At 60.3% G+C, this 115,343-nt stretch carries 87 protein-coding genes (2 of these 87 only partly in view); 47 read left to right on the plus strand and 40 right to left on the minus strand.

What is annotated here, in order from left to right:
* Positions 1 to 104: the 5' portion of an exo-alpha-sialidase gene (locus tag ACYQ2I_RS05790; RefSeq protein ID WP_460166054.1), read on the minus strand. 2,518 nt of this gene lie to the left of the window's left edge; only the first 104 of its 2,622 coding nucleotides appear in the window; its start codon is at positions 102 to 104; its stop codon lies beyond the left edge, outside the window.
* Positions 105 to 276: 172 nt separating this feature from the next.
* On the opposite strand from ACYQ2I_RS05790, the gene ACYQ2I_RS05795 reads away from it, so the two are divergent.
* Positions 277 to 1,566, plus strand: a complete 1,290-nt coding sequence (locus ACYQ2I_RS05795) for a molybdopterin molybdotransferase MoeA (RefSeq protein ID WP_460166055.1) — start codon at positions 277 to 279, stop codon at positions 1,564 to 1,566.
* A 34-nt stretch (positions 1,567 to 1,600) separates the two neighbouring features.
* On the opposite strand, the gene ACYQ2I_RS05800 is transcribed toward ACYQ2I_RS05795, so the two are convergent.
* From ACYQ2I_RS05800 to ACYQ2I_RS05830, 7 genes are all read right to left on the minus strand, one after another.
* Positions 1,601 to 2,584 carry a sugar phosphate isomerase/epimerase family protein gene (locus ACYQ2I_RS05800; protein WP_460166056.1) on the minus strand — a complete coding sequence of 328 codons (984 nt, stop codon included), beginning with the start codon at positions 2,582 to 2,584 and terminating at the stop codon, positions 1,601 to 1,603.
* A gap of 133 nt (positions 2,585 to 2,717) precedes the next feature.
* On the minus strand, positions 2,718 to 4,655 hold the full coding sequence (locus ACYQ2I_RS05805) for a molybdopterin biosynthesis protein (RefSeq protein WP_460166057.1): 1,938 nt from the start codon (positions 4,653 to 4,655) through the stop codon (positions 2,718 to 2,720).
* A gap of 70 nt (positions 4,656 to 4,725) precedes the next feature.
* Positions 4,726 to 5,889 carry a DUF4350 domain-containing protein gene (locus ACYQ2I_RS05810; protein ID WP_460166058.1) on the minus strand — a complete coding sequence of 388 codons (1,164 nt, stop codon included), beginning with the start codon at positions 5,887 to 5,889 and terminating at the stop codon, positions 4,726 to 4,728.
* Positions 5,890 to 6,000: 111 nt separating this feature from the next.
* Positions 6,001 to 6,840 carry a DUF4129 domain-containing protein gene (locus ACYQ2I_RS05815; protein WP_460166059.1) on the minus strand — a complete coding sequence of 280 codons (840 nt, stop codon included), beginning with the start codon at positions 6,838 to 6,840 and terminating at the stop codon, positions 6,001 to 6,003.
* Positions 6,837 to 7,661 carry a hypothetical protein gene (locus tag ACYQ2I_RS05820; protein ID WP_460168426.1) on the minus strand — a complete coding sequence of 275 codons (825 nt, stop codon included), beginning with the start codon at positions 7,659 to 7,661 and terminating at the stop codon, positions 6,837 to 6,839. Before ACYQ2I_RS05820 ends, ACYQ2I_RS05815 begins: the two co-directional genes overlap by 4 nt.
* Positions 7,645 to 8,610, minus strand: a complete 966-nt coding sequence (locus ACYQ2I_RS05825) for a stage II sporulation protein M (protein ID WP_460166060.1) — start codon at positions 8,608 to 8,610, stop codon at positions 7,645 to 7,647. Before ACYQ2I_RS05825 ends, ACYQ2I_RS05820 begins: the two co-directional genes overlap by 17 nt.
* A 21-nt stretch (positions 8,611 to 8,631) precedes the next feature.
* Positions 8,632 to 9,489 carry an RDD family protein gene (locus ACYQ2I_RS05830; RefSeq protein ID WP_460166061.1) on the minus strand — a complete coding sequence of 286 codons (858 nt, stop codon included), beginning with the start codon at positions 9,487 to 9,489 and terminating at the stop codon, positions 8,632 to 8,634.
* A 271-nt stretch (positions 9,490 to 9,760) separates the two neighbouring features.
* Between ACYQ2I_RS05830 and ACYQ2I_RS05835 the strand changes: the two genes are divergently transcribed.
* The 4 genes from ACYQ2I_RS05835 (at position 9,761) to ACYQ2I_RS05850 (ending at position 14,100) form a co-directional block, all read left to right on the plus strand.
* Entirely contained in the window at positions 9,761 to 10,486 is a 726-nt protein-coding gene (locus ACYQ2I_RS05835) for an SDR family oxidoreductase (protein ID WP_460166062.1), read from the plus strand.
* 208 nt (positions 10,487 to 10,694) lie between these two features.
* Positions 10,695 to 11,969: an aminotransferase class I/II-fold pyridoxal phosphate-dependent enzyme gene (locus ACYQ2I_RS05840; protein ID WP_460166063.1), complete on the plus strand. Its 1,275-nt coding sequence runs from the start codon at positions 10,695 to 10,697 to the stop codon at positions 11,967 to 11,969.
* A 502-nt stretch (positions 11,970 to 12,471) separates the two neighbouring features.
* A complete protein-coding gene (gene carA, locus ACYQ2I_RS05845; protein ID WP_460166064.1) occupies positions 12,472 to 13,620 on the plus strand; it encodes a glutamine-hydrolyzing carbamoyl-phosphate synthase small subunit in 1,149 nt (382 codons plus the stop codon).
* A 63-nt stretch (positions 13,621 to 13,683) separates the two neighbouring features.
* On the plus strand, positions 13,684 to 14,100 hold the full coding sequence (locus ACYQ2I_RS05850; protein WP_460166065.1) for a hypothetical protein: 417 nt from the start codon (positions 13,684 to 13,686) through the stop codon (positions 14,098 to 14,100).
* Positions 14,101 to 14,130: 30 nt separating this feature from the next.
* Here ACYQ2I_RS05850 and ACYQ2I_RS05855 read toward each other — a convergent pair whose 3' ends face one another.
* Positions 14,131 to 14,847 (minus strand): Crp/Fnr family transcriptional regulator, encoded by a 717-nt coding sequence (locus ACYQ2I_RS05855; RefSeq protein ID WP_460166066.1) that lies wholly within the window; start codon positions 14,845 to 14,847, stop codon positions 14,131 to 14,133.
* Positions 14,848 to 15,175: 328 nt separating this feature from the next.
* Here ACYQ2I_RS05855 and hcp point away from each other — a divergent pair, with 328 nt between their 5' ends.
* The 5 genes from hcp to ACYQ2I_RS05880 all read left to right on the plus strand — a co-directional run bounded on the left by hcp (position 15,176) and on the right by ACYQ2I_RS05880 (position 21,378).
* Entirely contained in the window at positions 15,176 to 16,471 is a 1,296-nt protein-coding gene (hcp, locus tag ACYQ2I_RS05860) for a hydroxylamine reductase (protein ID WP_460166067.1), read from the plus strand.
* A gap of 192 nt (positions 16,472 to 16,663) precedes the next feature.
* Positions 16,664 to 17,314: a cytochrome c nitrite reductase small subunit gene (gene nrfH / locus ACYQ2I_RS05865; protein ID WP_460166068.1), complete on the plus strand. Its 651-nt coding sequence runs from the start codon at positions 16,664 to 16,666 to the stop codon at positions 17,312 to 17,314.
* A gap of 98 nt (positions 17,315 to 17,412) precedes the next feature.
* Positions 17,413 to 18,831, plus strand: coding sequence for an ammonia-forming cytochrome c nitrite reductase subunit c552 (locus ACYQ2I_RS05870; RefSeq protein WP_460166069.1), 1,419 nt, complete (start codon positions 17,413 to 17,415; stop codon positions 18,829 to 18,831).
* Positions 18,832 to 19,014: 183 nt separating this feature from the next.
* Positions 19,015 to 20,337: a nucleotide sugar dehydrogenase gene (locus ACYQ2I_RS05875; protein WP_460166070.1), complete on the plus strand. Its 1,323-nt coding sequence runs from the start codon at positions 19,015 to 19,017 to the stop codon at positions 20,335 to 20,337.
* A 42-nt stretch (positions 20,338 to 20,379) separates the two neighbouring features.
* Positions 20,380 to 21,378: an NAD-dependent epimerase/dehydratase family protein gene (locus ACYQ2I_RS05880; protein WP_460166071.1), complete on the plus strand. Its 999-nt coding sequence runs from the start codon at positions 20,380 to 20,382 to the stop codon at positions 21,376 to 21,378.
* 106 nt (positions 21,379 to 21,484) lie between these two features.
* Here ACYQ2I_RS05880 and leuS read toward each other — a convergent pair whose 3' ends face one another.
* The gene (gene leuS, locus ACYQ2I_RS05885; protein ID WP_460166072.1) at positions 21,485 to 24,355 is read right to left on the minus strand and encodes a leucine--tRNA ligase; all 2,871 of its coding nucleotides are present in this window, start codon (positions 24,353 to 24,355) and stop codon (positions 21,485 to 21,487) included.
* 378 nt (positions 24,356 to 24,733) lie between these two features.
* Here leuS and ACYQ2I_RS05890 point away from each other — a divergent pair, with 378 nt between their 5' ends.
* From ACYQ2I_RS05890 to ACYQ2I_RS05905, 4 genes are all read left to right on the plus strand, one after another.
* On the plus strand, positions 24,734 to 26,311 hold the full coding sequence (locus tag ACYQ2I_RS05890; protein WP_460166073.1) for an SH3 domain-containing protein: 1,578 nt from the start codon (positions 24,734 to 24,736) through the stop codon (positions 26,309 to 26,311).
* A gap of 359 nt (positions 26,312 to 26,670) precedes the next feature.
* Positions 26,671 to 28,026 carry a citrate synthase gene (locus tag ACYQ2I_RS05895; RefSeq protein ID WP_460166074.1) on the plus strand — a complete coding sequence of 452 codons (1,356 nt, stop codon included), beginning with the start codon at positions 26,671 to 26,673 and terminating at the stop codon, positions 28,024 to 28,026.
* Positions 28,027 to 28,329: 303 nt separating this feature from the next.
* Entirely contained in the window at positions 28,330 to 29,403 is a 1,074-nt protein-coding gene (locus tag ACYQ2I_RS05900; RefSeq protein WP_460166075.1) for a WD40 repeat domain-containing protein, read from the plus strand.
* Between the two features lie 103 nt (positions 29,404 to 29,506).
* Positions 29,507 to 33,658, plus strand: coding sequence for an SdrD B-like domain-containing protein (locus tag ACYQ2I_RS05905; RefSeq protein ID WP_460166076.1), 4,152 nt, complete (start codon positions 29,507 to 29,509; stop codon positions 33,656 to 33,658).
* Positions 33,659 to 33,728: 70 nt separating this feature from the next.
* Here the strand turns inward: ACYQ2I_RS05905 and ACYQ2I_RS05910 are convergent, their stop codons facing one another.
* The 11 genes from ACYQ2I_RS05910 to ACYQ2I_RS05960 form a co-directional block, all read right to left on the minus strand.
* Positions 33,729 to 35,165 carry a sulfatase gene (locus ACYQ2I_RS05910; RefSeq protein ID WP_460166077.1) on the minus strand — a complete coding sequence of 479 codons (1,437 nt, stop codon included), beginning with the start codon at positions 35,163 to 35,165 and terminating at the stop codon, positions 33,729 to 33,731.
* Positions 35,166 to 35,309: 144 nt separating this feature from the next.
* On the minus strand, positions 35,310 to 35,966 hold the full coding sequence (gene hypB / locus ACYQ2I_RS05915; protein WP_460166078.1) for a hydrogenase nickel incorporation protein HypB: 657 nt from the start codon (positions 35,964 to 35,966) through the stop codon (positions 35,310 to 35,312).
* A gap of 28 nt (positions 35,967 to 35,994) precedes the next feature.
* The gene (locus ACYQ2I_RS05920) at positions 35,995 to 36,480 is read right to left on the minus strand and encodes a hydrogenase maturation nickel metallochaperone HypA/HybF (protein WP_460166079.1); all 486 of its coding nucleotides are present in this window, start codon (positions 36,478 to 36,480) and stop codon (positions 35,995 to 35,997) included.
* Entirely contained in the window at positions 36,477 to 36,920 is a 444-nt protein-coding gene (locus tag ACYQ2I_RS05925) for a Crp/Fnr family transcriptional regulator (RefSeq protein ID WP_460166080.1), read from the minus strand. Before ACYQ2I_RS05925 ends, ACYQ2I_RS05920 begins: the two co-directional genes overlap by 4 nt.
* Positions 36,921 to 37,013: 93 nt before the next feature.
* Positions 37,014 to 37,565 (minus strand): hydrogenase maturation protease, encoded by a 552-nt coding sequence (locus tag ACYQ2I_RS05930; RefSeq protein WP_460166081.1) that lies wholly within the window; start codon positions 37,563 to 37,565, stop codon positions 37,014 to 37,016.
* Between the two features lie 205 nt (positions 37,566 to 37,770).
* Positions 37,771 to 39,237, minus strand: coding sequence for a Ni/Fe hydrogenase subunit alpha (locus ACYQ2I_RS05935; RefSeq protein ID WP_460166082.1), 1,467 nt, complete (start codon positions 39,235 to 39,237; stop codon positions 37,771 to 37,773).
* 178 nt (positions 39,238 to 39,415) lie between these two features.
* A complete protein-coding gene (locus ACYQ2I_RS05940) occupies positions 39,416 to 40,399 on the minus strand; it encodes an NADH-quinone oxidoreductase subunit B family protein (protein ID WP_460166083.1) in 984 nt (327 codons plus the stop codon).
* Positions 40,396 to 40,893: a hydrogenase iron-sulfur subunit gene (locus tag ACYQ2I_RS05945; RefSeq protein ID WP_460166084.1), complete on the minus strand. Its 498-nt coding sequence runs from the start codon at positions 40,891 to 40,893 to the stop codon at positions 40,396 to 40,398. Before ACYQ2I_RS05945 ends, ACYQ2I_RS05940 begins: the two co-directional genes overlap by 4 nt.
* A 237-nt stretch (positions 40,894 to 41,130) precedes the next feature.
* Entirely contained in the window at positions 41,131 to 43,152 is a 2,022-nt protein-coding gene (locus ACYQ2I_RS05950) for a 4Fe-4S binding protein (RefSeq protein WP_460166085.1), read from the minus strand.
* 124 nt (positions 43,153 to 43,276) lie between these two features.
* A complete protein-coding gene (locus ACYQ2I_RS05955) occupies positions 43,277 to 44,161 on the minus strand; it encodes a CoB--CoM heterodisulfide reductase iron-sulfur subunit B family protein (RefSeq protein WP_460166086.1) in 885 nt (294 codons plus the stop codon).
* Positions 44,158 to 44,733 (minus strand): 4Fe-4S dicluster domain-containing protein, encoded by a 576-nt coding sequence (locus tag ACYQ2I_RS05960; RefSeq protein WP_460166087.1) that lies wholly within the window; start codon positions 44,731 to 44,733, stop codon positions 44,158 to 44,160. The genes ACYQ2I_RS05955 and ACYQ2I_RS05960 overlap by 4 nt, the downstream gene beginning before the upstream one ends.
* A gap of 345 nt (positions 44,734 to 45,078) precedes the next feature.
* Between ACYQ2I_RS05960 and ACYQ2I_RS05965 the strand changes: the two genes are divergently transcribed.
* The gene (locus ACYQ2I_RS05965; RefSeq protein ID WP_460166088.1) at positions 45,079 to 46,308 is read left to right on the plus strand and encodes a right-handed parallel beta-helix repeat-containing protein; all 1,230 of its coding nucleotides are present in this window, start codon (positions 45,079 to 45,081) and stop codon (positions 46,306 to 46,308) included.
* 18 nt (positions 46,309 to 46,326) lie between these two features.
* Here ACYQ2I_RS05965 and ACYQ2I_RS05970 read toward each other — a convergent pair whose 3' ends face one another.
* The 6 genes from ACYQ2I_RS05970 to ACYQ2I_RS05995 all read right to left on the minus strand — a co-directional run bounded on the left by ACYQ2I_RS05970 (position 46,327) and on the right by ACYQ2I_RS05995 (position 55,960).
* Positions 46,327 to 47,964: a trypsin-like peptidase domain-containing protein gene (locus ACYQ2I_RS05970; protein WP_460166089.1), complete on the minus strand. Its 1,638-nt coding sequence runs from the start codon at positions 47,962 to 47,964 to the stop codon at positions 46,327 to 46,329.
* A 132-nt stretch (positions 47,965 to 48,096) separates the two neighbouring features.
* Entirely contained in the window at positions 48,097 to 50,136 is a 2,040-nt protein-coding gene (locus ACYQ2I_RS05975; RefSeq protein WP_460166090.1) for a multiheme c-type cytochrome, read from the minus strand.
* 125 nt (positions 50,137 to 50,261) lie between these two features.
* Positions 50,262 to 51,482: a DUF1573 domain-containing protein gene (locus ACYQ2I_RS05980; RefSeq protein WP_460166091.1), complete on the minus strand. Its 1,221-nt coding sequence runs from the start codon at positions 51,480 to 51,482 to the stop codon at positions 50,262 to 50,264.
* Positions 51,483 to 51,683: 201 nt separating this feature from the next.
* The gene (locus ACYQ2I_RS05985) at positions 51,684 to 54,020 is read right to left on the minus strand and encodes an O-antigen ligase family protein (protein WP_460166092.1); all 2,337 of its coding nucleotides are present in this window, start codon (positions 54,018 to 54,020) and stop codon (positions 51,684 to 51,686) included.
* A 174-nt stretch (positions 54,021 to 54,194) separates the two neighbouring features.
* Positions 54,195 to 55,361, minus strand: a complete 1,167-nt coding sequence (locus tag ACYQ2I_RS05990; RefSeq protein ID WP_460166093.1) for an MraY family glycosyltransferase — start codon at positions 55,359 to 55,361, stop codon at positions 54,195 to 54,197.
* Positions 55,358 to 55,960, minus strand: a complete 603-nt coding sequence (locus ACYQ2I_RS05995) for a DUF4416 family protein (protein ID WP_460166094.1) — start codon at positions 55,958 to 55,960, stop codon at positions 55,358 to 55,360. Before ACYQ2I_RS05995 ends, ACYQ2I_RS05990 begins: the two co-directional genes overlap by 4 nt.
* A gap of 132 nt (positions 55,961 to 56,092) precedes the next feature.
* Here ACYQ2I_RS05995 and ACYQ2I_RS06000 point away from each other — a divergent pair, with 132 nt between their 5' ends.
* From ACYQ2I_RS06000 to ACYQ2I_RS06010, 3 genes are all read left to right on the plus strand, one after another.
* The gene (locus tag ACYQ2I_RS06000; protein WP_460166095.1) at positions 56,093 to 57,526 is read left to right on the plus strand and encodes a sulfatase-like hydrolase/transferase; all 1,434 of its coding nucleotides are present in this window, start codon (positions 56,093 to 56,095) and stop codon (positions 57,524 to 57,526) included.
* A 187-nt stretch (positions 57,527 to 57,713) separates the two neighbouring features.
* Entirely contained in the window at positions 57,714 to 59,303 is a 1,590-nt protein-coding gene (locus tag ACYQ2I_RS06005) for a HEAT repeat domain-containing protein (protein ID WP_460166096.1), read from the plus strand.
* A 60-nt stretch (positions 59,304 to 59,363) separates the two neighbouring features.
* On the plus strand, positions 59,364 to 60,029 hold the full coding sequence (locus tag ACYQ2I_RS06010) for a hypothetical protein (RefSeq protein ID WP_460166097.1): 666 nt from the start codon (positions 59,364 to 59,366) through the stop codon (positions 60,027 to 60,029).
* A gap of 224 nt (positions 60,030 to 60,253) precedes the next feature.
* Here ACYQ2I_RS06010 and ACYQ2I_RS06015 read toward each other — a convergent pair whose 3' ends face one another.
* A complete protein-coding gene (locus ACYQ2I_RS06015; protein ID WP_460166098.1) occupies positions 60,254 to 61,672 on the minus strand; it encodes a hypothetical protein in 1,419 nt (472 codons plus the stop codon).
* Between the two features lie 547 nt (positions 61,673 to 62,219).
* Here ACYQ2I_RS06015 and ACYQ2I_RS06020 point away from each other — a divergent pair.
* The gene (locus ACYQ2I_RS06020; RefSeq protein WP_460166099.1) at positions 62,220 to 63,407 is read left to right on the plus strand and encodes an alpha/beta hydrolase fold domain-containing protein; all 1,188 of its coding nucleotides are present in this window, start codon (positions 62,220 to 62,222) and stop codon (positions 63,405 to 63,407) included.
* A gap of 14 nt (positions 63,408 to 63,421) precedes the next feature.
* Here the strand turns inward: ACYQ2I_RS06020 and ACYQ2I_RS06025 are convergent, their stop codons facing one another.
* Both ACYQ2I_RS06025 and ACYQ2I_RS06030 read right to left on the minus strand, forming a co-directional pair.
* Positions 63,422 to 64,282, minus strand: a complete 861-nt coding sequence (locus tag ACYQ2I_RS06025) for a TatD family hydrolase (RefSeq protein ID WP_460166100.1) — start codon at positions 64,280 to 64,282, stop codon at positions 63,422 to 63,424.
* A 64-nt stretch (positions 64,283 to 64,346) separates the two neighbouring features.
* Positions 64,347 to 64,589 carry a hypothetical protein gene (locus tag ACYQ2I_RS06030; protein WP_460166101.1) on the minus strand — a complete coding sequence of 81 codons (243 nt, stop codon included), beginning with the start codon at positions 64,587 to 64,589 and terminating at the stop codon, positions 64,347 to 64,349.
* Positions 64,590 to 64,936: 347 nt separating this feature from the next.
* Between ACYQ2I_RS06030 and ACYQ2I_RS06035 the strand changes: the two genes are divergently transcribed.
* Positions 64,937 to 65,203: a BON domain-containing protein gene (locus ACYQ2I_RS06035; protein ID WP_460166102.1), complete on the plus strand. Its 267-nt coding sequence runs from the start codon at positions 64,937 to 64,939 to the stop codon at positions 65,201 to 65,203.
* A 135-nt stretch (positions 65,204 to 65,338) separates the two neighbouring features.
* Here ACYQ2I_RS06035 and ACYQ2I_RS06040 read toward each other — a convergent pair whose 3' ends face one another.
* From ACYQ2I_RS06040 to ACYQ2I_RS06050, 3 genes are all read right to left on the minus strand, one after another.
* Positions 65,339 to 65,716, minus strand: a complete 378-nt coding sequence (locus ACYQ2I_RS06040) for an STAS domain-containing protein (protein WP_460166103.1) — start codon at positions 65,714 to 65,716, stop codon at positions 65,339 to 65,341.
* 254 nt (positions 65,717 to 65,970) lie between these two features.
* Positions 65,971 to 66,999 carry a Holliday junction branch migration DNA helicase RuvB gene (ruvB, locus tag ACYQ2I_RS06045; RefSeq protein ID WP_460166104.1) on the minus strand — a complete coding sequence of 343 codons (1,029 nt, stop codon included), beginning with the start codon at positions 66,997 to 66,999 and terminating at the stop codon, positions 65,971 to 65,973.
* Between the two features lie 174 nt (positions 67,000 to 67,173).
* Positions 67,174 to 68,163, minus strand: a complete 990-nt coding sequence (locus ACYQ2I_RS06050) for a TFIIB-type zinc ribbon-containing protein (protein WP_460166105.1) — start codon at positions 68,161 to 68,163, stop codon at positions 67,174 to 67,176.
* Positions 68,164 to 68,427: 264 nt separating this feature from the next.
* Between ACYQ2I_RS06050 and ACYQ2I_RS06055 the strand changes: the two genes are divergently transcribed.
* The 7 genes from ACYQ2I_RS06055 (at position 68,428) to ACYQ2I_RS06085 (ending at position 79,412) form a co-directional block, all read left to right on the plus strand.
* Positions 68,428 to 68,979 (plus strand): carboxypeptidase-like regulatory domain-containing protein, encoded by a 552-nt coding sequence (locus tag ACYQ2I_RS06055; RefSeq protein WP_460166106.1) that lies wholly within the window; start codon positions 68,428 to 68,430, stop codon positions 68,977 to 68,979.
* A gap of 68 nt (positions 68,980 to 69,047) precedes the next feature.
* Entirely contained in the window at positions 69,048 to 69,635 is a 588-nt protein-coding gene (locus tag ACYQ2I_RS06060) for a hypothetical protein (RefSeq protein WP_460166107.1), read from the plus strand.
* Positions 69,636 to 69,689: 54 nt separating this feature from the next.
* Entirely contained in the window at positions 69,690 to 70,550 is an 861-nt protein-coding gene (locus ACYQ2I_RS06065) for a hypothetical protein (protein ID WP_460166108.1), read from the plus strand.
* Positions 70,551 to 70,804: 254 nt separating this feature from the next.
* Positions 70,805 to 71,932 (plus strand): polysaccharide biosynthesis/export family protein, encoded by a 1,128-nt coding sequence (locus ACYQ2I_RS06070; RefSeq protein WP_460166109.1) that lies wholly within the window; start codon positions 70,805 to 70,807, stop codon positions 71,930 to 71,932.
* Positions 71,933 to 71,986: 54 nt separating this feature from the next.
* Positions 71,987 to 74,269 (plus strand): GumC family protein, encoded by a 2,283-nt coding sequence (locus ACYQ2I_RS06075; RefSeq protein ID WP_460166110.1) that lies wholly within the window; start codon positions 71,987 to 71,989, stop codon positions 74,267 to 74,269.
* A 115-nt stretch (positions 74,270 to 74,384) separates the two neighbouring features.
* The gene (locus ACYQ2I_RS06080) at positions 74,385 to 77,231 is read left to right on the plus strand and encodes an O-antigen ligase family protein (RefSeq protein WP_460166111.1); all 2,847 of its coding nucleotides are present in this window, start codon (positions 74,385 to 74,387) and stop codon (positions 77,229 to 77,231) included.
* Between the two features lie 141 nt (positions 77,232 to 77,372).
* On the plus strand, positions 77,373 to 79,412 hold the full coding sequence (locus ACYQ2I_RS06085) for a polysaccharide biosynthesis protein (protein WP_460166112.1): 2,040 nt from the start codon (positions 77,373 to 77,375) through the stop codon (positions 79,410 to 79,412).
* Positions 79,413 to 79,451: 39 nt separating this feature from the next.
* Here the strand turns inward: ACYQ2I_RS06085 and ACYQ2I_RS06090 are convergent, their stop codons facing one another.
* Positions 79,452 to 81,944 carry a S8 family peptidase gene (locus ACYQ2I_RS06090; RefSeq protein WP_460166113.1) on the minus strand — a complete coding sequence of 831 codons (2,493 nt, stop codon included), beginning with the start codon at positions 81,942 to 81,944 and terminating at the stop codon, positions 79,452 to 79,454.
* Positions 81,945 to 82,280: 336 nt separating this feature from the next.
* Between ACYQ2I_RS06090 and ACYQ2I_RS06095 the strand changes: the two genes are divergently transcribed.
* From ACYQ2I_RS06095 to ACYQ2I_RS06150, 12 genes are all read left to right on the plus strand, one after another.
* A complete protein-coding gene (locus ACYQ2I_RS06095) occupies positions 82,281 to 83,786 on the plus strand; it encodes a lipopolysaccharide biosynthesis protein (protein WP_460166114.1) in 1,506 nt (501 codons plus the stop codon).
* A gap of 167 nt (positions 83,787 to 83,953) precedes the next feature.
* Positions 83,954 to 85,102, plus strand: a complete 1,149-nt coding sequence (locus ACYQ2I_RS06100; RefSeq protein ID WP_460166115.1) for a glycosyltransferase — start codon at positions 83,954 to 83,956, stop codon at positions 85,100 to 85,102.
* A complete protein-coding gene (locus ACYQ2I_RS06105) occupies positions 85,099 to 86,601 on the plus strand; it encodes an O-antigen ligase family protein (RefSeq protein ID WP_460166116.1) in 1,503 nt (500 codons plus the stop codon). The genes ACYQ2I_RS06100 and ACYQ2I_RS06105 overlap by 4 nt, the downstream gene beginning before the upstream one ends.
* Positions 86,598 to 87,803, plus strand: a complete 1,206-nt coding sequence (locus ACYQ2I_RS06110; protein ID WP_460166117.1) for a glycosyltransferase — start codon at positions 86,598 to 86,600, stop codon at positions 87,801 to 87,803. The genes ACYQ2I_RS06105 and ACYQ2I_RS06110 overlap by 4 nt, the downstream gene beginning before the upstream one ends.
* 133 nt (positions 87,804 to 87,936) lie before the next feature.
* Entirely contained in the window at positions 87,937 to 89,175 is a 1,239-nt protein-coding gene (locus ACYQ2I_RS06115; protein ID WP_460166118.1) for a glycosyltransferase family 4 protein, read from the plus strand.
* Positions 89,176 to 89,273: 98 nt separating this feature from the next.
* Positions 89,274 to 90,353 (plus strand): lipid II:glycine glycyltransferase FemX, encoded by a 1,080-nt coding sequence (locus tag ACYQ2I_RS06120; protein WP_460166119.1) that lies wholly within the window; start codon positions 89,274 to 89,276, stop codon positions 90,351 to 90,353.
* Between the two features lie 104 nt (positions 90,354 to 90,457).
* Positions 90,458 to 91,786: a DegT/DnrJ/EryC1/StrS family aminotransferase gene (locus ACYQ2I_RS06125; RefSeq protein WP_460166120.1), complete on the plus strand. Its 1,329-nt coding sequence runs from the start codon at positions 90,458 to 90,460 to the stop codon at positions 91,784 to 91,786.
* A 133-nt stretch (positions 91,787 to 91,919) separates the two neighbouring features.
* Positions 91,920 to 92,627 (plus strand): acyltransferase, encoded by a 708-nt coding sequence (locus ACYQ2I_RS06130; protein ID WP_460166121.1) that lies wholly within the window; start codon positions 91,920 to 91,922, stop codon positions 92,625 to 92,627.
* An 88-nt stretch (positions 92,628 to 92,715) separates the two neighbouring features.
* On the plus strand, positions 92,716 to 93,507 hold the full coding sequence (locus ACYQ2I_RS06135) for a sugar transferase (protein WP_460166122.1): 792 nt from the start codon (positions 92,716 to 92,718) through the stop codon (positions 93,505 to 93,507).
* Positions 93,504 to 94,571, plus strand: coding sequence for an ATP-grasp domain-containing protein (locus ACYQ2I_RS06140; RefSeq protein WP_460166123.1), 1,068 nt, complete (start codon positions 93,504 to 93,506; stop codon positions 94,569 to 94,571). The genes ACYQ2I_RS06135 and ACYQ2I_RS06140 overlap by 4 nt, the downstream gene beginning before the upstream one ends.
* A 235-nt stretch (positions 94,572 to 94,806) precedes the next feature.
* Positions 94,807 to 95,544, plus strand: coding sequence for an HAD family hydrolase (locus ACYQ2I_RS06145; RefSeq protein ID WP_460166124.1), 738 nt, complete (start codon positions 94,807 to 94,809; stop codon positions 95,542 to 95,544).
* The gene (locus ACYQ2I_RS06150; protein ID WP_460166125.1) at positions 95,510 to 96,247 is read left to right on the plus strand and encodes a class I SAM-dependent methyltransferase; all 738 of its coding nucleotides are present in this window, start codon (positions 95,510 to 95,512) and stop codon (positions 96,245 to 96,247) included. The genes ACYQ2I_RS06145 and ACYQ2I_RS06150 overlap by 35 nt, the downstream gene beginning before the upstream one ends.
* Before the next feature lie 55 nt (positions 96,248 to 96,302).
* Here the strand turns inward: ACYQ2I_RS06150 and ACYQ2I_RS06155 are convergent, their stop codons facing one another.
* Positions 96,303 to 96,842: a hypothetical protein gene (locus ACYQ2I_RS06155; protein ID WP_460166126.1), complete on the minus strand. Its 540-nt coding sequence runs from the start codon at positions 96,840 to 96,842 to the stop codon at positions 96,303 to 96,305.
* A 445-nt stretch (positions 96,843 to 97,287) separates the two neighbouring features.
* Between ACYQ2I_RS06155 and ACYQ2I_RS06160 the strand changes: the two genes are divergently transcribed.
* The 5 genes from ACYQ2I_RS06160 (at position 97,288) to ACYQ2I_RS06180 (ending at position 102,656) form a co-directional block, all read left to right on the plus strand.
* The gene (locus ACYQ2I_RS06160; protein ID WP_460166127.1) at positions 97,288 to 99,006 is read left to right on the plus strand and encodes a serine/threonine protein kinase; all 1,719 of its coding nucleotides are present in this window, start codon (positions 97,288 to 97,290) and stop codon (positions 99,004 to 99,006) included.
* Between the two features lie 234 nt (positions 99,007 to 99,240).
* Entirely contained in the window at positions 99,241 to 100,662 is a 1,422-nt protein-coding gene (gene leuC / locus ACYQ2I_RS06165; RefSeq protein ID WP_460166128.1) for a 3-isopropylmalate dehydratase large subunit, read from the plus strand.
* Between the two features lie 35 nt (positions 100,663 to 100,697).
* Entirely contained in the window at positions 100,698 to 101,291 is a 594-nt protein-coding gene (gene leuD, locus ACYQ2I_RS06170; protein WP_460166129.1) for a 3-isopropylmalate dehydratase small subunit, read from the plus strand.
* A gap of 236 nt (positions 101,292 to 101,527) precedes the next feature.
* The gene (locus tag ACYQ2I_RS06175; RefSeq protein WP_460166130.1) at positions 101,528 to 102,268 is read left to right on the plus strand and encodes a 3-keto-disaccharide hydrolase; all 741 of its coding nucleotides are present in this window, start codon (positions 101,528 to 101,530) and stop codon (positions 102,266 to 102,268) included.
* Positions 102,269 to 102,326: 58 nt separating this feature from the next.
* Complete coding sequence (locus ACYQ2I_RS06180; RefSeq protein ID WP_460166131.1) at positions 102,327 to 102,656, plus strand: hypothetical protein; 330 nt, start codon at positions 102,327 to 102,329, stop codon at positions 102,654 to 102,656.
* 108 nt (positions 102,657 to 102,764) lie between these two features.
* On the opposite strand, the gene ACYQ2I_RS06185 is transcribed toward ACYQ2I_RS06180, so the two are convergent.
* Together ACYQ2I_RS06185 and bioB are read right to left on the minus strand one after the other, a co-directional pair.
* Positions 102,765 to 104,393 carry a CARDB domain-containing protein gene (locus ACYQ2I_RS06185; RefSeq protein WP_460166132.1) on the minus strand — a complete coding sequence of 543 codons (1,629 nt, stop codon included), beginning with the start codon at positions 104,391 to 104,393 and terminating at the stop codon, positions 102,765 to 102,767.
* 1,096 nt (positions 104,394 to 105,489) lie between these two features.
* Positions 105,490 to 106,650 (minus strand): biotin synthase BioB, encoded by a 1,161-nt coding sequence (gene bioB, locus ACYQ2I_RS06190; RefSeq protein WP_460166133.1) that lies wholly within the window; start codon positions 106,648 to 106,650, stop codon positions 105,490 to 105,492.
* Between the two features lie 149 nt (positions 106,651 to 106,799).
* On the opposite strand from bioB, the gene ACYQ2I_RS06195 reads away from it, so the two are divergent.
* The 3 genes from ACYQ2I_RS06195 (at position 106,800) to epsC (ending at position 110,797) form a co-directional block, all read left to right on the plus strand.
* Positions 106,800 to 108,158, plus strand: coding sequence for an amidase (locus ACYQ2I_RS06195; RefSeq protein ID WP_460166134.1), 1,359 nt, complete (start codon positions 106,800 to 106,802; stop codon positions 108,156 to 108,158).
* 189 nt (positions 108,159 to 108,347) lie between these two features.
* The gene (locus ACYQ2I_RS06200; RefSeq protein WP_460166135.1) at positions 108,348 to 109,382 is read left to right on the plus strand and encodes a DUF6655 family protein; all 1,035 of its coding nucleotides are present in this window, start codon (positions 108,348 to 108,350) and stop codon (positions 109,380 to 109,382) included.
* A 425-nt stretch (positions 109,383 to 109,807) separates the two neighbouring features.
* A complete protein-coding gene (gene epsC, locus ACYQ2I_RS06205; protein ID WP_460166136.1) occupies positions 109,808 to 110,797 on the plus strand; it encodes a serine O-acetyltransferase EpsC in 990 nt (329 codons plus the stop codon).
* On the opposite strand, the gene ACYQ2I_RS06210 is transcribed toward epsC, so the two are convergent.
* The 3 genes in view from ACYQ2I_RS06210 to atpD are tightly spaced (at most 58 nt apart) and all read right to left on the minus strand, a layout consistent with a single transcriptional unit that may run on beyond the window.
* On the minus strand, positions 110,798 to 113,593 hold the full coding sequence (locus ACYQ2I_RS06210) for a hypothetical protein (RefSeq protein ID WP_460166137.1): 2,796 nt from the start codon (positions 113,591 to 113,593) through the stop codon (positions 110,798 to 110,800).
* A gap of 52 nt (positions 113,594 to 113,645) precedes the next feature.
* Entirely contained in the window at positions 113,646 to 114,047 is a 402-nt protein-coding gene (gene atpC / locus ACYQ2I_RS06215) for an ATP synthase F1 subunit epsilon (protein WP_460166138.1), read from the minus strand.
* A 58-nt stretch (positions 114,048 to 114,105) separates the two neighbouring features.
* Positions 114,106 to 115,343 carry the 3' portion of a F0F1 ATP synthase subunit beta gene (atpD, locus tag ACYQ2I_RS06220; RefSeq protein WP_460166139.1) on the minus strand. It continues 259 nt past the right edge of the window, so only the last 1,238 of its 1,497 coding nucleotides appear in the window; the start codon falls outside the window, past its right edge — the gene reads right to left on this strand; its stop codon occupies positions 114,106 to 114,108.

The following is a 115,343-nucleotide window of genomic DNA, read 5'->3' on the forward strand; positions in this document are numbered from 1 at the left end:
AAAGTTGCGACGGTCGTCCATATCAAGGCGAGACAAACGACGCCGACGCGCATGCAAGACTGTCGAATAGTCGTGCGCAAACCGAGGCGGTGAATCTGCCGCATGAGGATCGCTCCTGTACTGCATTGGATCGGGGGTAATGTCACGGCGGGAAAGGCATTGGGGCTTTTGCGATTTGGTGGTTGAACGTACGATAACACCGGTACTTACCGTGTGCAAGAAATCGCAGTCGAGGGCGTTTGGGCAATGTCGAAACCACCCGAAAGCGACGTTCGAATGCGAGGATTCGCACGTCGAACACCGGTGGCCGAGGTCTTGAGTTGGATCGATCGGCACGTGGCGCCGCTGCCGTCGGAACGCGTGCCGCTTCTGGATGCCGCCGGGCGCGTGGTTGCCGGAGCGGTCACCGCAAGGCTCGACGTGCCAAGTTTTCCGCGTGCGATGATGGACGGTTACGCCGTGCGCGCTGCCGATACGGCCGGAGCCGGCACGTACAACCGATTGGCGCTGCGCGTGGTCGGTCGATCGATGCCGGGGGCGCCCTTCGACGGCACGATCGGCCCGGGGGAAGCGGTTCAGATCATGACCGGTGCCGCGTTGCCGAAGGGGGCCGACGCTGTACTACCGGCCGAGGCGACGGACGGCGCCCCGAACCCCGACGAATGCCTTTCCCGCTTGGGACGCGGGGAAACGTGGACGGTTTACGCGATCGCCGAGGTGGCTCCGCAGAAACACGTCGGTCCCGTGGGGGAAGACATCCGGCGAGGCTCGACCGTGATCGAGCCGGGCCGCCGCTTGCGTCCTCAGGATTTGGGGGTTGCGGCCTCCGCGGGCATCCGCCGGCTCGACGTCGTGCGACGGCCGCGTGTGCGGCTTGTGCTCACCGGCAACGAGCTGGCGGCCGTCGGCGAAGAGCCGGATCTCTCACGGTGTCAAATCATCGATGCCAACGGACCGATGCTCACCGCCTTGGTCGCGCGCGACGGTGGGAAGACCGCCTACCCCGGCATCCTTCCCGACGAAGAAACCGTCATCCGCGAGGCGCTCACCGCCGATGCCGACGTCGTGTTGGTGTCGGGAGGATCGAGTGTCGGTGTCGAGGATTTCGCCCCGCGTTTGACCGCAGAACTCGGCGAACTCGTCTTCCATGGAATCGCCATGCGGCCGAGCAGCCCGACGGGGATCGGGCGGATCGGAGATCGCTACGTCGTCCTGTTGCCGGGGAATCCGGTGTCGTGTCTATGTGCGTACGATTTCTTCGGGGGAAGAATCATTCGAAAACTGGCGGGGCTTCCGGCCGAATGGCCCTACCGCCGTGTCCGAAAGCCGCTGCGGCGCAAGGCCGTTTCGGTCGTCGGACGTACCGATTATCTTCGCGTGCGCTTGGTGGACGGCGGCATTGAACCCTTGGCCGTTTCAGGGGCGTCCGTGTTGTCTTCGACAACGCGAGCGGATGGGTTTGTCGTCATTCCACCGGACTGTGAGGGCTATCCGCCCGAAACAGAGGTCGACGTTTACTTGTACGACGATCTGCCCGATGGCGATCCGGCCGCGGCCGTACGCTGAATGCGGACCTCGGCGAAGCGAAAAGTCGGTCCACTCATTGGGAGGGGCTTTCGATCAGAGCGAACGCGCGATGCATCGCCTCGGCTACCGTTTCGACCGCTTTTTCCGGCGGGAGCGTGCGAAGTTCTTTCTTGAACGGTTCGCAATATACGGGTCCGTCGTAACCGATTTCGACCAGCCCCGATAGGAACGTCTTGAGGTCGATGACGCCGGTGGCACACGGCAATTCGCGCGAGGTGTCGAGTTGTTCGTCAACGGCCAAGCCGGCCGGGGCGTCGTTCAGGTGCACGCTGATGATTCGGTCCCCGGGGAGCGATCGAAGGTCGTCGATCGTTTCTTGAGCGGTGTACCAGTGCCAACTGTCGAGTGTGATCCCGACGTTCGGCAGGTCGATGCAGGCGATCAATTCCTTCATCTCGTCCATCGTGTGGATGAAGGGGTAACGATAGCGAGTCCAACTCGTTTTCGGGCCGACGTATTCGAGCCCCAGACGCAGGTCGTAATCGTCGAGAATACGGGCGACCGCCGCGAGACGCTTCGCATGACGGGAGAAGTTGCGGCGGAAGGTGAGTTCGTTCGAGCCGGGGACGATCCACGTACCCAGCCGGTCGGCCCCCGCTTTGTTCAAGACCTTTGCGAATTGCGGCAAACGTTTCAGGTCGGCGACGAAATCGGCCTCATCGCCGCGAAATTGGACCGGCAAGCCCGTTACCGACCAGGTCAGATTCTTGGCCTTCAGCCCGTCCAATAACGACGCAAGTTCGGCATCGTCGAGTTTCGACAGGGCATCGGCACGCGGTTCGACTGCCTCGAAGCCGTATTTCACCGCCCATTCGATCGATTGCCGCAGGTCGGCGCTTACGCCGATCGCCCCGCAGTGCAATGCCATTCGAAAACGACGCGAGTCCCTGGTTTGTGGCGTGTCTTGGGAGCCTTCAGCAAGTTGAGAGGCAGCGGTAAAGCCGGCAGCCAGCAACGCACTTCCGGTGGCCAAGAACGTGCGACGATCATGTTGCATCGGTGGGACTCCTGTATCGGAAACGAGTTTTCACGGGGAATGCGACCGGCGCCCATGCTAGTCGGACCGATTTTCGCTCGCAAGGTTGGACGGCGGGCATCGGACAGTCGGTCAGCGGCGGCTGCACCGTCACTCAGTCGACGAGCAAGTGCATGGCGGCCAGATCGCGTCGCACATCGGAACGTCGCAATAGTTCTTCGAGAAGACGCACGGCCGGTAAGTCTCGCCGGTCTTTGCGGACGGCCAAGTCGTAGTGTTCTTCCGTGATCGGCACGAAGCCCAGACCACGCAACCTTGCAACCGGTTCGATGGCGACGCCCCAGTCGGCGCGGCCTTGGGCCACCGCGGCCGCGACGGCGTGATGGCTCTTCGGTTGATAGTGATAACCCGGCGGCTGGGTTCCTGCGAGCAGCCGATCGATCAAGATGCGGGTGCCGCTGCCTTGGTTCCGATTGACCATCAAGCAGTCGGGCAGCGAAGCCAATCGGCGAACGAGTTCCTCCGGAGGGGTGGTCGTCGCATCGGCAAAGCGAGGATCGTCGACGCGAAAGACGATTCCTTGCATCCGGCGGTAACCGGGAATCAGCTCCAATTGGTCGTCGAGGAACGGCCGATTGTATTGTCCGGTCGACGGATCGAACAGGTGGATCCCTGCCACGTCGCATTCGCCGCGGCGTAACGCGTCCAGTCCGCCGGTCGAGCCGACGGCCAGGAATCGCACGCGCAACCGCTCTTGAACCAGGCGGCCGAGCAGGTAATCGAGCCCCGGACAATGGCTGCCGATAACGACCAGATCGGCCGGCTCGATATCTTTGGCCAGCAGTTGAACGGGAACCTGGCTTCCGGCCTCGAGCAGCTCGGTATGTCGATCGATCGTGATGAAGCCGTCGGCCTGACTGAAGGTCGTCACCGAGCCGGAGCCCTTGCCCATCGGATAGGCGGCCGGCAATTCTTCGTCTGCACCGTGAGAAGCGATCAGACCGACGAGGAGGTATTCCGTTCGTCCGATCTCTGAGCGAATACGGACCGGGACGCGAGCCTGAATCGTGCCGGGGCGACGTTCCGGCATGCCGGAACATTCGCGAATCACGGGGGCCACGAACTCATGAAACGTGAAGATGGCTGATGTAGGAAATCCCGGCAAAATGACGACGGGCTTGCCGTGATGCGACGCCAGGCAGATCGGTTTTCCAGGTTTCAATGCCACGCCGTGGGCGACGATTCCCGGTTCGCACAGTTCCCGGACCACGCGATAGCAGAGATCGCCCGCCCCTTTGCTCGTGCCGCCCGAAAGGAGAACGACGTCGAACTGTTCCAGGGATGCGGCGACCAGCTTTCGCAGGCGGTCGATGTCGTCGGGCACGATTCCCAATTGCACGGGGATGCCGCCCGACTCGGCGACTGCATCGGCGATGATCCGCGAGTTCGAGTCGTAGATCTTTCCCGGCGGAAGCGATGTCGGGGCGTCGTCGGGTGCCACGAGTTCGTCACCGGTCGAGATGATGCCCACCGTCGGACGACGCCGCACCGAGACGGTCGTTCGGCCGAGTGCCGCCAGCACGCCGGTCTCGCGGCTGGTGAGACGGCTTCCCGCCCGCAAAATCGTTTCGCCTGCGGCAATGTCGGACCCGGCATACGAAATGCCGAAACCGGGATGCACGGCCTTCCGCACGAAGAGTCGATTGCCCTCTTGGTCGGTGTGTTCGACCATGACGACCGCATCGGCTCCGCGCGGCAAAACGGCGCCGGTTGCGATCGTGACGGCTGTACCGGTGGAAACCTCCGTCTGCGGCATACGTCCCGGTGCGATGACTTCGGTCGCCAAGGTGAGGACCTTGGGCGTTTCTTCGGCGGCACCGAAGGTGTCGGCGGCGCGCACGGCGAAGCCGTCGTAGTTCGAGCGATCAAAAGGCGGCACATCGGTTTGCGCGACGATGTCTTCGGCCAGGATGCGCCCGGCCGCCTCCGACAGGTGAACCTGTTCGGCTTCGACAGGTAACGAAATCGCGCGGCGAAATCGCCGTTCGGCCTCGTCACGATCGATGACGTTCAAGAATTGCTCTTGCGGCATGGTGCGGCTTTGTCCAAGGGGCGGTCGTTTGACCAAACGGGCCCGCGATCGATAGTGCGGTCGTGGCTGTTCACTTTTTGGGCGGCGCCCCGTCGGGAACTTTCTGGCGCTTACTGCGGGCAAGCCAAATATCGACACATTCTTGGGCGAAGGCTTCGTCGCGTGTGCGCCTCAGCAAGTCGGCCAAGGCTGCCACGTGTTGGCCGAAGTCGGTGGAGCCCGTTGTCGCCAGGTCCCGCGGTTTCCCGAATATCGGAAAACGCATGAACAACGCCAAGACCGCAACGATCGTCCAGTGCACGAGGATCCAATTGAGCGGATACGCGCGAAAGATGCCGGGCGATTCGGATGTGGCCGCCTCGCCGATAGGCACGTCGGTCGTGTTCGTCTCCAAGATGACGATCTTCAACGGTTCGTCGCCGAGCGCGTTGATCAGGTTGGCGGCCAGACGCCGATTTTCGTGATCGACCAGCGGCACGTTGAATAGAAACGACCCGTTTGCGATCACCCAACGATAGGCGACGTTTTCCAACCGATCGTGTTCCGACCATGCAGAAGAATCAGTCATGTCCGGCGCGTGCCATACGTCTTCGAACATATCCCCCCAAGGGCGGGCGACCGGACTGCGGAAAACGAACGGCAATCTTTCGGGACCGACGGTCAACAAGATTTCGGCGTCTTTCGGGGGCGACCATTCGGCGTAGAGTTCCAGGTGGACGTTGTTCTTGGCGACTCCGCGCAGCAACTGCGGTGAGCCTGCTGCATTCCGCATGATATGCCGTTTGCCCTTCCGCCGGACGGTATACCAGGAGCACGTCGCCTTTTCGGGAAGACCCGCGACGATTTCCTCGAAGATCGCTTCGGCCGCCTCGGCCTGAGACCGGTAAGTGGCTTGTTGCCGTGAATCATCCACGACCGATGCGGCGCATTCGAAATAGTACGGAAAGGCATCGTACTCGCGGCCGATGAAGATCAAGTGGCTTCCGCTCGTGTCGAGCCAATCGTCGAGAAAGGAGCGTGTCTCGTCCGAAGGCGGGGCGAAAGCGTTCGGCGCCCATATGATGCAATCCGCGTCGTAAAGATCGTACGTCAAGCGGGTTGCCACGGTGACGTCGTGCCCGGCTTGTTGAAGCATCGAGGCGAACGCACTCAGTCCGTTGATTCCCTCACGTCCCGTGCCCGTGCACCGCCCGTATCCCGATTCGAGTCGCTGAGAGCATCCGCTCGCAACCACGGCCGCAAAAACGGCGCATGCAGCGAACCGTAGGCTTCGAAGACCTGGCGGCGTGTGTGCCTTGGTGTGCATCATGATTACGGAAAAAGCCGAAAACTCAGTCGGGACGGGCTACTTCGTTGCCGCGGCTGCTTGGAGAAATTGAGGGAGTTGTTCGTAATATCGTCGGAACCGTTCGGGATCGGCGTCGCGGCTGCCGTAGTAGACTTCTTCGAACAGCAACATCGTCTCTTCGTAGAAGCGGCGCAAAAACGACATTCCCCGCAACTCGCGCAGGTATTGGCGATTCGTCTTACCGCGTTCGAGGCGAATGCGGTCGTGTTTGTCCAGCTCGATCAGTTCGTATCCAAACAAGAGAACGACGGCGCGGCGATAGTCGCCCTTGGCCACGGCCTCACGAATGGCGGCTTCCCAGTCGCGGATAGCCGTGTCGATATGCTCGGGCAAATCTTCCAGTTGCCGCCGTCGCGGTGCTTTTTCGGCAGGCGGTCGGCCCACGTCCGTTTCGCGATCGCGCAACCAAAAATAGGCGATGAGAACCAGGATGGGGATGGCCAGAATTGCAATCAGTACCAAGATCGTAGTCAATGGCGGACCGCTTGCCGGCGCTCGAATGCGAAAACTGCCGGGACGCGGAGCGGGCGGCCGAGGGGTTCGCACGGGAACGACGCGGTCGGCGGCGCGATCGTACCAGGGCGGGGACGAGATCGGTCCGCCCAACGCCTTGCGGCCCGATTCGATAGGATCGATCGGCCGCGGCGACGCCCAAGACGATTCGCCGGCCCAGCATGCCGCAATCAAGATGACGACGAACTGCGCGAACCGGAAAACGAAGGTCGATCCAGCGGCCCATCGCTGCGAACTTCCCGCCGACATAGCGGCACGTCGTCGAATCGAGTGCGTCGTTGAAGTCGTCATGTTCATCGAAAACGAAACGCCACGCATTGTCATGAAAGGTCGCTCGTGAAACCGAAGCGGCGTGCCAAACGCTCGGCCTCCGTCCTCATGGCCAACTCCAGTTCCCAACCTTCGAACCGAATGCGGGCGTTGATATATTGCAAAAACCGGATGGTGGTCGTGTAACCGACGACGAGCCAAGCGGCAATGTGCCAAGCGAACACATACGTCCAATTGTTTTCCACCAGGGAAAGAGGAAACAAGAAGACGATCACCATCACAAACGAGAAACCGAGACCTACGAACAACGCGAGTGCGGTCAACATGGTGGTCGCGGACTGTGTAAATCCGTCGTGTATTTCATAACGTTGAAACAGGAGGCATCGCTGTCGACTCGAGAACGTATTCGGTTTCCCCAACAACGGAGCCTGTTCCAAGATGACGATTTCCGGAAGGCATTTTCCCGACCAGCGCATCGGATTCGGCAGCAAGTACCAAAACGCCATTTGCGGGATGGCCCGGAGGGTTCGAACGATCAGACGGCCGATCATCACCTTGCGATTGAAGAATGCTTCGCCGAGGTACGCCGTCAAGAACGAGGCAGCGAGGGGGCCTTCGTACTCGGTAAGGACGATAATCGCCAAGATTCCCAAAAACCAAGCACCTCCGGTCTGCTCGTGAAAGGACGAATTCTCGCTAAACGCAAAAACGAACTGGGCGACGAGAGTGTTGAGGACGAAAAACGGCAATACGCCGAGAATCAGTGCGCCCGCCATGCGCAAGCCGTCCGTGCCCCAAAGGCGAAATGCCAGGTCGGCAATTTCGTATGGGGTTCGTTTGCGAATCGTGATCGACGTTTCAGCAAGATCGAGCATAGCGACGGTTGGCGAGTCCCAATCCGAAAATATAGAAACAAATCGCGAAGGTAGAAACGACGGCGACCGCGAACTTCACGGCATACGGCAATGCCGAGGGCGACACGAGCCCCTCGATGAACGCGGCGAATACGAAAAAGGCTACGGCTACGACCAGCTTCGGGGCGACGTCTTGCATCGCGTGGTACAGCGAGGCACGACGCGTCCACCTCCCGGGCGACACGATGGCGTATCCGAGCCGGATACCGCAGGCCGCCGCCAATACGATGCCGGTCAATTCGAACGGTCCGTGGGCGGTGACGAACTCGTAGAAATTGCCGGAGAACTCCGTCGAGCTCATGTGGCCGAACAACGTGCCCAACAGGATCGAATTGTTCAGCAGCAGCAAGACCCCCGGAACCATCAACAGCAGGCCCAAGGCAAAGCAATTGAGCGCAATACCCACGTTGTGCTGAATATAAAAGCCGGCCCGGTGGATTTGTGAGTTGTCCCAATCGGCGGGTTTTTCGGCGTACATCGATTCGATTTGCGACAATGCCTCGGTGCCGGCCACGGCCTCGGCGAATGCCGTATCGCGATAGGCCAAAAACATGCTGCCCAAGAAGGTGCTCCAAAACAGGGCGAACACCGACCAAAAAATGCCGTCGAAAAGGACGCGAGGCGGCGTTTCACGAAACAGGACGAGGAACCACCGACGAAACAAGGCGCTGCGCTTGCGGTAGAGGACGTTGTGCGCCTTGCCGATCAGGCGATGCAGATACTCCACCGTGTCGTGGGGTAGTTGATGCGCTTCGGCCAGCGCCAAATCGGCACAGACGGCGCGGTACAGCTGGGAAAACTCGAGAACGCGTTTGGCGTCGCGTCCGGCACGTGTCGACAGCTCGTCGCACAGGATTTCCAGCCGCGTCCAATCGGCTTGTCGGTTGACCAATAGTTCGGTGGTATTCATGGCGGTGGTGCGCGATTGCGATTATCGGGACATACCGGAGGTCGGTGCGGCAAAGGGCGAAGACGGCGCAACGACGGCGAACGGTCCGGCCGTCGACGGAGACGCATTTGAAAATTGGGTCGTATCGAAAAAGGCACGGCAGTAAAACGCGCCGAGGACGAGGTCGGGATCGGTCGTTTCCGGTAGCCCGTAACGTTCCCGCAACACGGCAGCCAGGGGCTCGGCGATTTCGCGGCGGCGCTCGGAAGAAAACAGGTGCCGACGTTGGACGTAGTCGGCCAATACGCGTCGCAACCCCGGTCGCATGTCGAGTCGGCCGGGAAGCCGTTCCGCAATCGCCAAAACACGCGGATCCGTGACTACCGGCAGCGTCGCGGCGCGGGAACGGCGATCGACGATGACCATCGTATTGCAGGCCAGGTCGCCGAGCCGCTGAAACCGACGATTCATCATCGAAACCAACAGTCCCACCAATCCGAAGACAATCGGTTGTAAGTCGGCCGCCCGCAAGAGATTTCGCATCATCGCTTGAGCGAAAGTAATGGGGCTTCCGTCGGTCGACACGGTACGAATGCCCAAGGCAAATTTGCCGGGTGTCTTTCCCGACCAAAGCCATTCGAACAGGCCGCCGTACAGCCAGGGGATGACGAGGACAAGGACAAACATGACAAAAGCGGCAATATTGTTGGTCGCCGGCGCAATCGCAACGAGCGTGGACAGGCCCATCAGAAGAAGAAAGAGCGTGCCGAATATAATGGTGGCGTCGAGCAGGAATGCACTACACCGTCGGGCCGGTCCGGCCAGATGAAAGCGGAACGCGATGTTTTCGGGGGTGGCGATTTCGATCGTATCGTCGATTTGCCGCGAATCGTTCGTCATCGCTTGCCGCTTCTGGAAGGCTGGAAGAGCTGCCCCTGTCGCGTGGGAAATCCGCAAGGCGTCCTCGTGTGGACATTATCGGCTGTGAATCGGCCCTGTTCAACGGAAAGGCTCCAAAAGCGCTCGCTCGGTGACTTGCGAAGGAAGATGCCGAGGTTCCCGTGACGGAACCCATGCGGCTGCGGTACAATCGGCCCGTGCTTGTGGGCATGACATCGCGGGAGAGCGATCTGGCGATCGTCGAAAAGGTTAACGTGTAAGGAGTGTATTCATGGCGCTGGCAGGAAAAGTCGTCTTGGTGACCGGCGGTGGGAGCGGGATCGGCCTTGGTATCGCGAAAGCGCTCGCCGCAGAGGGGGCCAAGGTGGCCATCGTGGGGCGAAACGAGCAGCGTCTTATCGAAGCGGCCGCGTTGATTCCCGGCGGAACGCAATGGCATACCTGCGACGTTGCCGATCGGAATTCGGTGGCCGAGACGTTTCGATGGCTCGGCGAAACGCTCGGACCGATCGACATCCTTGTGAACAGTGCGGGCATCAACATCGTGCGCCGCTCGATGGAGGCGATGAATCCCGACGACTGGGACCGCGTCATCGCCGTCAACTTGACAGGGGCGTACAACTGTATCCGCGAAGCCTTGGCAGTCATGCGTCCTCGTCGCGATGGCTTGATCGTGAATATCTCGTCGATCGCCGGAAAGCGGGCTCTGAAGCTGGCCGGGGTGGCCTATTGTGCCTCGAAGTTCGGCATGACCGCGTTGGGAACGATCACAGGACTGGAAGAACACGACCGCGGAATCCGGGTAACGAATGTCTATCCGGGGGAGGTAAATACCCCCATTCTGGACCAGCGTCCCGAACCGGTTCCCGAGGAACGCAAGGCCGTCATGCTTCAGCCGGAAGATGTTGCCGCCTTGGTGGTGACGATCGCGAAGTTGCCGCCGCGGGCGCACGTGGCCGAGGTCGTCGTTACGCCGACCTACCAGGAATATGCCTGAAACGCCGTAGCGCATGGCCCGACGGGACGGCGGCGTCTATTTTCCAAACGGCGCTTCCTCGCTAAACTCAAAGGGTTACGGCTAGCGATCGTGTCGATGCCGGGGGACGAGATTCCCGGCCGGCGGCGGTCGACAAGAGATTCTACGGCCCGAAAATGAACCGATCGGTCCCAAAATCCCTCTTACGTAGGGAAAGGAACGGCGTTCGATGCAGCAAGAAGACGTGACCAATCCATCTGTGACGCAATCGACCAACGGGGAACCGGCTCGGCCGGTGGATTCCACCGTCGTCAGCCAAAAATTCTCGATTCCCGTGGCCGATCGGGTATTGCGTCTACCCCCATACTTGTTCGCGCGGATCAACAAGTTGATGTACGACAAGCGCCGGGCAGGGGAGGACGTGATCGACCTCGGGATGGGGAACCCCTCGGATCCGCCGCAAGACCTGGTGATCGAGAAATTGGCCGAGGCCGCCCGCGATCCCAAGAACCACGGCTACACCGTTTCGGCGGGAATCATCAATTTGCGTCGCGAGGTCGCCTCGAAGTACTTCAAACAGCACGGAGTACGATTGGATCCCGAAGAGGAAGTCCTCGTCTGCATGGGATCGAAAGAGGGCTTCAGCCATCTGTGTTTAGCCTTGATGGGACCGGGAGATACGGCAATCGTGCCGTCACCGTCCTATCCCGCGCACGTGTATGGGATCGTGTTGGCTTCGGCGAACGTAATCGCCTTGGAAGTGGCCGATCCCGACAAGTTTTTGTCGCGAATTTCTTTCACTTGCCGTCATTTGTTTCCGCGACCGAAAGTGGTCGTCGTCAATTTCCCGCACAATCCCTCGACGGCGGTGGTCGAGCCGTATTTCTATGAGGAATTGACGAAACTAGCGAAGCGGTATGGCTTTATGGTCGTCAGCGACTTGGCGTACGCCGACGTGACATTCGACGGCTACAAAGCGCCGAGCTTTTTGGCGGCGCCGGGCTCGCGAGACGTGGGTGTCGAGTTTACGACCATGAGCAAAGGCTACAACATGGCTGGCTGGCGGGTCGGTTTTTGTGCCGGAAACAAGGAAATCATCCGGGCGCTGGCCACCGTCAAAGGGTACTACGACTACGGTATGTTCCGGCCGATCCAGATTGCCGCCATCATGGCTTTGCGGCATACGGATGCCGCCGTGGAAGCTCAGGCCAAAGAGTACCAACGACGCCGCGACGTGCTGTGCGAGGGGCTCGAGCGACTCGGCTGGCCCATCACGCGTCCCAAGGCGACGATGTTCGTGTGGGCCAAGATGCCCGAGCCGTGGGCGAGTCGAATGTCATCCTTCGACTTTGCCATGAAACTTTTGGAAGAGGCGAACGTGGCCGTCAGCCCCGGTGGTGGTTTCGGGCCGTCGGGCGAAGGCTATTTGCGGATGGCGCTGGTCGAAAACACGAGTCGATTGCGCCAGGCCGTGCGCCAGATCGGCCGCGCACTCGGAGACTAGCGGCGGTTTTTTGAAGTTTCGGGGTAGAAAATCGCCGGAGAAGTCGCGGAAACGCGAGCGGTTCGCCGTAACACGGCACGTCCTACCCAAATCTCGGCGGGTTCCGTAAAATAGATACAATTTGCCGGGTCATAGTGCGCTCTCGCCGGGCGGTTCCGGGTGAAACCCTCGAGAGAGGCCCGCCGACAGGCGCACGAAAAAAGGGCTCTTGCTCGCCGGTGCAAGAACCCCTTGAGTACGGCTGACGGAGTATCGCTTGAATCGATCCTCCGAAGACCCAACAGCCGTGTAGTTGCTATCGTAAGTTGGGCCTGCCCGACTTTAACCAACTAAGAGATGAAGCGGTGATTTCGACCTCACCGGCGGGCGAATTCGATGTTGGGAGAACGATTGCAAGGGGGTAGGTAAACCCTAGTGATAGCGTCGGACGGGCGACATGGTCGGCCCAGGCGAGGTCCGCAGAAAGTTCACGCAACGAGCAACGGTCGGGAAGAACGAGTTCATGACGCGAATCGCAAAGCTCGCGCTGGAAGACGGTACCGTATTTACCGGAAAAGCGTTCGGTGCCGAGGGGGAAGTCGACGGCGAAGTCTGCTTCAATACCTCGATGACCGGCTATCAGGAAATCCTGACCGATCCGAGTTATCGCGGCCAGATCGTCACGATGACGTACACCGAGATCGGGAACTACGGGGTCAACGAGGAGGATTTCGAGAGCTGGAAGCCGCATCTGTCGGGGTTCATCGTTCGGGAACGAAGCCCGCGCGTGAGCAACTTCCGGGCCGACGGCGACCTCGACGGGTTTCTGAGACGGTTCGGGATCGTCGGCCTTGAAGGAATCGACACTCGGGCGCTCGTGCGACGGCTTCGCATCCACGGGGCGATGAAAGGCGTCCTCTCGACCGTCGATCTCGACGATACCCGCCTGATCGAAAAGGCCAAGGCGAGTCCCGGCCTGGTGGGGCGCGATCTCGTGCGGGAAGTGTTGCCCGACAAACCCTTCGAATGGACGCAACCCCTCAGTCGGTGGATGAAACTCGGGGACGAGCCGCGGGCAGAACTCGATCCCGACGCGCCGCACGTCGTCGCGCTCGATTTCGGTATGAAATATAATATCGCCCGCCACCTGTTCGATACGGGGTGCCGCGTGACGGTCGTGCCCGGCACGGCTTCGGCCGACGAAGTCCTTTCCCTGAAGCCCGACGGTGTATTTCTTTCGAACGGTCCCGGCGATCCCGAACCGGTCGAGTACGCCCAGCGGACGATCCGCGATTTGTTGGGCAAGGTGCCCATTTTCGGGATTTGTTTGGGGCATCAGCTATTGTCGTTGGCCTGCGGTGCGAAGACGTTCAAGCTCAAGTTCGGGCACCGTGGTGCCAACCAACCGGTCCTCAACTACGAAACCGGTCGGGTCGAAATCACCTGCCAGAATCATGGATTCGCCGTCGATCCCGATACATTGCCCGACGGGCTGGAGGTTACGCACATCAACCTCAACGACAACACCGTTGAGGGCGTACGCCACCGTGAGCTTCCTGCATTCAGCGTCCAATACCATCCCGAGGCATCGGCGGGGCCGCACGACAGCCAATATCTGTTCGATCGCTTTCGTGCGATGATCGACGAATTCCGCGGTGCGTCGGTTGCGTAAAAGAGCCGGCCGCCGACAAGCGTATCGGTTTCCGGCCGAATGATTTATGAGGAGAGGTGCCTTATGGCGATCACGGCGATCGTGGTCGGGAACGTGCTCTTTTTGGTGGGAATTGCGTCGTTCTTGATGACCGGAGCGAGTCATCCCACGGCATTGATTCCCGTGGTGGCCGGTTCGCTGATCGAAGGGTGCGGAATTCTGGCTTTGGCGATGCCCCACATGCGCCACGTCGCGACGATCGCCTTGCTGGTGGTGGGATTGCTTTCGGCGATGGCGGCTTCTGCCCGTCCGATCATGAAACTCGCGGCAGGTGAATCGCTGACCATGAACATGGCGCTGCTGTCTCAAATCGTCATGGCAGTCGGCGGGTTGATCGCGGTGGCCGTCGCCGTGTTCGTGCTGGTGGGTGGGAATGCGTCGGCGGAGCCCGCGCATCAAGAAGTATCCGCCGCTTCGGAGACGATTTCTCACGTCGAATGACAGTTGCCGGGGGAGCCGGTCGGCCACACTTCATGGATCGTCACCTTGGGCAATCCGGGCGAGTCGGGCAGGATCCAGTAGCTCGATGCGGCTTGCGCTGCACGTCCGAATGACGCCCATTTCTTCCAGGCGACGAATCGTCCGCGAAAACGTCTCGCTCGTGAGAGCCAGATGGGCCGCGACGTGCCGTTTGAGGGCGGGCAGTTCGATTTCCTGTGGCCCGGTTGCCGTCGATACGTTTGCGGCGGTGGAGCCGTCGTTTTGGATGTCGAGCAGGTAGCGCGCCAGCCGACCGACGGCATCGTGCAGGACGACGTCTTCCAATTGCCTCACGAGTCGCCGTACCCACATGGCCATGCTGGTCAGCATTTGGCGGCAGAAAGGGTGATCGGAATCGAGCAATCCACGAAAGCGATCGGCCGGCAGAAAGACGCAAAGTACATCGGTTACGGCCTCGGCACTCGCCGGGTTGGCCATGTCGGCCATGGCGGCGACTTCGGCGAACGAGTGGCCGGGACCTGCGATGTGGAGAACATGCTCTTTGCCGCCGGGGCCGGTCTTGAACACGCGTACCATTCCTTGGCCGATCACGTAGACGCCGGGACAGGGCTCGCCCTCGCGAAAGACGATCTGCCCCTTCGAAAACCGTACGAGGCGTGCGATGGTCACAAGGTGTTGGAAGCCTCGTTCGTCGACCTCGGAGAACAATGGACAGTTTGCCAGGATGTCGATCGCGTTGGGTTGCATGAGAAAACCTTATCGGCTCCCGCCTCGGCGTTCGGCACCGGATCGACGCCTTCTGCCGGATATGGCGACAATACGTGCCAAAACAGGAAGATTTAGGAAGTTAGGGTAGAGAACCGGCTCGATCGAGGGGGCCTCGTCGGTCGGCTTTGGGCAATTTCCCGGAAAAAAATGCGGCGAAATTGACGCAGATCAATTTCTGCGATTGGGATGTCCCCTATTATACCGATGAGTTCGGCGAACGGATCGATCGGCGGTCGACGAACTCGAGTAAGAAAACCAGTCGGGGAGTCAATACGGTCGGAGATTCTGATTCGAGGAGGAAAGTCGGATGTACTGCAATCAATGTGAGCAAACGGCACAAGGCGTGGGCTGCACGGTTTCTCCCGGTGTGTGCGGCAAAGATGCCGATGTGCAATCGCTGCAAGAGACCCTGCTGTACGGTTTGAAGGGAATGGCCGCTTATGCGCACCACGCCCGCCGGTTGGGCAAGGTCGATGAAGAGGTCGACGCCTTCATGGAAGAAGGACTGTTCGCCACCGTCACGAACGTCAATTTCGACCTCGAGTCGATGTTCGAGTTGGTGCTCGAATGCGGCAAACACAATCTCCGCGTCATGGAGATGTTGGACGAAGGTCACGTCGAGCGGTTCGGAAAGCCCTCGCCCACGCAGGTCGAGGAAGGGACGCATGCCGGGCCGGGTATCTTGGTAACCGGTCACGACATGGTCGACCTCGAAAACATTCTCAAGGCCTGCGAAGGAACCGACGTCAAGGTCTACACGCACGGCGAAATGCTGCCCGCTCATATGTATCCCAAGTTGCGTGAACATCCCAACTTGGCAGGTCACTTCGGTGATGCGTGGCAAAAGCAACGCAATGAATTCGAGGCCTTCACCGGTCCGGTAGTGGCGACGACCAACTGCATTTTGATTCCGCGGGAATCGTACAAAGATCGCGTGTTCACGACGCGCTGCACGGCCGTGCCCGGCGGTGTGCGGATCAAGGACGACGATTTCTCGGCCGTCGTCGAAAAGGCCAAGCAATGTGCCCCGTTGCCGGAGAACATCGTGCGGACCTCGACGATCGGCTTCCATCAAGACGTCATCTTGGGCATGGCCGATACGATCGTCGAAGCGGTCAAGGCCGGGAAGATCAGTCATTTCTTCGTGATCGGCGGTTGCGACGGCGCGGAAGTGGGCCGCAATTACTTCTCGGAGTACGCCAAGGCCACACCTCCCGATTCCTTCATCCTCACGTTGGGCTGCGGCAAGTTCCGGATTCGCAATCACGATTACGGCGAGCTGCTGGGGTTGCCTCGCTTGCTCGACATGGGGCAATGCAACAACGCGTACAGTGCGATCAAGGTGGCGGTCGCGCTGGCCGAGGCTTTCGATTGCACGGTCAACGATTTGCCTTTGACTTTGGTCGTCTCGTGGTTCGAGCAAAAGGCCGTGGCCGTCCTTTTGACGTTGCTGTACCTGGGCGTCAAGGGAATCACGATCGGCCCGAAGCCGCCGGCATTCATCACGCCGAACGTGTTCAAGATTTTGCAAGAGAAGTACGACCTGCGGTTGACGGGTAGTGATCCGCAGGCCGACTTGAAGCATGCGTTGGCCGTCGTCTGATGCACGATAGTGATGTCGGTATGATATCCGCGGCGTCGCCGACGGCTGGACGGTCGGCGACGCGCGGAATCGCCGAAAAGATGAGCATACCACAAACGATTGCGTGCCCGTGAAATCGGCTGTAGGATACTGTTGTGAATGCAGCACGGAGGTGCATGAAGCGGCTTGTCTTGGCTTTCCGGGAGGGGACCGGTGGTACAGGAATCGCATTGCGACGCTAGGGGCGCCACTTCGCGTCGGGTGGGACTTTGGCGGACGCTGTTTGGGTTGTCGTTCTTGCCGCGGGGGCTGCGGTTTCTGATTTTTTCCGTCGCCGGCGTCTGTTGCGGATTGGCGATCGTCGTCGTCCACATCTCTCGTGCGCCCTCTTATCTGAGCGATGAGCCTGAGGTGTGCGTCAACTGTCATGTGATGCGCACCGAGTATGTCACGTGGCAGCACAGCAGCCACCGCGAGGTGGCCCATTGTAACGATTGTCACGTGCCGAACGATTCATTCTTCCGGCACTGGCTGTTCAAGGCCGAAGACGGCTTGTGGCATTCCACCGTATTTACGATGCGTTGGGAGCCCCAAGTGATCGAGTTGTCGGAACGGGCCGTACCGGTCGTGGAAGAAAACTGTCGGCGATGTCACGAAAAGATTCTCGACGAATCGCCATTGGCGGTGCATCGCCAAGGTGATCTGCGATGTTGGGAGTGCCACCGCGAGGTGCCGCACGGTCGCGTACGAAGTCTCGCATCGACCCCCGGATACCTCGATCCGGCGTTGCCGCCGATCGATTGGAAAGATTCCGAGGTCACCATCGGCGGGCGGCCGGCACGGGACAAAGGCGAGGGACACTGAGATTCGGTCGTCGACGGGACGACGCAGTTTCGAAGCGCACGACGAAAGAAAACGGCGCAACTGAAAATCGACTTCCTGCGAATGAGGGAGATGAAGCGATGGCTAAAGAACAATCGGCCGGCGGGCCCGAAAACAAAACCGTTTTGGTGGGCTGGGCGATCTTCGCCGTTTTGTTGATCGCTACCGTGTTGATCGGCCTGTTGGGAAGTTCGGTTTTGCAGCGGCGGCAAGAAGCATTGCCCCAGAAGCCGCTCAAACCGATCGGTCGCTGGGAGACCGACAGCAGCAAATGGGCCGAGAACTTTCCGCGGGAATACGATCGGTATCGCCGCATGCTCGACGATACGACCAAAACGAAATACGGTGGAGCGTTTCCGCGGGATTATCTCGAAGATACACCCGCGAACGTGATCCTGTTTTCGGGATACGGCTTTGCCAAGGAATATCGTCAAGCACGCGGTCACGTGTACACCATCGAAGATGTTACGTCGACCGCCCGCGTCGGTGCAAAGACGCCGGCGACGTGCTGGACGTGCAAGAGCCCCGACGTGCCCCGCCTGATGGAAGAGATGGGAACTGCCGAGTTCTACAAGGCATCGTTTGCCGAACTGAAAGACGAGATCACCCATCCGATCGGGTGTGCCGACTGTCACGATCCCGAGACGATGCAGTTGACGATCACCCGTCCCGCGCTGCGCGAAGCCCTGGAACGACAAGGGCGCGACTTGAAGTCGATTTCGCACCAAGAGATGCGGACGCTCGTGTGCGCTCAATGTCACGTCGAGTACTACTTCAAAGGCGACGGCAAATATTTGACCTTCCCGTGGGACAAGGGAACGTCGCCTGAAAAGATGGAGGAATACTACGACGAAGCCGATTTCGCCGATTGGACCCACGCCGTCAGCAAGACTGCGATGGTCAAAATGCAACACCCCGACTACGAAGTGTACATGACCGGTATTCACGCGTATCGCGGAGTCTCGTGTGCCGATTGCCACATGCCGTACATGAGCGAAGGCGGCGTGAAGTTCACCGATCATCACGTGCAAAGTCCGCTCTTGAACATCGAGAATTCGTGCGCCGTGTGCCATCGGTGGGGCGAAGACGAAATTCGCGCCCGCGTCGAAGCCACACAAGACAAGATTCGTGAGGCCCGACAGCGTGCCGAGGACGCGTTGTGCAAGGCCCACTTCGATGTGGCGGCCTGCATGCAGGCGGGAGCTTCCGACGCCGAACTGGAACAGGCCCGGTCGCTGATTCGGGCGGCCCAGTTGCGATGGGATTACGTCGCTGCGAACAACGGCATGGGGTTCCATTCGCCTGCCGAGTGTTTGCGGGTACTGACCGCCTCGCTTGAGTTGGCCGGTCAGGCGCGTCTCGAGGCTGCCCGCGTGTTGGCGACGCACGGGATCACCGGCCAGGTGGTCTATCCCGACTACAGCACGAAAGAAAAGGCTCAGGCGCTCAACGCGCAATTCATCGAGGGGAATCCGCCCAACCTGCTGCCGAAGGAATAATCACCCCACGAGGGAGACCTACCGCTCGGAACGGGTTGAATCAAGCGAAACGATCATGCGGCCGGAGGACGCCTTTGCGAGGCGTCTTTCGGCCGTTTCTCATGGTGTGAGAATGTGCTAGACTTGTCACGTTGGAAGATGACACCTGCCGCCCGAATAGGGGGTTTCCAGGAGATGTGACCGATGGCGTTCACCGAGTTGAAGAAAAAGATCGAAGATCGCACCGCGAAGATCGGGGTCGTCGGCTTGGGATATGTGGGGCTGCCGTTGATTCGAGCATTCACCAAGGCAGGGTATTCCGCGTTGGGGTTCGATGTCGACCCGGCCAAGGTGGAAAAGCTCAACGCCGGTGAAAGCTATATCGGGCACATTCCCTCGGAATGGATTCGCGATTGGTTGAAGACCGGGCAATTCGAAGCGACCTGCGACATGGGGCGGCTTTCGGAGCCCGACGCGATCTTGATTTGCGTGCCCACGCCGTTGAACGCGTCTCGCGATCCCGACCTGCAATACATCGAAAAGACGACCGACGCAATCGCCGCCGTGTTGCGCCCCGATCAACTCGTCGTACTCGAGAGCACGACGTATCCCGGTACAACCCGCGAGGTCATGTTGCCGCGGTTGGAAGCAGGCGGTTTGAAGGTGGGCGACGATTTTTACTTGGCGTTCAGTCCGGAGCGGGAAGACCCGGGCAATCCCGATTTTTCGGCCGAGCGGATTCCCAAAGTGGTCGGCGGGATCGAGCCGAAGAGTACCGAATTGGCGGTCGCGTTGTACGGTGCGGCGGTCGTCCAGGTCGTCCCTGTTTCGTCGGCCGAGGTCGCCGAAGCCTGCAAGATCGTCGAGAACACGTACCGCTCGATCAACATCGCCATGGTGAACGAGCTGAAAGTCTTGTTCCAGCGGTTGGGCATCGATATATGGGAAGTCATCGACGCCGCAAAAACGAAGCCGTTCGGGTTTCAGGCGTTCTATCCCGGACCGGGGCTCGGCGGGCATTGCATTCCCATCGATCCCTTCTATTTGAGTTGGTTGGCGCGTCGGGAAGGATTGAACACCCGTTTCATCGAGTTGGCCGGTGAGGTCAATACGTCGATGCCTCGCTACGTGATTGAGCGGGTGATCGACGCCTTGAACGAACACCGCAAGCCGCTTCGCGGCAGCAAGGTGTGCATCTTGGGCATGGCGTACAAAAAGGATGTCGACGATCCGCGGGAAAGCCCGTCGTTCGAGCTGATGGAATTGCTCTTGGAACGTGGGGCCGACGTGAGCTACAACGACCCGCACATTCCACGATTGCCTTCGATGCGGCACTACGACGTGCCCGAGATGGAAAGCTCGGAACTGACACCCGAATTCCTGGCGTCGCAAGATTGCATTCTCATCGCGACCGACCATTCGGCCTACGATTACGATTTCATCGTCAAGCACGCACAGCTGGTCGTCGATACGCGCAACGCGACGAAAAACGTAACCGAGGGCCGAGAGAAGATTCGCAAGGCGTAACGGCAACACCCCCGTTGCCGAAGCGGCGAAGAAAGGGCGAGGATGGCGAAATTCCTGGTGACCGGTTGCGCCGGATTCATTGCCTCGCGGGTGAGCGCGTTGCTGCTCGACGCCGGGCACGAAGTGTTGGGCGTCGACGAGATCAACGACGCGTACGATCCGCGGCTCAAACGGTGGCGGCTCGAACAACTCACGAAGCGTGATCGGTTTCGTTTTGTGGAGTGCGATATCGTCGAAACCGACAAGATTCGCTCGGCCTTTCCGGAGCTTTCCGGCGAGGGCGAATCGGCCGTCGGGGCCGTGGTCAATCTCGCGGCGCGGGCCGGTGTGCGGGCGAGCGTGCGGAATCCGGGCGTTTACTACCATACGAACGTCGACGGAACGTTGGCTCTGCTCGAACTGTGCCGGAAGGCCGGGATCACGAAGTTTCTCCTGGCTTCGACGTCGAGTTTGTACGGTTCGCACAACCCGGTTCCGTACCGTGAAGATGCCGATACGAATCGGCCGCTTTCGCCCTATGCCGCATCGAAAAAGGCGGCGGAAACGCTGTGTTACACCTACCACCATCTGCACGGGATCGACGTGTCGGTGGTTCGCTATTTCACGGTGTACGGGCCCGCGGGACGCCCCGATATGAGTGTCTTTCGCTTCATCCGTTGGATTGCCGAGGGAACGCCGATCACCGTCTTCGGCGACGGGAAGCAGAGCCGCGACTTCACGTATGTGGATGACATCGCCCGCGGGACGATTGCCGCCCTTCGACCGCTGGGATACGAAGTGATCAATCTCGGCGGCGACCGACCGGTCGTGTTGGCCGACATGATCGCCGAAATCGAACGGCTGCTGGGCAAGAAGGCCCGCGTCGAGCATCGTCCGGCGCATCCGGCCGACGTCCCCACCACGTGGGCCGACGTGAACAAGGCGAAAACGCTTCTCGACTGGCAACCCACCGTGGCACTGGAAGAAGGGCTCGCCCGCTGCGTCGATTGGTATCGCGAGCATCGCGAACTTGCCTCGACGCTTTCGTTGGGAGAAATCTGACGCGTGCGATCGCGGCGAGCGCAAGTGGCCGGGGCCATGTGCGCGGCAAAAAGCCGCATTCCAAGACAGAATGCGGCTTCGAAACGGTCGGTCGCGGCCAGGGGCGTTACCCTTTGACGACGAAATTCACCATTCGGCCCGGGACGACGATGACCTTGGCGATCGTCTTGCCCGCGGTCAGCTCGACCACGCGGGCATCTTCGCGGGCGGCCTTTTCGATCGTTTCCTTGTCGGCGTCGGCGGGTACGACGATTTTCGATCGCAGTTTGCCGTTGATCTGAATCGGGATTTCGATCGTCTTTTCCCGAATGGCTTCTTCGTCGTATTCCGGCCAAGGGTGATACGCAAGGCTTTCTTCGTGACCCAACAGTTGCCACAATTCTTCGGCAATGTGAGGCGCGAACGGCGAAAGCAGCAATACGAAGATTTCCATCGCCTGCTTGGGGCGCTGCGATTGCTTGGTGAAGAAGTTGACAAACTCCATCATCCTGGCAATCGCCGTATTGAATTCCATGTTCTCAAGGTCTTGGGTCACGACCTTGATCGTGCGATGGAGCACCCGGTTTTGTTCCTCGTTGCACGGCACGTCGACGACGGCTTCGTTCAATCGAGTTTCATCGGCCTTTTCGTCGACGATCATTCGCCAGATGCGATCGAGGAAGTTGCGGACGCCCTGAACGCCTTCCATGCTCCACGACTTGGTGGCCTTCAGCGGGCCCATGAACATTTCGTAGAGACGTAGGGCGTCGGCCCCGTATTCGTGGACGATGTCGTCCGGGTTGACGACATTGCCGCGGCTTTTGGACATCTTGTAGGCGCGGCTTTCGACTCGAATCGACGGATTTTCACGCAGGACGAAGCCGGCCTCCCGCTTGTCGACTTGCGACGGTTCGAGCTTGACCGGCTTGAGGACCTCCCCGGTGTTTCGGTCGACGTAGGTGTTTTCGCCCTGGCGATCGATCTGCTCGAGACTGACCCACTCACCCTTGTCGTTCTGGAAAGCCGTATATTCGGTTTCGCCCAGGATCAACCCTTGGTTGACCAGTTTTTGGAACGGCTCGGGCGTGCTGACGTAGCCGCGATCGTAAAGCACCTTGTGCCAAAATCGGGCGTACAGCAGGTGCAACACGGCGTGTTCGGCGCCGCCGACGTACAAGTCGACCGGCATCCACGCCTTTTCGATCTCGGGATCGACGAGCGCCTTGTCGTTCTTAGGGTCCAAGAACCGCAAATAGTACCAGCATGAACCGGCCCATTGCGGCATCGTGTTCGTTTCGCGTTTGTACCGCTTGCCGTCGATTTCGACGTACAGCCAATCTTCCGGTGCCTTTTCGAGCGGCGGTTCCGGGGAATCGTGCTTGGCGTCGAAGGGCATTTCTTCCGGCAAGTCGAGCGGCAAATCGTCGGGAGTCAGGGGACGCACGACGCCGGTCATACGGCCTTCTGCGTCGAGTTCGTGCAGCAAGGGGAACGGTTCGCCCCAAAAATGTTGGCGGCTGAACAACCAGTCGCGCAGCTTGTAGTTGACCGCGGCGCGGCCCAGGCCCTTGCTCGTGAGGTCTTCGACGATGGCCTTCTTGAACTCTTCGGTGGGAAGTCCGTCGTATTGCTCGGAATTGACGGCCCGCCCGGCCTCGGTGAAGGCAACCTTGCCCTCCAAGACTGCTTGGCGATCGACGTCTTCCCGTTCGCCCGGATCGACGACGGCGATAATCGGCAGGTCGAACTGTTGCGCAAATTCGAAGTCCCGCGTGTCGTGGGCGGGGACTGCCATGATCGCGCCGGTGCCGTAGCTGATCAGCACGTAATCGGCGACCCAGATCGGGATCGGCTTGCCGTTGACCGGGTTGATCGCGTACGAGCCGGTGAAGACGCCCGTCTTCTCTTTGGCCAGATCGGTTCGGTCCAGGTCGCTCTTGCGGGCGGCCTCTTCGCAATACGCCCGCACGGCATCACGGTTTTCGTCGGTCGTCAACCGCTCGACGAAGGGATGCTCGGGGGCGATCACCATGTAGGTGGCCCCAAAAAGCGTATCGGGCCGGGTCGTGTAAATGCGAAGGACCGATTCGTCGGGCTTGCGAGGATAGCCCCCTAACCGCCGGTCCATCAGCCAGCCTTCGTATTCCTTTCGGTCGGGACGACCGTCCTCGCCGCGCATCGTGCCGATGAAGAAGTCGACTTCGGCCCCTTGGCTGCGCCCGATCCAGTTCCGCTGAAGGGCCTTGATCTCGTCGGGCCAGTCGAGCAAGTCGAGGTCTTTCTCCAGCCGATCGGCATAAGCGGTGATCCGCAGCATCCACTGACGCAGGGGGATGCGCATGACCGGATGACCGCCCCGCTCACTGACGCCGCCGATGACTTCTTCGTTCGCCAGCACGGTCCCCAGGGCAGGGCACCAGTTGACCGGTGCTTCGAGTTGGTAGGCCAACCGATGTTCATCCTGATATGTCCGTACCGCGTCCGGACCTTCGGCGGCGACCTCTTCGGGAATCGGCAGTTCCGAAATCGGACGGCCCTTTTGTTGTTCGGGGTCGTACCAGGTGTCGTAGAGAACAAGGAAGATGAACTGCGTCCAGCGGAAATAATCGACGTCGGTCGTGGCCACCTCGCGGCTCCAGTCGTAACTGAAGCCGAGCATTTTCAACTGGCGTCGAAAATTCGCGATGTTCTGCTCGGTTGTGATCCGCGGATGCGTGCCCGTCTTCTTCGCGTGCTGTTCGGCGGGTAGCCCGAAAGCGTCCCAGCCCATCGGATGCAACACGCATTTGCCCCGCATCCGTTCAAAGCGAGCCACGATGTCGGTGGCGGTGTAACCTTCGGGATGCCCCACGTGTAACCCCTGCCCGCTGGGATAGGGAAACATGTCCAAGATGTACATCTTGGAGGAACTGGGCAAGGGTGGCGTGCGGAACGTTTCGTTTTCTTCCCAGAATCGTTGCCATTTCGGTTCGATAACGGCTGGATTGTATCGCGGCATGGCCTGGTCCTCGCAGCACACCGAATGACGGCTCAAGGTACGCCGTGTTGATCGATTGCTTTGTCCGATTTCGTTGTCGGGAAGCGATTCGGCAGCCTTTCGGCGGCTCGGTGAATCGTCGAAAGTCTGGATTCTACCGGTTTTTCCGGCATCGGGCAAACCCACCACGAACCAGGAATCGCCCGGCTGGATCGTCTCGGATCCACTCGGAAACGGCGCGCGAAAGATGATTTCCTATTGCGGGTGGAAAGGGCTTTTTCTATAAGCGCGTGTTCCAAAATAGGGTTCCGGTGCGCGTCGTATCCGTCGGCGGGGATTCGTCTTGCCGCGGTCGTGCGCTGTGAATGCGGACGTCATGGATGACGGAGTCGATCAGCCGTGTGGAGTCCTTATATTTTGTTCGTGGTTGCGGTCACGGCCGTGCCTGCGCCCTCGGTGGAGTTTCCCTACGAGGCCTACGTCGTTCGTGAAGGGGCGATCGTGAGGGCGGGGCCGGGCCAGGCATACCCCGAGTCGTTGCGTCTACGGTTCGGCGATCGCGTGGAGGTCTACCGTCACGACCCCGGAGGATGGTGCGCCGTGCGTCCTCCCGAGGGAGCCTTTAGCTGGGTGCGTGCCGATGGGATCGAGCTGTTGCCCAACGGGCTGGGACGTGTCCGACACGACGGGATTCCTTCGATGATCGGCGATCCGACGCATGAAGGAGGCGTCGTGGCTTGGGTCGAGTTATTGGCAGGCGAATTGGTTGAAGTGCTTGATGCCAAACAAGTTAGTTCGACTTCTCCGTCATATCTGCAAGATTCGCGGTCGAGCTGGACATGGTACAAAATTGCCCCGCCATCGGGTGAATTCCGTTGGATTCACCGCAGTTACCTGCGCCCTGTCGATGATGTTCGCGGTGGGCTGGTTTTGCCCGTCACGAGCGCCGAAGACGCTTCCCACCCCGAGGAAGCGGTACGTCTGACCGCTGGAGCCGAAACAGCGGCGGGCGATTCCGGCTGGCGATCGAGAGCGTCGGAATCGGCCGACACGATCGACTCGTCGGCCCGCGTGGCCATGCTGGAACGTTCTTCGCCGCATGCCGCAGCAGCCGGGAATGCTGAAGCCGAGGTCGGACCGGGGGCTTCGCTCGACTTGGCGGCGTCCAGCGGAAGCGGCACGCGGATCTTGAGCAACTTGATCGACTTGGAGATCGAGCTTTCCGCGGTGCTGGTACAAGAGCCGGGCCTGTGGCATCTCGATGATTTGGAGCGGCGTGCCAAGGCGCTCATGGAAAACAAGCAGCTCGATGTCCTCGATCGTGCCAAGGCGCGGGCCAGTTGGAACAAGATTCGAAAAGCCCAGGAAATTGCCCGTCTTGTGCAATCGGAAATATCTCCTCAGAATACGGCGCCTCCCCGCCTGTTACCGGAAGGGGACGATCATTCGAAGCGATTGGCCGACGGCGATACGTCGGGTGCCGAGCACCTCAAAGGCACCCTTGCCGCTGCCCGGCCAGCGGATTCATGGCAGCCGGCTCGGGACACACGTGCAAGCGCGAGGGAAGCCGCCGGCATGGCCGGTTCCGCCGGTGCCCCTTTCGAGGTGGCGCAGTCGAGCGAGAAGGCGGCAACAGACACGATTCCGACGCGAGAGCAACTGGCGGAGGAGATTGCCCGCCTGCGAAGTCGGCGGTTCGATGCGTTGGGGCGATTGCAACGGATGGAATCGTCTCGGCTCGGAAGCCCCGCCTTCGCCGTGGTCGACGAGGCGGGGAGGCCGGTCGCATTCCTCAGTGGGGTTCCCGGCGTCAATCTTCATCGGTACGTGGGGCGGAAGATTGGGGTGACGGGCGTGCGAACGCTATCGCCGGATGGCCGAACGCCGCACGTCTTTGTGCGACATGTGACGCTGTTGGACGCTTCGGCGGGCGCAGCAGCCGAGGTCGCGTCTCGAAACAGCCGGATGCTGCGCTGAGGGGGACGATCGGCCGTCGATTCTCAGCGTATTTTGGCGACAAACGCTCTTTGGGGACATCGACTGCGCTGTTCGAAAGGCCCCGTTTTCCGACAGGATGTCTCGCTCGTGGCGGTGCGCTGAAATTATCTGTTTGTGACAGTGGCAAATAACAAAAGACAGGAAGGGGAATTTGTTTGTGCTCCTTTAGTGTTTGTTGTCACCCGTTGTCTCTTTTTGGCATGTTCAATTGGTGCTCGTTTGTGGGGAATGAGCGCTTGCCACCCGACGGAGCCGATTGTCGGGACTGCGCCCGGCAAATACAATAAACGGCCTCGAAGAACAGGAGTCAGTGAACCTTTGATTACACGGGAGTCCCTATGGCCGACACTGCCAAGCTGATCGTCGGGGATAAGACGATCGAATTGCCGATTCACACCGGGACGGAGGGAAACCGCGTCGTCGATATTACTCGGCTGTACAACGACACCGGGTTGATCACGCTCGACAGCGGGTTCGCCAACACGGGCGGTTGCGTCAGCAAGATCACTTACATCGACGGTGAAAAGGGGATCTTGCGGTACCGCGGATACCCGATCGAAGAGCTGGCCGAGCGGTGCGACTTTTTGGAAGTTGCTTACCTGCTGATCTATGGGGATCTTCCGAACGCCGATCAATTGGAGGAGTTTCGTGCCGCCATTCGCGTGCACACCCTGTTGCACGAGGGGATGCGGGACATCTTTCGCGGTTTCCCCCCGGATGCGCACCCGATGGCGATTCTCAGCTCGGTGACCGGTGCGTTGGCCATCTACTGTAAGGACTCGTTGGATCCGCTCGACGAGGAACAGCGCGAGCTGGCCATCTATCGCTTGATGGCAAAGATGCCCACCATTGCCGCCTTCAGCTACAAGCAGTCGATCGGTCAGCCGTTCGTGTATCCCCAGAATCACCTGACGTATTGTCAGAACTTCCTGCAAATGCTGTTTGCCGTTCCCAGCGAACGGTATCGGGCCGATCCCGACTTTGTCGACGCCTTGAACTTGCTGCTCATCTTGCATGCCGATCACGGTCAGAACTGCAGCACGTCGGCGGTGCGGATGGTCGGTTCCAGTAATGTAAACCTGTTCTCGGCCGTTTCGGCAGGAATCTGTGCCCTGTGGGGGGCCCTCCACGGTGGGGCAAACGAAGCGTGTATCAACATGCTCGAGCAGATATTGGCCGACGGTCGGAACCTCGGAAAGTACATCGACAAGGCCAAGGATCCCAACGATCCGTTCCGGTTGATGGGATTCGGGCACCGCGTGTACAAGAATTACGATCCGCGGGCACGGATCATCAAGACCATGGCCGATCGACTGTTGGCCAAGCACGCCGGCGAAAACCCGTTGTTCGAGCTGGCGCAAGAGCTGGAAGAGATCGCCCTGAAGGATCCGTACTTCATTGAGCGCAAACTTTACCCGAACGTCGACTTCTATTCGGGCATCATCTATCGGGCGATGGGCATTCCCAAGAACATGTTCACCGTGTTGTTTGCCCTGGGGCGTTTGCCGGGGTGGATTGCCCATTGGCGCGAAATGCACCTGACGCCGGGCAAGCGAATCCATCGGCCGCGTCAGCTTTACACCGGTCCGAGCGAGCGTGCCTTTGTGCCGCTGATCAAGCGGATGGGAACCGAGAAACCGACCGCCTCGCGCAGCGAACGCGGCGAAATCACGATCGGTACGCCCGAGCACTGATTGCACCGATCGCGGCACCGTATTCCGAGGACGTGCGCCCCGCCTCTTTTGGCGGGGTTTTCTTTGCGCAACCGGCTGTGACGGTTACCGATCGATACGAATCGGAATTCTTTGCGCAGTTTTCCTGTGTTTCGATGTCGGTGCTTTCTTACCAAAACGCATGGAAGGCCAAGTTGGAATAGACGACACGACCGTCGGCGGCCGATGTAGGAAGAGGAGGCGTATCGACTCGGCGTCTTACTGTGCGCCGAGGTGGTGGGCGCTGGACGATGACGCGGTTCTCCGCAAGCAGAGGAAACACGGATGTTGCAGTTCGGGCTACCGTCGAAATTGAAAATCGTTACGGCGTGTTTGGTGGTGGGGATGTGCACCCCGGCTTTCGCCCAGAGTGCGCCGGTCGTAAAACCCGCTAGGACGTTTAGCGCCGCGCCGCAAAAGGCGTTGCGGACGGTTTCGTTGGACCGGGTTCCGGTGGTTGCCGCGATCGATCGTGCTGCAAATCGGCCCTGGTTGCTTGCGGCCGGAGACGACCATTGCATCTGCCTATGGGATGGGACGAGCGGCAAACCGATCGGCAAGCTGCAAGGCCCGACCGACTGGGTGAAGACGGTAGCGGTGCATCCGAAAACCAATCGGATCGCATGCGGCGATGATGCCGGCAACGTGTGGGTCTGGAACGGTGTCGACGGGGGCGTGCTTTGGCACCGCCGCGTTGTCCAGGGCGGCATTCGAAAAGTCGTGTTCGATCCTACCGGCCGAGCGGCGGCCGTGGCCGCATTCGATTCTCCGGTAATGTTGCTGGAGACCGATTCGGGGGCGGAGATGGCGAGCTACGAATTCCCGACGTCCGATGTCCGCGACGTTCGGTTTGCCCCCGGCGGCGAACGACTTGCAGCGTGCGGAAGCCAAGGCATGGTTCGTATGTGGACGCTTGCCGACGGCATGGCGATCGATTTGCCGGGGATGGAGTCTCGCGTGCATGCGATCGTCTGGTCGCCCGACGGACGGTACTTGGCGGCTGTCGGGGAAGCTCCCGCGATCGTGGTCTGGGACGTAACTTCGCGACAGATTGTTCACCGTATCGCCCGTGGGAACGTGTCGCCGGCATTGACGGCAGTCTATTGTGGTAGCGAAGAATTGGCCGTCGGTCGCGCCGACAACCGCATCGTCGTGTGGCATGTTCCTACCGGCAAACCGATCGCGACGCTCGAAGGGCACACCGGCTCGGTGACCTGCTTGATGTGGATGGAAGACACGCAAACGCTGGTTTCCAGCGGATTCGATACGACCGTTCGACTGTGGAATTACCGCGAGGCATTGCGCGTTCGTGCGGCTGCCGTGCCGCAAGATGCGTACGATACGAACTACGATCGGTAGCGGTACGGGAAGTACGGTCGATCAACAAATTTGATCATGGATGAACCGGTGGCGTATTGCCACACCGATATGACGGAGCACGCGTGGGTGCACGGAGGTGGATGTGAGCTGGTTGAAGAAACTCGGCAAGTCGGCCCTTGATCGTCGGGCGAAGCGGCGGTCTCGCTTGGTGCGAACCCGGCAATGCCGTTTCGAAAATATGGAGCCGCGATGCCTGTTGTCGGCCTCGCCGATTCACGTGGGCCTGGTTTACTACGAAGAGGCCAGCGGATTCGACGAACAGGGTGACATCTTTGAATTGACGTTCACAGGCGGCGCCGAGGGGACGCAGCTTCGACAACTTTCGATCGAATGCGACAAACTGGGAGACGGGCTGACGATCGGCGACACCTTCTTCGATACCGCGCCCGGGGGAAACGGTGCGTTCGGTGCCGTGCCGTTGTCGGTCGTGTCGCAGTCAGGGATCGATGCGATCAGTTACGAGGTCGAAGACGGCAGTACGACGCTGACCTTCCGGTTTGAAGGCTTCGACGCCGGAGACCGGCTCGTCTTCTCGGTCGACGTCGACGAGATGGGATTTCTGGGACCGAACGCCTTGGCCGAAGGCAACGAGATCGAAGGCTCGCGACTCGAAACAACCTTCGAAGCGCCGCACTACTACCAGGCAACCGGCAGCGATATCTTCATCGACGACTTCGACGCCAAGTTGAGTCAAACGGGACTGGCCTTGCCGAACGATGATTACGTTCCGCCCGACGCCACGCCGCACCCGGTGCGGACAGCGGCCGCCGTCTTGTCGCTCGAGCAGCAGCCGCTGCCCGCGTCGATCAGCGGAACGGTGTTCGTCGATCCGAACTTGAACGTGATTCAAGACGCAGGCGAGCAACCCATCGCCGGAGTTGAATTGACGTTGTTGCAGCATGACGGTAACGGCTACGTGCCCACCGGCCGAACGGCCGTCACCGATCAGAACGGCGAGTATCGCTTCGACAACCTCTTGCCGGGCCGTTATCGCGTCGTCGAAGCACAACCGTCGGGGTACTTGTCGGTCGGCGCGAGGGCCGGTCAAGTGGACGGCGCAACGCGAGGGATCGTCGTCGACGACGACACGATCGGCGACATCGACCTGCAAGGCGGGGAAGACAGCCGCGGGAACGATTTCGCCGAAGTGTTGCCGGCGGCGATTTCGGGGCACGTCTATCACGATCGAAACGACAACGGACTGCGCGAGGCGGGCGAGGAAGGAATCGCTGGAGCGACGATCACGCTGATCCGCTCGGCCGATGCGCATCGGTCCCAGCAGACCTATCAGGTTGTCACGTCACCCGACGGTAGCTGGGCGTTCACCGGTCTTTTCCCGGGACAGTACGAAGTTCGCGAAATCCAGCCGTCGGGTTACCTCGACGGCAAAGATACCGCCGGCAGCGAAGGGGGAACGGCGATCAATCCGGGGGATGCGATTGTCGATATCGCATTGGCTTCCGGAGCGGTCGGAATCGACTATGATTTCGGCGAATTGTTGCCCGCCTCGATCAGCGGGCACGTACTCGTCGATCAAGACGGCGATTGTCGCGCCGATCCGGGGGAGAAGATGCTCGCCGGCGTGACGATCGAGCTGTTGGACTCCCAAGGCAAAGTCGTCGCGACGACGCAAACGGACGATTCGGGGCGGTATGCCTTCACCGGTCTTGCCCCAGGCGTGTACGGCGTCCATGAACTCCAGCCCGAAGGCTATTTCGACGGCGGCGATCATGTCGGTTCGGAAGGCGGCTCGTTGTTGCCGCCCGATTCGATCGTGGAGATTCCACTCGCGTCGGGCGCCGCGGGCGAGAACTACGATTTCTGTGAGATTCTGCCGGCACGACTTTCCGGCTACGTTTACGAAGACACGAACATCAACGGTGTGCGCAACCCGGGCGAGATCGGAATCGCCGGCGTCACGTTGAAGCTGCTGGATGCCGACGGTCACGACACAGGTTTGCGGGCGACCACCGATGCGGCCGGATATTTTCTCTTCGAAAACCTGCAACCGGGCACGTATACGCTCGTCGAAGAACAACCTTCCGGCTATTTCGACGGGACTGATGAAGCCGGCACCGCCGGCGGCAACGCGATCAATCCGGGGGATCGCATCGAGCTGATCGAACTGGCGCCGGGTAGCTTCGGCAAGAATTACCTGTTCGGAGAATACAAGCCCGTTTCGATTTCGGGCCGCGTCTTCGCCGATTACGATGCGAACGGCCGGTTCGATCACAACGACCGGCCGATTGCCGAAGTCCGGATTCAGTTGCTCGACGAATCCGGGAACGCGGTGGCCGAAACGAGAACCGATGCGGCAGGAACTTATCGGTTCGATCGATTGCAGCCCGGACGGTACGGCGTCGCCGAGATCCAGCCGGAAGGATTCCTTGACGGTGACGATTTCGTCGGTAGCGCCGGCGGGATGCTGGACGGGAACGACCGCATCGTCGACGTGAAACTTCCACCGGGAACGAACGCGGAGCGGTACGACTTTTCGGAGATACCTCCGGCAAAGATATCGGGCTATGTATACCAAGACGGCCCCGTGATTCGATACGGTTTCGGCGAACAGCCGCCCGATGTGTTTGCCTTGCGCGACGGAACGTTGACGCAGGACGATACGCCGATTCCGGGGGTGGAAATCCACTTGGGCGACGCCTCGGGGTTACCCGTGTTGGACGAGCACGGTAAGCCCATGGTCACTTGGACCGACGAAAACGGCTACTACGAGTTCGACGGATTGAAGCCGGGAGTGTACACGATTCTGGAAATGCATCCCGATGGATTCGTGGACGGTCCCGACACGCCCGGCACACTCGGCGGATTGGCCGTCAATCCCGACGAGGACTTGGGAACGCTCGATCTGAAACAATTGGCGGTCGATCCGAAAAACGATGCCATCTTGCGGGTGACGGTGACGCCCGGCTCGTCGGGAGAGTACTACAATTTTGCCGAGGTCAAACTCGACTCGACGCCGCCGTATATTCCGCCGGAAATTCCGCCCACGCCTCCGATTCCGCGGCCGCCCACGATCACCTATCCCACCGAAGCGCCTCCGGTACTGGCGATCTCACCGGTTGCCGTGGAACCGCTGCGGCTGCCGATCTTGGGCGGCAGTTCGTCGATCGTTACGTACACTTGGCACTTGAGCGTCATCGACGGCGGGATGCCTCGCCATCCGCAATCGGGCCAGATCGTGCGCGATGTGCGAGGTACATACTTCCAGCCCGCCACGTGGCAAGGCGTGTCGATGGATCGCGGTCGCTGGATCATCGAAGGACGCGGTGAACAGCAAGAGGTGACATTGGGGACCGAAGGTGCCGTGCCGGTCGCGGGCGATTTCAACGGCGACGGTGTGGCCGAGGTCGGTGTGTATCTGGCCGGGTCGTGGTTCCTCGATCTCGACGGGAACGGCGTCTGGGAGGAACACGACCTGTGGGCAAAACTGGGGAAAGACGGCGACATTCCCGTCGTCGGCGATTGGGACGGCGACGGTAAGACCGACATCGGCGTGTACGGTCGTGCCTGGCCCGGCGACGAGCATGCTTTGCGGTTCGAGCCGGGAATTCCCGACGTCCAAAACCGGCTTTCCATTCGCCCGAAGAACCTGCCGCCCGCTCCGGAAGAGGCTGCATCACGCCTGCGCGTGATGAAGCGCGGAACGGATCCACATGCCAGGGCGGACGTCGTCGATCATGTCTTCCGGTACGGTCGCGAGAATGATCGGCCGGTGACCGGTGACTGGAACGGCGACGGAATCACGACGATCGGTGTGTTCCGCGACGGTACATGGTATCTCGATGTCGACGGCGACGGCCGGTGGAGCGAGGCCGACCGCGTCGTTCCGCATTTCGGCGAACCGGGCGATCGGCCGGTGACCGGTGATTGGAACGGCGACGGCAGGACCGACTTGGGCCTGTATCGCGACGGGACGTTCTTGCTCGACGTGAACGCCGACGAGGCGATCGATTCATTCGATCGGGTGTTCGCCATGGGGACGGCCGACGACCTGCCGTTTGCCGCCGACTTCGACGGCGACGGGATCGACGAGGTCGGCGTGTTCCGCTATCGAATGCCGGGAGACGTGGCGGCGAACACGGAAGCCCCGGCTGCCGAAGGGACATCCGCCGAAGGTGCGCGACCGCGCACGGCTTGGCGTCCCGGATCGGGCGCCGGTCGAGTTTCGGCCCCGGTTCCTGCGACCGACTCCATCGCGGCACCGCAGGCCGAATAACCCTCGCTGCCGAAGGACGTCGCACACCGCCGCAACCAAGCGCGGGCGGATCCGTGCGCTTCGGCTGCAACTACGGTTGCGGTTTCGGGGGGTGCGGGATCTTGGTCTTGAGTTCGGCGACCACGTCCGCGTACTTCGGATTGTGCGCCAGGTTGGTAAACTCGCGCGGATCCTTTTCGTGATCGTACAGTTCGACGCCCATACGTCCTTCGTCCCATTCGGTGTATCGCCAGCGCGGCGTTCGGATGGAGTAGCCGAAGACGTGGCCTTTTTTCGGAACCGAACGGTAAACCTGTGTTACGGCGAACGGTTTGCCGGGAAGCTCCGGATCGTTCAAGATCGGTACCATCGACTTCCCGTCGAGATGATCGGGCAAGGGCAGGCCGCACAATTCGGCCAGCGTCGGATAGAGGTCGATCATCTCGACGATTGCGTAGCTGCGCCGACCGGCAGTCTTCATTCCCGGTACCGACACGATCATCGGCACGCGGGTCGATTCTTCGAACAGGCTCTGTTTTTGCCAGAGCAAGTGCTCGTTCAGGTGGTAGCCGTGATCGCTGGTCATCGTCACAATCGTGTCGTCGGCCAGTCCCAGGCGTTCCAGCTCGTCGAGCACGCGGCCTAGTTGTGCGTCCATGAAAGTAATCGACGCGAAGTAGGCCTGCATCGCCTGTCGCTTGAGCGCCTCGGACATCGTGAGCTGTTCGGGTTTGTCGGGCAATGCCAAAGGCGGAATGTCGTCCCGATCGTCCGGCGGATTGTCGGGAAGCGGCACTTTGGTCGGGGGATACTTGGCAAAATAGGGCTTCGGGGAGACATACGGCGTATGGGGTCGATAGAATCCCACCGCGATGAAGAACCGTTCGTTGCGATGTTTGCGCAACAGGTTGATGGCCATGTTCGCCCCGATGCCGTCGGTTTGCTCTTCGTCGGTGCCGTCTGCTGCCAGCCAACTGAGCGTGCCGCCGAATTTGCCCGGTACGAGCGAGAAAATTTTGTCTTCTTCGAGCCGATCACGACCGATCGGGTTGAAGACTTCGTCCCACGATTGCGGGTCGTCCAGGCCGCTGGTTCCGATTTGTCGCGGCACGCCGTAGTGAAAGATCTTACCGACTCGTGCGACGAAATAACCGTGCCTTCGGAAGTGCTGCGGCAGCGTCACGACGTCGGGCACGTTTTCGCGAAAGTGGAGCGGGTTCGTGTAGACGCCCGTGTGATCGGGACGTAATCCCGTCAAAAAGGATGCTCGCGACGGATTGCACAGCGGGAATTGACAGTACGCCCGCTCGAAGCGTACACCTTTCGCGGCGATCCGGTCGATGTTCGGCGTTGTCACCATCGGGTGACCGTAACAGCTCAAGTCGGCGTTGAGGTCGTCGGCGATCAAGAAGAGGACGTTGTATCGCTTGGGCGTCTTCTCTTCCGCCCGGCAGAATGCCGACAACGCCAGACACGCGACGACGGCCGAAACGGTGATGGCCGAAGAAACGGGTCCACGAGCAGACATGGCGAGGGCCTTTCGTAAGCGCATTCGGAAAACATGCAACGATCGAACAACCGACATTACCCCCGCCGAAGGCATGATGATTGCCCGCAACGCGCGATGCAAGCAAATCGTCGCAATTCCCGGAATACGTTTCGCACCGGAGGCTCAATCTGCACGAACTTGCTTGATTCTGTTGCGTATGAATTCGGCTAGTTCGTCCATCTTTTCGCCCGATTTTGCCGAGACTGCGAAGATCTCTGCATTCGGTGCCAACCGTTTCATGTCGGCGGTAACGCGATCGAGTTGGAAATCGGAAAGCGACAAGAGATCACATTTCGTCACGACGAGCCCGTCGGAGCCTTGAAAGATCGCCGGATATTTGACGAGCTTGTCGTCGCCCTCGGCCACGCTGAGCACGGCCAGTCGAAAATGTTCGCCCAGGTCGAAGCCGGCGGTGCATACCAGGTTGCCCACATTTTCGATCACCAAGAAGTCGATCGATTCGAGGTCCAGTTCGTCGACGGCTGCGGCGATCATGTTCGCGTCGAGGTGACAGGCGCCTTCGGTATTGATCTGAACCACGGGAACGGAAAGTTTGCTCAACCGTTCGGCGTCGACGGCACCGGCGATGTCGCCCTCGATCACGGCGGGCCGAAGGTCTTGCAGGCGAGGAAAGAGATTTTCCAGTAGGGTCGTTTTTCCACACCCCGGTGAGCCGACGAGATTCAAGACGACCGTCTTCGCAGCGTTGAATCGTTTTCGGTTTTCTTCGGCCAGCAGGTCGTTTGCCCGCAACAGCTTTTTGGCGGCGACGATCTTCATAGCTTTCGACTCTTATTCTTTTTGTAGGTCAACCGAACGAATTGGCGGGTTCGTCGGGGGTGTCGAGTTCGATCGAATCAAGCGTCAAGTCGCGCCCTCCCCGAAAGCGAATCGATCCGCTACGGCATGCGGGACACTGCCGGAAGATTTCTTCGGCGATTCCGGTGCTTCCGCATGCGTCGCAGACATATTCGGCTTCGGGCGTCAGAATGACGAGTTCGGCTCCCTCGACGATCGTGCCCGGCGAAAGGAGTGAAAAGGCGAACTCGATCGCTTCGGGAAAAGCTCCCGACAGTTTTCCTACGCTCAATTGTAATCGAACGACCTTGCCGGAAACCCCCGCCTCGCGGATCTCCTGTTCGACGTTCTCGATCAGAGCTTGAACCAAGGCGACTTCGTGCATCGCAAAGACGAAAGAAACGGTTCCGAAAAAAGAGCACCGGGTGGGGATGTCCCCGCCCGGCGTCGTCGATCTTAAAATGTAGAGGCGAGATCGCAGCTCATGAAAGCTCATGAAGCGGCTAATTGCACGCGGGCGCCTTCGAGCCGATGCGCCAACAACTTGGCGATTTCGAGCATCAGTTGATAACCGACCATCGGATCTTTCGCGCACAGTTCACGCAATTTCGCGGCGTCGATCGCGATGACATGCGTTTCTTTGGAAGTCGTGCCGATGGCGGTCGTCTTGTAAGGTTCGACCAGCGCCGACCAGCAAAGGATGTCGCCGTCGACGAGGGTGTCGACCGTCCGTTTTTCTCCCGAGCCGAGCAGGTACTGGATGTTGACCTCGCCCGAGACGATCACGTTCAGGTAGTTCGCCGGATCTCCTTCGTTGAAGAGTTGCACACCGGCCGGAAATTTCTTTTCTTCCGCCAGCATCGCAATTTGCTTCAGACTTTCTTCACTGATGTTCGTGAAGTAGGGGTACCGACGCAACAATTCCGGAGAGACCATCGTTCTTGTTCCTCCCTCGAAGTTTGGAAGCGGCTGCGGCGGCACCCGGTGATGTCGCCGGCCGATGTATTCATCGTAAGGTGATGTTCAAAATCATTCCGCCATGCCGTTGCGGCACGAAGACGACGTATCATTCTTCGCCGAGGCGTCCGGCAGCAATTGCCAACGCCTGAGAATTGCAAGTACGAACTCTACTGCCTGGGGGATCGCAGCCTCGACGGCGGGGGTGCAACTCTCCCCGAAAGTCAGTATATCGTCGGCCTCGATTCCGACAAGGGAAATGAACTCGTCGGGCGGCAAATGGATGTCGAGTTTGCGGCCCAGTTCCAAGGCGGTCGAAAACGTCACGTCGTGCGAAGAACAGCTTCGCTGGGTGGGAAGGCCGTCGGGGCTCAGCTCGACGATCGTACCCGGCGGATGACCGAGTTGCATCGCGTCGACGATGACGGCACGATCGTATCCCGCCAAATGCTCCATCAACCGCAGCCCACCCCAGTGGTCTTCATCGACCTCGATATGGGGGTGGTCGGCTAGAACGGGACGCAGGCGATCCACGACGCGCAGACCTACACTGTCGTCGGAAAGAATGGGATTACCCAATCCGAGGACAAGCGTGCGATTGTCGGCCGGATGATCGGTAGACATGGCCGCCTTTGAGATTTTGATCGAAAACAAATAAGGAAAGGTTTCGGAACGTCGGTCGAGGAAATGTCCGGCCAAAAAATTGGGGGCCTTTCGGCCCCCAACGTCCCGATGATGCACCGTCGCTAAACGGCTGAATGATGCATCCTTGGTAGCTTGTTGCGATCACCGGTCGTCGGGGCATCCGACGATGATCGGGATCGATGGATCAGTCGACGTATTGCGTCAACCGTTGAACGAGTTCTCCTTGCGGATTTCGGAGGGTGACTTCCAACGGCATCTGGCCGGGCAGGCTGTGTGTGGCACAACCGAAGCAAGGGTCGTATGCCCGGAACGCCATTTCGACCTTGTTCAACAGCCCTTCGCGCACTTCGCCCTTGCGGATCAGCTTTTCGGCCGCCCGCTTGACCGACATGCAGATAGGGGCGTTGTTGTTCGTCGTGCCGACGATCAGGTTCGCCTTGGTAACAACGCCGCGTTCGTCGGTGGCGTAATGATGCGTGAGCGTACCTCGCGGGGCTTCGACGCAACCGACGCCTTCGGTCGGCGTTTCGGTGGGCAAGACGCGGAACTCCTTGCCGGTGATTTCGGGATCTTCGGCCAGTTGGACCCACCGTTCGGTTGCGTAGAGCAGCTCGATCAAACGGGCCCAGTGCGTTGCCAAGGTATGGTGGACGGGCTTACCGCCGAGTGTGTCATAGAACCGTTCGTATTCCTTCTGGGCGAGCGGCGTCGCCATGCCGTCGGCGGCGTTGAGCCGCGATAGCGGCGTGGCCCGATATACCCCCGACTCGGGGCCGTCGACGAAACCTTTCCAGCCGACCTTCTTCAGATAGGGAAACTTGAGGTACGACCACGGTTCGACATGCTCGGCGATGTATTCGCGATAGTCGGCAGCATCGTACTTGGCATGTTCCGAGCCGTCGGGCCCGACCACGCGGATCTTGCCGTCGTAGAAGTTGACGTGGTTGTTTTCGTCGACCGTGCCCATGTAGTACGTTTGGTGGACGTACACATCGCCGGTGATGAGTTCGACGTAGTCGGTGTTTTTGAGGACGACGTCTTCAAACAATTGAAGCGAGAACTTCGCGAACTCGATCGCTTCTTTGCCGGCTTCGAGGATTTCCTTGCGCTGTTCCTCGTTGATGCCGCGGCTGACACCGCCGGGCAATCCCCAGTTGGGATGTACGCGCCGTCCGCCCATCATCTGGATCAGATGGTGGCCGGTGTGACGCATCTTGATAACCTTGCTGCCGATCTCCAAACCGACCTTGGCGATCACGCCGAGAATGTTTCGCTCGGCCTTGGGAGCCTCGGGGCCGACGACGAAGTCGGGACCGCCCAAGGCATAAAAATGCGTCGTGTGGTCGGTGGCGTAGAAGATGCTGTAGAACAGCTCCCGCAGCTTCTTGGCGGTGGACGGGGGATCGACATGGAACACGGCGTCAAGAGCTTTGGTGGCCGCCATGTGATGCGCTTCGGGGCAGACACCGCAAATCCGTGCGGTCAAGTTCGGCATCTCCTCGATGGGACGGCCGACGCAAAACCGCTCGAAGCCTCGCAGCTCGGGGATTTGCAGGTAGGCGTTGGCCACGTCGCCCTCTTCGTTGAGGAAGATGTCGATCTTCCCGTGGCCCTCCAATCGCGTGATCGGGTCGATGGAAATGCGTTTCATGGCAATGCCTTCGTTCTTCTCGAAACGTCGTTTGCGAAGCCGCGATGCGACGAATTCGCCTATGTGAGAGATTATGGGAAATTGCGTCTGTTAAATTTGGCTTCTTTCGCCGGTTTTCACAACCCAAACCTCGCGCATTTCGAGTCGGTTTGAGCTGTCGAACGGCAAAACGGTGTGGTTACGACTTTCCGTTGACCTTCTTTTTCCGCCGAAGCAGGCTCTTCGGAAGGCTGAAGCGGTAAAACGTTCCCACCGGGTCGGGGATGCCTTCTTCGATGATCCGTTGGATTTCTTCCGGATCGTCGGAGTCGATCACCGAAGCCAAGGCCGCCATCAGCCGTGCACCGTAATCGTGCACGCCCTCATTTTCGCCGTAGCAGCCGATGCAGGGTGAGTTGACGCTCGGGCATCGAGCATTGCACCCGGCGCGGGTGGCCGGTCCGCAGCAAACCAAGCCTTGCTCCAGCAGGCAGGTTTCCTCGTCGGGGATGACTTCCCAGACGCGTTTGAACTTCTTGATCTTCTTTTCGCTACGCTTGCGAGGGCACTCGTCGCAAACGGTGGTTTTCGGGCCGATCACCGAGCCCGCCGGAGGCAGGTTGCCCTCGAGGATTGCCGTCAACGCCGCCCAGATTTGTTCGGCTTCAGGCGGGCATCCCGGCAGGTAGTAATCGACATTCACGACCTGGTCGAGCGTACGCACGGTGTCGTAGAACACCGGCAGGTACAATGTGCCCTCGGGCATCTCCGTCTTGTGTTGCGGCCGAACCTTGTTCGGATTGTCGGTCGAGGGCGTTTCGTCGTAGACGGTCGAGAAAATCTCTTCCTTGGTGTTCAGGTTGGCCAAACCGGGAATGCACCCTTCCGAGGCACACGACCCGAACGCCACCAACACCTTCGACTTCTTGCGCAACAACTGCGCCATGTATTCTTGTTCGCTGGTGCGGATGCTGCCGTTGAAGAGGCAGAGGTCGATCTCGCCGTCTTCCATCTTTTCGACGTCGCGGACCTTGCCGTCGGCCGCACAGGGCCAAAAGACGATATCGAACGCCTCGGCAACCTTGAGGATCTTTTCGTCGATCGCCAAGATCGCGATTTCACATCCGCCGCACGAGGCAGCCCAGTAGATGGCCAGTTTTCCTTTTTGCGTGGCTTGACTCACGGCTGCACCTCCATCGCCTCTTCGTGCTCTTTGACGATCTCGGCGAGCGCGTGTTCGCGTTCACCGTTTTCTTCCCAGTTGGCCGGCCAGTTGAGCGGTCCGAGTTTTTTCACCTCGTCGACCATTTTCTGGATGGCTTCGGCCAACTGTTGGCCTTCGGCCGCCGACGCCCACACCAACCGCAGCCGCTCGTCTTCCAGGCCCATCGCCTTGAGCGTGTGCTTGAGCATGTAGAACCGCCGCATGGCCTTGTAATTTTGTTCGATATAGTGGCACTCGCCGGGGTGACAACCGGCGACCATGACGGCGTCGGCCCCCATTGAAAATGCCTTGAGCACGAAGGCCGGATCGACGCGGCCGCTGCACATGACGCGGATAATGCGGACGTTTTCGGGATACTTGATGCGCGAAATGCCCGCCAAGTCGGCCGCTCGGTACGAGCACCAGTTGCACAAGAACCCGACGATTTTCGGTTCGAAGTTTTCGTCTGCCATCGTTTTCGGATCCGTCGGTTTGGGGTTGACCTAAACGGGTTATGGCTTGTCTTGTAATTTGTGTCCGGCCGCCGAAGCGGTCGCGGTATCGGCTTTCATATTCGATCGACGGCGACTGCCGCGTCGCATATCGACGTTGCGTCGATTCCGTGGTGTCTTTTGCATATGTGGGAGGTTTGCGACGCAGCGGCCACCCGTCGATCACGCTTTGTCCCTCGGCCGTGGTTGCGGCCGCCGTCACGTAGCGGCGGGTTCGGCCTCCTTTGCACTACCGCCGTTGGTCGGAGCAGTATCCCACAAGATCCCTTCGATCTCGGAGAAGATCTGCTCGTTGTTAAAGTGCGCACCGGTGATCACGCCCGCCGGGCAGGCGGCCACGCAGGTACCGCATCCCTTGCACAAGGCGGTAACCACACGGCTGACGCCCTTCTCTTCGTCGAATTCGATTGCGTTGTACGGGCACAACGTGTTGCAGATCCGGCAGCCGGAGCAGTCCTCTTCGCGAATGCTGGCGACGACCGGTTCGATGAGGACTTCGCCCTTGGTGATGACACCCATTACGCGGGCGGCGGCTGCGGCGCCCTGCGCTACCGATGCCGGGATGTCTTTCGGCCCTTGGCAAGCACCGGCGACGAAGATGCCGTCGGTCATCGTGGCCACCGGGTCGAGCTTGGGATGACGCTCGGTGTACCAACCGGCCATGCTGCACGAGATACCCAGCTTCAGCCCCATTTCGCGGGCGTCCATCTGCGGTTCCAGGGCCCCCATCAGGATGACCATATCGACCGGTATGCGACGCTGCTTGCCCAACAGGGTATCTTCGACCTGAACGATCAGTTTGCCCGCCTCATCCGGTTTGCGGGCGGCATCCGTGACCTCGGCCACTTTGCCGCGGACGAAATGCATGCCCTCTTCCAGGAGCCGGTGATAAAACTCTTCGTACCCCTTCTGGTTCGTACGCATATCGATGTAGAAGGAGTAGACCTCGGCGTTGGTTCGTTCCAGCACGAGATGACCGAACTTCAACGCGGCCATGCAGCAAATGCCGGAGCAGTATTCGTTGTGGTTGACATCGCGGCTGCCGACGCAATGAATGATGGCAACCGACTTCGGCTCGGTCTTGCCGTCCCGCAACACGATCTTTCCGTTGGTCGGGCCGGCGGCGTTGCACATGCGTTCGAATTCCAACGCGGTGAAGACATTCGCCAGGCGGCCGTAGCCGTACTGCGACATCTTTTTGCAATCGAACATCTTCCAGCCGGTGGCGACGATGATGTTGCCGACTTCGATTTCGATGACTTCGTCCTCTTGGTCGAAGTCGATGGCATTGGTCGGGCAGAGCTTTTCGCAGGCCCGGCATTTTTGCCGCTCGAACCAAATGCACGATTCGGTATCCATCACGGGGATACGCGGTACGGCCTGCGGGAAAGGCATGTAGATTGCCTTCCGATAGCCGAAACCGGCTTCGAAGTCTTCATCGACCACCTTGCGAGGGCACTTTTCGACGCAGATGCCGCAGCCGGTGCAGTCGGCTTCGACGACGTGTCGTGCCTTTTTCCGAATGCGGACCTTGAAGTGCCCGACCGATCCGCTGACCTCTTCGACTTCGGAATACGTCAGCAGAGTAACGTTTTCGTGTTGACCGGCTTCCGACATCTTCGGCGTCAGGATACAGGCCGAGCAGTCCAAGGTGGGGAAGGTCTTGTCGAACTGGGCCATGTGACCGCCAATGCTTGGGCTGCGTTCGACGAGATAAACAGGGTAACCCGCGTCGGCCAGTTCCAGGGTGGCTTGCAACCCTGCAATACCGCCGCCGATGACGAGCGTCGCGGGATTCACCTTGACGGTCATCGGTTCGAGCGGTTCGTGGTGTTTGACTCGTTCGGCGGTCGCCGAGACCAAGGCTTTCGCTTTTTCGGTGGCTTTGGCTTTGTCGGTGGCCACCCACGAAACGTGCTCGCGGATGTTTGCCATTTGGCAGAAATAGGGATTCAAGCCCGCGTTTTCGCACGCGCGGCGGAACGTCTTTTCGTGCAGATGCGGCGAGCAGGCGGCCACGACGACGCGAGTGAGATTGTGTTTCTTGATGTCTTCCTCGATCATCGACTGGCCGAGAGACGAGCACATGAACTTGTAATCGCGTGCTACGACGACGTCCTGAATGTGCTCGCCCGCCCACTTGGCCACGTCTTCGACGTCGACCATGTTGGCGATATTGCTCCCGCAATGACAAACGTAGATGCCGACTCGCTCGGCCATGATATTTCCTCCAATCGATCGACGGCTTCTTTGTTTCGTTGGGGTCTTGGGATTCGATGCCACGACCGGGATTGTCGCCGGACGGTCGAATATCGACCGGCCCGATCGACAGGCGGCCGATGGATCAACCGGCGGCGGGGGCTTTCAATTTCCGCAACACCGGTTCGGCCGAAACGATCTCTTTTCCGAAGCCCAGCTTGCGGGGTTCGATGCCCATCGCCACGCCCAGCAGCTGCGTGAAAAAGATGATCGGGATATTGAAGTTCGTGTTGAAGTAGGCGTTGACCCGGGATTGATAGGCGTCCAGGTTCAGCTGGCACATCGGGCACATGCACAGGATGACGTCGGCGTCGTAGTCCTTGGCGTTTTGTAGCAAGCGGCGAATCAGTTCGAACGCCTGCGGTTCGCTGATCTGCGTCATGTGGCCGCCGCAGCAATGTGCCTTGACCGGGTAGTCGACGACTTCGGCACCCAACCACCTGCACAAATTGTCCAAGCTTTGCGGTTGTTCGGGATCGTCGAAGTCGCTGTACGGCCGGACGATCTGGCATCCGTAATAGCACGCCACCCGCAAGCCTTCGAGGGGTTGCTTGATCTTGTCGCGGATGGCGGTTTCGCCGATGTCGTTGACGATTAGATCCAGCAAGTGCCGGACGCGCACGCGACCTGCGTCGTAGTGCAGATTTCCGGCCGCGAGGCACTCGTTGATCTTCGAACCGAGCTCCTGGTCTTCCTGCATCAGCGAGTCGACCTTCTTGAGGTTCAGGTAGCACGCTGCACAAGGAGCGACCACTTGGTCGAGTTCGTTGTCGACCAAGGCGAGGTTACGGGCGATGACGGAGCAGGCGGTCAACTCGTCTTGGCTGAAGTATTCTGTCGCGCCGCAGCAGTTCCAGTCGTCGATTTCTCGCAGCTCGATACCCAGTTGATCCGAGACCGCACGAACCGACAGGTCGTACGCCGCGCTGTTGCATTCGAGGGAACATCCGGGGTAATAGGCGTATTTCACGACGCACCTCCCAACTGGCGGGCTTTGCGAATGATGGCTTGCAACTGGTCGATGTTCTTGATCTTCGTCGGTGTGAGGGCCATTCGGCCGCGGCTGAACATGGACATGCCCAGCGGGCCCATCTTCAGCATCGACAGCGGCTTGTTGAACAGGTAGTAACGGCTGGCCAAGCCCAGTTCGAAGCTTCGCCCGTAGCGGTCGAGAAGATCGGTGAAGGTCTTGGCCAAAGCGGGCGCGTCGGTGTCTTCGTACGCGTTGTCGCGGATGGCGATCCGCTTGAGGGCGTACATGATGTCGGTGATCGGAATCTGCTTCGGGCACCGACTCGTGCAGAAGTAGCACGACACGCAGCACCACATCGTGTTGGCCTTGAGGACCTTTTCCCGCTCGTTGGCGTTGATCAAGGCAAAGATCGTACGAGGTGTATAGTCCATGTCGGCGCCGCTGGGGCAGCTTCCGCCGCAGGTGCCGCATTGGAGGCAGTGAAGAAGCCGTTCCGCACCGGCGGGCGCCTCACGAATGACTTCGTGTAAGAAAGGCGAGCCGCGAAGCTCCATCGTGTGAGTGACCATTGAGTTCCTCCGGCGATGTAAAACGCCTGACGTCATCGGCAAAAGCGTGTGTTGTTTGGCGTCCCTCTATTAGCAACGCGAGTGCCAAACGACAGTAAAAATTGGCACGCAGAAATAACTTCAGGCATAATAGACACTTCGGAAAAACGGTGGGGGTGCCGCCTTCTCATCCCATTGAGACGCTATCGCGGAATTCCGCGGGCATCCGTGGAATGGCCCGCGGATTTCCGTGCCTCCGTCGGATTTCCGTGAGAGAATGGATCGAAGGTGCGGCGCTTGTTTGGGGGGGCGGTTGGACGGCGAGCGGTTTACAGGGAACCGACTCATGAATTCTGGAGCATGATAATGAGAATCGATGTCGCTTGCATTGGAGCCGGGATGGGGTTCCTCGTTTCGATTGCGGGCTGGATCGGCGACCGGCCCGTGGCCTCCGCCCAGTCGTTGCCGTCGCAGGTCGTAGCCAGCAGCGATCAGCTCTACGCAGCTTGCCGCCGGGCGCGCCCGGGAGACGTCGTTCGCATCGCACCGGGACGCTACCGGACCCCCGTTTACGTGGAGAACATTCAGGGCACGCGGGAACGGCCGGTGGTATTCGAAGCCGCCGTTCCCGAACATCCACCCGAGTTCGTCGGGGGAACGGAGGCTTGGCACCTGTCGAACGTCGCCTACGTCGTGCTTCGAGGGCTTGTTGTCCGCGGGCAGTCGGGAAACGGGATCAACGTCGATGACGGCGGCCGGTTTTCCAGCCCTTCGCATCATGTGCTGCTGGAACGTCTCGTCGTGCAAGACGTGGGACCGCAGGGAAATCATGACGGGATCAAGTTGTCGGGTGTTGACGATTTCGTCGTCAGAGCGTGCCGAATCGAAGGGTGGGGCGGACAAGCTGTCGACATGGTAGGATGCCATCGCGGCGTCATCGAGGCATGCTACATGCGAGGCAAACCCGGCTTTTCACAACATACCGGCCCGCAGGCCAAAGGCGGCTCGTCCGATATCGTGATTCGCAAGTGCCTGTTCGATCATGCGGGAATGCGGGCCGTCCAGTTAGGCGGATCTACCGGCTTGGCCTTCTTCCGGCCGCAAGGTGCGAAATACGAGGCGGCCGATATTTGCGTTGAAGATTGCGTGTTCATCGGCGGCGAGGCTGCCGTTTCGTTCGTCGGTGTCGGTCGAGGTGTGTTTCGGCGGAATACCGTTTACCGTCCCGAGAAATGGGTGATGCGAATCTTGCAAGAGACTCGCGAACCGGGCTTCGTGCGAACACGCGACGGCGTATTCGAACGTAATGTGATCATCTTTCGGAGGAATGAGCTGGCAACGGCTGTGAACGTGGGGCCCGACACGTTGCCCGGCACGTTTCGGTTTCACGAAAACTGGTGGTACTGCGAAGACATGCCGCAGGCGAGTCGCCCCGAACTTCCGGCCGCCGAGACAAACGGCACGTACGGTGTCGATCCGCGTCCTGCCGATCCGTTGAAATACGATTTGCGGCTGCTGGAGCCGCGGGCAAAAGGCTACGGTGCCGCCTTGCCGGAAAGTGTGCGTCGCTTGCCGTTCGACGGCGGGGAACGGTGATCGATGCCCGAAAAGTTTTCAGTCGGCAAGCGCTAGCATATACATGCTGACGACCACCGGAAGTCGGACCGGTTCCGGTTGATTGCCGAAGGTGACATTCGCGACTTCCGGTTTGATCATACCGAGCACGAGCACGCGAGTACCACGATCGGGAAAGGCCTGATCGGGGCCCGTTTGGACAAGCACGGTGGACGTACCGTTTGGCAAGGGGAGTTCGCATACCGCGGCTTTGTCGACCGATTGAAACACGGTCCCGACGAAGACGACGCCTTTTCCGTGTTGGGGCAAGCGTTCGACGGCGGCTTCGTTCAATGCTTGGATTTCTTCCGGCGTGAACTCGGGTGGAGTTGAGGCGAAAAACGTCTTGTCGTTTTCAGCGGCGATTTGATGGACGAGGTTCGGAGGTACCCCTTCGGGAACTTGTCCCGAGATTTCGAGGATCTTGACGGCGTTCAGCAGTCTCGAAAGATGACAAACTTTGGTGTATTCCTCGGGATCGGCAGGCATCCAATTCTTGGCTTGAAATTCGGCCAGCAATGGGCCGATTTCGCGGGTGTCGATGATCTTTTCGGGGGCCAAGGTCGAGAAGTTCGGCGGATCAGGCGGAGGCAGCGGCGTTATCTTGGTGCCGGCGCGGGCCAATAGTTCCCGCAGATGACGCACGTGGATCGCAAACCCGTACTCGGCCAGGCGGTGAATGAAGGTGTTGATTCCCAGCACGCGACCGTGCGCGTCGACCAGCGGTCCGCCGCTGTTGCCGGGCGAAAGCTTGGCATCGTGCTGAATCCATATCACGTGGGACGGCGTGTGAAGCTGCGCCACGATGTGGTCGGGAAACTTGCGAAGAATCTCGTCGGTCGTTCGTACGTTGCTGACGATGCCTCGCGACAGCGAAAAATCGACGTTGTAGGGGTGTCCGAACGCATAGATTTGTGAACCCAACGGCGGGGTACCGTCGTAGGTGATGTCGAGCAGCGTCAGTTGGATGGGACGTTCGGCCAAGGCCAGGATCGCTAGGTCAAGTTCCGGCGCACGGGCGACGATCCCCTCGATGCGGCAGGTCGTCCCGTCGGCCAACGTGACTGTCGCCGACGTGTTGATCGCTTCGACGACGTGATTGTTCGTGGCGATCCATCCTCGCTTGTCGACGAAAAAGCCGGTCCCGCTTTCGATGATCGTTCCGCCTTGCGTGGGAACGTCGATTTTGACGACGGCTTTTTCGGCTTCGTCGAGGCTGCGGGCGACACGAACATGTTCGAGTTCCCCGGGGAGATTCCACGTGTCGCGCGACGAGGGCACCTGTTCCTTCGGCGCGTCCGGCGTCACGGCGGGAACGCCCGACCATTGCCGATACCCGAGTCCGCCGATGACGGCTGCGAGAACCACAACCGTCGCGATCAGAAAAAACACCGCAGGGAAACGGCGGGAGCTGCCTTTTGCGATTCTTCGGTAGGGGCTGAGGTCGCCGACGACCTCGTCGATCTGCGGGAGCGTGTCGTCGGTTTGATCGACCTCGCGTTCCGGGAAGGGCCGGAACGATTCTGCGGAGACGACGAAGGCGTGGCCGCATGCCCCGCAGCGCACGCGCTGCCCCGGCGCGATATCGGCCGCGCGATGCGTTTTCGAGCAGCTTGGGCAGACGATTACGCGAGACATGGCGGTTCGGTGCCGGGTGACGAGTCGGCGATGCGCGAAGCGTAACTGAGTCGACCGACCGGTCCCTTGGGACGCGGCGCGACACTTTGTCAGTGTAATCGTCGTCCGAACGAGCCGCGAGTGCGTGCAGGACTATTCGTAGTGTTCGACGAGCGGCCAATACGTTTCGAAGTCGAACTCGGGGCTGTTGTCCAGATCGTGACAGTTGCGGCACGAATGAACTTCGGATTCGGCCATCTGTTGCTTCGTGACGACCATGGCTTCTGCCGCCTTCTTTTGCAGTTCCAAGTCGGTGCCCATCTCGGCTTCGACATGTTTGCTGCCCGGGCCGTGGCACGATTCGCAGCCAACGTCGGTCAATTCGGGGGTTTGCGCTTCGCTCACGAAGCCTGATTCATAGGGAAAATATCGGGTAGGATGCCAGCCCGTCACGTGGCAACTGACACATTGCGGGTCGCCGGTTCGAGGGATCTCCAATTCGACCAGTGTTTCCCACGCTTTCGAATGTCCCGATTTTTTCCAGACTTCATACGAGGCTTCGTGGCATGAGGCGCACTTTTTCGTGCCCACGAAGGTGCCTTGCTCTTCTTTGCGGGGATGCGGAACGGGCCGTATTTCCAGGCCGTCGAAACCGAGGGCGACCAGTTGCGCTTGGTAGTTGCGCATAACGGCCTTCATCTCGGGAGAATCGGGATAGCGGGAATCGAGAATCACCCGTTGATATGCGATCGGTGTATTCGGATCGTCGAAAAAGCCGAGCACCACCGCCGCCATGCCTTTTTCGCCGACCTGAATGAAGAAACGATCGGTGCCGGGAATCGTGCGGGGCGCTCCGGGCGGTTCCGCCGGGCCGTCGGTGTTGACGATCACCTTGAATTGCGGAAAGGCCTTCGCCAGCTCCAACGCTTCTTCTTCACTGGAATAGGTCAGGAGCACGAGCACGTCGGCCGACGTTTCGAGCTTGGGAAGCACGTCGCGCAGGGCTTCGGCGGGATCGCGAAATTGTAGGTCGGGATTGTTCAGTTGCGTGTGATATTCCTTGCCCAAAATACCGGTGATACCGAAGGTCATATCGCCCGCTTGGACGAGCTTGTAGCGGGCCGTCCATTCGTCGGCAGCGAAATCGAACAATGCGACGTTGGCCGAAACGAACGGCGATTCCCCTTCGCCGGAGGTCATCACCGAAAGCAATAACGTGCTGGGAAGCCGCAATTCCGGTGCACCCAGGTTCATTGCGTGATAACCGATCTTGCGATAGGCCTCGACGGTATTCGAGAACTTGATTTCGGTCTGTTTGCCGAATCCTTTGATCAATCCGCCGACGTCGACGATCGTCGTGGGCCAGCCCTGTTCTTGAAGTTGCCGAATCATCGAATGCCGTCGGCTCAAACCGCCTTTCATGCGTTCTTTGCCGGCGCAGCCGCAGGGCTCGAAGTAGCCTTCTTCTCGTCCTGTGATGATCAACGCGGCTTTGGGTTTGCTCCAACCGACGAAGAATTGTCCGTTTTCTTTGATCGGATCGAAGGGCGGACGCTCGATGCGGCTGTGCGTCAACGGTTTGGCCGATTCGGCAGGCGTTTGCAGAATTTGAGGCGGCGCGTTTTCGGGACCCTCGGAAGAGGGGCGATCGTCGATTTCCGCCACTCCCGGCGGTTCGTACGGCGTTCCCGGTGTGGTCGGATTCATCTCAGGAACCGTCGTGGGCGAATCGGTGGCCGAGGGGGAGTCGGGACGCAGCGGTCTGTCGCCGTCGGAACGAAGCGGGTTGGGGGGAATCTCCGGGGCTTGCGGTGTTTCCGGGGCGGATGTATCGGGCCCACGAGGGGGCTCGGCGGGGGGGACGCCTTCTGCCGGCGTCGGTTCCGGGGTGACCGCTTCGGGGAATGCCGGAGTCGGGGTTTCTGCCGCCGGGGGTATCGGCGGTTCCGACGATGCATCGATCGGCGGGAACTGCGGCAGTGTATTTTCGGAGTCGCCGGGGACGGTCGGCGACGTGTCGGGCTCGACGGTCGCCGTCGGTTCCTCGGTCGGCTGCGAGGAAGTATCCTCTTGAGACGATTGCGGTGCCTGTGCCGTGGGACGGCACCCACCCATGGCACCCAAGGCCAAGATCAGGGCGCACGATGTCAGACAAACGGTAAAACGGCGAGCGTTTTTCCACGGGCCTTCCATGATTGTCGCTCCTTCGCGGCTGGCAACCGGCCGACGGACCGGCGCGGGCGCTCGGTCGAATCCGGGGAGACGATCCCCCTGTATTGGGGAAGCCTGAACTTATTTAGCAGGTTAAGCAAATTCGGTCAATCCACGATCGCAAACCGCACGCCGATCTTGATGCGCGGCGCACCCGGGGCGTTGGTTTTTAGGGTGACCCACCCCATCTTGTTCGGATCGGTGCTCATGAAATTGGCCGGGCCGCTGTTGGGGGGAACGCGAATCGTAATCGGCAACAGGGTACTCAAGCCGCCGCCGATCGATTTTGCTTCGTCCAACTCGACTTCCAAGAGCGGGGGCTTCCGTTCTTCCACTTCGACTTCGAGTTGATCGGCAGGAAAACCTTGGAGCCGGATCATCAGTCGGCTTTCTTTGCCTTCTTTCGCGTCGACCGCATCGAGGAACAAGTAGCCTTGGTTGGTGACCCAAGCCGGGCCGCTGATTTCGATGTCGCTCTCGATACGACCGCTGATCGCCACGTCGAAGGTGTCGAGGTCCTCCTGGTCGGTGTGAATGATGAGCTTTTGCGCGAAGGTTCCCAGCGGCAAGCCGGGTTTCAGATGCACACGTACGTAGTAGCCGTTGGTGGCGTCGGGATCTTCCTTGGGGAGTGCGGCGTCGGGAATCGGCTCGAACGTCACGAGGAAATAATCGGCCAATTGCTTGTCCATCAGATCGACCGCGGTAACGTGGATCGGGTGGTCCCGGTATCCCAGAACCTTGACGACCGCCGTTGCCGGTTGCCCGGCACGCACCCGGCTGAAGACAAGTTCTTTCGGAACGGTACGAATCGACTGCATCACGCGGCCTTTGACGGTCAACGTGATCTCCGGTTCGTCGGGATCGTTCGTGTAGATCGTCGCACGTTGGGTGATCGGTCCGGCGAACTTTTCGGCATTCCAATCGATCAACACTTTCGTCATGCCGCCGGGCGGGACGGTGATTTGATCGAAATTCATGACCGTGCAACGGCAAGTCGTCTCACCGCGAGTCAGGACCAAATCGGCATCGCCGACGTTCTTGATGACGAATTCGTGTTGTCCGTGCTTTTCGGACTCGATCTTGCCGAAGTCGAACTCGGGCTCGGGAACCTCGACATCGGGCAGAGGCCCGCCTTCGGGCGAGTTGGGTCGCCGTTCCGGCTTATTCTCGGGACGGACGATCGTGGCTGTCTTCTTCGACGGATCGTAGTCTTTGACGATGGGGTGTCCCGGCCATGGGGCGCGTTTCACCTTGTACCACCCCATGGCCCCGCCGACGAGGAGGCCCAACACCAGACAAGACGCTGCGATAAAGACGTATCTCATGATTTGGCCGATAGTTACATAGTGTTCTGCGGGCGCGATGAGGCCTGCCGGCATCGGTGGCCCTTCGGCATTCCCGACGAATTCCTAGAGCAAGAAGGTCTCTGCTACCATTCTACCGTTGGAAAGCCGATCGCGGGAAGGAAATGACGGCGTCTTCCGATAGTCGAATCAGGGGGCGGCGGGGCCGGCCGGGGGATTCGTCTACGACTTTCCCTCGATGAGACGCTTCAAGGCGTCCAGTTCGGCGGGCGGCAGCTTGCGGTTTTCGTGGGGCGTGATGCGATGCAGTTCGAGTGCCGACTCGGCCATCGCACGGGCATCGGCTTCGCGGCCGAACTCGGCCAAGGCCTGCGCGTATCGTGCTCGGACGAGCGCCTGCGTGGGGGCCGCAGCAACGGCCCGATCGAACAACCGAAACGTTCGATCTCGCCACGATGCAGACTGGGTGCGTTCGGCTACCCGCAGAGAGGTTTCGGCCGCCGATAATAACGCTGAAGGACGTTCGGGGACGCGTTCGAGCCACTCGCGGAGAGAGGCTTCCAGCTCGGTCAGTACCTTCGCGTCGCGCGTGTAGTACCAGCGACTTTCATACAGTTCGGTCAATCGCTGCCATGGTTCCGCCGACCACGGATCGGCTTTTGCGGCTCGACGCAGCCGGTCGATGGCCGTGTCGAAGTCCCGGCTGAGGGCCGATTCGGCCTCCAGCAATTGCAACCGGCATTCCAGCACGGGACGATAGGCCGTGACATAGCACCCGATCAGCAACCCCAAGGCGGTGATCACCGGCAACAGCGGTGTTGCCGAAACCGAAATGGTTCGGAGGCCGGTCGATGGCGATGCGGATTGCTCCGCCGTGTCGATCGGGGGACCGTCCGCAGGTGCTGCGGCCGTCGCAGGTGAACCGCCCGACTGGATGATCGCCGCCAACAGCCAAAATGTCGCTGCCACTCCGGGAAACCCGATTCCGCCGGTCGCGCACAGGTCGACGGTCAGGGCGATTAGCGCGCAGCTTGCAAGCCGCGTCGTGTCGGATTGCGACACCGCCGGCAATTGCATCAGCGCAAAATACGTGACGCACGCAATGGGAATTCCGATCAGGAACACCATCGTTCCCGGTGGGGCCGACGTGAGCAAGCCGAGCGGGTAGGCCAACAGCCACCCGGCAATCAGACCGATTGCCGTCCAGGGAAGGCTGCGTCCGGGCGAATCGGAATCGTTTGCCCTCGGCGTCGAATCCGGCGAACTGCTTCGCAAGCCGACGATGAACGTCCAGGCCAGAAATCCCAGGAGAGCGACGGCGGCGGGGACTCCGGCGGTGGCTGCGACCTCCAACACGAAGTTGTGCGGATCGGAGACTTCCTCACCGGCCGTCGGCGGCATGTATCGAGGGTAGACGTACTGAAAGTTACCCGGCCCGCAGCCGAACCAAGGTTTGTCCCGCGTAACGGCAAGAGCGCCTCGCCAGTAGTCGACGCGATAGGCGAACGATTTCGTCGCCTCGGTAACGACCTGAAGATCGAGGCCTTTCCACGCGATACCGCCGACGATCAAAAGCAACACCGCCGCCGATACGCCCAGGGCCGTTTTCCAACCGGCTCGCCGCAATGCCCGCCGATAGAGCCAAGCCAGGCAGAATCCGCCGACCAACAAGGCCGCGTACGCCGCGCGACTTTTGGTAAGAACCAGGCATAAGCCGACAACCAGGCAAGCCGCCGTAAGAACCAACGGAATCCCAATGCGGGATAGAAGGGGCGGTGTCGGCCTGCCGTCGGAACTGGGAGAAACGCCCTGGTTGCCGCGCGTAGGGAAGAATGCCCCGAGGCCTAGGCCGATTCCGACAAGCAGCCAAGGGGTCAGGAACGCGGCCAGCGAGTTCGTCAATGCGAACGTGGCGAATGGTTCCACGCTTTCGGCGCGGTTGCGGAACATGACCGCCACGGGTGAATCGACCGGTACATCCAGGCCTGCCGCCCGCAGGGCCGCGGGAAAATCTTCGGCGACGAGCCGCCGCGTGACGGGAAGCTCAACGGCGTATTGATATAAACCGTAGGCCGCCAGACCTGTCGCCGTCGCAATCATCGCCCGAAACAACAACGCAGTCGACCGCTCATCGCGGAACGTCGTGCGGACGAGGAAGTAGAACACCGCCATCGCACTCCATTCCCAAAACATGTTGATCGCCGGGCGCGGCGCGGCGTGTCGGACGGCGACCCACGCGGCAACTCCCTGCCAAGCAACCAGCAAAACCACCAGAATGTCGCCGAGCGAGGCCGTGATGCGACGCCGACGCTCGGCGACGACGCCCAGTGCCACGACCAAACCTGCGCTGAAAACCAACAACGCCACAGGCAGGCCGTCGCCTTCTTCCGCCACCCCTTCGCTGACCACAAGTGGGAACAAGACCGCCAGAGTCGTCGTGATCGCCAGGCGCATGCCGGAAAGGCGCCCCTTCCACGCATCGGATGAGGCACTACTGCGGTATGCGATATGTGCGTTGCCGGGCGTCTGCTTGCGGCGAGGGCGTTTTCGTGGACTCATCAGGTTGATTTCCAGTGGGACCGTACCGTTTCGTGACAGCGGAGCGGCCCAACATGCTTCGCCTGCAACGAGTACCTGCGTATCTTTTGCCCGCGATCGTGTTTCGTGGACAAGCGATCTTTCGACAGGATACCACAACCTGCGATCGACGCCATCGGTCGGCCCACGCTGCATCTAGCAGCGTTCGTCTTCGACCGACGGCTTCGGCGGGCGGTTTTCACGACGGCGACTGCGTCGCGCCGTCGCCTCCAAGACGGCGATCACCGACAACATGCAGCCCACCATGGCAACCACGACGAACGCGCCGATCACGTCGACCTGGTATAGCAGCAAGGCTCCCAGTCCGCAGGCGGTCGTCGTCAGGTACACCGTGAGAACGGCCTGCGTGGTCGTCATGCCCAATTCGACCAATCGGTGGGAAAAATGGTTCTTGTCGCCTTCGAACGGGCTTTTACCGGCACGAATTCGGATGGCGACGACCGTTGCCGTATCGTAAATCGGCACGGCGAGCACGCACAATGGGGCGATGATCGCATGGCGGGGAACCTGGTCGCCGGCGAACGTGGCGGTCAAGGTGACGGCTGCCATGATGAACCCGACGAAGTAGCTTCCGCCGTCGCCCATGAACAGGCGGGCAGGGGGCCGGTTGTGCCACAGGAAGCCCAGCAGCGTTCCCAAAAAGAGAAAGGAGAACGCCGCTACGAACAGTTGGCCTTCGCCGCTCATCGACTCGGGTACGGTCGCCATGACGATCCCGAACAGCCCGGCGGCGATAGCCGCCACACCGGCCGAGAGCCCGTCCATGTTGTCGAGCATGTTGAACGAGTTGACCAATCCGACGATCCACAGCACGGTGAGCGGCAATGAGAACCATTGACTGTGAATGAACACGGTCAAACGCCAGCCCGCGACATACATTGCCAGGGCGACCAAGACTTCGACACCCAGCCGCAACCGCCAGTCGAGCGAATAACGATCGTCGAGCAGACCGAGGACGAGCAGGACGGTTCCCAACCCCAACAGCGTCCACAAACGTCCCGATTGCGCCCACAATCCGGCCGCGTGACGGCTGAGAAACTCACCGACGAAGGGAATCGATTGTGGAGCAATCCAATCGGCACGGCAGAGCAGCAGAACGACTTGTGCTGCGGCCAAGGGGAAGACGACACCCGCCCAAATACCGAGACCACCGCCGGTCGGGATCGGGCGATCATGGATTTTTCGCTCGCCGGGTCGATCGACGAAGCCGTATCGACCGGCAACCCGGCGTACGATGAGACACACGCCCCAACTGACGATCGCCGCCGATAACGTTGCTGCGGGAATCAGGCGTTCGATCATCGTCGTGCCGCCTCCCGCAGTCGCCTGCGCAAATAGTTACGGCACTCGTCGAAGAAGCCGTGATACGTTTCGCTCTTGTAGTCGGGGAACGTCCACTCGTGACCTTGCCAGCGGCCGTGCCGATAGATCAACGTCGTTTCGGCGTAAATGCCGTCGCGAAGGTAGATTCGGTGCGCGAAATCCTTGGTCGAGGCCAGTACGAGTTTACCCGGTGTGAGATAACCCGGGTCGATGTTCAGCGGTCGCGGCTCAGGGTGCGGCGAGGCGTCGGCGTACTCTTCTTCCCAGCGATTGCTTGCCAGTTTCCAGTCGGCCAGATCGGCCGGATCGACCGGCTCGGCAAGGGCGAAGAAGATTTTTTGCAGGTCTTCGCCCATCGTTTGCGCGTAGTAATCGGTTTGGGTGAAGGGGAACGCCGGGCTTTTTAGGGCCACCGTTCCCCATTCGGCCTCCAGCCGTCGGGCAGTCCAGGCGAGGGTGTCGGGATAGCGGCTGAATGCGGCAACGAGGCGAAGCACAGGTTGTGCGGCGTGCGGCCTGCCCATGAGTTCCTCACGAACGATCAGTGCGGCATGGCGGGCATTTTTGACAAGCAACATTCTTCAATTTTATCATAGACCGGTTTTCTGCGGTGGGGCAGGGCCGCCGGGAGCTCGATTCGTCGAACGCGCGGTCGACGCGGAACACCCCGTCCACCATTTTCGAACGCCGCAGTCTGGGGAGGAGGATCCATGAATCAATTTGACCGAAGTCGCCGTACCTGGTGGCCGCTCGTCGTGTGCCTCGCGGGTGTATGGGCATTAGGCCTCGGCCGAGCCGCGCCGATTCGGGCCCAGCAGCCTTCCGAACGCCCGAACATCCTCGTCATCCTTGTCGACGACTTGGGGTGGTGCGATCTGGGATGCATGGGTGCCGAAGACCTTCAGACGCCGAACATCGACGGTTTGGCGGATGACGGCATGCGGTGGGTCAACTTCTACGCAAACTGCCCGGTGTGTTCTCCCACACGGTCGTCGATTCTTTCGGGACGTTATCCCGATGCGGTCGGCGTGCCGGGCGTCATCCGGACACACTCCCGCGATTCGTGGGGGTACTTGTCGCCGCAGGCGGTCTTGTTGCCCGCCGTGCTGAATGAAGCCGACTACGATACCGGCATGGTCGGTAAGTGGCATCTGGGACTGGATGCTCCGAACTTGCCCAATTTGCGAGGTTTTCGCACGTTCTACGGCTATCTCGGCGACATGATGGATGACTACTATACACATCGCCGTTGGGGCATCAACTACATGGCGAGGAATGGTGAGATCGTCGATCCGAAGGGGCACGCCACCGACATCTTCAGCGATTGGGCTTGCGAGTTCTTGGAAGCCGACCATGGCGATCGACCGTTCTTTCTTTACTTGGCGTACAATGCCCCGCACACTCCTATCCAGCCGCCCCAGGAGTATCTCGACGCTTACTTGGAACGGCACCCGAACGCCGATTCAACCCGGGCGAAGATTGCCGCATTGATCGAACATTTGGATGCCGGAATCGGCCGTGTGCTCGAGAAGCTCGACGAATTGGGAATGCGGGAAAACACACTTGTGATCTTCACCAGCGATAACGGCGGCCAACTCAACGTCGGCGCGAACAACGGCCCGTGGCGCGCCGGCAAGGGAACGGGCTATGAAGGGGGAATTCGTGTGCCGATGATCGCCCGCTGGCCGGGGCGCATCCCGTCGGGTACGGTCTCAGAGGCGATCGGGTTGACGATGGACGTTTTTCCGACCGTGTGTGCCGCCGCGGGAGTGAAACCACCGCAACCGGTCCACGGCGTGAACTTGCTCCCTGTGCTCACGGGCATGGAGGAAGATTTGCCGCCTCGTGATTTGTTCTGGGTACGACTGGAACGGCAACCGCAGACGGATCACGGCTGGTGGCTTTGGGTAGCGCGACGCGGCGATTGGAAGATCATTCGCGGCCCGGGAGAACGTCCCGATCAGTTGTTCAACCTGAAAGACGATCCTTACGAAACTCACGATTTGGCTGAGAGTATGCCGGACCGGCTCGCGGCGATGCAGCGACTCTTGGATTGCCACATTGCCGACACGGCTTCCGTCCCGTGGCGTGACTGTCGCGGCCTGGGGCCGGGAGAACTTCCGCCGGAAGTCGAGGAAAAATAATAATTTACGATAAACATTGGGTGTGTTTCGAGGGGGAGATCGGCTCCCCCTCGTTGCGTTTCTTGCCCGGAGAAACCGGTTGAATTATTCCGGTTGCGCAAAATTTACGGGTTTGTGTAAGGCGGCGTGGGCAATATTCCGATGCTAGGGTTGTGGAGAGTGACTCCTTGGCACTGGGATTGCGCGCGTGGCCAACAGCTTGGACGTGACATTCGACTACTTGGCGACCACGCCGAACGTGGCGGCATTGGAGACGCTGCGCGCCGCGGCTGCTTCCAGGCATGAGCCCATCTGGCGACGGGCCGTTCGCGCGTTGATGCGCCGCAACGACTATGCGGGGCATCTTGATTTGTTGCGTTCGTTGGACCCGATGATTCCACGCTGGCGGGCGGTCGTGCAGAATCCGCCGGTCGCTTTCATCGAGAGCCTTCGTTTGGCCCTTCAGGAAGACGATATCGAGATTTGCCGCAACGCGTGCCGGATTGCGGTGTGGGCGGAGTTGTTCGATTTCATTCCCGTGTTGGCGGCCCGACTCGAGGCCACCGTGCCGCCGCATCGCGAGTTGTTCGGCCAGACGCTCATGGAATTGAGCGAGATGTTGGCGTCGCGGTTGACGACGCCTCCGGAAGGACAGCGGGGCCAGGCATTGCAATGGGTCGTCGGCCAAATCCGGAACGCGCTCGAGCATCACGTCTCGCGTTTTTCAACAAAGACGAGCCGTGAAATCCTCGAAGTATATATCCTCGTCGCCGGTTCCGACCGTCATGCGCTCACTGCCATCTTGAATGCGCCGACGCATCCCGCACACAAAGCGCTCGTGAAAAGTCTGGAGGTGAATACATCGGCTCCGGTACTTCAGCTGCTGGCCGATTATCTGGCCGATCCTCAAGCACCGCCGGCGGTGTTGGGAATCATCGGGCGACGGACAGACCCGCGATTCCTGCGCCACTTGTTGCGCAAGATCGGGCCCGACCCGAATCCGATCGTCCGCAAGAACCTCAAGCGTATTTACCAATTCACGTGGCTGAAGTCCGGGATGGAAGGGCTGGATCATTTCAGCGAGGCCGAGCAGCGGGCGATCGTGCAGTTGATTCGCTATTGCCAATTGCGGCGGGAAGAGTCCTTCCGGCTGATCGAGCGCATGTTGTTCCAAGGCAGACCCGGCGCCCGCGTGGAAGCAGCCAAGGCGTTGGAGGACTACCACGGCGCCGAAGCGAACGGTTTGGCGTTGAAAGCTCTCGAAGATTCTTCGCCGGAGGTGCAAGCGGCCGTGTTGCCCCAGTTGCGGCGTCGCGGCATCCCAGGGGCGTTGCCGCGGATCGTCTCGAAGTTGGACAGCCCCCATGCGGTCGTTCGCCGTGCCGCGCGGCGAAGCCTGGCCGAATTCAGCTTTCGCCGGTTCTTGGGGACGTGGGACTTGCTCGAGCCCGAGGTACGGCGCAGTACCGGCATGTTGGTGAAGAAAGTCGATCCGCATACGCAACCGATGTTGCGGGCGGAGCTGGGCTCGCCGATGCGTACGCGTCGTTTGCGGGCGTTGGCGGTCGCTTCGACGTTGGATCTCGTGCCGCAACTGGAGATGAGCATCATTCCGTTGTTGCGCGACGAAGACCATATCGTTCGGGCGGAGGCGGCTTCGGCCCTGGCACTTTCCGAAAGTCCGCAAAGTCGTGCCGCCTTGATCGAAGCGCTCAAGGATCCCAGCCCTACGGTGCGCGAAGCGGCGCGCAAGAGCCTGGAAGAACGAAACGAACTGCAACCGACGGGCGATGGATGATCGCCGGACAACCGTTCGGCAACCCGGCTTTGAACCGACCGACAAAGAACGATTTTTGCGATGCTGTCGAAGATCATCACCGACATTTCGATCTTGGCGATTCGGGAAGCCCCGTTTCAACAACTGCAACGGGAGTTCCAGCGCCGGGCCTATGAACCGCCGGCCGGTAACGTGTATTACATCGCCGCGGGAGCGGTTGCCGTCATTTTGGGCTTGTGGGTACTGGCGAAGATCCTCGATTACCGACACCGGCGAAGGCCGTATCGGAGCCGGCTTGCTTTGTTTTGGACCTTGTGCGGACGTCATCGACTCACGTGGCGACAAACGTGGTTGTTGTGGCGACTCGCCCGCGCGCGAAAGTTGACCGATCCCGCGATGCTCTTCGTGGATCCCGACATGTTACGACCGATCCACGGTTTCGAGCGACATCGCGAGACGCTGGACTTGGTTTGGGAGGCGGTGTTCGGCGATTTGGAATCCGAACTCGAGGAATACCATCGGCGACAGTCGATGACGGATACGGATGAGGCAAACGAGGGCGAGGAATTGCGGGAGCCGGGCGAATCCTCCGGGCCGGCGGAAGCCCGCAAGATTCCCGTGCGAACCGTAGCAGCCTCCGAAGGCGACGAGGGGGGCGCGGATTCGCGTCGCGATGTGGGGCCGGTACGCCCTCCGATCGAAACACCGAAGCTCGATGTGGCCCCCTGGACCGAGGCTGAGGCCTGATCGGCGACGCTGCGGTCGAGTCGAGTCTATCGTAATCGACCGGGTGACGTCATCGGCCGTCGCTTGCAGCCGATCCGAAGCGGAAGTCACCGGGCTTCTTTCACGACCGTTTCGACCACAAAAACGAACGAGGCGACAGTACGGCACTGTCGCCTCGAATTGTTTGGATCGATCGACCACCGGTCCGAAGGTGTCGGCAGTCGAAGGATGCCGGCGGGGTTGCTTCAAAAAGCGCTACGGCCGACACCTCGCGGCGGTTCACGTTTTTGGAACAGGGGACTCACGTTACCCGACGATTCCCGCGGCTTGCCGCCTTCCGGCTTGGCTCGGAAATCCTCAGGATTGGCACCCGTTCCGTAGCGAACAACGTAACCCCGTCGGGTGTATCCGATGCGACGAAGCAGATCGCGGACGGAAATCTTTTGCAACGCCATGTCTTCGGCTTCTTTGATGAAACGGGAGCGGGCATCGATCACGTCGGGAGTGGCGTTGTCCGGCGGTTCATTGCCCACGACGAGCATGTCGGTCGACGCCGTGATCTGGCCGTGCACGACGCCTTTGTCGTCGATGTAGGCATCGACCATGCCGCCGTTGCTGCGGATGATGTTGATCAATTCATCCTGGTCGTAGCGGCCGTCGCCGTCGATATCGATATAATTGAGCAACGCGAAACGGCGATGCTCACCCGGGGCCCAAATCAGCGTGTCGACTTTGTCGCCGGGCAGGATGGGATCCGAGATCACATCGTCGATGATTCGGGCTTCGGCCAAATGCGGGCCGCGGATTTCGATGACTTCGATGCTCCCCTTCGATTCCGCTTGGGTCACATCGCGGGTATTCGAAGGATAGACCGTGAAGACGGTTTGCGGGATCAGGCCGTCGGCCTCACCCAAATTGATCCAGACGAGCCCCGTTCGCTGATCTACCCATTGGACCGTGCCGTCGGCCTCTTCGAACTCGGGGTTCTTCATCTTCTGGATAGTGGCGGTTCGAACGGTCAACAGGTTGCTCAGCTTTTGTAGCTTGATGCCCGCCTCTTGCAGTTGTTTCCGCATGTCGGCCAGGGCCTGTTCCGACTGCTCCTGAATCGACGTGACTTTGTTCAACAAGTCTTGTTGCGCTTTCTGAGCGGCCGATAGGTCTTGCGTGAACTTCTGGCGTTCCTGAGCCAAGGTGGCCTCGGCGTCATTCGCTCGCTTTTCCTGCTGGGTGATCAGCGGCGTCTTGCTGGCTTCCAATTGGGCGATGCGTGTTTCGGCATCTGTGAGTTTCTCTTGAGTGGCGGCCAGCGTGGCGTTCTTTTGTTGCAGGGTTTTCCACAGGTGGATGACGACTTCGCGGTACGATCGTTGCGATTCATCGAGATCGGCACCGTAGACCTCGAGATCGTGATCGGCCTGCTCGGTGATCTTGCTGATCTCTTCGGTCGGATCGAATCCCGCCTTTTCCTTCAGCGTGTTGAAATCACGCTGAAGCGTAGACAACATTGCCGAGGTTTGTTGCTCGCGTTCGACGGCCTGTTGTGCCTGACGTGCGGCTTCATCCCATTGGCGATAGAAAAGGTACGTCGTGACGCCCAACAAGACGGTAAGGATCACGAAAATGATCAAGGCAATGTGCAGCCCTTGATTTTCACGTGCCATGACAAGCGTGCTCCTGAATGGAAAGCTCGTTTACGACCGGTCCCTGGAAAAGGACCGACGGTGATCGGCTCGATACCGGCAGAAACATACGACGGTCGTTCGTCTCTTCCGAAGCAAGATAAGTGAACCCGCCGAACGGCTCCGGCCCGCGCCGATGGTGCTGTCTGGGTTGCCTGAAACCTCGTTCCGAGTTCCTCCTGTCAGGCAGATAAGGAAATCGAGGGAAACTGGATAAGAATTCAAGCTACGTCGATTCTAAATACGCCCTAAACCGCTGTCAACGTAAAGCCTTACGGGATGGGAAGCTGAGACGGGTGCCCGTCTCCGGGGATTGACGATTGCGTACGTGGTTTTGGTTTTGGCGGTCGTAGTGGATACGCACGACTCACCCGAATATCCGCGAAAACCTGCCTAGGTGAAACATGGACTCCGGTTGCCGTGTTTACCTTGGTGCCGCCTATCGTAACTCTAGCCCCGATTTCACCGAGGATACGTGCGATTCGGTCGTCGGCCGTTTTCTTGCATGCCGTCCATTGGAGTCTCCGCCATGCGTTCGAAAACGATGTTGTGGGTGGTTATTGTGACGGGGTTAATATGCCTCTTTGGAGCGGTTTTGGGCGGGTTATGGGGTATTTCAGCCGGGGCGGCGGAACCGAATCGGCCTTCCCTGGACTTCTCTGCCGTGTTTTCGCGGTTTGATCAGAACGGTGACGGTCGTCTCACACGCGAGGAGATTCCGCGGGCGTTTGATCGGTTGAATGCCGACGGCGACGAATTCGTGACGATCGACGAGGCCGTGGCCTTCCTGTTGCAGCGACCGCAGCGCGGGGCGCCACGTATCGGCAGCCGCGGTGCCGCAGACATTCCGCCTTCGGTGCTGGTTGAACGAAACATTCCGTATGCCGAAGGAAAATCGGCGCTTCGGCGGTTGGATGTGTATCGGCCGAAAGGGGCTCGTGAAGCTCCGGTGATGATCTACGTCCACGGCGGTGGTTGGCGAAAGGGCGACAAAGCGGCCGTCCATGAAAAGCCCGCTTACTTTTGCGGCAAGGGGTTTGTGTTCGTGAGTGTGAACTATCGGTTGCTGCCGAATGTCGAATTGGAAACCCAAGTGCAGGACGTGGCCGACGCCGTCGGTTGGGTAGCGAAACACGCTGAAGAAATCGGCGGCGATGCGAATAAGCTCTTCCTGATGGGCCACTCGGCGGGCTGTCATCTGGTGTCGCTGATCGCGACCGACGAACGCTATTTGAAAAAAGCCGGCGTTTCGTTCGAACAAGTGCGGGGAGTGATCGCTCTCGACTCGCAAGCGTACGATTTGCCGACGTTGATTCGCACGACCGGCGCTGGGACGTATCGCCTTGTGTTCGGTGACGATCCCGAACGGCTGAAAATGTTCTCGCCGCAGTACCACGTGGCCGAAGGGTGCCGCATCCCGCCGTTCCTCATCTGTTACAGTCGCGGAATGACGGCGCACGTCTCACCGTTGCGCCGACGGTTCGCCGAACGTTTTGCTGCAACGCTCGAAGAGGCGGGTGTTTCTGCCCGCGTCGTCGACGCCTCGGACCGTTCGCACGGCGAGATCAATCAGTGGTTCGGGCGCAAAGGGGATCGTGTGACCGAAGAAGCCGAACGGTTCCTCGATACGATCTTGTCGAAGAAGGATACATCGCAGCCGGTTACGACGACCGGCGGCAAGCCGATAACGTCGGAAGATTCGGCGAAGAAACGATAGTAGGGCCCGCTTTCTCACCTTGCGGTGATCGGCTTGTCGCCCACGGGGCTGTCGGCAACCGACTCGATTCGAATCGGTGCGATCGGGAACTTGCCGCTTTGCGAGAGGAACCGTACCGGATTGTTGTGGAAGATTTCGACGGCTTCCTGCACGCTGTGACCGCGGCGTCGGAAATCGGCAATACATTCCTGCAACGTGAAGGGATCGCTCGGTCCCCAATCGGCCGACGAGTTCACGAGCGTACGCTCCCAGCCGTAGCGTTCCAGCATGTCGACGGCTCGCCGCGGCGAACATTTCGTGATCGGGTACAGGGTGAAGCCGAGCCAGTAACCGGCATCTTTGACCATCCGAATCGTGTGTTCTTCGACGTGGTCGATCCACACGCGGTCGGGGTCGAGAGGGAAATTGCGAAGGATCTCCAGAATCCGTTTCGTGCCGTACCATTTGTCTTCGAGGTGCGGCGTGTGGATCAGCAAGAGCTGGTTGTAGTCGAGCGCCATCTGGATGTGCGCTTCGAATGTTTCGCACTCGTTGCGGGTCGACTTGTGTAGACCGGTTTCGCCGATGCCCAGTACCGTCGGCTTCTTGAAGAACTCGGGCATCTTTGCGAGCACGGCGCGACTGAGTTCCGGGTTTTCGGCCTCTTTCGGGTTCACGGCGACCCAACAGAAATGCTGGATGCCGTATTGAGCCGCCCGCGTCGGTTCGAACTCGCTGATCTGCCGAAAGTAGTCGATGAACGTTTCAGGATAAAGACGGTCGAATCCCGCCCAAAAGGCCGGCTCGGCAACGGCGACAACTCCCGCTGCCGCCATGCGTTCGTAATCTTGTGCCGTGCGGGCGATCGCGTGGTAGTGAGGTTGAATGATCTGCATGAATCGACTCCGCGATGATCGATGGTTGTATGTCGGCCGGATCCGAATGGCTCGTTCGACGTCGTCAGGCCTCGTCGATCGGGTCGGAGAACAGTCGCAATAGCGTTTCGGCCCGATCGTCGCGTACCGTGCGGTCGGCCAGAATCTCCAGGCTGCGATAGATTTTGGCAAGTTCCGGCGGCGTTTCGGCCGTGGCATCGGGAGCACCGCGACCGCGATCGTATCGGTCCAGCGTGGCTGCGATCTCCAACAGCATGCAGCGAACGTCGAGGTAGTAGTGCTTGAGAACCTCTTGGTCGGTCAACATGGCGGGCAATCCGTCGAGTGATTTTCGCGGGCAACATTTCCACGTACGAACATTTCGGGCGGTCGGCACGCCCATGGTTACGGCAATACCATCTTCGATCGACGAGTGAGGGAAGTCAATTCACCGTGCCGCGCCCGAGGCGGCGCTACAATCGGTAGTCTTGTCTTGAACAGTAGTTGCCGCACAGCCCGCAGGATTTGCGTAGCTTAGACAGTTTTGGAGAAATGAATTCCTCGGAAGGGCAAATCCGTCAAATTCCGCGGTGAATGTTTCGAATAGAAGAGATAGGGAACATGCGCAATGAGGGACTGACCTCGTTTGTCCAAGGGATGAGGGGCAGCGCTGCAATGCGACGAGACAATTTGCCGGAGCACGAGAAAGAGGTCGATGTCGTGGAAATCCAATCGTCGGGCGGTGTCTTGGCGGATCGGATCGGGGCGGCGTTGGAACGCAATCCGTACCTGATGGGCCGCGTGTTTCGCTTCGAAACCGATCGAGGACGCGTGATCTTACGAGGTGTCGTCGAAACGTACTTCCAAAAGCAAATGGCGCAAGAGGCCTTACGCGGCGTCGACGGGGTGGAAGAAATCGACAACGAGCTGGAAGTCGTTTGACCGGCGATTTGCCGAAGAAACAAGCCCGCCCTGTCGCAGAAACTATCGTGCGACGAAGCTCTCTCCCGATGTTGCCTTCGGGCGTCGGCGCGACGCGGCGATCGGGCCTTTCCGGCTATGCGTTTTGGTGGGCGTTCAGCGCGGTTTACGAGGATGGCAGGCCATCACGGCGTCTTCCGGCGATTCGTACACCGGCAAGATCGGGGACAGGCGGCTGTGATGGAGCACCTCCCGATTGTGCTCCGACAGGCCGCAGATCCGCAGGACACCGTATCGCTCGGCCAAGACACGCTGAAGCTGCAACAACTGGCTGATAAGGAATGTGTTGAGAAGGTCGACCTCGTCGAGCTTGAGCACGATTCGGTTGACCAGATGGCGATCGGCCAGTGTCAACAGCTCATCGGCCAGCGGGACCAGTTGTGTCGTGAGCCGGCTCTTCACCCGGGGACGCACGATCAACCAGCCTTCCCCGCATTCCACGTCGAACTCCCATCCTAGGGCTACCGTAGGCATGACGGTACTCCTTCGTTTCGGCAATCGATGACTGCCGGTGAGACAAGGAACCAACATGGATTCTAAGGCGGTATAAAAGCGTTACAATCCCCCGATCGGACTAATCACGCAAAGTCGCGCAAATCGCTTTTTCTTCACGATTTTCGGCACGCTGAATGCACTCGGAATTGCCCTCGCTGCATGCACTGACAGCATTCGCGTCGAGTGGGCCGCGCGTGCGAACAGACCGGGGGCGGAATGCGGAGCGGCCGGGATCAAAACAGAGTGCCTTGCGGCGGTTCGTCGGGGATCGCTGCCGAAATTCCCAGATGCTCCAACGCTTTGACGGTCACTTTTCGCCCCCGGGGGGTGCGGACCACTAATTCCGATCGCAGCAAGAACGGCTCGACCTCGTCGATGAGTGTATCCGGCGGCACGTTCATCGTGTGGGCAATCGCCTCGACGCCGACCGGTCCGCCGCCAAATACCCTGACAATCGTTTCGAGATACTTGCGATCTTGGGCATCGAGGCCCAACGAATCGATTTCTTGCATTTCCATCGCATCGCATGCGACGGCCAAAGTGATATGGCCGCCTGCCCGCGCGGTTGCGTAGTCACGCACCCAACGCAAGCGGTTGTTGGCGATGCGGGGCGTGCCGCGGCTGCGGGCGGCAATTTCCAGGGCGGCGTCGTCGTCGATGGTGACCTGGAGTTTCTTCGCGTTGCGATGCACAATTTGCGCGAGTTCTTCCAATGAATAGAAGTCGAGGTGCTCCCGCATGTGAAAGCGATCGCGAAGCGGTGCCGAGATCAATCCCGTTCGCGTCGTCGCACCGATCAGCGTGAAAGGTTTCAGTCGAATGTTCAGCGTGCGGGCGTTGACGCCTTCACCCAACGTGACGTCGATCCGGAAATCTTCCATGGCCGGGTAGAGGAATTCCTCCACCGACTTTTGCATCCGATGAATTTCGTCGATGAACAGTACGGACCGCTCCTCGGCGTTCGTCAGATAGGGAATCAGGTCTTTCGGGGCCTTCAAGGTTGCGCCGCTGGCAATTTGGAACGAGACACCGAGATGCCGCGGAATACAGGTGGCAAATGTGGTTTTTCCCAAGCCGGGCGGCCCGTCGAACAAGATGTGTCCGAGCGGTTCATCGCGCTTCATGGCCGCTTCGAGGGCGATCCGCAGGCGTTCGTGCACGGCGCGCTGCCCGACCATCTCTTCCATCCGCTGTGGACGAAGATCATGGTCGTCGTCACGATAGTTCGACAAGCCCGGGCGGACGATCGGATCGCGCGTCATCGTTCCTGGTTGGGGTCAGGGGAAATGGGTAATCCGGGTTGGTTGTGTTGCGTGGATTGCGGTCACAAGTTGTGACGAACAAACACTGAATATAGCAGACCGTTTCGGAAAAGGTGAAGGTGTGTTCACCTTGACCGGTGCGTGCACGCAATCGAGCCCGCAGGTCGGAAAAAGTCAGCCGAGTGCGCCCGCCAACGCCGCAAACAGCAGGAACAACACAAGCGCCCCCACGACCGCCGCCGCCGTGACGGCAGCAAGTTTCAGGTATGAGAACGGCGCCTGCCCGGTGATCCTGCCCGTTTGCCCGTTGATGAGTACGCGGTACAGTCGATCGCGGTAACGGTACGCCAAGATCCACACCGGTAAGAGGATCGGTTCTCCTTCCATTCCCGAGATCAGCATGTTCACGTGCACGTTTCGGACGCGGCCGGGGATGTACAGCGATTCGATTTGACGTCGTTCTTCCGCTTCGATTGCACCGCGGGCAAGAGGTCTGGCGAATTTTCGCGGCAGCGTCACTTGCTCGACCGTGATGTGTTCCATGTCGACTTCATCGGGAGAGACGCCGTCGCTTAGGTCGTAGGGACAAAGGGCCGAGGTCTCACGAGGGCTCAACGCTTGACCCGCACCGACCAAGACGGCTTCGTGCTCTCCGTAATGTTCGCCGAACAGGGGGCGCCAATCCCCGCGAGCCGAGGGCGGGACGTCGCTGGTATCGGCCGTCCAGTACGTGTGGGTTTTCGCACGGAAACACCAGTACGCCGCATAAACCGGCACCATGTTGACGACGACTGCCTTTTCGGTCAGGTCGCTAGGCCGGAAGAACCCTCGCATGAGGGTGTTGCGCATCACCTGCATGGCGTGATCGCGATTCAGCCGAAAGGGAACGACACGATTCGGGGCCACGATCCGGTGATTCGGTTTGGCCTTCATTTGGGTTGCGCCGCAGAACGGGCAGCGCAACGCCCGGGCCCCGGCGTCGTAGCTCATCGAAGCCCCACAGCCGGTGCATTCGAAATTGTTCGTCGCCAATTGCGTTCCCGGCCGGGAACGCGCGGCTTGCCCGTCGCGGATCGGGGCCTCTCGCCCGCAGTTGGGGCAGAAAAGGTCTTCTTCGTCGATCAGGCTGCGGCATACTTCGCAGCGGACGGCCGTGTCGCTCATATGTTTCTCCCCGACGGTGCAGTTCCACGTGTCTCGCAACCGATGGGTGATTCGATTCGGGGGCGGAGGGATTGGACTTTCCCCCCGATAGGGCTGACGAATGATGTCTCATTGTACGCATTTTTCGCCGGACTCGCATGATTGCTGCTCAAATTGGTATTTGGCACCACGTTCCATTTCGCTAGTATTCCGCGACTTTCAAGGCACGACGGATCGTGCGCGGCATGCGTGGCCAAAATCGGACCCGCGATAGGAGAGTTGGACATGGAGGCAACAAATCTGCGAGTGATTGCCTGGGGCTTGGTGGTGTCGATAACGCTGGCGGTAGCGACTCGAGCAAATGCGGCAGAGACAAAAAAGCCCGGGCAGCATCCGCAGGCGGGGATTGCGGCGACGGTCGTCGACGTGATTGCCGTCGATGGAAAACTCGTTGGTCAAGTACTCGACGAAAAGGGAAGACCGGCTGCGAATACGAAGGTCGTCATCGCGCGATTCAACCGGAAGGCTGCCGAAGTCGAGACGGACCGGCGCGGGCTGTTTCGGGCCCGACTTGCACCCGGTACGTATCGTTTGGCGGTCGGTGAACGTGTCTTCCAGTGTCGCGTGTGGGACGAGAAGAGCGCGCCGCCTTCCGCAAAAAAGGCGGTTCTCTTGTTGACGGCCGATCCCAAGCTCGTATTGGCGCAAGACGGCCCCACGGCCCAATGGTTGCACAATCCGTGGGTCATTACCGGAATTGTGGCGGTTGCGGTGGCCGTGCCGATCGCCATCTACGAACACCAAAAGGACCGCGAACGGGCACCTTCCAGTCCGTGATTCGTGTGCACCTGGCCCGAACGAAACGAGAATTCGAGATATCGAAAAGCAGAACGAGGAAGACCGAAATGAGATGCTTGCCGTTGTGGATTGTCGTGATCGCATGCGGCGTTGCCGTGCAGGGAATAACGTTCGGAACCGCCCGGGCCGCGGACACGGCGATGGGAACGCGACCACAGGCGACGCCCCAAGCCGGAAGCCCGATTCGCCTGGCGGCACGAAACCCCGATGGAAAGCAAGCGGCGGTTTGCGACATCGAACTGGATGAGCACGGCTATCTTCAAGGGGTCGTCGTCAACATGGAAGGCGTTCCCATCAAGGAGACGCCGTTGTCCTTGTACCAAGGCACCAAGAAAGTCGCCGTCGGGAAGACGAACAATTTGGGCCAATTTCGCTTGGGACCGTTCGCCGGCGGCAGCTTCCATCTGATGGTTCGTGACTACGTCTTGGTGCTGCGAACGTGGAAAAACAAAACCGCACCGCCGAACGCGAAACCCGCCGTGTTGGTGGTCATCGGTGATCAAACGACCCGCGGCCAGCGCCCCATCGGTGAATTGATAAGGTCGGACGTCCTCATCGTAGGCGGTTTGGTGGCGGCGGCGATCGCAATTCCTTTGGCAACCTCGAACGACAGCAGTTCACCCAGTTCGCCGTGACGTGTCGCGGCTTCAGTCGTCGGCGCGTGTACGAGCCGGAACCGAAATACGGCAATGAACGATCCGGAGCTTCGCACGAAGGGGTTTTTCGAAAACGCCGGGACGCCACGTCCGCGGCGTTTCGCCCGTTTCTTGATCGCCGTAGCGGCGTTGGCTGCAGGAGCCTGGTGTGCCCGTTCGGTCGTGCCCGTCGAAAACCGATCTTGCGAGCCGCTTTCGAGGATTGCTTTTTGTCTCCAAAGCGGCGTGAGAGCCTTCGGACGGCTTGCCGAACCGGCCCACGCTTCTTCCTGTGACGCCGAAGAGCGAAGCGGCGAAGCGTCGGCGACCGAAGCCGGAGAAGCAATGCGCGCTTCGCGGCCGTTCGGTATGGACTGGCGACTCACGCAAGCCGGTATGGCGGTGGGACGCATCGAAGTGCCCGACGAAGCGAAACGCCCCGGCAGACGTTGGGGCATCGTGCTGTGGTCGCCCGCCGGTCGGCAGCGACAGATTCCCGTCGAGTCGGACGGCTCATTTCGCACGCGACTGGCCCCCGGCTATTACGGGATGTCGTTGCGTTTCGGCGATGTCTCCGGCTGTATGTCCGAGGAATTTACGGTAAGTGGGGGTGCGTGGGGGGAATCGGCAAGCTGGGTGGTTCGCGTGTGGGGACACGACGCGGCACCACCGGCAGCGACCGAGGAACTTCGGTTACAGGTGGGAGTCGCCGAGAATCCCGCTGGTTTCGAGAGCAATGAACGCGTCGCATCGGCCGATGCACGTGTGGTTCGAGGGCAGAATCTTCGCTCGCGCGTGGTCAACGGACGCTTGCCGCCGAAGGTCGCCGCGACCGTGTTCGTGGCCGGTGCTGTCGCCGTTCCGATCGTGTACGTGAGTTCTCGCCACGATGTCGCAATCTCGTCGAGCCCCTGACCCAAGCCGTCGGGACTCAGAAATCGCCGTTCTGAAGGCCAATGGAATCTCTTATGGGGGGCACGATCGGCAGGGTGATCTGAGAACACGTGCGCTTCGCGTCGCCTGCCGATTGGGCTTGACCGGGGAGTGTGCTTCCTGCTAAGAACTCGCCCTGATTTCGTCCGGCACAGCGATGCGCAAAAACCGGCGGTGAGACTCCCAGGGAAGGGGGCCTCGACCGCCGAAAGACGTATGACGGGGAAGGAACCCAAGTGAATATCCGATTCGCAGTGTCCGCAGCGTGGTTGAACCGCCCGGCATGGATCGGGGCCCTTCTTTGTACGTGCGCCGCAATCGGGTGCGCAACCAACGTCTATCGGCCGACGAACCTGCCGTTGGAGTACACGGCGCCCGAGCCGGAAGACCTGACGACGTTGGACTTCTCTCGCTTGGTTCATCGCACGGTTGCCAGCGACTACGTGGATCGCGGCGACGTGCTGAAGGTCACCATCTGGAGCGATGTCGAGTCGAATCCGCAGCCGCAATTGGTGCGGGTGAATGACGACGGCACGGCAAACATCGGCTTGATCGGCCCGGTACCTGTGGCTGGAATGCGACTACCCGAGATCGAAGAACGGATCGCCCGCGCAGCAGTCGATCGCGATGTGTACCGGCGGCCGCACGTAACGGTCCAGATCGCAGAGGAACGCAAGAATCGAATCACCGTGGCGGGAGCGGTGAAGGAACCCGGTGTGTATCAATTGCCTCGCGGCGAATCGAACTTGTTGCGGGTACTGGTCGAGGCGGGCGGATTGGATGCCTCGGCCGGGCCGATCATCGAGATTCGACGTCCGAACGTGTCGGGACGAAGGAATTCCATCTTCCTGGGACCGGATCGCGAGCCGTACACGACCGGTTTGGACGGCGATGCTTCGGTACGGCAGACCTCGTTGGAGACGACCGGTGACGGCCCGCAAACGGTGCAAATCAATCTGGTCTCTTTGGCGACCGAAGGGCGGACGCACTACGAGTTGGAAGACGGCGACGTCGTCATGGTGACCAAACGCGATCAGCAACCGATTTACGTCGACGGATTGGTCAATTCACCCGGCGCGTACCGAACCGATCCGAACAAAGAGACGCGATTGACCGACGCGATAGCCCTGGCCGGCGGTTTGAGCAGTCCGCTGGCCGACACGGTGTGGGTTGTCCGACGCACCGACGAGGACGAAAACTCGATCGTCATCAAGTGCAGTATCCGCAAAGCAAGACAGGATCGCATTCACAACATCCTGCTGAAACCCGGCGACACCATTACCGTCAAGGATACGCCGGTTACGTTCGTGTACGACACGTTCATCAAGATGTTCCGGATCGGCAGTTCCGTGACCTTGTTCTGAATCGAAACCGACGGAAACGGCTCAGCTCCGTTTTCGCCCCGGAGATCGATAACCATGGAGATACCGACGACGGTTCCCGGCGCAGCGGCGAGCCAGCCCACGACCCATATCGTTCATGCGGCCATGCAGTTCGCATGGGCGGTTCGGCAACGAATGTACTTGGTCGTGCTCTCGTTGGCGGTGTGCGCCTTGTTGGGCGGACTCTATTACGCCACGGCAACCCGCTACTATTCGGCCAAGGCCGAATTGCTGGTCATGCAGACCGGTGACGCCACGTTGTCGCCCACGTTACGCTCGCAGGGCGAAGACGGGAATCTAATGCCTACTTTTCAGAATCTGATCGTCAGCGACGAGGTGATTCGGGGAGCGATTGCGCGGGTGCCGCCCGAATTGCGAGGCATCGACTTGCCGGAGGAAGCCCGGGCGAAGTGGATCGACATCGTCCGCAAGAACTTGAGCTCGAAAGTGCTCAACAAGACGAACATCATCGTCTTGGAGTACCAGTCGAAAGATCCTGAGCTGGCGGTCCAAATGGTCAATGCGATCGTCGAATCGTATCTCGATTTCATGGATCGCATGCACCAGGGGACGACGGCGGAAATCGTCGAGGTGCTCACCAAAGAAAAAGACGACTTGATGCGGCAATTGGCCGAAAGGGAGCACGAGCTTCAGTTGCTCAGCGAGGAGATCGGAGCGCTGGATGTCGGGCTGGAGGACGAATCCGTCCATCCCTTGGTCCAGCGGGCCATGGAGTTCAACAAATCGCTGATCGCCGTTCAAAAACAGCGTGTTGAATTGTCGGCGTCGCTTGCCGCGCTGGAACGGGCCGTTCGCGACCGTCAAGATTTGCGCCAGTATATCCTGAGCATGTCCGACGAGGTCGGCCGCGAGTTGTTGCTGAACAGTCTCGGCTTCAACAGCCAAGAGGCGTCGTCGCAATTGGCCATGGAACGCCAATTGATTCAAGACCAGGCGCTTTTGGAAAGTTTGTACGAAGGCGGTTTGGGTGATAATCATCCTCGCGTTCAAGCACTCAAGCGGCGGATCGCATTGTCGCAACAATACATCGCCGGGTTTCAATCTCGGATCGAACGGCGGATGGCCGAATTGCAGGATTCGCGATTGGGGCCGATGTTGATCGCGTTCATGCGGCAGCGATTGGCCGAGGTGTATCAGAAAGAAACATCACTCTCGGCGCAGTACGAAGCAGCGCGGCGCGAGGCGGGGCAACTCACCGGTCGCTTGGCCCAGGTCGAAATCCTCAAGAACGACATTGCCGGGTTGCGCGAACTATACACGGCGCTGGTCAAGCGGATTTCGACCATCGACCTGAGCAACGATTTGCGTACGGCGCTTACCTCGCCCCCGAAACGAAACGATTCACCGGTTTCGCCCAGCTTGCCGCGGACTTTGTTCATGATCGTGTTCGTCGGTTTGGGGATCGGGTTCGCAGGTGTGTATGTTCTCGACACGTTGGACGATCGCTTCCGCTCGATCGAAGAAATGCAATTGCAGTTGCGCACGCCGGTGATGGCCGTCATCCGCCGTATGAAGCCGCGCGAATTTCTCGGGCCGAAATCGCTCCAGGTGGTTGCCGAACCCGACAGCCCCGAAAGCGAAGGGTTCCGCACGTTGCGCACGGCTTTGGCCCTGTCGGAAAGCGATGCGGATACGATCGTCGTGTCGAGTACGGAACCGGGAGACGGTAAGTCGACCGTCGCAGCCAACCTGGCGGCCGCGTTCGCGCAGGCGGGTAAGAAGACGCTGCTGATCGACGGCGACCTGCGACGTCCCGGATTGACCGCCATGCTTGGTTTCCGCGGCGAAGCGGGGTTGTCTCGCGCGTTGCAAACCGATGAGCCGATCGAAGAAGCTGCCGTGAAAACCATTCGGTCGACCGGAATCGAGAACTTGGACGTTCTCCCCGCCGGTCCCCGCGCGTTGCATCCCGCCGAATTACTCAGCGGTTCCCGATTGGCGGAACTGCTGGCCTGGATCGAGAACGTGTATGACCAGGTCGTGATCGATTCGCCGCCTGTTCTGGCTGCGGGCGATACGGCGATCCTCGGACGATTGGCCGACGGCGTGTTGCTGGTCGTCCAACCGGAAAAGAACCGTCGCCGCGTGATCTTGCGGGCGGCGGAATATCTGGCCGTTGTGAAGATTCGTTTGATCGGCGCGGTCGTCAACCGGACGGCCAAGGAGCGCGTACCGGGATACGACGCCTACGATTCGGCATACGATTATCACGGCCGTGATGAGGGTGAAGATACCGTCTCGGCGGACGGTGTTCCGTTCGATGACGACGAAGGCATCGTGCCGCGACGGGTCGCTTGATGAACCGCGGCGTCCCGTCAACCATCGAGACGCTCCCGCTCCATGAAGAAAACGGCGATTCGATTCAGGCGGAAGCTCAAGTAGGAACGTGGAACAAGGAATACGACCGTAGCCGATGTCGATGGGCTTCGGATGGGAACACGAGCGATCTGCCGCTTCCGTCGGCGAATGGGCCGAGCGGTTCCTGTTGCGCATCGTTGATGCGGCGACGGCGGGATGCATCTTCGCCGTGCCGGTTCTGTTCGGCGGGCGCAGCGCGTGGGGGCACGTGTTGCTGATCGCACTGGCGGCGACGATGACCGTCGCATGGTGTTTGCGGCAGGCACTGCGCGGCGGCCGGCTCGAATTCTCGGGAGCCGAATGGATTTTGCTCGGCGGTTCGGCTTGGGTGTTGATCCAGATGATGCCGCTGCCCGCGGATTGGTGGGCGGTCTTCACGCCGCAAGCCCACCGAATTCTCACGCTGTGGACCTCGGACAGCGACGCGCCGATCCGTTTGGGGCTGTGGAATCGCTTGACGCTGACCCCCACAGAAACCCGGATCGACTGGATCTTGTTCACGGCGTACTCGCTGATTTTCTGGGTAACGTATCAGCGTGTGCGACGCCGAGAAGACATCGAACGCATCTTTCGGTGGTTGGCGTATGCCGCGATTGGGGCAAGCGTGTTCGCACTGATCCAATACTTCGCCGGCAACGGAAAATATTTTTGGTTTTATCAGCACCCGTACGCCAAGCTCGATGATGCCGTCAAAGGATGGTTTACCTCACGGAACCATTTTGCCCATTTTCTAGCGTTGGCGGCGGGGCCGCTGGTGTGGTGGGCATTGGAGGCGAAGCGGCACGCACGCGAGCGGCGAGTGAGCAGTGATTTCGGACCGCCGAACGCCTTTCACTTGGGATATGCCGGAAGAACGATTGTCGTCGGTATCGTCGCTTTCGCCTGTTTGTTGACATTGTCGCGCGGAGGCATTGCCGTATTTCTCGCGGCGCTGGCGATCGTGTTGTCTGCCGCCTATCGAACAAGACGCATCGAGGGCCGGTTCCTGATTGCGTTCTTGATCGTGGCCGGGCTGATCGGCATCGCGTTGGGGATCTACGGATACGCCGAGCTGACCGGACGGTTCGAGAGCGTGGCGACATTGTCTTGGGAGAAGATCGATCGTTACGGCACGAGGACGACGGTTTGGAAGAACACGCTTGCCGCGATCGCCGATTTTGGTGGCACCGGCAGCGGGGCGGGAAGTTTCCGGCACGTGTACGAGTTGTATCGACCGTGGCGACCGTCGAATCACTTCCAAACGCATGCCGAAAACGGCTATCTGCAAATCGCCCTGGAACTCGGTTTACCGGGCGTGTGCCTGTTGGCGGCAACCGTCTTCTTGCTTGGACGGGCGATTTGGGCGATCCGCGGTGCACGACTCGATTCGGGGGCGCGCCTGGCAGGGGCCATTCTTACGGCCGTCGTGGTCGTCAGTTTGCTGCACAGCTTGGCCGATTTCGTGTGGTACGTTCCGGCCTTGGCCGCGGTGACGGCGATCTTGATTGCGTGCTTGTTCCGGTTGGCGAACAACGCGGCACGCCGAGAGCGAAATGACGGCTCGGCACGCGCGCAGACGCAGGAAAGGAAGCTTTCCGCCGTTGCTTGGGGATCGGTCGCCGGGACGATTGCCGTACTTGGCGCTGTGCTGGTTTCCGATCGCTTGGGACCGGCGAGAGCCGAATCGCACTGGCATCGGTATCTTGTCTTATGTCGATCGCATGCCTTCGACGATGCCGAGTTGGAAGCGCTTTTGGCTCCGGATAGCAACGGCCCTGTTGCCGGCGATTCCGGGAGCGGCGAAACGAAAAATGACGGCGATGCGGACAATAAGGATGAAGATACTGCTGCCCCGGAGGCCGTCCCAGAGACGCCGCAGCAGCGACGGCGAGCCGTGATCGCCTACCAAGAACGATTGATTCGCGAGTTGGAGGAGGTCGTGCGGCTCGATCCGGCGCATAGCCAGGCGCATGCGGCGTTGGCGCGAATGTACCTGCGCGTGTTTATGTTGGCCCAGGTCGATGCACCGAACCCGATGCCGGTCGATCAAATCTGCGATGCCGTCATGCAATCGCAGTTCGGTTCGCAAGAAGAACTCGAAGTCTGGCTGAAACGGGCGATCGGCGAGAACGTGCGGTACCTGAAACCGGCCTTCGCCGAGGCCTTGGCGGCCGTGCGAGTGTGTCCTTTGCAAGGAATCGCGTACATGACGCTGGCCGATACGTGCTTTCTGCGGGGGGCGACGCCTGCGATCAAGCGAGCGTTGGTCGACCAGGCGGTTTCCGTCAAACCGTACGATGCCGACGTTCTCATGCAGGCGGCCGAGGAAGCCGCCGTGGCCGGTGACCTGGATCGGTGCTTGGAAATGTGGCGGCGTGCGTACCGCGCCGACCGACCCGCACGATTTCTGCTGGTCGATCGCTTCGTGAAGACCGCGGACATGGCCGGTCCCGCTGCGCAAGCCCAGGTGTTTCTCAGTGAATTCCAGCCCGACCTCGAGATTACGCGTTATATGTACCGGCAATATCGGGAACGGTTCGAGCCGGAGGAGTACCGGCCGTTGTTGGAATATTTTTTGGAAAAGCTGGTTGCCGCGATCGAAAAGGCGCCTCGCAGCGAAGCGGCCGATTTGTTGATCGACGCGCATTACGTGCTGCTCGAGCTGAATCGACCGGAAGAAGCTTTGCAATACGCGTACCGGGCGCTCGAACTCGACCCGGGAAGCTACCGTGTCCGTCGCTATTTGGCGCAGTGCCTCGAAAAAAACGGGAAGTACGAGGAAGCCGAGAAACAGTTGCGGTGGCTCGTTCAGCGTCAACCGGGCCACCAGGGGCTGCGAAGGGAGCTTCTGGAGATCCGCGAAAAACGGATGAAGGCCGAACTGGAGCGTGCCGCGCGATTGGATGCCCCCATCCCGCGCTGATCGCAGAAGATCGGCTACCCTTCGATTTCCCCACAGGCAAATCGCTCTGGAACGAATCGCCGATTTTTGCGAAGGTTTGATCGCCGAGAGTGACCGAAGCCAAGGAAGGTAGTTCGGTCGGGGGAGAGACTGCCTTCGGACATGCAAGCAAAGGCACGCGATCAGGCGAACTTCTCGGCGGAATTCGCGGCATTCGCGTGCGACGGCTGCTGGACGGCACAGTTCAAGGAGGAGCTGGCATTGTCGGCGTCCCGGCTAACAAACGAAGGAAGAAGAGCGTCGAACAGCCGACCGCGTGGGGCACGCTGGATCGCGACGGTGTGGCGCAATTTGTGCGGATTGGCCGTCTTGCTCCCGATTCTGGCTGTCGCCTACTACATCAGCTTTTGGTTGCGGTTCGAGGGCCAGTTCGGACCGCGACAATGGGAGCATTTTTGGAGTACGCTTCCGACCTCGCTGGCAATCGAAGCGGGCGCCTTCATGTTGTTCCGCGTTCATCGTGCGTGGAACCGATACGTCAATTTCTACGACCTGGTCGCCTTGGTGCAAGCGGCAACGATCGGCATGTTCTGCATGGCATTGTTCGATCGCCTGTTCATTCCGCCGCACGTCGTTCCACGGAGCGTCTTGCTGCTGAATTGGGGAACGACGGTCGTTTTGGTCGGCGGTGTGCGGGCAGCGCTGCGGGTGGCCAAAGAACGCAATTTTCTGGCCCTGTTTCCCGGAAAGGGGCGCCCGACTGCCTTGATTGTGGGCGTCAACGGGACGGGCGAAACGCTCTTGCGCTCGATCTATCGCGGTACGCGCACGCCTTATCGGGTCGTCGGTTTTATCGGCCGTGATGCCCGCTCGATCGGGGATCGGATCGGCGGTGTTCCCGTCCTCGGTGTACTCACCGATACGTGTCGTCTCGCGGTTCGGCATGGTGTCGAGCACATCCTGATTACAAAGGAGGCCCTTACGGGGAAGGAGATTCGCGCGCTGGTCGATGAGGCCCGACGGTGTAACTTGGAAGTCAGCGTGTTGCCGAGCTATGCCGAGCTGCTGAGCGGACAGGTGACGTTGCGTCCGCGGCCTGTTTCGATCAACGACCTGCTGCGGCGGGAACCGGTCGAGCTGAATCTGGATGAGATTCGGGAGTGGATCGACGGGCGCACCCTGTTGGTGACGGGGAGTGCGGGCAGTATCGGATCCGAGATTTGCCGTCAGTTGCTGCGGTTTTCGCCCGAGCGGATCGTACTGGTCGATCGCAGCGAGACAGGGCAATTCTTCCTGGAACAGGAATTGGCCCCGATCGCCGGAAACATTCGGTTGGAAATCGTGGTGGCCGATGTGCTCGATCGCCGCCGCATGCAGCAGGTCTTTCGCCGTTTTGCGCCCGAGATCGTATTTCATGCCGCGGCGTACAAGCACGTGCCGCTGATGGAGTCCCATCCGGGCGAGGCCGTCAAGAACATCGTCTTGGCGACGAAAACCTTGGCCGACCTGGCTCCGCAATTCGGTGTTCGATCGTTCGTGATGGTGTCGACCGACAAGGCGGTGAACCCGACCAGCGTGATGGGCGCATGCAAACGCATGGCCGAAATGTACGTTCAGTCGCTGGCCCAGGTCGAACGACGTTGTCGCTTTGTGACCGTTCGTTTCGGAAACGTGCTCGACTCGGCCGGAAGCGTCGTTCAAGTATTCCGTCGCCAGATCGATGCCGGTGGTCCGATTACGATCACCGATCCCCGCATGGAACGCTTTTTCATGACGATTCCCGAGGCGGCGCAACTGGTGATTCAGGCCGGCGTCATCGGTCGCAGCGGAGAAATCCTCGTACTCGATATGGGAGAGCCGGTTCGGATCATCGATCTGGCCGAGGAGATGATCCGGCTGTCGGGGTTGCGCGTGGGGCAGGATATCGAAATCGAAGTCGTCGGTTTGCGACCGGGTGAAAAACTCTACGAGGAACTTCGCGCCGACGGTGAAACGGCCCTGCCGACTCGTCATCCGAAGATCATGATCGCCGACAGCCCGCGACTCGACATTGCCCTCGTCCGCCGATGGGTCGAGGATCTGGTCGATACGGCGGAGACGCTTCCCGAATCGGTCGTCGATCGGCTGCGGGAATGCGTGCCCGGATACGGGAACAAGACGGAACGGTCCACTGCCGTTGTCGATTCTCGCAAGGCTGCCTGACGGCCGGTTTCACTTGAGATCGCGGAAGACCGGCTGCGCTCAATCGTTTGTGCGGACCGTTGGGTAGAGCCTATCTGAATCTTCCACTTGCCGGACGTGGACTGCGTCGAAATATTTGGCGCGTCGGAGTCCGGCAACATCGGTGATCTTTGTAAAAAGCCGGTAGCGATCGACCGAAGCCGCAACCGAGGCGGCGTAAAGTGTTGCGGTGTCGATGCCCTCGCTTGCGTAGGCGTGTACGTAGTCGAAGAATTTCGCACGCACCACGTAATCGTCGGAAAACAGCCGTCCGTATATCGGCGTGGCGATGAAACGATCGTCGCCCGGCGAATCGAACAACTCGGCGACGTCGATACCTCCGGCGGTCTTGTAGGCGTGGATGTAGCGAAATCCGTCGACATCGATGCGATAACCGGCGCCGTCGCGAGGCTCAAGCGATGCGGAAAACGGCCGAGCCTTGTAATGATCGTCGCCCGGTGTGTCGTACAACGATGCGACGTCGTCGCCTCCGCCGCCGACGGCCGATTGGAACAGGAATCCTTCGGCCTCGAGCGTCAAGCCCGAGCTCGTCCAGCGAGTGTTTCCGACTTGCATGTCGACGAAGTCTTGCCCTGCGGAACCGACCAGTTCGAGGCGGTCGTCGCCGCCTCCGGAATCGATCGTGACGTGCCAGTTCGGCGAGCCGTTCATCGGAGCGAGATGATAGGCGAGATCGCCGAAATGCACGACGAGTGACCCGTCGGAAACCAAGTCGCCGGCGTCGATTCGAATCGTGTCGGCATTTTCGGTTCCCACGACCGCTACCTGGTCGCCCTCGCGACGAAGGACATTCGCCGTCGTCAATCGGACCGGAACAGGCGCGTTGCCCATGGAGATCAGTTGGATGGTGTATGTTTCTCCTGCGCGGGCGGGGACATCGACTCGCTCGACGCCGGTCAAACCGTAGCTCCCTCCGATGCGGTCGCCCGCGGCGTCGAACACCTCGAGATCGACGTCCCCGGCAATTGCGTCGAACCGTGCATCGACGCTAAGCCAGCCGTCGAGTGTGGCGGTGACGGTGAACGTCGTTTGCCGGCCGATCACTGTGACCGATGCTTGCCGGTACGAGCCGATCGGTTCGGACGGTGCGGGCGCCCATGTCATTCGCACACGGTATGCACCCGGCACAACACCGTCGCCGGTAATCAGTGCGAACGAGATGGGGGTGTTCTTGGCCGTGTCAAATGTCCAAGCTTGCCCGTCGGCGCTTAGGAGACGACCGTCGGGCAGCAACCACTCGGCAGCGGATAAGGGGGACTCGAGGGTGACTTCCAATCGCCCGGCACCCGGAGGCGTCCACGTGAAATAGTCGCGGTCGCCGTTCCCGAGCGTGCCGTTCCAGGTTCCTTGGATCCCGTCGGGTGTTACTGTGAGATATGGATCGATGCTGCCGGCGGTTGCGGGTGTGTCGCCGAACATATCGGCGGGAAGAACGGACTCGACGGCTCGAACGACGTTCAACCGTTTGTAAGTTGCCTGGGTAATCGGATCGTAGATGGGGTCGGCCGTCGCGAACAGCGTATCACGAATTTCCCGCGGACTGAGGTTTCGCCCGGCCTGCGAAGCTGCTTGCCGCACGACGACGGCCGCTGCGGACACCGCCGGTGCCGCCATGCTGGTACCGGAGAAACGGACGAAGTCGTCGTCGATGCCGTTTCCGTTTCCGAGATAGTCGGGCACGGTACTCAGCACGCTTTGGCCCGGAGCGGCGATTGCTGTCTCGCTGCGCTGCGAGTAGTAGCTTAGGTTGCCTCTTCCGTCGGTCGACATTGCGGCGACGACCGTCGCGCTGGACGCCGGGTAGTTCAAGCCGGGCGTTTGGTACGTGAGAAACGAGTTTCCCGCTGCGGCAACCACGACGATACCGTCGGACTCCAATAGCGACAGTTCGTCTTCGAACGGTGCCGTGTTTGATGCAACCGGATCGTTCTGCTCGAGCCCCAGTGAGATGTTTACCGTCGTGACGGGGTAGCGAAAGTCGTTCCGATGCAGGTGAACCCACGAAAGCGCCTCTTCGACGTTGGCGACCGAAGCGCGCCCCGACGTTTCGAAAACGCGAAGGGCGATCAGATCGACGCCGGGAACCAGGCCGGGGGCGCGTGTGTCTTGAGATGCCAAGATGCCGGCAACGTGCGTTCCGTGCGAACCGTTAGGCGGTTCGTCGTCGAAATCGGGATCTCCGGTGCCGGAGAAATCGTATCCGCCGACGACCACCGGAGCACCGTCCCGCGCCAACGCAAGATGTTCGGCTGCGATGCCCGTATCGATGACGACGACCGTTTGTCCGGCGCCGTCCAGGGCATATCGGTCACGTAGCCAAGCGAAATCGGCGGCGAGGGAGGCGGTAGCGAATGTCCCCTCGGAAGCAACGACTTGACCGGTCGGGGCCGGCGGCGGGAACACCGCTTCCATACCGACCGCCGCGGGCGCAAGGCGGACTTCGAGACATTCCATGCCCAATCGGCGGCACCGCCGACGGTGATGATGAGGCATCGTGCCGGTCTCCTGGTGAAGCGTCGTTGCCTCCGATTTTGCCAGGATTACCGTTTTCGAGCAACGAGTGAACTTTAATGTTTTTCATGGTGGCCTTACAGTTTGGTTGTATTCGCTGTATTGCCTATCCTTTTTGTTTTTGCGTTCTCGGGGCTGAACGACGGTGCGGAAAGGGGATTACTCGGAGGATTGAGCAAAAGGCGGAGGTTGCGGTGGTTTCGGCGAGATTGATATTGACCGGGATTATGCGTTTTGCCAGATTTGTGAGGCTTGATTCCCAGTTGAGATGCCGGATGACTTTTTCGCTTTGCGAGCACTTTTGTTTTTGGGGGGGCTGTGAGTACGCTCGATCATCCGACGGTCAAGGAAGGCCGACACCGATTCCGCGACTTGCGGGAAAGGCGATTGCGGGGCAGCCGATCGACTTTACCGAACGGCGACGCACTACCTCGCAATGCACCGGCTGCATCGGACGGCTACCGCCGATTGTCGATTCGGCACAATTTCTTGTGGATGACGCTCGGCCAAGGGAGTCGGCTCGGTGCCCGCGTCGGGATGTTCGCTCTGCTGTTGAAGCTGGGAATGACCGGTCCGGTCGCCGTGTTGGTGGCCTTGAGTGCCTTGACGGCGCCGATCTTCGGGTTGGCCGGATTGGGACTGCGCGCCACGTTGATCCACGACGTACAGCGGAAGTATCCCTTTCAGACGTACTTCAGCATGTTGGGCGTGTGTACCGTCATCGCCTACGCGGCGGCGCTGGGGTTGGGGCTTGGGGCGGGGTACGGCTCCGAACGGATGGTGCCCTTGTTGTTCTACGGGATCGCCCGCGTGTTCGACACCTTGTCGGAAATCGTGCAAGGGGCTTTCCAACGTGAAGAGCGGATGGACTACATCGGCCTGGGGCTGTTGTGGCGCAACGGGTTGGAACTTGCGGCCTTGGTGGTCGGCGTCTTGGCGACGGGGAGTCTGACCGTCGGCTTGATGGGATTTGCGGCGGCTTCGGTGTTGGTGTTCTTCACCTGGGATCGACCGCACGCGCAGAAGTTGCTGTCGGTTTGCCGGACAATGACCGACGACGCACCGGCCGGCGGTGCATTGAGCGAATCGCCCGACGAATACGTGGGATTCTGCCGCCCCACGCGACAATGGCTGACGTTGCTGGCTTTGTCGTTGCCGTTGGGGGTGGTCGCGATGGAACTCAACTTGATTACCGCCGTGCCGCGATATTTCGTCGACGCTTGGTTGTCGGACGAGGCGCTGGCCGTTTTCGGTACCTTGCTGTCGTTGGCCGGTGCGGGGATGTTGGTCGTATCGGCGCTCGGCGGTTCGATGAGTCCTCGCCTCGTGCGACTGTTCGACGCGGGCAATCTTTCGGCGTATACGCGCTTGTTGGTGCGCTATTTGGGGGTCGTCTTCCTGCTGACGATTGGTGGATACGCGGGACTGTTTCTGTATGGCCGCGCCGTGTTGCACCTTGCGCTTGGCCCCCTGGTGGCCGATCAATTGGATCTGGCGCTGTTGTTGTTCCTCGCGGGCGGTGCGATGTACGTCACGGCGGTTTTCGGCCGAGCGGTGGATGCTACGCGATGCTTCCGATTGCACATGGTCATTCGCGGGGTGACGATCGCATGGCTGTTGCTGTTGGTGCCGCTGATGGTAGGGCGAGGCGTCGCGGTCGGAGGGGCTACGGGCGGGCTTCATGGTGCCGCTTGGGCGATCCTGTGGGCCAATGTGGCCACCTTGCCCGTGTACGGAGTCGTGCTTTGGTGGGCTTGGCGCCGACAATTGCGCCGCTTGCAGAGTGAACGGCAACGATTGGAACTCGCCGGGAGGGCGGCTTGATTGCGATTGACGCCGGAGCGGATTCCCGGTAACGTTCCTCCCGCTATGGCATGCCGAAAAACGAACGCGATCCGGTGATCGATGTCTCGGTTATCCTTCCCAAATCGCCTGTTTTGAGTAGTTTCCGGGGCGATCGAGTGAAGGCGGTTTCTTGAGGAGCCCCACGGATGGAGCCGCTCCGAGTGCTTCACATTTTCAGTCGCATGCAGTACGGCGGTGCCGAACTGCGCACGCTCGATGTGATGGAGTATCTCGCAGCGACCGGGGCGCCTGTCCGGATGGACTTTTGCGCCCTGTCCGGAAAGCCGGGCGCCTTGGAGGACCGCATTCGCGACCTGGGAGGACGCGTTTTTCATGCGGCGATTCGCCGCCGTGGATTCGGCAAACAGTTCCGTCGGTTGTTGACAAACGAACGATTCGACGTCGTCCATTCGCATATTCACTTGGCCTCGGGCCTGATTCTACGAATTGCGGAGAGTTGCGGAGTTCCGCGACGCGTCGTGCATTTTCGTAGTTCTCACGACGGTGCTTCGAATACGCTTTTCCGACGATGCTATCGTCGGGTGATGGCGTGGTTGATTGATCGGACCGCAACCGACATCTTAGCCGTGTCGCGGTACACCATGGAGACGGCTTGGTCGCCGAAATGGCGACGCGACGTTCGGTGTCGCGTGATCTACAACGGTTTGAACATGGATCGGTTTCTGAGTGTCGATCACCAGGCCGTTTCGAACCTGCGACGCGAATGGGGGATCCCTGACGAAGCGAAGCTTTGGATTCATGTCGGGGCGGGGCGGCCGGTAAAGAATCACCGGCGATTACTGGGAATCTTCCGGTCGGTCGTCGAGCGGGATGCTTCGGCCTACTTGGTCTTGGTCGGGGATCTGGCAAGGATTCAAAACGAGCTTCGGTGCTTGGCGGAATCGCTTGGCATCGAAGGCCGCGTGGTCTTTGCGGGTTGTCGGAACGACGTGCCCGCGTGTCTTTTCGCCGCAGACGGCATGATTTTCCCTTCACTTTGGGAAGGAATGCCGGGGGCCGTCTTGGAGGCCGCTGCGGCCGGATTGCCGATCGTGGCGTCGAACCTGCCGGGGATTCACGAAATCGCCGAGTACGTGTCGGGCATTCGGTGTCTTTCGCTCGACGAATCGGATGCGGTTTGGGCGGAAGAGATCGTGTCGACGAACATGCCGTCTCAGGCGGAAAGACGGCGCGCGATGAAGGCGTTCGCTTGCGGTCCGTTTTCCGTCGCTCGTTGTTCCGAGCAATTGCTCGACGTGTGGTGCGGTATCGGCAAACAGAGGAAGGCGGCATGAAGACGGCGAAAGCACTCATCGGGCTGGCCTTCGGAACGGCCGCGTTCGTGTTTCTGTTTCGAAGACTGATGATTGATTGGGGCCTGGAGATGCCGCCTTTTCTTCAGGCCTATTGCTACGCTCCCGCCTTCTTGTACGGACTCGTGTTTTGGCTTCATCGGCCCGGCTTTTTCCGGAGCCGGCCCGTATTGGTGTGTCTGGCGATTGCTTGGGGCGGACTGGTTTACTCAAGCGCCGCCGCGGGGGGCGCTCGGTTCGTCGTCTTGACGTACTTGACGTTTCCCCCCGTGATTGCTGCGATGATCGTCGAGTACGGTCTTTGGCGCTATGCAGCCAGAGTGTACGTGTGGGCGAACGTGGCCGCTTGGTTGACGACCTGCTGGATGGAATTGCAAATCCACCACGGGAGCTGGCGGGCGATGTTCGCAAGATTTGGGTATCTGTCCGAGACATTGCTCGAGAAAAATGCGAACCCAAATCAAATCGGCGGTCAATTCGCAATTGCCGCGGTCATCGGTTTCGCGTTGTTTCTGTATGAGGGACGACGAAACAATGCGGCAGGCGAGGCATCGCCTCTTTCGCGATGGTTCGGGGGGAGGCCCGACGACGAAACCCGAGAACTGGAACGGATTCTTTACGGGGTTCGATCTCAACCGAGCGGAACCGATAGCCGGTCGAGCGGACGGGTGGCGTGGTTCGACTTGACGGCCTCGCTGTTATTGTCGTTTGGGTGCTTGATGACGGCCTCACGCGGTGCGGCCATTTCGCTGTTTGCGGGATTGTTGTTGCTTCTCTTTTGCGGTACGAAAACGCAATCGACGGCCCGGTTACGGGAAGTCGTGGCTTTGGGCGTCGTCCTTCTCTTCGCCGCGGTAGGCACGGCGGTCTTCTTCGAAATCGTGCCCTGGGATCGTTTGGCGAACCGGATTTTCGGTGAGCAAGGGCGCGGCATGACGACACTCAGCGGACGCGTCGATATCTGGAAAAACGCTGTCGACGCGATCGCTGAGGATCCGACGATGATGGCGATCGGGGCAGGCACGGGAATGGCAGATGTCGTACTCGGGCAGGTGGACGGAGGCGCCCGCTACAGCGATCACGGAGTGCTCCGACGCTTCAGCCACAACACGTACATCGAATGGTTGCTCTATTACGGAATTCTCGGTGCCGTGCCGGGGATATGGCTTATGATCGCCGTGGCGCGGCGGGCACACTATTGGGATGTTCGAGACGGCACAGTGTTACGACAAGCCATCTTGCTCACCATTTTTTGCGAAGGGATTACCGAGGTCGTCTTCCGCATGTATTCCTGGATCGTCCCCGCCGCATTGCTATTGGCCTTGTTGGAAGGCGATCTGGCTTTCCGGGGCCGCGATGAGGCATTCGCAGAAAGCCCCTTGCGCGAGCCCGCTTGGTCGCTTCCTATGGACGCAGCTTTTTCAGCAACGGACCGCGGTCGTCGTCCGAGTAGAGGTCGAGCAAAGGAACTGGTGTCGTGATCGTCTTGCATGCCTCTCCGGTAGCGTGGAAGCATATCGGCGGGATTACAAACTCCACGTCGCGATTGGTTCGCGCAGAAGCTCAACTGGGGGCAACCGTCGGCTTGTTGGTGACCTACGGTGACCGGCGACAACCGGGAGCGGAAACCGCAGCCGACCGCGTGGGCGCGCGGGTGCCGGTTTTCTATCGGGAGGACGCACCCGGCGGCAATATCGACGGCCTGCCGGCTCCGTATTGCCGGCCCGATATCGTCGTGTTTCACAGCACGTTCATTCCCTACCATGCCCGTTTCGCCGACGTGCTGCGGCAGAAGGGGATTCCGTATATTTTGTGTCCTCGAGGCGGTTTGACGCGTTACGCGCTTCATCGCAGATGGTGGAAGAAACGGTTGGGTCGGTTGCTTTTCTTTGACCGGCTGGTCCGTGGAAGCATCGGCATTCGGTTTCTGACCGAGAGGGAACGCGAAGATTCTTTGGACTATGGAAAGCCGTACTTTGTTTGCGGAAACGACATTTCACTCCCCGAATCGTCGAAGATGGCCAAGATAGACGGCCACCGGCGACGGCGGCTCATGTTTCTGGGACGACTAGCGATCAGGCACAAGGGTTTGGATCGATTGATTGAAGCCGCCGATGCGGTTCAGCAAGAGCTTCGCATTTCGAATTGCTGCATTGAACTTACGGGACCGACCGATGGGAATTCCGAATACCGGCTGCGGAAGGAGATCGCGCGTCGAAATCTTGCCGACTTGGTACTTGTGCGCCCGCCTGTGACGGAGCCGGAAACGAAATCGCAGCGATTCCGTTCCGCCGCCGCGTTTTTGCATCCTTCGCGGTTTGAAGGGCATCCGCAAGCCGTTCTCGAAGCGATGGCGCACGGTCTGCCGTGCCTGGTGACCCCGGGAACGAACGTCGCCGATGTGGTCGCTCGGTACGATGCCGGGTGGGCGGTCGGGGGGACGGTCGAGGAGATCGCCCGCGGACTGGTCGAAATTGCGAAAACGCCGGTCGAGGAGCTTCGGCGTCGCGGTCGTAACGCGAGGGCGTACGTCGAACGCGAATGCACGTGGGAACGGGTGGCTTCCAAAACACTCGAGGGCTATCGCTACCTGCTCGATCGAGCAGGTTTGGGAGCACGATTCTCCGACCGTGCGCACGAGGGGGGCGACGCCATTGGCTCGCCGTTGCGTCGATCGGCCTGACGGGCGTTGCGGGAATCCCCCAAAACGCCGGAATGCCCGCAAACTGCTCTTGATCGCGGAGGAAGCTTGCGAATACCATCCGCCTGAGGGAGCGTCTCGAGCGACAGGATTCCGAACGTCGACGGATCGACCGATGCGGATCGTCTACCTTTTTCAGTATTTCGCGACGCCGGAAATGACCGGCAGCACGTTTGCCTACGAAACGGCCCGGCGTCTGGTCGCCCGTGGCCATGAAGTGCATGTGGTGACCTCCGACTTCAACCGCAACGACGGACGTTGGCGGACGAGCGAGTGCGAAGGCATCACGATCCACTGGTGCGGCATTCGCTATTCGAACCACTTGAGTTACCGTCGAAGGATGGTGTCGTTCTTCCGCTTTGCGGCGAAGAGTGCAAGGCGGGCGGCGGCTCTCGGCGGTCATGTCGTCTATGCGTCCAGTACGCCGCTGACGATCGCTCTCCCCGGCGTGTACGCGTCGCGCCGGAACGCCATTCCGATGGTCTTCGAAGTGCGGGACTTGTGGCCCGACACGCCGATTGCCGTCGGTGCATTACGAGGGCGAATGCCGATCGCGGCCGCGCGGCGTCTGGAGCTGTTCGCATACCGCAATGCTGCGCGAATCATCGCTCGATCGCCCGACATGGCGCGGGGGATCGTGTCGACCGGGTATCCGGCCGATCGGGTCACCGTCATACCGAACGCGTGTGATTTCGCGCTGTTCGACGTACCGTCAGAGCGAGGGAAACTGTTCCGCGCGCGGTACGAATGGCTCGGTGAGCGTCCGCTGGTCGTGTACACCGGAACTTTGGGCCTGGTCAACGGAGTGAGTTACCTGGCGCGCGTCGCGGCCGAAATGTCGTCGATCGATCCCGATGTTCGATTCTTGATCGTCGGCGGAGGGCGCGAAGAGACGCTCGTGCGCGACACGGCACGCGGTTTGGGGGTTCTGGACAAGAACTTCTTCATGATGCCTCCGCTTCCCAAGCGGGAAGTTCCCGATGTGCTTTCAGCGGCCGATCTTGCGACTTCCACGGTCATCGATCGACGTGCGCTGTGGGCCAATTCGGCGAACAAGGTATTCGACGCGATGGCGGCGGGAAAGGCCTTTGCGATCAACCACGAAGGATGGTTGGCCGACTTGATCCGCCAACACGATTGCGGTTTGGTGTTGCCGGCCGTCGATCATCGTGCCGCGGCCGTGCGGCTGGCCACGGCCTTGCGAGACCGGCAGTGGTTGCGGGGAGCGGCACAACGCGCGAAGGAGTTAGGGAAACGCGAATTCGATCGTGATCGCCTTGTCGACCGGTTGGAAGGCGTGTTGCATGCCGCCGTTGCACGATCCGATGGCGTGACGCGACGGCGCGCTGCGTGATCGTGTCGACAATATAAAGACCCCGCGAGTTCACCTTCCGGGCGATTTTGAGAAAACGAACAAACCGGTCGTCTACCGATAAACGACGGAGCATCCAAATGCGTGTAGTGGTTTCGGCCGACATCGGTGAATGGAATCGACAGCTTGCCCGCTGCGGGCGGTTCGATGTGTACCACCTTGCCGAATATCATCGCGCGGCCGAGAAACTCGGTGAAGGCGAGGCTCTGTTGTTGGTTTTTGAAGCCGAAGGCGAAGTGGCGGCGTTGCCGCTTCTGCGCCGCCCCCTGTGGACCGTGCAGGGGCTGGAGGACGTGCGCCTGTACGATGCCGCTAGCGCGTACGGATACCCGGGCGTGTTGTGTTCCTGCTCTAAAGACTCGCCGCGAGCCGAACGCTTCTGCGAGGCATTTCACGAGGCGCTCGACGATACGTTGCGATCGCTCGAGATCGTATCGTTTTTCGGGAGGCAACATCCGCTGATCGATACCGCGTGGCTGTGGCAAGACGCATACGCGCCGTTGGGACCGACTGTAGCGATCGACCTGACACGTTCCGAACAAGCCCAATGGAGCGACATGCGGTCGAACCACCGTCGCGACATTCGGCGGGCGGAACGTGAAGGTGTCGTCGTCGTCGAGGATCGAACATTGCGGCGGCTCGACGAATTCCGCCGAATCTACGAGGAAACGATGCGGACCGTCGGCGCGGCATCGCACTATTTCTTTTCGGAAGAGTACTACCGGTTGCTCCGTGAGAACTTGGGCCGGCGAATCAAGCTGCTTTTCGCCGAGTACGAAGGCAAGCCGGTCGCCGCGGCCATGTTCTTCCTGTGCGGACGGATCATTCAATATCATCTCGGCGGGACGGCCGGTCTCGGGCGCGACCGCCTTCCCAGCCCGATCAAGGCGATTTTCGATCATGTCCGACGGTGGGGGAAAGCCGGCGACTACCACTGGTTGCATCTCGGCGGCGGACTCGGCGCTCGACGCGATTCGCTTTACCGGTTCAAGGCCGGATTTGCCAAACAAGAGTTCACATTTGGAATCGTTCGCAAAGTCGTCGATTCCGACACGTATCGCGAGCTTGTTCGCAAGCGATCGGGAACAGCCGCCGATGAGGACGAGGGAGGATTCTTCCCGGCGTACCGACGGCCGATCACCGAATCGCGGGCTGCGTAACGGCGCCGCACCGACGACCACGGTGTATCGCCCAAGTTCGAACGAATAGTCAGCGACAAGGGGCGACGACACGTTCCGCCTCGGCGGAGACGAGGAGACGGATCATGGATGGCACTCACGAAAACGGCGAACGACGATTGGCGATCGAGGGCGGTTCGCCCGTCCGTCAGGAACCCTTCCCCCCTTGGCCGAGTTTTGCCGAGGACGAAATCGCTGCGGTCGTCGACGTGCTGCGTTCGGGCCGCGTGAACCAATGGACGGGGCACCACGTGGCAGCCTTCGAACGTGAATTTGCCGAATTTTGCGGGACACAATACGCCGTCGCGGTCGCAAACGGAACGGTGGCCTTGGAGGCGGTGTTTGCGGCCTTGGGAATCGGACCGGGAGACGACGTGGTCGTGACCGCCCGCAGCTTCGTGGCCTCGGCCTCCAGCGCGGCGATTCGGGGCGCGAACGTCGTCTTCGCCGATGTGGATCGCGACAGCCAGAATGTGACCGCCGAGACGATCGCCGCGGTTCTCACGCCGCGGACGAAGGCGGTTGTCGCCGTTCATTTGGCAGGCTGGCCGTGCGACATGGAACCGATCCTCGAGTTGGCGCGCCGTCGCCGTTTGTGGGTCGTCGAAGACTGTGCGCAGGCGCACGGTGCGAGGTACCGCGGACGATCGGTCGGTGCCTGGGGACATGCTGCCGCGTTTTCCTTCTGTCAAGACAAGATCATGACCACCGGCGGCGAAGGGGGAATGGTCGTCACCAACGATCCGGACATCTATCGGCGGGTTTGGGAGTACAAGGACCACGGTAAGAGCTTCGACGCCTTGCAGCAGGATGCCGCGTCCGGCCAATTTCGATGGTTGCACGATTCGATCGGCACGAACTGGCGGATGACCGAAATGCAAGCGGCGATCGGCCGTGTCGTCCTGCGCAAACTGCCCGATTGGGTTACGCGGCGTCGTCGACTGGCCGACCGATTGACCGCGGCCCTGAAAGGCCATCCTGCCGTTCGCGTGCCCGTTCCCACCGACATGTTCGAGCACGCGTATTACAAGTTCTATTTCTTTGTTCAGCCCGGGCGTCTTTTGCCCGGATGGAATCGCGATCGGGTCATCCAAGCCCTTTTGGCTGAAGGCATCCCGTGCGGAACGGGTATCTGCCCCGAGATCTATCTGGAAGGGGCGTTTCGAAGACGCGGTTCGCGGCCCGTGTGGCGGCTGCCCGTCGCGAAAGAACTGGGCGAAACGGCCGTCATGCTCCAGGTTCATCCGACGTTGGGCGAAGGCGACATCACCGACATGCTGCGTGCGTTGGACAAGGTCTTGTACCACGCGTCGGGCATCCCGCTCGATCTGTCGGCGTCTTCTTTCGACAACCGGCCGGTCGTTTTCGACTTGCCGGAAATGACATGCGAGGAGGATGCTTCCCCTCTGTCGTGACGGTGAATTGCCGTTGTCGGAGGTGCGGCCTATTTGATACCTTCTCGGGCCGTGTCGAGGAGCCGGATCGGTACGGGGCAGCGATCGGTGGTCTCGATGGAACATCGAAGCCCAACGCGATGGGGAACCTGCCGTGCCGAGCCGTTTCGAGGAAGAAAATCGGCGAGACGATCGCCACGCGCGAGCATGCGAAGAGAAGGCTTGTGCGAAGGTTCCGGAGCGGCCGCACGACGTGCCCCGAGGTTCCCGGTGGAGGCGTTGGCATCCCCTCTTCACGGCGTTGTACAACGATGTGATTTCGCATTTGCCGTCGGGGGCGATTCGACGGCTTTTCCTGCGGCGTATGCTGGGGAAACTCGGGACCGGGTGTATCGTGCGCCGCGGTGTCCGGTTTTCTTCTCCGGCGAATATCTTCCTCGGTGAGCGTGTGATTTTGGGGTGGCGATGTTACTTGGACGGACGCGCCTATTCGATTCGCATCGATGACGATGCCTGTTTCGGGCCCGAAGTCGGCGTCCTCACCTTGGGGCACGATCCGCGGTCTCCGCATTTCGAATACCAGGGAGGCCCGGTGGCGATCGGACGTCGCGCGTGGATCGGGTTTCGGGCGGTCATTTTGCCGGGGATCGTCGTCGGAGAGGGGGCCGTTGTTGCCGCCGGGGCCGTCGTCTCGCGAGATGTCGAGGCGTTTTCGATCGCCGGCGGTGTGCCGGCACGCCGAGTGGGAAACCGTTGCCGCGACCTCCGATATACTCTCGGCCCTCAATGGGCGCATTTGAACGGGGCGGCAAAGGATTCCGATACCCGCAAAGTCGACGATCCCGATCGCAAGGCGGCTTAGGGCGCAGGACGGCAAGCTTCGACTCGGCGGAGGCCTCGATTTGGGTAATTCCCTACAAGACGACCCACGTAACGAACTTTCGAACACGATGCGACGCGTACACCTGGCAATCAAACGGACCATCGACATCGTGGGGGCTGCAACGGGCTTGGTCCTGTTCGCACCGGTGATCGTCGGTGTCGCCTTGCTTATTCGGTGGCGATTGGGAAGTCCTGTTTTCTTCATGCAGGTTCGTCCTGGCTACAAGGGCCGGCTGTTCAAACTGGTCAAGTTCCGGACCATGCGCGACGTGAGGGATGCCGAAGGCAACCTGCTTCCCGACGACCAGCGACTGACTCCTTTGGGACGCTTCCTGCGACATTGGAGTTTGGACGAGCTGCCCGAGCTGTGGAACGTCCTGCGGGGTGATATGAGCCTGGTCGGACCGCGTCCCTTGCTGGTCGAGTATCTTCCCCGTTACACATCCCGACAGGCCAAGCGACACGATATGCGGCCGGGGATCACCGGCCTGGCGCAGATCATGGGCCGCAACGCGATCCCCTTCAGTCGCCGAATCGCGTGGGATTTGTACTACGTCGAACACTTTTCGATTTGGTTGGATCTCAAAATCCTCTGGATGACGGTGTTTCGCGTTTCATCGGGCAAGTTGTACGACGGGGCGGGGCAGGATGTGCGCGTCGTCGACGACTTGGGGCTGCATCCGGGGCACGAGAACTGGACCCGCATTCTGTCGGAACGGGCGACGCGAGGAGAACCGATCGCGCCCGACGAATGGCGACGTCTCGCCGAGCCGAACAATACCGGGACCGAAATTGCCGAGCAAACGAGCGTCGATTCGGCCCCGGCCTTGGAGAGCCGCCGCTGGAGGAAGTCGGCATGAGCAAACCGGGCAATATCCTGATCACTTGCGGGGGCAAATGGGTCGGCCACGTTTTGCAATTGCGACGGGCGATGACCGAGGTGCCGGAACTCGCAGGCGGTAAGATTTACATCGCCGATCGTGCGGCCGTCACCCCGGCGGCCCAATTCGCCGACGGCAGTTTCGTCGTTCCTCCCATCGGCTCGGACGATTACGTGAACGCGCTGTTCGAGCTGTGTCGAAAACACCGAATTCGCGTGCTCGTGCCCCTGATCGATATCGATGTCGTTAGGTTGGCTCCCTACAAAGAGGGGTTTGGGCGGCACGGAACGACGGCGATTCTGCCGCCGGGGCCGATTGCCGAGCTATGTTTCGATAAGGCCGCATTCCATCGGGAAGCGGTTGCGGCCGGTGTGCCGACGGCCCCGATGTGGACCGAGGCGACGCTCGATCAAGCCACGTTTCCCGTATTTGCCAAGCCGCAGCGCGGCTTTGGATCGATCGGGGCGAGGCCGTGCTGCGATTTGCACGAAGCCCGGCGAGCGGTTGCCGATGCGGGAGAGCGCGGCCCGCTGGTATTCGAGCGATTGCTCAAAGGCGACGAATTGAGCGTCGATGCCTATATCGGTCGTGAGGGGCGCCCCTTGGTTGCTGTGCAACGCGTGCGGGAACAGGTCGTCGGCGGCGAGGCCTACCGCAGCCGAACCGTGTTCCGACCCGAGGCCTGGGAAATGGCACGCAAGGCGATTCGGTTTTTGGCCGATCGCGGCCATCGTGGGCCGGTCAACATCCAGATGATCCTGGGTGAGGAAAGCGGAATCATCGACGTCAACCCGCGGTTGGGGTCGGCCGTCGTGCTGTCGAACATGGCTGCCGGTGGACGGTTGTTCCGCAGCCTGTTGGCCGAAGCATGCGGGCACGAGGTGGACGGCGATCCGACCGATTACGTGCGAGAGATGCGGCTGTACCGGTTTTTGGGAGACGTGTTTTATCGCGACGACGTCCCCTTGGCCGTGTTTCCGTCACCTGCCGTCGAGCGTGCGTCCGATTCTGCGGGCGGGGTGGGCGATCGACGGGTTGCGTGACGGAGAACGACCACGTGGGCGTCCCCCGAGCGTTCGGAAACGGTTAGAAAGCGACAAGCGAACGAAATCGGCGGTTACAAAGAACGTGATTCGCCGTAAGAAAAAAGAGTGACCGCGCAAACGGCGGTCGGCCCGGAACGTCGCCTGCGGCGTCGAGCGAAGACGTGAAGAATCGCGTACAACCGTACAATCGGCCGGGCTCGCAGGACAATACAACCGACGGAGGCGAGGAGTCATGATCCAAGCCGTCTTGTTCGACCTGGACGATACGCTGTATCCCGAGGCGTCGTTTTACCGCAGTGGCTTTTCCGTGGTGGCCGATCTGCTTGCCGAACGTGACGTCGGCGACCGCGATGCGATTCTCGATGTCTTGGAGACGATCCACTTTCGCGAGAGCCGCGAGGGAGTCTTCAACAAGGCGGCACACCGACTCGGCTTTCCCGAGGAATGGGTTTCGGAGTTGGTGTGGTTGTTCCACAGCCATACGCCGCAAATCGAGCTGCCGCCGGTTACGATGCATGTATTGGGAGAACTGTGCCGGCATTATCGGTTGGGAATCGTAACCGACGGGCACGCAGCCGTCCAACGCCGAAAGATCGAGGCGTTGGGCTTGTGGGGACGCGTCGATTGCATCGTGATCACCGACGACTTGGGACGCAAGTACTGGAAACCCGACCCGACGCCGTTTATCAGTTGCTGCCGCTCGCTGCGGGTGAAACCTCACGAGGCGGTTTTCGTGGGCGACCATCCCGAGCGGGATATCTTCGGCGCGTCACGCGCCGGGCTTACGGCGATCCGAATTCGTCGTCCCGACGGCTTCTTCCGCGAATGTGAAGACCTGCCGCAGGCGACACCTTGGCGGACCATCACGGATTTGATGGAGCTGATCCGACTGTTGGAAGAGGAGACGCCGATTTCCATGGAGGTTGAAAACGGCCGTGAAACTGCTGCGCGCGATATATCGTTGGTTTGAACGTCCGCCGCGATTCATCTATACGGCGGATTTGCTCGGCAAACCGGGGGCCGAGGTTCTCGACATCGGGTGCGGAAACCACAGCCCGACGCTTACGAAGCGCCACTTTCCCGCGTGTCGTTACAGCGGGGCCGACTGCCTTCGTTGGAATCTCGACGAAGAAGACGATCGGGCGACCGACGCCTTTTATCGCATCGATCTCGACGAACCGGAGCAGATGGAGCATCTTCCGGCGGAGGCCTTCGACGTCGTCTTCTGTTCGCACGTGCTCGAGCACACGGAACAACCGTACGAGATCATCGCCCGGTTACCGCGTCTGTTGAAGCCGGGAGGAAAACTGTTCATCGAGGTGCCGTCGCGACGAAGCTTGCATCTTCCACGAGCCCGCAACGGATGGTGCGGGATTCGGGGATGCCTCAATTTCTTCGACGATCCCACGCACAAGACGATGATCGATTTGCGATTGGCGGCGGCATCGCTTTCGGCAGCCGGCTTGCAGATCGAGCGTCGCGGACGGCGGTTTTTGTGGCGCCGTGTGTTGCTGTTACCGGCTTACGTGCTTGCGGGCATCGTCCTGCGAGGCTATGTGCCCGCCAGCGTCGTGTGGGATATCACCGGTTTCGCCGAGATCCTTGTCGCGCGGCGTCCGGCGGAAGAAGCACCCGCTTCCGAGGAAAGCGCCTCCACGGCGCGCGCGGCGTGAACCGCGGCGGCGAGTTGTCGCGTCCTTGCTGGGTGCATCCACGAAGGCACCGACGTCACGCGGCACGAGGGGCCAGCGAGGCGTACCCGATCGCCTCGGCCTGCGACCGGTCGACGGCGCGGTACGCACCGTCTTCATCGCTCGGCGCGAGGAGAACTTTGCCTTCCGGGGCCATCATGCGAGGCAGGTAAAACCATGTTCGGTCGTGTACGTCGGGGACCCAACCCGGGGAAAAGACGACGGCTTGGACGTCGGTGATCTCGTTGGCGAACCGCATGAGCACGGGCAGGGCATCGCCGGGAAGCAAACGGTACGAAATGCCGAACCGATGCAAAAGGCGATGGGCCGATTTCAATCCGATGGAGGCGCCTGCCGTTCCCTCGAAACGATCGATTCCGATGAATCGAATCGGTTTGTCTTCGGCGGCTTGCCTGGCCAGTTGGATCAAGTTGGCAAGATGTTCTTCACTCTCCAAACCGAACCGCACGAAGTTCGTGATCTTGTTTTCGACGACAAAACGAAACAGCGAACGATCGCGTAGTGGTTTGGCAAAATGCAGGAGTTTCCACTGGCGGAATCGGTTGAGGCTCGACAAGACTATCCTCCCTGAAAGTCGGCATGGCACCGCACGGCTTTCCCGACGGGGGAGCCCGACGGCGATTTCGCAGACGCGTAGTTCCTCCATCCCTCTATTTCGGAACCGGCGGGAAGCCCAGTCGAGAAGTTTTCCGTGTAAGTGACGCGGCCTCTCGTCGACCTACCGGAAAAACACCTCGTCGATGTCGTGTGAAAATACAGAAACTGGCGTGGTTTGGGTAGAATAGGTTTCGGTCGTCGTTTTCTGTCGGTGTGCTGGCCTCCTTCTGTGGAAGGGTAACATTCCCGTCCGGGCAGGCTATGATGACCTTGGCGATCGCCTTGAAGAAGCTCGGCGATCCTTCCCACATTCCTGTACGTAGTAGGAACCGCGCCGGCGATTTGCTGCCGAAGGGCGAGGAGTCGGTCGCGCCTGCGGACCAAGTTTGAAGAATTTAGAAACGATGGCTCGGTTACATCCCGGGAGCGATCCCTTGTCGGTCGACGCTCCCACGGTCGATTTTTCGCAAGACGCGCAGGAGACGCTTCGCCGCGCAACAGGCGACGGAGCATTGGATGATGCGTCAGCGGCATCCTCGGAATCTGCTCATCCGGTGGGGGCGACGTGCCCCATCGCCCTGATCGAAGGTCCGACCCCGCAGTTGCACGGCGAACTCGAGTGCGTACTGCGCAAGCGGCTGCGATTGGCAACCTTGCTGTTGACATTGGGCTTCGCCGTGTTTCTGCCGTGGCGTTTTACCTCGGTCGATTGGTCCTTGCCGGTCGAGATCGTCTTCCTCGGCGCGCATGCGGCGTTGATTCCGCTGTTCTTGTTCATTGCCGCGTGTCTCGTCCGCAAGTGTCATATTCCCATGGCGAAGTTGCGGGCGATGGAGTTGTTCATTTTTTTCGCGCCCAGCACGTTGTTCCTGGCCATGCAATGGTACGGCATGGTCAATTCGTGCAGTGAGGCCGAGCCGCTCGAGTTTCGTGTCGGGTATTGGTTGGTATTGATGTACACCTATGCTCTGTTCGTGCCCAACAATATGAAGCGGGCGGCGCTGGTGATCGGGGCGCTTGCGGCAGCGCCGATTTTGACTCTTTACGGTAGTTGGCTGTTCGATCCGTTAATCTGCCGGGCGATGGAGGCTCAGCACTTGGTCAATACGCCGTTGATCCTGGCTGTTTCGGCGGTGACGGCGGTCATGGGGGTCGATTCCTTGGACTCGTTGCGACGCGAGGCCTTCCGTGCGAAACAACTCGGCCAGTACCGCTTGAAGCGGCAGATCGGTTCCGGCGGTATGGGGGAAGTGTATCTTGCCGAGCACGTGCTGATGAAACGGCCGTGCGTGGTCAAGGTCATTCGGCCCGATCGCGCCGGAGATCGCCGAACGATCGCCCGCTTCGAGCGCGAGGTCAAGGCCACCGCCCGTCTGACGCACTGGAACACCGTCGAGGTCTTCGATTACGGGGTTTCCGAGAACGGCACGTTCTACTACGTGATGGAGTACCTGCCGGGCTTGGATTTGGCCGAGTGGTTGAAGCGGTTCGGGCCGCTCCCGCCGGGGCGTGCGATCTACCTGTTGCGACAAGCGTGTGATGCGCTTCGCGAGGCGCATTGCCGCGGTTTGATTCACCGCGACATCAAGCCGGGGAACATCTACGTTACCGAACGCGGAGGGGTGTACGACGTCGTGAAGCTGTTGGACTTCGGCCTGGTCAAGCCGCTTGAAGAATCGCACGACGATTCACCCGAGTTGACCCAAGACGGCGGAATCACCGGTTCGCCGTTGTTCATCTCACCCGAGCAAGTGACCGGCAGCAGCGAACCCGACGCAAGAAGCGACATCTATTCTCTAGGTGCGGTTGCCTATTGCATGTTGACCGGTCGGCCGCCCTTCGTGGCCGACAAGCCGATGCAAGTGCTCATTTCACACGCAAAGGATTCGCCGCCGCCGCTCCGAGAGTGGGCGCCCCACGTGCCGGAGGACTTGGAACGCATCGTTTTGCGATGTCTGGAAAAGGATCCCGCCGACCGGTTCCAGTCCGCCGGAGAATTGGAGCAGGCCTTGGCCGCGTGTGAGGCGGCCGGGGAATGGAACCGAGAACGCGCCAAAGCGTGGTGGCGGGAACACCTTGCCGACGATGCCCGTTGTCGTCCGGTGGAGGCGCACGAAGTCTGATTTCGGCCGTGCCATTATGCGCCCTCCTGTAATGGGGGTATGCTCCGCTCTGGGGAATGGTTCCCTCCCTGCGAAATGGGGCGAGGGGTAGAATAAACGGCTTCCGGTAGCCGCCTCGGATCCTTACCGGGACCGGGCGCTTGTGCCGGAGATTGCTCGGCAACCGATACCGTCCGCGTCCATTCGGGCGGTCGAACCGCATTGAAGTCCATCGATCGAGAGGAAAAAGAGAGCATGGGTACGTCGAGTGCGCCTCGTACGATGTTCCAGAAGATCTGGGACGACCATGTCGTTTACGAGGAAGAAGGCAAGCAGACGATTCTGTACATCGATCTCCAGCTCGTGCACGAGGTGACGAGTCCGCAGGCGTTCGAAGGGCTGCGATTGGCGGGACGCAAGGTTCGGCGGCCTGAGCGAACCGTGGCCACCGTCGACCACAACGTGCCGACGACCGATCGCTCGTTGCCGATCGTCGACGAAATCTCGAAGCGTCAGATCGACACATTGCGGGAGAATTGCCGTCAATTCGGCATTCGGTTGTACGACCTGACCGATCCGGGGCAGGGGATCGTCCACGTGATCGGTCCCGAGCAGGGATTCACGCAACCGGGCATGACGATTGTCTGCGGCGACAGTCACACAGCGACGCACGGTGCATTCGGCGCGCTCGCGTTCGGGATTGGAACGAGCGAGGTCGAGCACGTCTTGGCGACGCAAACGCTCCTGCAATACAAGCCGAAGACGATGGAGGTCCGCGTAAACGGGCGGTTGCCGAAAGGCTCGACGGCCAAGGATCTGATCCTGTACATCATCGGGAAATTGACGACTCAAGGCGGTGTCGGATACTGCATCGAATACACCGGCGAGGCCATCCGCAGCCTCTCGATGGAGGAACGGATGACGGTGTGCAACATGACGATCGAGGCGGGGGCCCGGGCAGGGCTGATCGCGCCCGACCAAACGACCTTCGAGTATCTTCGCGGACGTCCCTTTGCGCCGCAGGGAAACGATTTCGACGCGGCTGTCGAGCGATGGAAGACGCTTCCTACCGATCCGGGAGCGACGTACGATCGGGTCGAAGTTTTCGATGCGACCGACGTGGCCCCGCAGGTTACGTGGGGAACGAATCCCGCCCAGGTGACGGCGGTCGACGGCGTCGTTCCCGATCCGGCGGCCTTCGACGACGAAACGGCTTCCAAGGCCGCCGCGGCGGCGCTGCGTTACATGGGCTTGGAGCCGGGCACACCGATTCGCGAGATCGCCGTCGATCGGGTGTTCATCGGTTCCTGTACAAACGGTCGAATCGAGGACTTGCGGGCGGCGGCCGCGGTGGCCAAAGGCTATCGTGTCGCCGAAGGCGTCCAAGCGATGGTCGTCCCCGGAAGCGGCCTGGTCAAGCGACAAGCCGAAGAAGAAGGACTCGACAAGATCTTCCTGGAAGCGGGGTTCGAGTGGCGCGAACCGGGGTGCAGCATGTGCCTGGCGATGAATCCCGACAAGCTCGAACCGGGCGAGCGCTGTGCAGCCACCTCGAACCGGAACTTCGAAGGCCGTCAGGGACGCGGCGGACGGACGCATCTGGTGTCGCCCGAAATGGCGGCCGCCGCAGCGATCGCCGGCAAGTTTGTCGACGTTCGCGAGTGGGAGTACAAGTGAGCCCGAAGCCGACACCAAAGCGGAGAAGATAGATCATGCAGCCTTTCACGAAACACACGGGATTGGTTTTGCCGATGGACCGGTCCGACGTCGATACGGACCAGATCATTCCGAAGCAGTTCCTCAAGCGCATCGAACGTACCGGGTTCGGCGAATTCCTGTTCTACGATTGGCGATATCTCGACGACGGTTCTCCCAATCCCGAATTCGAACTGAACAAACCGGAATACAAGGGGGCGTCCATCTTGCTGGCTCGCCGGAATTTCGGTTGCGGGTCGAGCCGGGAACATGCTCCGTGGGCTTTGGCCGACTACGGTTTTCGCGTGCTGATCGCCCCCAGCTTTGCCGACATCTTCTTCAACAACAGCTTCAAGAACGGCTTGTTGCCGATCAAGTTGGACGAGGCGATCGTCGATGACTTGTTCCGGCGTGCCGCGGAACACAGCGGTTACAAGCTGACGGTGGACCTCGAGAATTGCACGATCAGCGATGCGTTCGAACTTTCTCTCTCGTTCGAGGTCGACGAATTTCGTCGTCATTGCCTGCTCAACGGCTTGGACGACATCGCACTGACGTTGCAGCACGAAGACAAGATTACCGCCTACGAAAAGGCACACGGAATCGCTTGATTTGCTGCGGTTTGAAATCGACTCGCCGAGAAAGGCCTTCGTTCGCCTTGATATGGACGAAGGCCTGTTTTTTTAGATCGAGCGGCGTCGCTGCCCGCTTGAGCGGCCGATTTTTTGGGGGGGCGCGTTTCTGGTTACAATAGCCGTGATGTTTCCTACCGACGGAGGCAATCGGCACGCGCGTGGCGAGCCGTTGTGTCGGCGGGGAGTTTGGGCTGCTTCACGAGGACTAAACCATGGTGTTCAGAATCGGCATGGCGTGTGCGATGGTTGTTTGCGGTTTGTGGGCGAATCCCTCGGCGATCGGTAAGGAACCGGCGCCGTCGAAGGCGGCGGCGGTAAAACCGATCGGAGACGATCTTTCGGCATGGCGGACGCCCACCGGCGCGTGGGCCGTGGTCGGCAAGGCGATCATGCCCCCCACAGATCCGTCGAAAATCGCCGTCGAGCCGGGGACGGGCGTTTTGTACAACGGTCCGCAGGGACGCACGAACAATCTTTTTACTAAGGCCGAATTCGGTGACGTGAAGGCTCACATCGAGTTCATGGTGCCCAAAGGTTCAAACTCGGGGGTCTACTTTCAAGGCCGATACGAAGTGCAGATTCTCGATAGTTGGGGTGTCGAAAACCCGAAGTTCGGCGATTGCGGCGGCATTTACCAACGTTGGATCGACGGCAAAGGGTTTGAAGGCCGTCCCCCGCGAGTGAACGCCTCGAAAGCGCCCGGCCAGTGGCAGTCGTTCGACGTCGTTTTTCGCGCGCCGCGCTTCGATCAAAGCGGAAAGAAAATCGAAAACGCCCGCTTTGTGAAGGTGATTCACAACGGCGTCGTGGTTCATGAGAACGTCGAGGTGACCGGCCCCACGCGGGCGGCAGCCTTTTCCGATGAGAAGCCGACCGGCCCGCTGATGCTGCAAGGCGATCACGGGCCCGTGGCGTACCGCAACATTCGCATCGTTCCGATCGAATTGCCTTGAGCACTCGACTTCCGAAATTCGGGAGACGCTCGTCTTTGCAGGGTGAGGAGATCCGATTATGACCGACGCATCGAATCGGGCGGCAGACACCAAGAACGTCGAGGCGGCTTGTTGCTGCGGACCGCAAGAGAGCGAGAAGACGTCGGCCGGCGCCGACGGTTGTTCGTGCGACCGCTTGGCCGAGGAGTTTTCGCGGCTGCGGCGACTGTTCGGTCGGATGTTGATAGCCGTCGTTTTTATGGCGCTGGCTGTGTTTGTATTGGCCGCCGTCGTCTTCGGCGACTTGGTGAATTACATGGCCGGTGATGCGCTGCTGATGGGCGGCGGAATCGTCGGCGGTGCCGTGGTCGGTTTCTTCTTTGGCCTGTTTGCAGGGCGCCGCATGTAAAGCGCACTACCCGGTAGACCGAGTACAAAACACGACGGCCGAGCCTTCCGTCCCTGGAGGGTTCGGCCGTCTTCGCTCAAAGGCAGATCTCGGTCCTTGAGATGTTTACTAGCGGAGCGGTGCCGAGTCGCGTCGTTCGGCGTAGCGGGTTTGCCCGGCTGCGGCGTCGGAGCCCGGTGTTTGGAAGAAGTATGTCGTTTCTTCGGCCACCAGATGGGTTTCAGCCGCTTCGCAGGACAGTTCGGCCCGGAACACGTGGTTTCCGCGATCTTCGGCTTCGGCGGTGATCGTCAGCGTGGCCTTTTCGCCGGGACCGAGGAAGGGAATCGGTTCGAAAATGACCTGACCGGGCAAGATCCGGTGCGGTTGCCCGACGGCGGTCGTCGGTTCGATTCCCCGCGAGAAGTAGCCGGTGACCTTGACGTTTTCGGCCGCTTTCGTGCCGCGGTTTTCGACGATGATTTTGTATTCGGCGGGCTTTCCGATCGGGACCGGACCGGTCGGATCGATCACGGTCAACCGCAAGTCGGGAACCGCTTCGATTTGGGTGATGATGTCTCCGGCGGCGTTCAGATTTCCGTCGGCCGTGCATACCGCGGTCATGCGACTCGCTCCCGCGGATTGGAAACGACACGTCAATTCCCGTTCTGCCGATTCGCCCGGCGCGAGGGACGGAATGGTCCATTGCACCGTGCGGTTGTCCTCCGCCATGCGGGCGTCGCCTTGGTAGTCGATGAGTTCGAATCCGGCCGGCAGAGTGACCATGAGGCGGACGTTCTTGGCGGCTGCGGTGCCGGGGTTCTGAACGACGGCCCGGTACGTGGCCGTTTGTCCGACGAAGTGGGCTGGCGGCCCCAGTACCTGGACGCGCAAGTCGGGCCGAAGCACGGAAATCGTTTCACTCAGATGCGCCTGTGCGTTACCGTCGGCGTGGGCGTCGATCTGGATGGTCAACTGCCCGATTTGGCGAGCGGTCATTTCGATTTCGACGACTTTTTTCTCTCCGGCCGGTAGGTTGCCCAGATGGTGGGAAACGGGGGTTCGGCTGCCCATCGGCAGCAGGGCAATCGACAGATTTTCCGCATCACCGGTGCCGGTGTTCGCAAGCTCGAGTCGATACACGGCCGATTCGCCGTACAGGATTTCACGCGGTCCATCCAAGCTCAATTCCAGTTTCGCTTCTTGGACCTCGATTTGGGTTTCGGTTGCCGGCGGTACGAAATCCCATTTGACGGCCAGATCGAACGGCTTGCTTTGTCGAGGAACGATGCGCAGTTTCAAGAGTTCTTGGCCCGCTTCGGGCAGATGCGGAATCTTCCACGTGAACGTTCGCGATCCGGGACGAACGTCGACATTGGTAGCCCCGGTCGTCGTTTCGGCCGAGAGGACGTCGGCCCACTCGGGCAAATCGACACTGACGGTCACCTGGTCGGCGCCGAGGTTGCCGGTGTTTTCTACGATGATTTGATAGATGCCTTCCTTGCCGACGCTGATCCGGCGCGGACCAAGCGTGCGAACCTGAATGATCGGACTTTGCCGCTCGATGAGCACCGGTTCGTCCACGGCGATTGGATCATCTTCTGACTCCGCGGCTTTCGGCGCCGCGGCGTCTTCGACGAGATCACTGACAGGACGATCGAACTTCGGCGCCGTGGGGATGCCGAGCTCGTCGCCTGCTGCGGCGTTCCCTGCCGGAGTCGCTTCGGTGGTTGTGCCCGACAAGGCAGGCGGCGCCATCGGACGCTCGGCATATCGCGGTCCGACCAAATTTTCCTGCGGCTGCGGTGTCGGAGCTTTATCTTTCGGCTTCTCCTGGGAATCCGCAAGCGTCGGTGAAGGCTGCTGCGCGATTTGAACCGGCCGATTCGCCGCAGAGCGATACGGTTCATCCGGTGCGACGGTCGGAGCTGGTGTCGGTCGGTACGCGGGGACGCTCGGCGGTGGGGCGAGCGTCGGTTCCTGCGAGCGCGGTGTTGTGGTTGCGATTGGCGGGGCGGGTGTCGGTACGCGCGGAGTGAGCGTTCGCGCCGACGATTGGGGTTCCGGCTGTCGACTGACTTGCCGCGGGACGCCCGGCTGCGCTTCGAGGTGCTGATGCGCGTGCCCGTCCGCGGTTTCGGCGGCTCCAGGAGCCGAGGAATCAGCAGCCGGGGGGGACGTGGGAAAAGCCGAGTGCCGGAAGACCATCAGCCGTTGGTGCAACGGACTACCGATCGGTGCCGCGGGAGGGGTCGGTTTGGACTTGGCGGCCGCCTTCGATACGCCTTCGGTAGCGGGGCGAGACTGCTGGGGTTGCGCGACGACGACCGACGGTGATTTTTTGACCGGGACGTGCACCCCAGAGGGGCGGGGCCCGGAGTTCGACGGCCTTGCGGTTTGCGAATCGGCGAGGCCTCGTGATTGCGCTGCACTCGTGCGCCCGTGGACGGCTGAGGCGGTAGCCGAGGGCGTCGCGTGGTTATGGACATGCGTGTGAGCGGGGGATGCCTCCGTTTCCACACTCGGGGAACGGCCGGGAAGCTCCGACGCCTTGGGGTCGACGGCGAAGATTCCACTCATCAGCCGCTGACCAATTCGGTCCAGCGGCGCGAAAAGCCCTCCGCTTTTCGGCGATTCCTGGGCCAGTCCCACCGAGCCGCATATCAAAAGGACGGTAATCGCAAGCCAATAGGAACGGCGCATTTCCGGTATTACCTCCGCGCACGATGAAACCAAAACAATGTTTCGTCATGCACCTTATCGGCCGTATCGGTTGCGTCGGATTAGGCGACTTTAGCGAATAGGGGAAAACATCGGGTCTGAATAGTTCTAAGGGAGGGGGCCGGGCGATGGGTTATCCCACGTGGACATCGACTTCCGGCTCGAAGCCGAGGGCTTCCAGCATCCGATAGTCCTCTTCCGGAGGTTGGCCCTTCGTCGTCAGATAGTCTCCGACGAATAGCGAGTTGGCGGCGAACATTGCCATCGGTTGCAGCGGCCCCAAGTGCAGTTCACGCCCCGCAGCGACCCGTAAATCTGAGGATGGGCAAGCAAGGCGAAATAGACAAAGCACTCGCAGGCAGTCGCGCGCCGAAAGATTCGGACGCCGGTTCAGCGCCGTACCCTCGATGGGGATCAGAAAGTTGATCGGTAGGGATTCGGGGCGAATTTCGGACAGTGTGAGTGCCAGATCGACCACGTCATCGTTTGTTTCGCCCATCCCGACGATGCCGCCCGAGCAGATTTCGAGCCCCGCCGCCCGCACGGTCCGCAGGGTATCGAGGCGCTGATCGTAGGTATGGGTCGAGCAAATTTGCGGGTAGAATCGTCGACTTGTATTCAGGTTGTGATTGATGCGGTCGACGCCGGCGGCCTTCAACGCCTTGGCTTGGGATTCATCGAGCAACCCCGGCGATACACAAATCTTGAGTTTCGGGGCTATCCGCTTGATTTCGGTTACTGTTTCGCCGATGTGTTCGAGGTCGCGTCGGGACGGGCCGCGTCCCGAGATGACGATGCAATAGGTGCTGGCTTTTCTTTCGGCCGCGACGCGGGCGCCGTCGAGCAACTGTTCTCGATCGACCAGCGGATACTTCGAGATGGCCGCCCTCGAGTTCTTGGCTTGCGAACAGTACGCGCAGTCCTCGGCACACAGCCCGCTTTTTGCATTGATCAAGAAATTTAGCCGAACGCGATGTCCATGGAAATGACGGCGCACCCGGTATGCCGCGGAAAGAACGTCCAACAACTCGGCATCGTCGGAGGCCAGCACGGCCGACGCCTCCTCATGCGTAAGACGGTGTCCCGTGAGGACGGCCTCGGCAAGTGCATGCCACCGTGAGGCCGGATTGTCCTGTGGGGCAAAAGCCGTCGATTCGAGGCTGGAACGTTCGGAGCCGGATACCATGCGGAAGATCTCTTGCGGTTGAGGGGGGAATCGGGAATAGTCGTCCATCTCGGCCGAGGGTCTCAAGTTGCGAAACTTGTTCGTCGGATGACGGCCGATTGCATTCATTGTAGACTCCTGGCACACTGGGCAAACCCGGGGGGCGTGCCGATGCTGCATTGCCGACGCCGCACAAATAGTGGATGAGTCGTCATAATGCGGCAGGCCGTGAAAGACGGGGTCCCAATGTCAATACGGAAAACATCCGGAGAAAACAGATGCCGGCGTTGCCCTCGATTCGCGATTTGGGTGAGAAACTTCGCACGGGCGAATGGACCGTCCGTGATGCAGTCGAATGCTGTCTCGGGCATATCGAAGCGTTGGACGATCAGGTGCACGCATGGGTGCTGGTCGACCGCGAACGGCTCGACGAGGTGATCGAGCGAAGCCAATGGGAGTTGCGGGTCGGATTCGATCGAGGACCGCTTCACGGAGTGCCCGTGGGGGTGAAAGACATCATCGATGTCGCCGGTTTGCCGACGCTCGCGGGATCATCGCTGCGTGAGGGCCACGTGGCGGAAGAAGATGCTCCCGTCGTTCGGGCCCTCCGCGAGGCAGGAGCCGTGATTCTCGGAAAGACGGTGACCGTCGAGTTTGCGTGCTTCGATCCGTCGCCCACACGTAACCCGTGGAATCTTGCGCACACACCGGGCGGCAGCAGCAGCGGCTCGGCGGCGGCGGTCGTTTCGCACATGTGCGCCGCGGCTTTGGGGAGCCAAACCGGCGGTTCGCTCGTGCGACCGGCCGCGTATTGCGGTGCGGCGACGTGGAAACCGACGTTCGGACGCGTGAGTACCGCGGATGTGGTTCCGGTCAGTTTTACGCTCGATCACATCGGCCCGATTGCCCGAACAGTGGCCGATCTCGTTCCGTTCGAACAAATCTTGCCGCCGCCGGACGACTTCGGTTGGCCGGGCAAGATCGACGATCCGAATGAGCGATCTCGGTTGTTCGAGGATATTCCCCCGCGACTTGGTTTTGTCGAAGAGTTCTTTTTTGAACGGGCAACGCCCCATGTCCGGCAGGTCGTCCGCCGCGCGTTGTCGCAATTGGAGCAAGCGGGGGCCAGGGTTGAACCCGTGCAATTGGGAGTCGATTTCGAGACGCTGCAAGAGGTGCATACCCGCATCATGGCGGCAGAGGCGGCAGCATGGCACCGACCGATGTTCGAAAAGCATGCCGCGGAATACGGACCGATGATCCGCGGGTTGCTGGAACAGGGCCTGAAAATGTCGGCTGTCGAGTATGTCGAGGCGATCCAAGCATTGCGACATTTCCGCGGTCGTGCCTCGGAATTTGTCGAAGGGTACGATGCCTTGATCATGCCTGCTGCCGAGACGACGGCTCCGGCGACGCTTGAAACGACCGGCGACAAAGGGAACCAGGCCCCGTGGAGCTGCGCGGGATTGCCAGTGGTGGCGTTTCCTTGCGGTTTGGTGGAAGACGGATTGCCCGTCGGTGTCCAGCTTGTCGGCAAACATCACGACGATCGGCGATTGTTGGCCGCCGCCTTGTGGTGCGAACAGATTTTGACCTTCGACGCCGTCCCGCCGTTGGTCAAAACACTGTGGTCTTGACGGTTTGGGGTCAAAATACAGGGAATAAAGAGAGTGGGGTGAAAGAGAACTGCTCTTCGCGCGGGACCAGGGCGGTTTCTATAATCGCCGCCCGCCGATTGCCGATCGCGCTGCGTGTGCGGAAGCGGCTATCGGCGTTGTCGGCATCGGCACCTGGGTAAGTTTCCTCGACGAATGGAATTGCGCGCGGTGGGCACCAAGGCAGGGATGACTGTTCCGGATCGATGGACGCGCCGTCGTGTTGGGCTGGCGGCATGCCTTGCGCTGGCGTTCCTGTGCGCCGGTTGCGGGTCGACGAAGTGGAGCGAAACCCGCCGTACGGCGACCGAGCAACTGTTGATCTCGGATTCGATGGATCGAGCCGTAAGCGAACTCGACTTTCGCGCACTTGCCGGGAAAGCCGTATACCTCGATACGACGCCGTTGAAGGATGTCGTCGATGCGAGTTATCTTGCCAGTTCGTTGCGACAGCACTTGTTGGCCAACGGCGCAATCTTGCGAGACAAGCGGGAGGAGGCGGATTACATCGTCGAAGCCCGCGCCGGGGCGGTTGGTACCGATACGAGCAACGTCTTGTTCGGCGTGCCCCAAATCGACGTGCCCCGGGGATTCACTATGGTGCCGGGTGTGCCCTCGTCGGTGCCGGAGATCCCGATCATCAAGAAGACATCGCAACGGGCGGTGACGAAAATTCTCTTGTTTGCCTACAACCGCAAAACGGGCCGCCCCCTGTGGCAGTCGGGGCGCATCCAGAAGGAGAGCAAGGCCCGGAACTTGTGGGTGTTCGGAGCCGGGCCGTTCGAACGCGGTTCGATTTACGAGGGCACCCAATTCGCCGGCGACAAGCTCGACATCCCGCTCATCAACCTGGAGGATGCGACTCCCGACCGCATTTCGGTGGCCGACGAGGCTTTCTTCGTGGAGCCCAAGCTCGTAGCCGACGACGATAAGCAGGAAGTCGACAAGCCGAATCAACGGGAAGACGGCTCGCAACAGGCCGGCGCGTCACGTCCGGACGAAGTGCGAACCGCCGTCCGTCCGCAATCCCCGCCGAGTTTGCCCGATCCCGCAGCGTCTCGAGGGCCGATCGGGGGGTACCGCGGGGGTGTGCCGAACGGAACAGCGCCTGGAAATGCGCCCGGCGGTAACGCGGGCATCGTGCCGTGGTGGGAGCAGCGTCAACTCCCGCCGGACTACGGGCGCATGCCGCCCATCCTGCCGTGACGAGGTCGAGACCGGGCTTTTGTGCACAGCATGCCATGAAAGCGAATGTCACCGGTGTTTTCGTTGAATCGGCGAAGGCATTCCGGCCGAAACTGTTCAGGGCGGGCGGTTCGCGACAGATGTCGCAAAAACTGATTCGAGGGCGAAAAATAGGCAAACATGGACGATTGCGCTCGTGCCCGCTTGATTCTGATTCCGCAGCACTCTACGATGAACTGTCGGCGGTAATGCTGCAATTGTCTTGAAACGTTTTCGGGGATGGACATGCCGAGTCTCGTTCGGATGAGCGTACTCTGTCGCGAATGCGGCTGTCCCTGTCCGGCGTAAGGCCGGACAACTGCGTTTTTCTTGTGTATTCCCCGAATACCCGCTCTCTTGTCCACATTCCGGTGCGCCGGATTGGCTTGCCTGCTGAGGATAAAACGATGGCCTCGGATTTTCGTTTGAAAGAGCAGTTGCCGCAGGTTACCAAGCGGCTGGTTCAAACTTACCAGGAAGTGGGGCAAATCAGCCATCTTGGGCATTGTCCCTTACCCAACTATGAGACGATCATTCAGGCGACCGAGTGGATGAAGGAAATCCTTTATCCCGGCTACCGCCGCCGCGACGGTTTGCACATGGGCAACGTCGAGTATTACGTCGGCGATCTCGTCGACAAATTGCACGACGTGTTGACGCAGCAGATTGCGCGAGCGCTACGCCACGAGGCCTCCGGCAATCGACCGTGTGATGCCGAGCAACTCGCCGATTTTGAAGCGATCGGCCAGGCGAAGGCCATCGCATTTTTGGAGCAGTTGCCCGCGGTGCGTGAGATTCTTTGGACCGACGTTCAGGCGGCCTACGACGGCGATCCGGCATGCAAATCGCATGACGAGGTCATTTTTTGCTATCCCGGCTTGGAGGCGGTGACCGTCTACCGGTTGGCGCACCTGTTACATTCGCTCGAGGTACCGTTGATTCCTCGCATGATGACCGAGTGGGCACACAGCCGGACCGGAATCGACATTCATCCCGGCGCCAAGATCGGTCGGTATTTCTTCATCGACCACGGGACGGGCGTCGTGATCGGCGAGACCTGTGAGATCGGTGAATGGGTAAAGTTGTATCAGGGGGTCACGTTGGGGGCGTTGAGTTTCCCGACCGACGCCGAAGGCCGTTTGGTACGCGGCACGAAACGGCATCCGACGATCGAGGATCGCGTGGTCATCTACGCGAACGCGACCGTCTTGGGCGGTCGTACCGTCGTGGGCCACGATTCCGTGATCGGATCGAGCGTATGGTTGACCCGATCTGTTCCGCCGAAAACGACCGTCGTCCTCGAAAAGCCCAATTTGCGGATTCGCGGAGAAAACGGCGACGACTTGGATCCCGAGAAGGGATTGGCCGAGCGAGAGACGAACTCGGCCTCGGCATAGCTACGTTCGGCGTCGCGAATAAAACAGCATCCCACCGGCTGCAAGCCAGGCGGCCGCCGACAGCAGCGATCCCAGATACAGCCACACGGGGCGATAGTCCAACTGCACCCGATATCGGCCTGCCGGTAGCGGAATACCGAGGAGGACGTGATCCGTCTGTAACGGACGCACCACTTGCGAACCGACACGATTCGGCCCACCCGCGTCGGAAAGCGACGTGACGGTCGCCCGCCAATTCGGATCGAACTGCTCTCGAACGACCAAGAGTGCCGGTGTCTCGATTTCGACCTCGATTTCCAGGTGTCCGGCGCGGTACCGGCACACGCGGCATCGTCCCAGAGCCGGGGCCTTCTTGCGCGCCGACGGCGCATGCGCAAACAACGCGCGGAGGATCGGATCACGATAACCGGATTCTTGCGAGCACACGACGACGGCCTCGCGTCGAAGATCCCGCGGTCGTCCGGCCGCGAACAAGGCTGCCCGCGCCTTTTCGATACCCTGTTCCGGTACGTCGGCGGGTGAAAGGGGCGAGACGTCTTCGACCAAGAACGCGTGCGGCGGCGGAGCACGTAGGGACGCGTCGATGGGGGCATCGTCCCATTCGAACATGATCTGATCCCAGGCATGGGACGCAGTTGCTGGCTCGAATGGTGTGACGGACGGCCGCAATCGAACGGCTGTGCCGACCAGGTCGTCGAACCAACTCGGCTTCTCGCCGGCGCCGGGAGAATCGGCCGTAGCCAAGAGCAAAACGTCGAGATATTCTGCCGACAGCATCGTGCCGAACGATTCGACGACTGCCGGTCGCCCCTTTGCCGAAAAGTGAGGCCGGGCACAAAGATGCTGTTTGGGAGCGAGAGTGGCTTGTTCCCAACGCAACCATTCAGCGAGTCGATCGTCCGAAGAGCGATAGCGCCAACGTCGCGGAAACCAATCGAACGGACGATCGATCCGCAGCGGCATGTCGTCGCGATCATCACCCGCTTCCATTGCGGAAAGGGCGGGAGAGTCTGCAATTTTGGTGAGAATCGAGCTCTCCTCGCGTAGTGCACGCGGTGTCGAAACGACCAACCATCCGTTCGCCTGCGCCAGATCGACCGCGGTAAGGACGATGACCGATACGCCGATTAGGCGCCGATATCCACCGAGTCGTGGCCCCTGTGCGAGAATCACGGCGAAAGCGGTCAAGATGACCAGCGAGTGAATGACTCCCCATGTGGCGATCCGGTGCGCGCCGATCGCGTCCAGCGGTCCGAAGATGGGATGGGGATCGGCTTGAGCGAACTGGAAAAACAATCGTTCCCGCAGGAGCATCCACGGTACAAGTACGATCAACGAGGCAACGGCGGCGCCTGCGGCCGTTCGCATCACCCGCCGCCGAAACAGCCGGTTCCGAAGCAGTTCCGTTGTGCCCGTCGCCGACAACAAGGCGATTCCGAAACTGGCGAACGTGAACCACTTGGCCGGATAGCGAAATTGGGCGTATCCCGGTGCGAAGGTGACCAAAAGCCAATACAGTCCGCCGACCGGCGGCGAAATACCGTCGCCTTGAGTCACGCCGAGTTCACGCAACCACCAACCGGCGCCGTACCATCCCATTGACAGCAGAATAGCGAGCAAGACCATCCACGAAAGAAAGACACGTGCGCTCGACGATGCGCGACCGCGTCCGACCATGAATTGCAGGCCGGCCAGCGCGAGAACCAGGGGGACGACGCCTTGGTAAAGACTGGGGCACCATAAACGCCCTTCGGCCGGAAGGGCTTCCATCCAACGTTGATTACGAGGAAACGGCTTTCCGCCGAAATTCGGCCAAATGAGTTCGCCCAACCGCCACCAACCGACGCTGAACTGGTAGGGAATCGTCTCGAGACGGACAAATGGATCCGCGTGCGCGAGATCGGCCGCATCCGAGTGATCGCTGGAAACGTCGGTGCCCCGGCCGCCGCTCAGGTGAGAAATGTTCGACCAGACCGAGAGTCGTGAGGCGATCACGGCACGGTCGCTTCGTCGCGCGTATTCGGCCGATGGAAGAATTTGCACGGCCGCAAGAAGTCCCGCACAGGCAAACGCGGCCGATGCGGCGAGCAGCACGGAGCCCCGCGCCTGCCGCGAGGCGGTTCCGGGGGCTCGCTTTTTTCCATGATCGAGAAGGAAACGGCAGAGCAGTCGTCCGAACCAGAGCAGCGCAAAATGATAAACGAGTTGCGGATCGCCGCCCAACACGGGCATCGCCGTCACGGTGGCTGCCCAGATGATATTTTGAGGACGCTGGTCCCGTGTCAGCATTTCGAAACGCGTGAACATCCACGGCAACCAGGCGGCGCCGGTGAGAAACACGACATTGCTCGTTTGAAACAACACCGGCCCACTCAGCATGTAGCCGACGGCAGCCGTCAGCGCCCCTTCCCGACGGCACCCTAAGAGTCGAGCGGCAATATACGCCCCCCATCCGCCCCACACGACATGTGCGAGCACGTACACGCAAAACCACCAGTGGAACGGTCCCGGGGCCCACATGATCCACGCGGGCGGATAGAATAGGCACGTCGTCGCGCAAGCCGCAAGCGGTTCGCCGAGGTTCTCATACGGATTCCACAACGGCAGCGAGCCGCTGTGAATCGTCGCCCGCACGAAAGCAAATAGCGGATAGTAGAAGTGACCTGCGTCGCGATAGGAGAAAACTTCGCCGAAAAACAAGACTCGGCGAAACACCCATACCGCGACGACGATCGCCGGAAGGCTCAGTAAGACGCGGTGGATCGACGCCCGATTTCGCGATTCGATCGGTACCATGGCGGATCACCGCGAACATGTTGGACGACCGACGCGGGCGGGGACTTTGCGCTCAACGATGCGCCCGCAGGGCCGTACGCAGTTTGGCACGCGCGGCAATCACATCCCGCTCTCGCTTGGCCAGCAGTTCTTCGCTGTCGGCTTTTTGCGCCAACGCCGATCTCAGCTCTTCTTCGGCGCTCTCGACATCCAGCTCATCGGCCGGAGCCGCGTGCGTGGTAACCAGGGAAACCACGTTGTCGAGCACTTCGACAAAACCGCCCTCGACGTAATAGCGCAAAAGGTCGTCGCCGATCCACATTCGCAGCTCGCCCGCGCCGAGACGCCCGATCATCGGCGCGTGTCCCGGCAGGACACCCAATTCCCCGTCGTACAACGGGAGCGCGACGAAGTCGACTTGTTCGTCCAGGAGCGTTTTCTCGGGCGTGACGACGATGCACTGCAAATCAGGCATGGCGAATTTCCGTCAAGCTTGTTTCCTGCAAGTCCGGAAAGTCATTCCGGCGAAGCGACTATTTCTTCTTGGCCGCAGCGGCCATGCGTTCTGCCTGCTCGGCGGCTTGCTCGATGGCTCCCACGTACATGAAGGCTTGTTCAGGGAGGTGGTCCCACTTGCCGTCGCACAGCTCTTCAAAGCTGCGGATGGTTTCTTCCAGCGGAGTGATTTCGCCGGGCTTGCCGGTAAACGCCTCGGCCACCAGGAAGGGCTGCGACAGGAAGCGTTCGATGCGGCGTGCCCGATGGACGACCAATTTGTCTTCTTCGCTCAATTCTTCGACGCCCAAAATGGCGATGATGTCTTGCAGTTCGCGGTATCGCTGAAGAATCGTTTGCACACGCCGCGCGATGGCGTAGTGCCGTTCACCGACGTACTGCGGATCCAACAGACGGCTGGATGAAGCCAACGGGTCGACGGCCGGATAGATACCCTTCTCGGCAATCGCACGTTCGAGGTAGATGAAAGCATCCAACTGGCCGAATGCCGTCGCAGGTGCGGGGTCGGTCGGGTCGTCGGCGGGCACGTATACCGCCTGCACCGAGGTGATCGCCCCTTTGTTCGTCGAGGCGATTCGTTCCTGCAACGCACCCATTTCGGTGGCCAACGTCGGTTGGTAACCCACGGCAGAAGGCATACGCCCCAACAAGGCCGACACTTCACTACCGGCTTGTGAGAACCGGAAGATGTTGTCGATGAACAAGAGGACGTCGGCTCCGGTGGTGTCGCGAAAGTATTCGGCCATCGTCAATGCCGACAGGGCCACCCGCAAACGCGATCCCGGCGGCTCATTCATCTGACCGAAGACCATGCAGGTTTGTTCGATGACCTTACGGCCGGTGCTGCCGATTTCGGTTTCCTGCATTTCCAACCACAAGTCGTTTCCTTCGCGGGTCCGCTCACCGACCCCGGCGAACACCGAGTAACCGCCGTGCGACGACGCGATTCGTGCGATCAACTCGGTGAGGATGACCGTCTTGCCCAACCCGGCACCCCCGAACAAACCGGCCTTACCACCGCGGACGAAGGGCGTCAACAAGTCGATCACCTTGATGCCCGTCTCGAAGATTTCCGTCTTGGTCGACAAGTCGGTGACTTCGGGAGCCTCGCGATGGATGGGCCAGCGTTCTTCGGCTTGAACCTCGCCGCGATTGTCGATCGGTTCGCCCAGCAGGTTGAACACGCGTCCCAAAACAGCCTTTCCGACGGGGACGCTGACCGGGGCTCCTGTGTCGAGGCACTTCATCCCGCGGA

The sequence above is a fragment of the Thermostilla marina genome, from assembly GCF_054657455.1.

Bases quoted from the DNA above. Each gene is read 5' to 3' on its own strand.
- ACYQ2I_RS05945 (WP_460166084.1), bottom strand. From the start codon at position 40,893: ATGGCAGACGAAAACTTCGAACCGAAAATCGTCGGGTTCTTGTGCAAC.
- ACYQ2I_RS06100 (WP_460166115.1), top strand. From the start codon at position 83,954: ATGGAGCCGCTCCGAGTGCTTCACATTTTCAGTCGCATGCAGTACGGC.
- hypB (WP_460166078.1), bottom strand. From the start codon at position 35,966: ATGAAGATCGTCGCCGCCAAAAAGCTGTTGCGGGCAAACGACCTGCTG.
- ACYQ2I_RS06065 (WP_460166108.1), top strand. From the start codon at position 69,690: ATGAACGATCCGGAGCTTCGCACGAAGGGGTTTTTCGAAAACGCCGGG.
- ACYQ2I_RS06055 (WP_460166106.1), top strand. From the start codon at position 68,428: ATGGAGGCAACAAATCTGCGAGTGATTGCCTGGGGCTTGGTGGTGTCG.
- ACYQ2I_RS05850 (WP_460166065.1), top strand. From the start codon at position 13,684: ATGGCGATCACGGCGATCGTGGTCGGGAACGTGCTCTTTTTGGTGGGA.
- ruvB (WP_460166104.1), bottom strand. From the start codon at position 66,999: ATGACGCGCGATCCGATCGTCCGCCCGGGCTTGTCGAACTATCGTGAC.
- ACYQ2I_RS06195 (WP_460166134.1), top strand. From the start codon at position 106,800: ATGCCGGCGTTGCCCTCGATTCGCGATTTGGGTGAGAAACTTCGCACG.
- ACYQ2I_RS06115 (WP_460166118.1), top strand. From the start codon at position 87,937: ATGCGGATCGTCTACCTTTTTCAGTATTTCGCGACGCCGGAAATGACC.
- atpC (WP_460166138.1), bottom strand. From the start codon at position 114,047: ATGCCTGATTTGCAGTGCATCGTCGTCACGCCCGAGAAAACGCTCCTG.
- ACYQ2I_RS05830 (WP_460166061.1), bottom strand. From the start codon at position 9,489: ATGACGAACGATTCGCGGCAAATCGACGATACGATCGAAATCGCCACC.
- ACYQ2I_RS06090 (WP_460166113.1), bottom strand. From the start codon at position 81,944: ATGCCTCATCATCACCGTCGGCGGTGCCGCCGATTGGGCATGGAATGT.
- ACYQ2I_RS05815 (WP_460166059.1), bottom strand. From the start codon at position 6,840: ATGACAATGCGTGGCGTTTCGTTTTCGATGAACATGACGACTTCAACG.
- ACYQ2I_RS05855 (WP_460166066.1), bottom strand. From the start codon at position 14,847: ATGCAACCCAACGCGATCGACATCCTGGCAAACTGTCCATTGTTCTCC.
- ACYQ2I_RS06025 (WP_460166100.1), bottom strand. From the start codon at position 64,282: ATGCAGATCATTCAACCTCACTACCACGCGATCGCCCGCACGGCACAA.
- ACYQ2I_RS05875 (WP_460166070.1), top strand. From the start codon at position 19,015: ATGGCGTTCACCGAGTTGAAGAAAAAGATCGAAGATCGCACCGCGAAG.
- carA (WP_460166064.1), top strand. From the start codon at position 12,472: ATGACGCGAATCGCAAAGCTCGCGCTGGAAGACGGTACCGTATTTACC.
- ACYQ2I_RS05880 (WP_460166071.1), top strand. From the start codon at position 20,380: ATGGCGAAATTCCTGGTGACCGGTTGCGCCGGATTCATTGCCTCGCGG.
- leuS (WP_460166072.1), bottom strand. From the start codon at position 24,355: ATGCCGCGATACAATCCAGCCGTTATCGAACCGAAATGGCAACGATTC.
- ACYQ2I_RS05840 (WP_460166063.1), top strand. From the start codon at position 10,695: ATGCAGCAAGAAGACGTGACCAATCCATCTGTGACGCAATCGACCAAC.
- epsC (WP_460166136.1), top strand. From the start codon at position 109,808: ATGGCCTCGGATTTTCGTTTGAAAGAGCAGTTGCCGCAGGTTACCAAG.
- ACYQ2I_RS05925 (WP_460166080.1), bottom strand. From the start codon at position 36,920: ATGGTCTCTCCGGAATTGTTGCGTCGGTACCCCTACTTCACGAACATC.
- ACYQ2I_RS06210 (WP_460166137.1), bottom strand. From the start codon at position 113,593: ATGGTACCGATCGAATCGCGAAATCGGGCGTCGATCCACCGCGTCTTA.
- ACYQ2I_RS06105 (WP_460166116.1), top strand. From the start codon at position 85,099: ATGAAGACGGCGAAAGCACTCATCGGGCTGGCCTTCGGAACGGCCGCG.
- ACYQ2I_RS06010 (WP_460166097.1), top strand. From the start codon at position 59,364: ATGCTGTCGAAGATCATCACCGACATTTCGATCTTGGCGATTCGGGAA.
- ACYQ2I_RS05835 (WP_460166062.1), top strand. From the start codon at position 9,761: ATGGCGCTGGCAGGAAAAGTCGTCTTGGTGACCGGCGGTGGGAGCGGG.
- ACYQ2I_RS06160 (WP_460166127.1), top strand. From the start codon at position 97,288: ATGGCTCGGTTACATCCCGGGAGCGATCCCTTGTCGGTCGACGCTCCC.
- ACYQ2I_RS05795 (WP_460166055.1), top strand. From the start codon at position 277: ATGCGAGGATTCGCACGTCGAACACCGGTGGCCGAGGTCTTGAGTTGG.
- ACYQ2I_RS06040 (WP_460166103.1), bottom strand. From the start codon at position 65,716: ATGCCTACGGTAGCCCTAGGATGGGAGTTCGACGTGGAATGCGGGGAA.
- leuD (WP_460166129.1), top strand. From the start codon at position 100,698: ATGCAGCCTTTCACGAAACACACGGGATTGGTTTTGCCGATGGACCGG.
- ACYQ2I_RS05990 (WP_460166093.1), bottom strand. From the start codon at position 55,361: ATGATCGAACGCCTGATTCCCGCAGCAACGTTATCGGCGGCGATCGTC.
- ACYQ2I_RS06140 (WP_460166123.1), top strand. From the start codon at position 93,504: ATGAGCAAACCGGGCAATATCCTGATCACTTGCGGGGGCAAATGGGTC.
- ACYQ2I_RS06145 (WP_460166124.1), top strand. From the start codon at position 94,807: ATGATCCAAGCCGTCTTGTTCGACCTGGACGATACGCTGTATCCCGAG.
- ACYQ2I_RS06175 (WP_460166130.1), top strand. From the start codon at position 101,528: ATGGTGTTCAGAATCGGCATGGCGTGTGCGATGGTTGTTTGCGGTTTG.
- ACYQ2I_RS05980 (WP_460166091.1), bottom strand. From the start codon at position 51,482: ATGAGATACGTCTTTATCGCAGCGTCTTGTCTGGTGTTGGGCCTCCTC.
- ACYQ2I_RS05910 (WP_460166077.1), bottom strand. From the start codon at position 35,165: ATGTCTGCTCGTGGACCCGTTTCTTCGGCCATCACCGTTTCGGCCGTC.
- ACYQ2I_RS05985 (WP_460166092.1), bottom strand. From the start codon at position 54,020: ATGAGTCCACGAAAACGCCCTCGCCGCAAGCAGACGCCCGGCAACGCA.
- ACYQ2I_RS06120 (WP_460166119.1), top strand. From the start codon at position 89,274: ATGCGTGTAGTGGTTTCGGCCGACATCGGTGAATGGAATCGACAGCTT.
- ACYQ2I_RS06030 (WP_460166101.1), bottom strand. From the start codon at position 64,589: ATGTTGACCGACCAAGAGGTTCTCAAGCACTACTACCTCGACGTTCGC.
- ACYQ2I_RS06015 (WP_460166098.1), bottom strand. From the start codon at position 61,672: ATGGCACGTGAAAATCAAGGGCTGCACATTGCCTTGATCATTTTCGTG.
- ACYQ2I_RS05805 (WP_460166057.1), bottom strand. From the start codon at position 4,655: ATGCCGCAAGAGCAATTCTTGAACGTCATCGATCGTGACGAGGCCGAA.
- ACYQ2I_RS06060 (WP_460166107.1), top strand. From the start codon at position 69,048: ATGAGATGCTTGCCGTTGTGGATTGTCGTGATCGCATGCGGCGTTGCC.
- ACYQ2I_RS06085 (WP_460166112.1), top strand. From the start codon at position 77,373: ATGCAAGCAAAGGCACGCGATCAGGCGAACTTCTCGGCGGAATTCGCG.
- ACYQ2I_RS06075 (WP_460166110.1), top strand. From the start codon at position 71,987: ATGGAGATACCGACGACGGTTCCCGGCGCAGCGGCGAGCCAGCCCACG.
- ACYQ2I_RS05960 (WP_460166087.1), bottom strand. From the start codon at position 44,733: ATGGTCACTCACACGATGGAGCTTCGCGGCTCGCCTTTCTTACACGAA.
- ACYQ2I_RS05965 (WP_460166088.1), top strand. From the start codon at position 45,079: ATGAGAATCGATGTCGCTTGCATTGGAGCCGGGATGGGGTTCCTCGTT.
- ACYQ2I_RS05870 (WP_460166069.1), top strand. From the start codon at position 17,413: ATGGCTAAAGAACAATCGGCCGGCGGGCCCGAAAACAAAACCGTTTTG.
- ACYQ2I_RS06125 (WP_460166120.1), top strand. From the start codon at position 90,458: ATGGATGGCACTCACGAAAACGGCGAACGACGATTGGCGATCGAGGGC.
- ACYQ2I_RS06135 (WP_460166122.1), top strand. From the start codon at position 92,716: ATGCGACGCGTACACCTGGCAATCAAACGGACCATCGACATCGTGGGG.
- ACYQ2I_RS05895 (WP_460166074.1), top strand. From the start codon at position 26,671: ATGGCCGACACTGCCAAGCTGATCGTCGGGGATAAGACGATCGAATTG.
- ACYQ2I_RS05995 (WP_460166094.1), bottom strand. From the start codon at position 55,960: ATGTTGCTTGTCAAAAATGCCCGCCATGCCGCACTGATCGTTCGTGAG.
- ACYQ2I_RS05900 (WP_460166075.1), top strand. From the start codon at position 28,330: ATGTTGCAGTTCGGGCTACCGTCGAAATTGAAAATCGTTACGGCGTGT.
- ACYQ2I_RS06020 (WP_460166099.1), top strand. From the start codon at position 62,220: ATGCGTTCGAAAACGATGTTGTGGGTGGTTATTGTGACGGGGTTAATA.
- ACYQ2I_RS06180 (WP_460166131.1), top strand. From the start codon at position 102,327: ATGACCGACGCATCGAATCGGGCGGCAGACACCAAGAACGTCGAGGCG.
- ACYQ2I_RS05930 (WP_460166081.1), bottom strand. From the start codon at position 37,565: ATGTCTACCGATCATCCGGCCGACAATCGCACGCTTGTCCTCGGATTG.
- ACYQ2I_RS05800 (WP_460166056.1), bottom strand. From the start codon at position 2,584: ATGCAACATGATCGTCGCACGTTCTTGGCCACCGGAAGTGCGTTGCTG.
- ACYQ2I_RS06080 (WP_460166111.1), top strand. From the start codon at position 74,385: ATGTCGATGGGCTTCGGATGGGAACACGAGCGATCTGCCGCTTCCGTC.
- bioB (WP_460166133.1), bottom strand. From the start codon at position 106,650: ATGAATGCAATCGGCCGTCATCCGACGAACAAGTTTCGCAACTTGAGA.
- ACYQ2I_RS06050 (WP_460166105.1), bottom strand. From the start codon at position 68,163: ATGAGCGACACGGCCGTCCGCTGCGAAGTATGCCGCAGCCTGATCGAC.
- ACYQ2I_RS06185 (WP_460166132.1), bottom strand. From the start codon at position 104,393: ATGGCGCCGCCTGCCTTGTCGGGCACAACCACCGAAGCGACTCCGGCA.
- ACYQ2I_RS05950 (WP_460166085.1), bottom strand. From the start codon at position 43,152: ATGGCCGAGCGAGTCGGCATCTACGTTTGTCATTGCGGGAGCAATATC.
- ACYQ2I_RS06035 (WP_460166102.1), top strand. From the start codon at position 64,937: ATGCGACGAGACAATTTGCCGGAGCACGAGAAAGAGGTCGATGTCGTG.
- ACYQ2I_RS06000 (WP_460166095.1), top strand. From the start codon at position 56,093: ATGAATCAATTTGACCGAAGTCGCCGTACCTGGTGGCCGCTCGTCGTG.
- ACYQ2I_RS05920 (WP_460166079.1), bottom strand. From the start codon at position 36,480: ATGAGCTTTCATGAGCTGCGATCTCGCCTCTACATTTTAAGATCGACG.
- ACYQ2I_RS05935 (WP_460166082.1), bottom strand. From the start codon at position 39,237: ATGAAACGCATTTCCATCGACCCGATCACGCGATTGGAGGGCCACGGG.
- ACYQ2I_RS05820 (WP_460168426.1), bottom strand. From the start codon at position 7,661: ATGCTCGATCTTGCTGAAACGTCGATCACGATTCGCAAACGAACCCCA.
- ACYQ2I_RS05970 (WP_460166089.1), bottom strand. From the start codon at position 47,964: ATGTCTCGCGTAATCGTCTGCCCAAGCTGCTCGAAAACGCATCGCGCG.
- leuC (WP_460166128.1), top strand. From the start codon at position 99,241: ATGGGTACGTCGAGTGCGCCTCGTACGATGTTCCAGAAGATCTGGGAC.
- ACYQ2I_RS05975 (WP_460166090.1), bottom strand. From the start codon at position 50,136: ATGGAAGGCCCGTGGAAAAACGCTCGCCGTTTTACCGTTTGTCTGACA.
- hcp (WP_460166067.1), top strand. From the start codon at position 15,176: ATGTACTGCAATCAATGTGAGCAAACGGCACAAGGCGTGGGCTGCACG.
- ACYQ2I_RS05825 (WP_460166060.1), bottom strand. From the start codon at position 8,610: ATGAATACCACCGAACTATTGGTCAACCGACAAGCCGATTGGACGCGG.